At 63.0% G+C, this 86,171-nt stretch carries 77 protein-coding genes; 41 read left to right on the forward strand and 36 right to left on the reverse strand.

The features are described 5' to 3' along the window. Positions 1-262 precede the first annotated feature (262 nt). From ABD919_RS17390 to ABD919_RS17435, 10 genes are all read left to right on the forward strand, one after another. Positions 263-2,317 (forward strand): BatA domain-containing protein, encoded by a 2,055-nt coding sequence (locus tag ABD919_RS17390; protein ID WP_345237319.1) that lies wholly within the window; start codon positions 263-265, stop codon positions 2,315-2,317. Positions 2,318-2,392: 75 nt separating this feature from the next. Further along, a complete protein-coding gene (locus ABD919_RS17395; RefSeq protein ID WP_345237320.1) occupies positions 2,393-2,953 on the forward strand; it encodes a DUF4199 domain-containing protein in 561 nt (186 codons plus the stop codon). Between the two features lie 39 nt (positions 2,954-2,992). After that, complete coding sequence (locus ABD919_RS17400) at positions 2,993-3,517, forward strand: DUF4199 domain-containing protein (RefSeq protein WP_345237321.1); 525 nt, start codon at positions 2,993-2,995, stop codon at positions 3,515-3,517. 19 nt (positions 3,518-3,536) lie between these two features. Continuing rightward, a complete protein-coding gene (locus ABD919_RS17405) occupies positions 3,537-4,487 on the forward strand; it encodes a glycosyltransferase family 2 protein (RefSeq protein ID WP_345237322.1) in 951 nt (316 codons plus the stop codon). A 104-nt stretch (positions 4,488-4,591) separates the two neighbouring features. Next, entirely contained in the window at positions 4,592-5,977 is a 1,386-nt protein-coding gene (locus ABD919_RS17410; RefSeq protein ID WP_345237323.1) for a DUF6438 domain-containing protein, read from the forward strand. A gap of 85 nt (positions 5,978-6,062) precedes the next feature. Further along, positions 6,063-7,208, forward strand: coding sequence for a glycosyltransferase (locus tag ABD919_RS17415; RefSeq protein ID WP_345237324.1), 1,146 nt, complete (start codon positions 6,063-6,065; stop codon positions 7,206-7,208). A gap of 91 nt (positions 7,209-7,299) precedes the next feature. After that, positions 7,300-7,866: a hypothetical protein gene (locus tag ABD919_RS17420; RefSeq protein ID WP_345237325.1), complete on the forward strand. Its 567-nt coding sequence runs from the start codon at positions 7,300-7,302 to the stop codon at positions 7,864-7,866. Between the two features lie 61 nt (positions 7,867-7,927). Next, positions 7,928-8,491, forward strand: coding sequence for a hypothetical protein (locus tag ABD919_RS17425; RefSeq protein ID WP_345237326.1), 564 nt, complete (start codon positions 7,928-7,930; stop codon positions 8,489-8,491). Beyond that, positions 8,484-9,674, forward strand: coding sequence for a hypothetical protein (locus ABD919_RS17430; RefSeq protein ID WP_345237327.1), 1,191 nt, complete (start codon positions 8,484-8,486; stop codon positions 9,672-9,674). Before ABD919_RS17425 ends, ABD919_RS17430 begins: the two co-directional genes overlap by 8 nt. A 113-nt stretch (positions 9,675-9,787) precedes the next feature. Beyond that, positions 9,788-10,351 carry a helix-turn-helix transcriptional regulator gene (locus ABD919_RS17435; protein ID WP_345237328.1) on the forward strand — a complete coding sequence of 188 codons (564 nt, stop codon included), beginning with the start codon at positions 9,788-9,790 and terminating at the stop codon, positions 10,349-10,351. A 229-nt stretch (positions 10,352-10,580) separates the two neighbouring features. Here ABD919_RS17435 and ABD919_RS17440 read toward each other — a convergent pair whose 3' ends face one another. From ABD919_RS17440 to purB, 8 genes are all read right to left on the reverse strand, one after another. After that, the gene (locus ABD919_RS17440; RefSeq protein WP_345237329.1) at positions 10,581-11,702 is read right to left on the reverse strand and encodes a glycosyltransferase family 9 protein; all 1,122 of its coding nucleotides are present in this window, start codon (positions 11,700-11,702) and stop codon (positions 10,581-10,583) included. A 228-nt stretch (positions 11,703-11,930) separates the two neighbouring features. Then, positions 11,931-12,389, reverse strand: a complete 459-nt coding sequence (locus tag ABD919_RS17445) for a hypothetical protein (protein WP_345237330.1) — start codon at positions 12,387-12,389, stop codon at positions 11,931-11,933. A gap of 180 nt (positions 12,390-12,569) precedes the next feature. Continuing rightward, on the reverse strand, positions 12,570-14,273 hold the full coding sequence (locus tag ABD919_RS17450) for a hypothetical protein (protein WP_345237331.1): 1,704 nt from the start codon (positions 14,271-14,273) through the stop codon (positions 12,570-12,572). Positions 14,274-14,390: 117 nt separating this feature from the next. Beyond that, positions 14,391-16,067 (reverse strand): FG-GAP-like repeat-containing protein, encoded by a 1,677-nt coding sequence (locus ABD919_RS17455; protein ID WP_345237332.1) that lies wholly within the window; start codon positions 16,065-16,067, stop codon positions 14,391-14,393. Between the two features lie 216 nt (positions 16,068-16,283). After that, entirely contained in the window at positions 16,284-21,839 is a 5,556-nt protein-coding gene (locus tag ABD919_RS17460) for an IPT/TIG domain-containing protein (RefSeq protein WP_345237333.1), read from the reverse strand. A 223-nt stretch (positions 21,840-22,062) separates the two neighbouring features. Next, positions 22,063-22,731: a response regulator transcription factor gene (locus tag ABD919_RS17465; protein WP_345237334.1), complete on the reverse strand. Its 669-nt coding sequence runs from the start codon at positions 22,729-22,731 to the stop codon at positions 22,063-22,065. 187 nt (positions 22,732-22,918) lie between these two features. Continuing rightward, positions 22,919-24,661, reverse strand: coding sequence for a T9SS type A sorting domain-containing protein (locus ABD919_RS17470; RefSeq protein WP_345237335.1), 1,743 nt, complete (start codon positions 24,659-24,661; stop codon positions 22,919-22,921). A gap of 220 nt (positions 24,662-24,881) precedes the next feature. After that, complete coding sequence (gene purB / locus ABD919_RS17475) at positions 24,882-26,222, reverse strand: adenylosuccinate lyase (RefSeq protein WP_345237336.1); 1,341 nt, start codon at positions 26,220-26,222, stop codon at positions 24,882-24,884. 421 nt (positions 26,223-26,643) lie between these two features. Here purB and ABD919_RS17480 point away from each other — a divergent pair, with 421 nt between their 5' ends. Beyond that, entirely contained in the window at positions 26,644-28,755 is a 2,112-nt protein-coding gene (locus ABD919_RS17480; protein ID WP_345237337.1) for a transglycosylase domain-containing protein, read from the forward strand. Between the two features lie 182 nt (positions 28,756-28,937). Here the strand turns inward: ABD919_RS17480 and ABD919_RS17485 are convergent, their stop codons facing one another. The 3 genes from ABD919_RS17485 to hemG form a co-directional block, all read right to left on the reverse strand. Then, positions 28,938-29,858 carry a TerC family protein gene (locus ABD919_RS17485; RefSeq protein ID WP_345237338.1) on the reverse strand — a complete coding sequence of 307 codons (921 nt, stop codon included), beginning with the start codon at positions 29,856-29,858 and terminating at the stop codon, positions 28,938-28,940. 103 nt (positions 29,859-29,961) lie between these two features. Further along, positions 29,962-30,708 carry a polyprenol monophosphomannose synthase gene (locus tag ABD919_RS17490; RefSeq protein ID WP_345237339.1) on the reverse strand — a complete coding sequence of 249 codons (747 nt, stop codon included), beginning with the start codon at positions 30,706-30,708 and terminating at the stop codon, positions 29,962-29,964. A gap of 104 nt (positions 30,709-30,812) precedes the next feature. Then, positions 30,813-32,180, reverse strand: coding sequence for a protoporphyrinogen oxidase (hemG, locus tag ABD919_RS17495; protein WP_345237340.1), 1,368 nt, complete (start codon positions 32,178-32,180; stop codon positions 30,813-30,815). Positions 32,181-32,296: 116 nt separating this feature from the next. Between hemG and ABD919_RS17500 the strand changes: the two genes are divergently transcribed. Next, positions 32,297-33,094: a D-glycero-alpha-D-manno-heptose-1,7-bisphosphate 7-phosphatase gene (locus ABD919_RS17500; protein ID WP_345237341.1), complete on the forward strand. Its 798-nt coding sequence runs from the start codon at positions 32,297-32,299 to the stop codon at positions 33,092-33,094. Positions 33,095-33,219: 125 nt separating this feature from the next. On the opposite strand, the gene ABD919_RS17505 is transcribed toward ABD919_RS17500, so the two are convergent. Together ABD919_RS17505 and ABD919_RS17510 are read right to left on the reverse strand one after the other, a co-directional pair. Beyond that, a complete protein-coding gene (locus ABD919_RS17505; RefSeq protein ID WP_345237342.1) occupies positions 33,220-33,375 on the reverse strand; it encodes a hypothetical protein in 156 nt (51 codons plus the stop codon). Between the two features lie 93 nt (positions 33,376-33,468). Then, on the reverse strand, positions 33,469-34,869 hold the full coding sequence (locus ABD919_RS17510; RefSeq protein ID WP_345237343.1) for a type III PLP-dependent enzyme domain-containing protein: 1,401 nt from the start codon (positions 34,867-34,869) through the stop codon (positions 33,469-33,471). Positions 34,870-35,190: 321 nt separating this feature from the next. Here ABD919_RS17510 and ABD919_RS17515 point away from each other — a divergent pair, with 321 nt between their 5' ends. Beyond that, on the forward strand, positions 35,191-36,174 hold the full coding sequence (locus tag ABD919_RS17515) for an arginase (protein WP_345237344.1): 984 nt from the start codon (positions 35,191-35,193) through the stop codon (positions 36,172-36,174). A gap of 46 nt (positions 36,175-36,220) precedes the next feature. Here the strand turns inward: ABD919_RS17515 and ABD919_RS17520 are convergent, their stop codons facing one another. Beyond that, positions 36,221-37,390 (reverse strand): alpha/beta hydrolase family protein, encoded by a 1,170-nt coding sequence (locus ABD919_RS17520; protein ID WP_345237345.1) that lies wholly within the window; start codon positions 37,388-37,390, stop codon positions 36,221-36,223. Between the two features lie 415 nt (positions 37,391-37,805). Between ABD919_RS17520 and ABD919_RS17525 the strand changes: the two genes are divergently transcribed. The 8 genes from ABD919_RS17525 (at position 37,806) to ABD919_RS17560 (ending at position 46,149) form a co-directional block, all read left to right on the forward strand. Next, positions 37,806-38,903 (forward strand): acyltransferase family protein, encoded by a 1,098-nt coding sequence (locus tag ABD919_RS17525; protein ID WP_345237396.1) that lies wholly within the window; start codon positions 37,806-37,808, stop codon positions 38,901-38,903. Between the two features lie 106 nt (positions 38,904-39,009). Continuing rightward, a complete protein-coding gene (gene argS, locus ABD919_RS17530) occupies positions 39,010-40,803 on the forward strand; it encodes an arginine--tRNA ligase (RefSeq protein WP_345237346.1) in 1,794 nt (597 codons plus the stop codon). Between the two features lie 86 nt (positions 40,804-40,889). Then, entirely contained in the window at positions 40,890-41,471 is a 582-nt protein-coding gene (locus tag ABD919_RS17535; RefSeq protein WP_345237347.1) for an LOG family protein, read from the forward strand. Positions 41,472-41,534: 63 nt separating this feature from the next. Continuing rightward, on the forward strand, positions 41,535-42,134 hold the full coding sequence (locus tag ABD919_RS17540) for a glutathione peroxidase (RefSeq protein WP_345237348.1): 600 nt from the start codon (positions 41,535-41,537) through the stop codon (positions 42,132-42,134). Positions 42,135-42,243: 109 nt separating this feature from the next. Then, on the forward strand, positions 42,244-43,140 hold the full coding sequence (locus ABD919_RS17545; RefSeq protein ID WP_345237349.1) for a 1,4-dihydroxy-2-naphthoate polyprenyltransferase: 897 nt from the start codon (positions 42,244-42,246) through the stop codon (positions 43,138-43,140). 199 nt (positions 43,141-43,339) lie between these two features. After that, positions 43,340-43,747 carry a hypothetical protein gene (locus tag ABD919_RS17550; RefSeq protein ID WP_345237350.1) on the forward strand — a complete coding sequence of 136 codons (408 nt, stop codon included), beginning with the start codon at positions 43,340-43,342 and terminating at the stop codon, positions 43,745-43,747. A 160-nt stretch (positions 43,748-43,907) separates the two neighbouring features. After that, positions 43,908-44,504, forward strand: coding sequence for a hypothetical protein (locus tag ABD919_RS17555; protein WP_345237351.1), 597 nt, complete (start codon positions 43,908-43,910; stop codon positions 44,502-44,504). Positions 44,505-44,607: 103 nt separating this feature from the next. Continuing rightward, a complete protein-coding gene (locus ABD919_RS17560; RefSeq protein WP_345237352.1) occupies positions 44,608-46,149 on the forward strand; it encodes a hypothetical protein in 1,542 nt (513 codons plus the stop codon). Between the two features lie 96 nt (positions 46,150-46,245). Here ABD919_RS17560 and ABD919_RS17565 read toward each other — a convergent pair whose 3' ends face one another. After that, positions 46,246-46,620, reverse strand: a complete 375-nt coding sequence (locus tag ABD919_RS17565; protein WP_345237353.1) for an alpha/beta hydrolase family protein — start codon at positions 46,618-46,620, stop codon at positions 46,246-46,248. 28 nt (positions 46,621-46,648) lie between these two features. Here ABD919_RS17565 and ABD919_RS17570 point away from each other — a divergent pair, with 28 nt between their 5' ends. Both ABD919_RS17570 and ABD919_RS17575 read left to right on the forward strand, forming a co-directional pair. Continuing rightward, positions 46,649-46,864, forward strand: coding sequence for a UbiA prenyltransferase family protein (locus tag ABD919_RS17570; RefSeq protein ID WP_345237354.1), 216 nt, complete (start codon positions 46,649-46,651; stop codon positions 46,862-46,864). 45 nt (positions 46,865-46,909) lie between these two features. Then, a complete protein-coding gene (locus ABD919_RS17575) occupies positions 46,910-47,290 on the forward strand; it encodes a hypothetical protein (protein ID WP_345237356.1) in 381 nt (126 codons plus the stop codon). A gap of 72 nt (positions 47,291-47,362) precedes the next feature. On the opposite strand, the gene ABD919_RS17580 is transcribed toward ABD919_RS17575, so the two are convergent. Next, complete coding sequence (locus tag ABD919_RS17580; RefSeq protein WP_345237357.1) at positions 47,363-49,069, reverse strand: DEAD/DEAH box helicase; 1,707 nt, start codon at positions 49,067-49,069, stop codon at positions 47,363-47,365. A 256-nt stretch (positions 49,070-49,325) separates the two neighbouring features. Between ABD919_RS17580 and ABD919_RS17585 the strand changes: the two genes are divergently transcribed. From ABD919_RS17585 to ABD919_RS17595, 3 genes are all read left to right on the forward strand, one after another. Then, entirely contained in the window at positions 49,326-50,066 is a 741-nt protein-coding gene (locus ABD919_RS17585) for a class I SAM-dependent methyltransferase (protein ID WP_345237358.1), read from the forward strand. Between the two features lie 226 nt (positions 50,067-50,292). Further along, on the forward strand, positions 50,293-51,432 hold the full coding sequence (locus ABD919_RS17590) for a CaiB/BaiF CoA transferase family protein (RefSeq protein ID WP_345237359.1): 1,140 nt from the start codon (positions 50,293-50,295) through the stop codon (positions 51,430-51,432). A 73-nt stretch (positions 51,433-51,505) separates the two neighbouring features. Next, the gene (locus ABD919_RS17595) at positions 51,506-52,384 is read left to right on the forward strand and encodes a hypothetical protein (protein ID WP_345237360.1); all 879 of its coding nucleotides are present in this window, start codon (positions 51,506-51,508) and stop codon (positions 52,382-52,384) included. A 230-nt stretch (positions 52,385-52,614) separates the two neighbouring features. On the opposite strand, the gene trpS is transcribed toward ABD919_RS17595, so the two are convergent. The 9 genes from trpS to ABD919_RS17640 all read right to left on the reverse strand — a co-directional run bounded on the left by trpS (position 52,615) and on the right by ABD919_RS17640 (position 61,964). Then, a complete protein-coding gene (gene trpS, locus ABD919_RS17600; RefSeq protein ID WP_345237361.1) occupies positions 52,615-53,589 on the reverse strand; it encodes a tryptophan--tRNA ligase in 975 nt (324 codons plus the stop codon). A gap of 109 nt (positions 53,590-53,698) precedes the next feature. Continuing rightward, entirely contained in the window at positions 53,699-54,445 is a 747-nt protein-coding gene (locus tag ABD919_RS17605; protein WP_345237362.1) for a queuosine precursor transporter, read from the reverse strand. Positions 54,446-54,527: 82 nt separating this feature from the next. Next, a complete protein-coding gene (locus tag ABD919_RS17610; RefSeq protein ID WP_345237363.1) occupies positions 54,528-55,439 on the reverse strand; it encodes a ribonuclease Z in 912 nt (303 codons plus the stop codon). 122 nt (positions 55,440-55,561) lie between these two features. Beyond that, positions 55,562-55,936, reverse strand: coding sequence for an STAS domain-containing protein (locus ABD919_RS17615; RefSeq protein WP_345237364.1), 375 nt, complete (start codon positions 55,934-55,936; stop codon positions 55,562-55,564). Positions 55,937-56,007: 71 nt separating this feature from the next. After that, positions 56,008-56,874, reverse strand: a complete 867-nt coding sequence (locus tag ABD919_RS17620) for a DUF4198 domain-containing protein (RefSeq protein WP_345237365.1) — start codon at positions 56,872-56,874, stop codon at positions 56,008-56,010. Then, positions 56,871-57,497, reverse strand: a complete 627-nt coding sequence (locus ABD919_RS17625) for an FG-GAP repeat protein (RefSeq protein ID WP_345237366.1) — start codon at positions 57,495-57,497, stop codon at positions 56,871-56,873. The genes ABD919_RS17620 and ABD919_RS17625 overlap by 4 nt, the downstream gene beginning before the upstream one ends. Positions 57,498-57,610: 113 nt before the next feature. Then, the gene (locus ABD919_RS17630; RefSeq protein WP_345237367.1) at positions 57,611-59,449 is read right to left on the reverse strand and encodes a glycosyltransferase; all 1,839 of its coding nucleotides are present in this window, start codon (positions 59,447-59,449) and stop codon (positions 57,611-57,613) included. Positions 59,450-59,540: 91 nt separating this feature from the next. Beyond that, on the reverse strand, positions 59,541-59,993 hold the full coding sequence (locus ABD919_RS17635; protein WP_345237368.1) for a hypothetical protein: 453 nt from the start codon (positions 59,991-59,993) through the stop codon (positions 59,541-59,543). 96 nt (positions 59,994-60,089) lie between these two features. After that, positions 60,090-61,964 (reverse strand): alpha-amylase family glycosyl hydrolase, encoded by a 1,875-nt coding sequence (locus tag ABD919_RS17640; protein WP_345237369.1) that lies wholly within the window; start codon positions 61,962-61,964, stop codon positions 60,090-60,092. Between the two features lie 163 nt (positions 61,965-62,127). On the opposite strand from ABD919_RS17640, the gene ABD919_RS17645 reads away from it, so the two are divergent. The 3 genes from ABD919_RS17645 to ABD919_RS17655 all read left to right on the forward strand — a co-directional run bounded on the left by ABD919_RS17645 (position 62,128) and on the right by ABD919_RS17655 (position 63,841). Beyond that, positions 62,128-62,586 (forward strand): hypothetical protein, encoded by a 459-nt coding sequence (locus ABD919_RS17645; protein ID WP_345237370.1) that lies wholly within the window; start codon positions 62,128-62,130, stop codon positions 62,584-62,586. A gap of 34 nt (positions 62,587-62,620) precedes the next feature. After that, the gene (locus ABD919_RS17650) at positions 62,621-63,301 is read left to right on the forward strand and encodes a hypothetical protein (protein ID WP_345237371.1); all 681 of its coding nucleotides are present in this window, start codon (positions 62,621-62,623) and stop codon (positions 63,299-63,301) included. A 129-nt stretch (positions 63,302-63,430) separates the two neighbouring features. Further along, a complete protein-coding gene (locus tag ABD919_RS17655) occupies positions 63,431-63,841 on the forward strand; it encodes a DUF6960 family protein (RefSeq protein ID WP_345237372.1) in 411 nt (136 codons plus the stop codon). Positions 63,842-63,929: 88 nt separating this feature from the next. Here ABD919_RS17655 and ABD919_RS17660 read toward each other — a convergent pair whose 3' ends face one another. Further along, on the reverse strand, positions 63,930-65,273 hold the full coding sequence (locus tag ABD919_RS17660) for a YfcC family protein (protein WP_345237373.1): 1,344 nt from the start codon (positions 65,271-65,273) through the stop codon (positions 63,930-63,932). A gap of 110 nt (positions 65,274-65,383) precedes the next feature. Here ABD919_RS17660 and ABD919_RS17665 point away from each other — a divergent pair, with 110 nt between their 5' ends. Then, positions 65,384-65,629: a hypothetical protein gene (locus ABD919_RS17665; RefSeq protein ID WP_345237374.1), complete on the forward strand. Its 246-nt coding sequence runs from the start codon at positions 65,384-65,386 to the stop codon at positions 65,627-65,629. Between the two features lie 2 nt (positions 65,630-65,631). Here the strand turns inward: ABD919_RS17665 and ABD919_RS17670 are convergent, their stop codons facing one another. Further along, on the reverse strand, positions 65,632-66,243 hold the full coding sequence (locus ABD919_RS17670; protein ID WP_345237375.1) for a hypothetical protein: 612 nt from the start codon (positions 66,241-66,243) through the stop codon (positions 65,632-65,634). A gap of 345 nt (positions 66,244-66,588) precedes the next feature. Here ABD919_RS17670 and ABD919_RS17675 point away from each other — a divergent pair, with 345 nt between their 5' ends. From ABD919_RS17675 to ABD919_RS17690, 4 genes are all read left to right on the forward strand, one after another. Further along, positions 66,589-67,626, forward strand: a complete 1,038-nt coding sequence (locus ABD919_RS17675) for an alpha/beta hydrolase family protein (RefSeq protein WP_345237376.1) — start codon at positions 66,589-66,591, stop codon at positions 67,624-67,626. 71 nt (positions 67,627-67,697) lie between these two features. Beyond that, on the forward strand, positions 67,698-69,251 hold the full coding sequence (locus tag ABD919_RS17680; RefSeq protein ID WP_345237377.1) for an ArnT family glycosyltransferase: 1,554 nt from the start codon (positions 67,698-67,700) through the stop codon (positions 69,249-69,251). A 112-nt stretch (positions 69,252-69,363) separates the two neighbouring features. Beyond that, positions 69,364-69,798, forward strand: coding sequence for a BLUF domain-containing protein (locus ABD919_RS17685; protein ID WP_345237378.1), 435 nt, complete (start codon positions 69,364-69,366; stop codon positions 69,796-69,798). 124 nt (positions 69,799-69,922) lie between these two features. Further along, positions 69,923-70,426: a hypothetical protein gene (locus tag ABD919_RS17690; RefSeq protein WP_345237379.1), complete on the forward strand. Its 504-nt coding sequence runs from the start codon at positions 69,923-69,925 to the stop codon at positions 70,424-70,426. Positions 70,427-70,504: 78 nt separating this feature from the next. Here ABD919_RS17690 and ABD919_RS17695 read toward each other — a convergent pair whose 3' ends face one another. The 3 genes from ABD919_RS17695 to ABD919_RS17705 form a co-directional block, all read right to left on the reverse strand. Next, positions 70,505-71,023: a 2'-5' RNA ligase family protein gene (locus ABD919_RS17695; RefSeq protein WP_345237380.1), complete on the reverse strand. Its 519-nt coding sequence runs from the start codon at positions 71,021-71,023 to the stop codon at positions 70,505-70,507. A 67-nt stretch (positions 71,024-71,090) separates the two neighbouring features. Next, positions 71,091-71,735, reverse strand: coding sequence for a CatB-related O-acetyltransferase (locus ABD919_RS17700; protein WP_345237381.1), 645 nt, complete (start codon positions 71,733-71,735; stop codon positions 71,091-71,093). A 165-nt stretch (positions 71,736-71,900) separates the two neighbouring features. Beyond that, positions 71,901-72,242: a hypothetical protein gene (locus ABD919_RS17705; RefSeq protein ID WP_345237382.1), complete on the reverse strand. Its 342-nt coding sequence runs from the start codon at positions 72,240-72,242 to the stop codon at positions 71,901-71,903. A 220-nt stretch (positions 72,243-72,462) separates the two neighbouring features. Between ABD919_RS17705 and hutI the strand changes: the two genes are divergently transcribed. Beyond that, complete coding sequence (gene hutI, locus ABD919_RS17710) at positions 72,463-73,722, forward strand: imidazolonepropionase (RefSeq protein ID WP_345237383.1); 1,260 nt, start codon at positions 72,463-72,465, stop codon at positions 73,720-73,722. Here hutI and ABD919_RS17715 read toward each other — a convergent pair. Genes ABD919_RS17715 through ABD919_RS17725 form a run of 3 tightly spaced genes read right to left on the reverse strand, consistent with a single transcriptional unit; the run spans position 73,714 to position 77,048 of the window. Further along, positions 73,714-74,655, reverse strand: a complete 942-nt coding sequence (locus ABD919_RS17715) for a hypothetical protein (protein WP_345237384.1) — start codon at positions 74,653-74,655, stop codon at positions 73,714-73,716. The genes hutI and ABD919_RS17715 overlap by 9 nt on opposite strands. A gap of 36 nt (positions 74,656-74,691) precedes the next feature. After that, positions 74,692-76,482: a hypothetical protein gene (locus ABD919_RS17720; protein ID WP_345237385.1), complete on the reverse strand. Its 1,791-nt coding sequence runs from the start codon at positions 76,480-76,482 to the stop codon at positions 74,692-74,694. Beyond that, positions 76,479-77,048: an RNA polymerase sigma factor gene (locus ABD919_RS17725; RefSeq protein ID WP_345237386.1), complete on the reverse strand. Its 570-nt coding sequence runs from the start codon at positions 77,046-77,048 to the stop codon at positions 76,479-76,481. The genes ABD919_RS17720 and ABD919_RS17725 overlap by 4 nt, the downstream gene beginning before the upstream one ends. A gap of 313 nt (positions 77,049-77,361) precedes the next feature. On the opposite strand from ABD919_RS17725, the gene ABD919_RS17730 reads away from it, so the two are divergent. The 3 genes from ABD919_RS17730 to ABD919_RS17740 are packed head-to-tail and all read left to right on the forward strand — an operon-like array spanning position 77,362 to position 80,413. Continuing rightward, the gene (locus tag ABD919_RS17730) at positions 77,362-78,165 is read left to right on the forward strand and encodes a PhzF family phenazine biosynthesis protein (RefSeq protein WP_345237387.1); all 804 of its coding nucleotides are present in this window, start codon (positions 77,362-77,364) and stop codon (positions 78,163-78,165) included. Between the two features lie 45 nt (positions 78,166-78,210). Then, a complete protein-coding gene (locus tag ABD919_RS17735; protein WP_345237388.1) occupies positions 78,211-79,284 on the forward strand; it encodes a tetratricopeptide repeat protein in 1,074 nt (357 codons plus the stop codon). A gap of 43 nt (positions 79,285-79,327) precedes the next feature. Then, positions 79,328-80,413 carry a tetratricopeptide repeat protein gene (locus tag ABD919_RS17740; protein ID WP_345237389.1) on the forward strand — a complete coding sequence of 362 codons (1,086 nt, stop codon included), beginning with the start codon at positions 79,328-79,330 and terminating at the stop codon, positions 80,411-80,413. Between the two features lie 23 nt (positions 80,414-80,436). Here the strand turns inward: ABD919_RS17740 and ruvC are convergent, their stop codons facing one another. Next, a complete protein-coding gene (gene ruvC / locus ABD919_RS17745; RefSeq protein ID WP_345237390.1) occupies positions 80,437-81,087 on the reverse strand; it encodes a crossover junction endodeoxyribonuclease RuvC in 651 nt (216 codons plus the stop codon). Positions 81,088-81,272: 185 nt separating this feature from the next. Here ruvC and ABD919_RS17750 point away from each other — a divergent pair, with 185 nt between their 5' ends. Both ABD919_RS17750 and ABD919_RS17755 read left to right on the forward strand, forming a co-directional pair. Beyond that, on the forward strand, positions 81,273-82,295 hold the full coding sequence (locus tag ABD919_RS17750; RefSeq protein WP_345237391.1) for a lysylphosphatidylglycerol synthase domain-containing protein: 1,023 nt from the start codon (positions 81,273-81,275) through the stop codon (positions 82,293-82,295). A 158-nt stretch (positions 82,296-82,453) separates the two neighbouring features. After that, a complete protein-coding gene (locus ABD919_RS17755) occupies positions 82,454-83,527 on the forward strand; it encodes a glycosyltransferase (RefSeq protein ID WP_345237392.1) in 1,074 nt (357 codons plus the stop codon). An 8-nt stretch (positions 83,528-83,535) separates the two neighbouring features. Here ABD919_RS17755 and ABD919_RS17760 read toward each other — a convergent pair whose 3' ends face one another. After that, entirely contained in the window at positions 83,536-84,741 is a 1,206-nt protein-coding gene (locus tag ABD919_RS17760) for an acyltransferase family protein (RefSeq protein WP_345237393.1), read from the reverse strand. Between the two features lie 237 nt (positions 84,742-84,978). Here ABD919_RS17760 and ABD919_RS17765 point away from each other — a divergent pair, with 237 nt between their 5' ends. Beyond that, positions 84,979-85,503: a c-type cytochrome gene (locus tag ABD919_RS17765; protein ID WP_345237394.1), complete on the forward strand. Its 525-nt coding sequence runs from the start codon at positions 84,979-84,981 to the stop codon at positions 85,501-85,503. 31 nt (positions 85,504-85,534) lie between these two features. On the opposite strand, the gene ABD919_RS17770 is transcribed toward ABD919_RS17765, so the two are convergent. Continuing rightward, a partial coding sequence (locus ABD919_RS17770; RefSeq protein ID WP_345237395.1) for a hypothetical protein occupies positions 85,535-86,171 on the reverse strand: 637 nt, incomplete at its 5' end.

An 86,171-nucleotide genomic window follows, 5' to 3' on the forward strand; every position in this document is an offset into this window, starting at 1 on the left:
AGTCGGTCGCCGCCAACCTTTGCTCCTGAGCAGGCCCCCCTGATGCTTTCACCAGCAACAGGGGGGCCTCTCCCGTTTTAGGGGGTTTATTATTTCCTCCTGTTAAGAATACGGATTCTTGGTAGTGCATTGAGTTTCGTTAAAGAATTGACCGCTTAAGGAGCTGGTGAATTTAGTCAGTCTTTAATTATTGACTGACAACGGCTTATCTGTTTCAAACATGGGCGTAGTAATTTTAGCTGCTTAACATCATTTGTCACACATGCAGTTGACTTATCCTTGGTTCCTACTAGGCTTATTCGCTATTGCAATACCTATAATTATTCACTTGCTGCAGCTGAGGAAGCCGCAGCGGCTGCTTTTTACCAATACAGGGTTTATCAGAGAGGTAGAACTGATAAATGTGCGGCAGCGAAAGGTGCAGCAGCTATTGATATTGCTTGCACGAGTTTTAGGAGTAGTGGCCCTGGTGTTGATGTTTTGCCAGCCCTTCATTCCAGCGCGAGAGGAGGGTAAGCCATTGGCTGCGGGAGTAGATATGCTAGTAGATACCTCACCGAGTATGCAGGCCGAGGGTAAGGAAAGTATGCCATTGTGGCAATCGGCAGTGGATGATGCTCGTCAATTGGGGCGTGCTTATCCTAAGTCTACCCGGTTCCGTCTTTTGGGCCATGGGAAGTCGGTATTGATACCGGCTGCCTATCAGGCCAAGCTTGATGAGCTTAAGCTGGGGGCGCAGAAACTGCCACGTATGGATGAGCTTGGAGCTGAGCAGGCTGCTGCAAATGCCCTTTACATCTTGTCGGACTTCCAGAAAAGTCAGGTTGATGCGACGAGCATTGGCAAGCTGGGGCAGAGCCGGGAAATAGTTTTGGTGCCGAAAGTGGCCAGAGCAGTTGGTAACGTGTATGTTGATAGCGTTTGGCTAAGTGATGCCTTTGTCCGCCGGAAAACGAATATGCCGCTGCATATACGGTTAAGAAATGGGGGAAGCAAGGTGGTTAACGACTGCCCGGTAAAGGTTTTTCTGGGCAAGCGTCAGGTTGCTGCTTTCCGGGCAACTGTAGAGCCAGGAAAGGCAATGGCAGCGGTAGTTCAGATTCAGGTGGAGGCAGAAACCACTGAGCTGGGGCGGGTGATGACGGAAGATTCTCCTCTCACCTTCGACAACACCTACCATTTTACCTTACAGCCCGCGGCTGCTATTGCTGTACTCGAAATAGGAAATGAGCCAACCGCTGAGGCGCTTTACCGAAATGAACCATTGTTCAGCTATTCTTTTGCCAAGATGCAGGGCTTGAATTATGGAGCCCTGCGGAAAGCAAATCTGGTGTTGGTGAATGGGCTGCCTCAACTAGATGCAGGGCTTCAAGATGGATTGCAGGATGTTGTGAAAAGGGGGGGAAGCGTGGTAATTGTGCCACCAGCAGCTAGCAATGGGCGCAGCTCATACCAGGCCTTGTTTACCAAGCTTGGACTTGGCACTGTGCAATGGGAAAAGGCAGCTGCAGGCAGTCCGGAGCTGAGAGAGGTGGCGATGCCCAGTGCACAAGAGCCGTTCTTTCGGGACGTGTTTGGGGCCCAGCAGCGAGCGGTTACTATGCCTAAGGCCGCTCCGGTGCTGCGCTGGTCGCGCACGGGAACAGACATTCTGCGGATGAAAGACGGCGAGAGCTACCTGGCGGCATTTCCCAGCAGCGCAGGCAGGGTCTATGTGTTTTCGGCGCCTTTGCTGAAAGAATACGCTGATTTTACCAACCACGCCCTATTTGTGCCGGTAATGTACCGCATGGCCATGCTCAGCTATCGAAACGAGCAGCAGCCGGCATACCGCCTTAGCCAGGCTATGGTGTTATTGGATTTGCCCGGGCCAGCCAACCCGGCTGGTGAGCCCAACGATGCGGCAAGCATCCGGCTGGTTAAAGACAGCCTGGTATTGATACCTGGACAGAAAGTGCAGGGGCAGCAAGCCAAGCTGGAGCTACCGGCTGGCATGAATGTACCGGGCTTCTATGAAGTTCGGCAGAATGGTAAGCTGTTGACTACCCTGGCGTTTAACCAAGATAAGCGCGAGTCGGAGCTGTCGGCCTATTCAGCGGAGGAGCTGCGCCAGCAGATTGCGCCGGAACAGAAAAATATACGGGTACTGGAAGCCGACCCAGGCGGCGCAGGGGTGGCCCAATTGGGATTGCAGCAAAGCGGGGTTCCGCTCTGGCGTTACTTTCTGCTATTGACGCTGCTATGCCTGCTGGCTGAGGCCGCCCTGATACGTTTTGGAAAAAAGGCCCGTCCAAAGCAGCAAGCAGTGGCCGCGTAGCTGGTGGAGAAGGCCGGTCAATAGGCTTTGGATGCGGGACAGCTAGTATCTTTCGGCCTTATTTCCATCCAAGATATGCCTCAGAAGGACACCTTACAGTCGAAAGACCTTGCGCTTCCCAGTCGTTTTCGGGTGATGCTGCAACAAGCCATCCGCTACGGAGTGGGTATAGGTATTTTGTGTGCTTTGTGGCTGGTAGGCTTGCATCTGACCGATAACAATGCATTCGGTCCTAAGCGGGTGTTGCTGTATTTTGCTGTACCAGTTGCCGTTGTGCTTAGTCAATGGTCGCTAAGGCGGGCGATGCCCGGAGGCAAGCCCGGCCTTTTGCGGGCATTGGGAATGGGGGCGTTAACCACCGTGATGGCAGCGACCCTGGTGGCGCTTGGGGTAATTGCCTTGGGTAAAATAGCGGGTGAGCCGGCCCTGGAGCGCAACCGTCGGGAGATGATGTACCTGGCCCGGGCTGACAGGAAAGCCATGGTAAAGCAGGCCGGCAGTGAGGAAGGATACAACCGGCAAATGGCCTATTGGGCACAGCTTTCGGCTCAGGATATCGCGCAAAATGACTTTAGCAAAATTCTACTGCTGGGGTTAATATTTGCAGTGCCGGGTGGCATTTTCTTTCGGGAGTAGGCTGCTCTGACACTTCATTTCACTCTTTTACTCTTGGTTATGGAACCAGTTGCTTCGCCGGTTACGCCGGTTTCGGTTGGGGTGCGTTATGGCCTGCTCACCGGGCTGGCCAGCATCATCTTCTCTTTTATCCTGCTGGCGACTGATAACAGTCAGTCCTCACTCCGGTGGCTGGGGCTGGTTATTACCATAGGAGGTATGGTGCTAGCCCATAACGAATTCAAAAAGCACAACCAGGGCTTCATGAATTACGGACAGGGGCTGGGTATTGGAACGGTTATGAGTGCGGTAGGCGGGGTACTAAACACCGTGTTCAGCTACGTGTACATGACCTTCATTGAGCCGGGCTATATGGCGCGTATTATGGAGCAGACCCGGGCGAAAATGGAGGAAAACGCCGGGTTGTCCGAAGAGCAAATCGACCAGGCCATGGCGATGACGGAAAAGTTTAGCGGGGGCGGGTGGCTGCTGGTTTTTGGCATTCTGGGCTCGGTGCTGTTTGGTTTTATCATTGCGCTGTTGGTTTCGGCCATCACCAAAAACTCCCGTCCCGAGTTTGACTAAGCCGAGCCAAGTATTTCCGGTGGAGCTTTCCATCGTGATTCCCCTGCTGAACGAAGCAGAGTCGCTGCCGGAGCTGACGCGCTGGATTGCGCGGGTGCTGACGGCGCAGGGCCTGAGCTACGAGGTACTGCTGATTGACGACGGCTCGACCGATGCCTCCTGGGAGGTGATTGAAGAGCTTTCTGCGGAGGACACGACGCTGCGCGGCATCCGCTTCAACCGCAACTATGGTAAGTCGGCGGCCTTGAATGTGGGCTTTGAGGCGGCTGTTGGCCGGGTAGTATGCACCATGGATGCCGACCTGCAGGACTCGCCCGATGAGCTGCCGGAGCTGTATCGCATGATAACCGAAGACGGTTACGACCTGGTAAGCGGCTGGAAGCAGAAGCGCTACGACCCACTGTCGAAGACTATTCCGACCAAGCTCTTCAACGGCGCGACGCGCTGGATTTCGGGTATTCAGCTGCACGACTTCAACTGCGGGCTGAAGGCCTACGACCAGCGCGTAGTGAAGGCCATTGAAGTGTACGGGGAAATGCACCGCTACATTCCCGTGATTGCGAAGTGGAACGGCTTCCGCAAGATTGGCGAGAAGGTGGTGCAGCATCAGGAGCGCAAGTACGGCGTCACGAAGTTTGGGCTGGAGCGGTTTATCTATGGGTTTCTGGACCTGGCCAGCATCACGTTTGTGAGCCGGTTCCGGCGGCGGCCCATGCACTTCTTCGGCACGCTGGGCAGCCTGTCGTTTTTTATTGGTATGCTGCTCACGCTGTGGCTGACGGGGGAAAAGCTCTACCTGTCGATGCACAACCTGCGGGCCCGGGGCGTAACGGAGCAGCCTTTGTTCTTCTTGTCGCTGGTGGCGGTGATTGTGGGCGTGCAGCTTTTTCTGGCCGGCTTTCTGGCCGAAATGGTGCAGCTCAATGGCCCGCGTAGAAACGATTACTTAGTCAGGGAGCGGATTCGGTAAGGGAAAAAGTGAGGTTGAGCGCGACTGGCACTACTCTTGTAATGCGGATTTCAGACGGGGCTACTGCCCGTGACAAATAAGTTCCATTCCTCACTTTTTTTCTGATGAAAACATTGTACACCTGGGTTGTGCTGGCTGGTGCCGGACTCCTGCCTGCCTGTACCGTTCACTACCACGGCGTAGGACCCGACGGCCGTACGCGCGTAGTCAATCATTACCACACCGACACCGTGTACGTGCAGAGCACCAATACGACGGTAATAACCCAGCCCGGCGTGGTGGGTGGCCCACGGGGTGGCTATGCCGGCAATGGCCCGGTACGCGGCGGCTACGGGCAGCCGGGAAGCGTGCAGACGCCCCCGCCCGGTAACTACCCGCCCCCGCGCAACAATGGCGGCATCCGGACGCCCCCGGCCGGGCAGCCCGGCCCGTCGCCAGCTGGCAGCAACAACCCCAACCCGCCAGTGCGCAACCCCCCCATTCGTACCACGCCCCCCGGACCGGTGCGTAACCCGGGTAGTGGTACTACCCCCGGCACGGGAAGCCAGACGCCAGGCGGCACTGGCACTACGGCCGGAACCGCAACGCATGCTCCATCTGGCGGGGCACCACAGGGCAGCAACAGCCCGGCACCGGGCAGCACAGCAGGCGGAGGTGGTAGCGGCGGGCAGGCCCCGCAGGGCTACACTACCGGCGGCATCAAGCCCATTCCGACGACGTCGACACCGGTTCCGCCTACCTCAGCCCCCATTGGAGCAAGTGGAGAAACGCCGGGCCCGCGCACTGGCGGTATAAAGCCGGTGCGGCCGACGAAGTTCCCGACCGAGCCCGTGGCAACCCCGGCAAGCGAGTACCCGACGGGCGGTATCAAGCCTATTCCGGGGAGCACTGCCAGTGGCAGTGTAGCAGTAGCCAGCACTCTCAGTGAAGATACGCCTCATAATTTCCAGACCGGGGGCATCAAGCCGATACCGGGGGGGCAAAGCGCACCGGCAGGGGAGGTGCCCACGACCCCGGGTACTGGCGCCCCGGCTGAAATGCCTGGAACGGAAAATCCCGGTAATGGCGGTGGCACGCAGGCCGTGCCGGCGCTGATGTTTGCCAAGATGCCCTGCCGCGGCACGTGCCCTGCCTATACGGCAACGGTATGGCCCAACGGGCGGGTGGTGTATGTGGGGCAGCACAACGTGCCGCGTGTCGGAACGTACGAGCTGCGGCTGGACCCGTCGGTGGTGGCCGACATTCAACGCCAGGCCCAGGGCCTGGGCTTTGGCGAACTGCAGGCCAGCTATGCCAGCGGCAACACCGATATTCCGGCCACGATGCTGACCATATACAGCGCCAGCGGCAGTTCCAAGACGGTGAGCGTGGAAGACACTGCCCCGGCCGAGGTGCAGGCCCTGTTTGATAACATCCACGGTACGCTGAGCCAGCTGGTGGCCAACAGCGAATACTCGGAGGAAAAGCCCCGGAACCGCAAGTCCCGGTAAGCCGACCTTATCCCGACGCGGGTAGCAAAGCGCCCGGCCATGGTTTTGGCCGGGCGCTTTGCTACCCGCTACCTTTAACGGCTGCATGAAGATTATAATTATTGGCCCGGCGTATCCCCTGCGCGGCGGGCTGGCTACTTACAACGAGCGGCTGGCCCGGGCTTTTCAGGCGGCCGGTGATGAGGTGCGCCTCCTGACGTTTTCGCTGCAATACCCCGACTTTCTGTTTCCGGGGCAGACGCAGTTCAGCACCGAGCCGGGGCCAATCGACCTGGAGATTGAGGTAAGCCTGAACTCGGTAAACCCGCTGTCGTGGCTGCAGGTAGGGCGGCGGCTGCGCCGCGAGCGGCCCGACCTGGTGGTGTTCCGCTTCTGGCTGCCGTTTATGGGCCCGGCCCTGGGCACGGTGGCGCGGCTGGTGCGCGGCAACGGGCACACGCGCTGCGTGGCCATTACCGACAACGTGATTCCGCACGAGCAGCGGCCCGGCGACCGGCCGCTGACGCGCTATTTTCTCAGCGCCTGCGATGGGTTTGTGAGCATGAGCCGCTCGGTGCTGGGCGACCTGCAGCGCCTGGGCTTCGGGCAGAAGCCGGCGCTGTACCGGCCGCACCCGTTGTACGACAACTTCGGACCCATAAAGCCCAGGGCGGCGGCGCTGGCCCAGCTGGGGCTGGCGGCTAACACCCGCTACCTGCTGTTTTTTGGCTTCATCCGGGCATACAAGGGGCTGGATGTATTGCTGGAAGCTTTTGCCGACGCCCGGCTGGCTGGGTTGCCCGTCAAGCTCATTATTGCCGGAGAGTTTTACGAGGATGCCGCCCCTTACGAAGCCATAATTCAGCAGCACCAGCTGGAAGGGCGCCTGGTGCGGGCCACCGATTTTATCCCGAATGAAAAGGTGGCCGACTACTTCTGCGCGGCCGACCTGGTGGTGCAGCCCTACAAGAATGCCACCCAGAGCGGCGTGTCGCAGATAGCCTACCACTTCGAGCGGCCCATGCTGGTAACCGACGTAGGTGGCCTGGCCGAGCTGATTCCCGACGGAGAAGTAGGCTACGTAGTGCCGCCCAATGCCCGTGCCATTGCCGATGCTTTGGTGGATTTCTGCACCCACCCGGAAAAGCAGGCTTTTTTTGAGGAAGGCACCCGGGAAGTAAAAAAGCAGTTTTCCTGGGAAGTGATGGTGGCGGCGCTCAAGGAAGTGGCAGAGAAGGCAATTAAAAATTAAAAATGAAGAATTAAAAAGGCAAAGGGCCCGGCTGTCGTGAGGCGCAGCCTGGATAGTATATTCGTTTGGTTCAACGAGTTCCTTTCCGGCAATGTCTTCTTCCATTTTCCTTCGATTCAATGCGGTGGCCTTGCTGGCCGGGGGCCTGCTCGCGCCCGCCGCCGCACAAACGGCCCGCATTGCCCACCTCAGCCACGGCGGGAGTGCGGAAACGCTGGATGCGGCCGCGGATAATTTCGGGCTGGGCGACGCAGTATTCTTTGTTGACAGTATCCGCTTGCTTTCGGATACCACGGCACTAGAGTTTGGAAGCTGGCAGGGGGTTATGATAAAGAAGGAGCAGTCCAAGGAAAGAGTACGTACGCTTAAATTTTCCAGCCGGCAAGTAGGCCATAGCCAGGTATCAGCTAAAAGCTACGTTGAGCAGACGGCTCGCTTCCATCCGAAGCTGAAAATCCTGGCCTACGACACGCTGCCTCCGGTACTGAAAAAGCAGAAAGCAAAGCGCAAAAAGTCTGCTTACCTGCCCGCCGTGCCCACCCCGCCCCAACACCCCGGCCTGGGGCTGGGCGTTGCGGTGCTGCTTACCCTGGCCGGGGCCGGCTGGCTGCTGGGCGGTCCCGACCGCCGGCCCCTGGCGGACCCGGCCCGTGGCTAAAGCCTGCCGGGCTTTTCTGACTCAGTGTATTTTCGGGGGCTGCCCACTAACTGTTTTCGTTATGAAATATCTATTCGCTGCTGCGCTGCTTTCCTTGCTGGCGTCTCGTCCGGCCATCGGTCAAACGGCCCGCATTGCCCACCTCAGCCACGGTGGGAGTTTGGCTACGCTGGCACCGGAGTTGGATAATTTTGGGGAGCCAATACCGTATTTCGCCGTGGACAGTGTCCGTTTGATTTCGGACAGCACTGCACTGGAATACGGAGAATGGCGCTGGGCATGGAGGACTGAGCAGGAAAAGGAGAAGATGCGGACGCACAAGTTCTCCAGCCGGCAGGGAGGCGCCGCCCGGGCCTCGGCCAGAAGCTACGTTGAGCAGACGGCCCGCATCCATCCGAATCTGAAAGTCCTGTCCTATGATACGCTGCCTTCGGTGCCGGCTCCGGTGCCGAAAAAGCAGAAAGCCAAGCGCAAAAAGGCGGCTCTACTTATGCCGTTGCCGGCCGAGCCGCCCCGGCCGTATGGCCTGTGGCTAAGCGCCGCCTTTATTCTGACGCTGGCCGGAGCCGGCTGGCTACTGAGCGGGCCCGACCAGCGGCCCCGCACACTTCCAGCCCATGCCTGAGGCTGGTCGGGCTTTTCTGCGGCGCTGGCTGCTGCTGTTTGCGGGGCTGCTGGCCCTCACATCGCCTTTCCAATACCGGGTGCTGCCCAGCCCGGGCGCTTGGCTGCGGCCAGTACTGGAAGCCGGGCTGGGCGCCGTAGCCGGCCGCTGGCTTCCCAACCAAAGCGCCGCGCTGTTTTCCGACTCGCCGGGCCTGTACCTGTACGCGGCCCTGCTGCTGGCAGCCACAGCGCTGGCGGCGGCTTTCTGGCTATGGCTAAGCCGCCGCCGCCTCGCCACAGAAGCCCGGCTCTGGTACTTGCTGCACACCGGGGCGGCCTGGTTTCTGGCTTTGCACCTGCTCGAATACGGCTTCGACAAGGTGTTCAAGCACCAGTTTTACCTGCCCGAGCCCAACACCCTGTACACGCCGCTGGGACAAATGACGCCGGACCTGGCGTACTGGAGCGTGATGGGCGTGTCGCGCTTCTACAGCGTTTTCGCGGGGCTGACGGAAGTAGGAGCGGGTCTGCTGCTGCTCTGGGGCCGCACCCGGCTGCTGGGCGGCCTGCTTGCCCTGGCCGTGCTGGCCAACGTGGTTGCACTGAATATCGGCTTCGACATCTCGGTGAAGCTGTGGTCGGGCTTTCTGCTGGGGCTGGCGGCGTTGGTGGCGTCGCCGGGGATGGGCACCCTCTGGGCCGGGCTGGTGCGGGAGCAGTGGCGGGCCCCGGTCCGGCCCCGGCGGCCGCTGGGCTGGCCTGGGCGGGCAGTGGGGGCGGGGCGCGGCCTGCTGCTGGGCCTGCTGCTGCTGGAAACGGCCGGCCCCTTTGCGCAGACAGGCACTTTCAACGATGATGCCGCCGCGCGCCCGCCCCTGCACGGCGCGTATGCAGTTACCGCGGCCTTGCCGGCACCTTCGGCAGGCGCGCCGCTGCGGCTGTTTGTGCACCGGCGGGGCTACCTCATCACCCAGGCCGCCGATGGGCAGCTGCACGACTACCGCCTGCGCTACGCCCCGGGGCAGCTGCTGCTCAGTTCCCGGGCGCGGACAGATACGCTGGCCTACACCAGCGACAGCGCCGGCCTGCACCTGACTGGCACACTGGACGCCGCCCCCGTGCGCTGGCTGGCCCGACCACTGCCCTGGCGCCAGCTGCCGCTGCTGAGGGGCGGGCACTGGACTACCGGACCAGCAGAATAGCGTGTAAAAATGTTGTGACACTTGATGCTGTGACACTTTGAAGTGTCACAGCATCAAGTGTCACAACATTTCATTGACGTTCTTGCCGCTTAACGCCAGCTCATTCCTTTGCTATGCGCATCTTCTCAAACCATCGGGGGCCCAGCCCCTCCCACAACGCCACCCAGCTAGTGCGGGCGCACCTGGGCCTCACCCAGCAGGATTTGGCCCGTCTCATGCAAGTGTCGCGCACGGCCGTGGCCATGGACGAGCGGGGCGAGCGGTACTTGCCCTGGCCAAAATCGAAGCTGCTGCACGACTTGTGCACGGTGCTGCCCACACCGCATGGGTCTGCCCCGGTACCGGCAGTGCCTGCCCCGGTACTGTCGGCGGCCGACCGCAAGGAGCTGGACTGGCGGCGGCGCACCATTGCCCTGGAAGTATTCCCGCTTGAGCAGAAGCTGGCCCGTGTGGAGGTGCGCCTGGCCCAGGCCCGGCTTTGGCAGCAGGCCCTGCCCGCTCTGCGTGCAGCCTTCCCGGCGGAGGATGCCCGCGCCCAGCGCTGGCTGGATTACTTCGAGGCAGAAGCTGCCGCGACGTTGAGCACCGACAGCGGCCAGCCCGCGCTGTTGAAGCTGCGGCTAGCTACGGTGGCGTTTGAGCTGGCCGAAATCGACTGGCTGCTGGCGGGTGGGTGATTTCGTGAAGAGGTTGGTGGCATTACGAAACGCCGCCTTGGCAACCGAAGGTCGGCGTAGCCAATCCATCCTGTTCTCAGCGACCAGCCAGATAATGTGAAAAGCCCCAACGCCTGGTCTAGCGTTGGGGCTTTTCGTTTGTCACACCCTTAGGTTTTGCGCTAAGCGAGGAAGGACTGCGGCGTTCCGCTGCGCTCTACTCGCAATGACACGTTTTTTTGCTCATTGCTCATTGCTCATTTCTCATTGCCATCGGCACGCTTTCCCGCACAGCCTGCAGTACCTTCTCCGCCGGTAAATCTTCCATGCAGCTGGTGCCGTAGCGGCAGCTGCCGCGGTAGAAGCACTCGCACTGCTTGTTGGGCTGCACCAGCTGGCCCCGGTCGTAGAGGTCGAATTCGTGAGGGTTGAAGATGTTGTTCATCAGAATGGTGGGCTTGCGCAGGGCGATGCTGATGTGCATGCCCATGGTTACCTGGGTCACGATGCCGTCCATCTGGTGCATAAGGTTGATGAACTGAGGCAGGGGGAAGGTGCCGAGGTAAGTGGCGCCGGTGGCCGCGTTCAGCACGCGGTTGCGGGCATCTTCGGCCTCGCCGCCGAGCAGCACGGGCACGTAGCCGGCGGCCTGCAGGCCCTGGATAAGGGTTATCCACTTCTCGTCGCTCCACAGGCGGGTGGTCCACCTATCGCCGCAGCCGGTGTTGAGGCCGATGCGCGGGCCGGTGGCGGCGGGCAGCAGGCTCCAGTCGTAGCCTTTGTCGGCGTGCGTGTCGAACACGTACTCCTCGCCGCGGAAGTCGAAGCCGCAGAGCTCGAATATCTCCTGCACGTAGGGCTTGGTGTTGGCCAGGCTTACCTGATCGAACACGCCGGTGAGGAATTTGTGGTTGGCCAGCTCGTTCTGGGGCCAGGCCACGCCGTCGTGGGGGCGCAGGGCGTAGCCAAACTTCTGCCGGGCGTTGATGGTGTTGAGCAGGGCGCAGGCTTCCTTTTCCTTGTCGAGGTTGATGACCACCTCAAACTCCCGGGCCTGCAGCTGCAGGGCGGCGGCAAAGTCGAACTTCAGCACTTCCTCAATCTCGCCCTGGGGCAGGATGGCCGGCGTGAGCGTAAGCCAGGTGATGGCGCAGCCGGGGTATTCCTGGCGCAGGCGCCGCAGCAGGGGCGTGGTGCGAATGACGTCGCCGATGGCGCCCAGCTTAATGAGCAGGATGCGGCTGGTAACGGGCGAGTACACGGGGCAGCCTTCGCACACGTAGCCGTGCTCCTTGTTGGGCCGGCAGGGCAGGTCGCCGCGGAAGTGGCGGCAGTCGGGGTTGACGAGGACGTTGTTGAGAAGCTGGGGCAAGGGAAGCGGGGCAGATGAAGCGGTAAAAATAGCAGAAGCCGGCAGCAAAGCCCAGCCGAGCGCCGCCGTCGGCCAGGGGCGACGGCGGCGCTCGCACTACGAAACAAAACTCTTCAGGGAATGCAGAGAGGAACGCCGGTATTGCGCTCGCTGGTGCCGCTAGCAGGGGCAGGACTCCGTGGAGTCGGCTTTTACAGCGGTTACCAGGCTTCTGCGGGAATCGGCTGCTTAGAGCGCCATGTTGAATCTGCCGTTGGTAATGGCTTTCGGGGGAGCGGTGCTGCCGCTCGAGCGGTCCTCTGCCACGTAGCTGAAGGTGCCGCTAATGTTGGACGAGGACACACTGCTCACCGTGACCGTGCCGCTGGTGCTGAAGTAGCCGTTGCTGGAGGTGCTGTTGAGGTCTACATCTACGTACGCTGCAAAAAGCTCGTTGGCAGCGCCGGTGGGAGCAATAATACGGTAGGTGCCAACGGCCAGCGGCAGACCTTTGATGTCGACGCCGGTGCTGCGGGTGCGGCTGGTGGTGAAGGCGCCTACGATTTCAACGGTATTGCCGGTGATTTCCCGACGAGTGCTGGTGGCAGTTACATTGCTGCCGTCAACGGTCCAGGCCATGCCCGTGAAGGGTGCGGTGGAGGTGCTGGATGAGCAGCCAGCCAGCGAGGAGATGGCGAGGGCAAGCACAAGGGCGCGGAGAGAGCGTAAGGAATGCATCATAAAGTAAACAAAAAGATATAAAAAAGACAGGTCCACACGGGGAAGCTTCTAAAGGTAGGGGCTGCTACAAGCCTGCCACTATCAATAGCGTAAAGCGGTTGATATTTCCTGGGATAAGAGGCCAGTGTTTCCAAGCCTGGGCCAAGCCTATTCCACCACGAGGCGGGCCGTGGCATTGCCGCAGCGCAGCAGGTAGAGGCCCGGGGCGAGGCCGTGCAGGTCGAGGCGGGTGGTGGTAGCGCGGGCGGGGAGGGTGGCGCGGCGAACTTCGCGGCCCAGGGCATCGAGCAGCACGGCGGAGCGGGCGGCGGGGGAAGCGGGAAGGGTAAGTGCGGCCAACCCGTGGGCGGGGTTGGGAGAAACCAGCAGCCCAGGCTGGGCCTGGCCCGGGCTGTTCGCGGTAGGGGTGTTGTCGAGGATGGAAGTGAGGAAGCCGCTATAGTTGCCAGAGCTGCCAGCGGGAGTAGTGACGACCTGATTGCCAAAGGTGGCCGAGGCATAGAGAAGGCCGCCAACGTAGAGGGTGCTGCCGCTAATAGCCAGAGTGTTGGCGAGGTCGTGCCCCCGGCTGCCTCCCGCGTGCTGGGCCCAGTCGACGCTACTGGTGCTGCCGGCATCACTGAGCCGGGCCACGAAAATATCCCGAAAGCCGGCCGTTGTAAAAACGGTGCTGCCAAGGCTTACTGTGGGGCTAGCAAAAAAACCGGCCAGATATACCCTGGAGCCTGCTGCCGTTACATCGAGCACATACGTTTCGCCAAAGCCAAGGGCTTGCTGCGCCCATTCAAAGGTGCTGGTGCTGCCTGCGTCGCGGAGCTTGGCCACAAACCCCTGCCGGCCGTTGGCTGCATTGGTCAGCGTGCTGCTGCCGTAGCTCACAGTAGGCCCCACGAAGTAGCCGCCGATATAAACGCTGGGGCCGGACACGGCCAACGAGCTTGGCCAGTCGGTGTAATTGCCCCCGGCCCGTTGTGCCCATACAAAGCTGCCGGAGCTGCCATCATCGCGGAGCTTGGCCACGAAGATGTCGTCGTCGAGGTGGGAGTTGAGCAAGGTGAAAGGGCCCAGGGTAATCGACTGGCTGGCGAATGGTCCGGTAACATACACGCTAGTGCCCTGCACGGCCACAGCGGTGGCATCGTCCCAGTTGCTGCCACCGCCGCGCTGTCCCCACACAAAAGCGGCGCTGGGTCCATTATCGGTCAGCTTGACTACGTACATGTCGCTACCAGAACTGGCCAGGCTGAGGCTGCCAAACGTTGCCGTTGGCCCCCCGATGGTGCCGGCTACGTACACGTTGGGGCCGCTCACGGCGATGCTGGTGCCTAAGTCGTCGGTTCCACTCCCGGCGCTCCGGGCCCAGGCAAAGGTGCTGCTGTTGCCGGCATCGGTGAGCTTGGCAATGAAAATGTCATTGCCGCCGGCAGTGGTGAGCGTGCTGCCACCGAAGGTGATGGTAGGCCCGGCAAAGGTGCCGACTACGTAAATGCTGCTCCCCTGGGTCGCCAGGCTACAGGAGAATACCCGGGAACTTCCGCTGCTTTGCTGGGCCCAGAGGTAGCGCCCGGCTGCCGGACTCCACTTTGCCACGAACATTTCCTGGGTACCCGATGAGCCGACGGTAAGCACCGTGCCCCCAAAGCTGACGCGCTGGGTAAACACCCCGGCAACGTACACATCACCGGCGGCATCGGCCGCGATTTTATGTACGTAAAAGCTGCCCGTCGACGAGGCATCGGCGGTAGTAACCGTTTGCCAGGCTGGCGCCTGGGCCAGCGCTCCCACCCCAGCCAACAGGCTATACAGGAAGAAAAGCCAACCTGCGCTGATGCTCATATGAATCGATTTCATGAGAGATGGAGTAGTATCATAGTGCCAGAGGCTGAAAGCGTGCTCCCACAGCCAATGCGGGGCCGAATGGGCCGGCCAAGCGTAGCCAGGACCTCACCAGCGCTAGTACCGGGCGGGCTAGTCCACTACAAGACGGGCCGTGACGGGGCCGCAGCGCAGCAGGTAGAGGCCAGGGGCAAGGCCGTGCAGGTCGAGGCGGGTGGTGGTAGCGTGTAGCGGCAGCGTGAGCCGATTAACCTCCTGCCCCAAGGTGTTGAGCACTTGCACCAGGCGGACACTGCCGGCCGCTGGCAGGGTAAGCGTGGTGAAGGCATGGGCCGGGTTGGGGCTCAGGAGTGGTGTGTAGCCGTCGGCCAGCTCCACTGGCTGGTTGCTGGTAGGCCCTTGCATGGTGAAGCTGGCCACGCTGGTGGTAGCGCCGCCCGCGCTGCTGAGGCTGACAGGGCCGCTGCGCGCACCGGAGGGCACGAGGATGTTGCTAATTTGTGTACCAGCCGAGTTGATGGCAAAGCCGCTGCTGACCGTGTTGTTGCTGGTACCGGAAAAGGTAATCAGGGTGGTGCCTTGCAGGTTGGTGCCCCGCAGCGTAATGGGCGTGCCGCTGTTGCCGGCCGCCGGGCTGATGGCATTGAGGGTGGGCAGCTGGGGCCGGCCCAGCAGCACGCTCACCGTATGCGAGTCCAGGTTGCTGGCTACGATGTCGGCTATACCATCGGCATTTATATCACTGATGGCAATGTTTTCGGGGCGGGTGCCGCCCGTAGCGTAGCCCACGGCCGGCGCAAAGCCACCCGCGGTGAGGCCCAGCAGCACTTCGGCCTCGCCGGTGTTGCTGTTTACCGTTAAAATATCGGCCAGCACATCGCCGTTGAAGTCGCCCACCGCCACGCTGGCCATGTTGCTGCTTGGGCTGATGGGGTAAACAACCAGGGGGGCGAAGCCCCCCCCATTTTGCCCGGCCAGCACGGCGGCGGTATGCGGGTAGGAGCTGATACCCACAATATCAAGGTGGCCGTCGTGGTTCACGTCGGCCAGGGTTACGGCGTAATAATAGGTAGTGCCAGTGCTGTACAGCGTGGCTGGGCCAAAGCCGCTGGCCTGGCCCAGCCACACGCAAATGGCGGAATTTCCCGGCAGGCCGGCTACAATGTCGAGCCGGCCGTCGCTGTTTACATCGCCCAGCGCTAGGCCGTAGAGGGAGCCGGCGCTGCCGCTGGAGTAAGTGAGGGCCGGGGCAAAGCCACCGGCCTGCCCCAGAAGCACACTTGCCGTGCTGGAGGCGCTGTTGGTAAGCACAATGTCCAGGCGGCCGTCGTTGTCAACGTCGCCCAGGGCCACGTTGCTCACGATGCTGCCGCCCGAGGGATAAAGCCGGACGGCCCCGAAGAGGCCATTGGCTTGTCCTAGCAACACCCCGGCCGTATTGGACAGCGCGTTGGCCAGGACAATATCAATGCGTCCGTCATTATTCACATCACCCAGCGCTACTTGCTCCGGGGCACTATTGGCCCCAGGCGCGTACGTAACTACCGGGGCATACCCGCCCCCGGGCCGGCTTAGCAGCACCCCGGCGCCGGTATTGTTATTGGCCGTAACGATGTCGGGATAGCCGTCGTTGTTGAGGTCGGCGGTGGCCACGCCCTTCGGGTAGCTCCCCGTGTTGAAGGGGCCAAGGCCAGTGGAGTACGACGTAGCGCCGGCAAAGCCCTGCCCCCGTGCGGAACTGGCGGCGGCAGGCAACAACATGGCTAGCCACAGGCAGTAGCTGCCCGCACGGATGCAGGTACGGCGCATTGCAATAAATATGGAGTTCGAATAAAAGTAAGCCTTTATGCCGACTTGGCGCTGCGTATGCTGAAAGCAGGGATGTAGGTGCGCGTAGAAAGCTTCGGGCTTGCATTGCTTACTGAAGGTGCGCTGCCCCAAGGGCCTTGTTATGCCCTGCTGTCAAACAAAGAAGCCCTGCCGATGGGGGCAGGGCTTCTTTTGTATCAACGACTTCCAACGAGCTTATTCCACCACGAGCTTCGTGGTAGCGGCACCGCAGCGCACGGTATATATGCCGGCGGGCAGCTCCCGCAGGTCGAGCAAGGTGGAGGTGGCCTTTGACGGCAGCAAGCTGGCGCCTACCTGGCGGCCTAACGCGTCGAGCACCAGCACCGGGCGGGCCTGGGCCGTAGCCGGCAGGCTCAGCGTGACCGCCGTGCGGGCTGGGTTGGGGTAGAGGGCCAGGGCCGCTGCCTGGGCGCTGGCCGTGCCCAGCACGCCGTTGGCCGGGCCGAACACCAGGGCAAAACGGCCGCTGAGTGTGCCAGCCTGGGCTGCCAAGAAGCTATAGCGGGGCGTGGTGCCCAGGTCCTGGCGCGTGCCGGTGGCGGCATCGGTCAGGTAAGCCGTCAGGCCCGCGGGCAGGTTTGCCAGGGTAGCGGCGAAGGACACCAGGCCGGCGGCGGGCACCTGTACCGTGAGCGGCAGGGTGGTGCCGCTGGTCAGGGCGGGCAGGCCCTGAATGGCCAGCTCCTCGCCGCCGGCCACGGTGGCCAGGTTCAGGCCGCTGGGGTTGGCCATTTTCACGGCGTCATACTGCGCATCCACGCCCGGGGTGGCGCCGGCCTCGGCGTACACGTGCAGCACGTCGGTATTAGCGGCGGCGCTTAGCGAGAGCTGCAGCTGCGGGCGGCTGTCGGCTGCGGTGCGGCGGAAAGTGGCCTGGGTAGCGAAGGTCGTCACCCGGACGCCGCTGGTGAAGGAGATACCCGAGTTCTGGCCGGGGGTGGTCATGCGCACGAAGAAGCCCTGGCCGGCGGCCAGCAGCGAGTTGCCGCCGATGCCGTTGACGTAGGCCCGGTACTGCCCGCCGTACTGGCTGGTGCTTTCAAACACGTAGTTGGCGGCGTCCAGGTTGATGCGAAGCTGGCTGCCCGTCACGCTCAGGTCGATGGGCGAGGGGAAGGGGTTGCCCACGAGTACCCAGCCGGCGTCGGCCTGTGGGCCGCGGCCGGGGCTGACGAACCGGCCGCCCTGCCCCTGGTTGAAGCTGCTGCCGCTGAAAGTCACCAGCGCCGTGGCCGGAACGTTTACCGTGTAGCCGTGGGCCTGTGCCATTGCCGTAGTGGCCGCGGGAACAAACCAGCCCTTGTCGAAGTCCGATAGCATGGCCGCCGGGGAGGTGCTCAGGCGGGTCTGGTCGTAGCCAAACACGTTGGGGAAAGGCGTCACGCTGGCCGGGGTGGCCGAGGTGTTGTAGGCCTGGGTGAGCACAGGGGTGAAGCCGGTGGTGGCCAGCTGCCCGATGGTCATGTCGGGAATGGGTGAGCTGAAGTGGCGGTAGCCGGCGCCGGGGTTGAGGCCGGGGGTTATGTAGCGCTCCATGCGGCAGGTGCCGGTATTGGCCAGCACCGAGCCGTTGCCGGCGTTGTGAATCAGGGCCGTGCCGGCGGCACTTGAGCGCAGCGTGAGCGTGCGCCCGCCCAGGTCGAGGTTGCCGTAGTTGAAGTCGGGCGTGGTGATGCGCAGCACCTGGGCAATGGCCAGGTCATTGGTCAGCGTCAGGTTGCCGCCGGTGGTCGACACAATCAGCTCGCGCACCTGGGCGGGCAGGCCGGGGCCGGTTGCCTGGGCCACGGTGCCGTTGTAGAGGTAGCTGGCGTCGGTAGAGAAGCTGCGGGCGCCGCTGGTTTGCACGGCGCCGGTGCTGCCGCTGGCAGAGAGGCCGGCCGCGTTGCAGATGCCCAGCGTAGCGCCGGCCTGCAGCGTAAAGCTGCCCGCGCCGCTCAGCGGCTGGCAGCTGGTGAGCAGCTGGCCGCCGGGCTGCACCGTCAGGGCCGTGTTCACGGTGAGGGGGCCGCCGAGGGTAGCCACGCCGCTGGCGGTGATGGTGATGGTGTTATACGTGCCGCTGATGGTCTGCGCGCTGCTCACCGTCAGGTCGCCCACCGGGGCCGTAAAGATGCCGGTGCTGGTGGCCGTGCCGTTGGCGGTGGTGACGGCAATGGGGCCGCTGCCCGTGCCGGCGGGCAGGCTGAAGGTGATGGTGGTGTTGTTTACCACCGTGAAGCCCGTAACGGCCACGCCATTCACCGTCACGCTGCTGGCGCCGGTAAAGTTGGTGCCCGTAACAGTAACACTGGTGCCGGCACCGCCCGAAGTAGGCGTAAAGCTGCTGATGCTGGGCGCCGCCGTCGTGACGGTGAAGGGCGTGGAGCTGAAGCTGGAGAAGCCGCCGGTGTTCACCCCGATAACTCCCGAGCCAGCGCCGGCCGGTACGGTGGCCGTAATCTGGGTGGCCGAGTTCACCACGTAGCTGGCCGGTACCGGCGAGCCGCCGCCGAAGTACACGGCCTGCACGCCAATGAAATGGTCGCCGGTAATCACCACCGAGGTGCCCACCGGGCCGCTGGTGGGCGAAAAGGAATACACCACCGGGTTGGGCTGCACCGTGAAGCTGGTGGTGGAAGTAGCCGTGCCGCCGGGCGTCGTTACGCTGATAGCCCCCGAGGTGGCGCCGTTCGGCACCACGGCCGTAATCTGATTGTTGGCATCTACGCTGAAGCTGGCGCTGGTGCCGTTGAAGCGCACAATGGTAGCGCCGGTGAAGCCCGAGCCGCTGATAACGACCGTGCTGGCCACCGGCCCGCTGCCGGGCGAGAAGGCGCTGATGACAGGAGCCGAGCTGCCGTTGTTGATGCGGTAGGCAAGGGGGCTGGCTGATGGAAGGGTATTGCAGACGAACTGCGAGAGGTGCACGTAGTAGGTGCCGGTGGCTGGGCAGACAAAGTCCAGCGAGGCGGAGTTGTTGCTGCAGTACGGACCAAAGTCGTCGTTGGAGTCGACTTCCGTACCCGCCGCGTTGTAGATGCGCAGGTACGTGTCGTCGTTGCCGCCGCAGTTGGAGAAGGAGTACGTCACGCCCGCCGTGCCCGTGAAGGCCCAGTGGTAGCGGTTGCCGGCGGCCACGCTCACCGTCTGAAACGAGGTGGTGAAGCTCAGCGGGCTGCCGGGGCCGGCCACGCTGGGGCCGCAGAAGGTGGGGGTGCCGGCCGACGGGACGGTGAAGCTGGCGGCCGAGGTGCCCGTGCCGCTGGGGGTGGTTACGGCAATGGGCCCGGTAGTGGCGCCGCTGGGTACGCTCACCGTAATCTGGGTGGCCGAGTTCACGGTGAAGCTGGTAGCGGCGGTGCCATTGAAGGCCACCGCCGTGGCGCCGTTGAAGCTGCTGCCCGTAATGGTGACGCTGGTGCCCACGGGCCCGCTGCTGGGCGTGAAGGAGCTGATGGCCGGCGCGGAGCAGGCATTAACGACGACCGTATTGGAGGGCGCCGAGGTAGCGCCGTTCTGCGTGAAGGTAGCCGTGTAGGAGCCGGGCGTGCTGGTGGTGAGCGGGTTGGTGGTGCTGCCGCCGGGGCTGAAGGTGTAGCTGCCGCCGCTTGCCGCCGCCGAGTTCAGGTTGAGGGCGCCGCTGGCCGTGAGGCGGGCCAGGTAGTCGGGAGCCGCGGCATTGCCGTTGTAGCTGACGAAGATGCCACCCGCCAGCACCTGGCCATCGGGCTGTAGGGCCACCCCATAGATGGTGCTGCTCGGAAAGCCCGTGCCGCCGTTGTTGAAGCTGGTATCCCGGCTGCCGTTGGCGTTGAGGCGGAGCAGGCCATTGGGCACGGCCGCGCTGTTGTAGAGCGAGAACGAGCCGCCCACAACCACCTTGCCGTCGGCCTGCAGGGCAATGCGCCAGACGGCGTTGTCGAAGCCGTCGTTGGCAAAGCCAAAGCTGCTGTAGTTAAAGGTGTTGTCGACTGTGCCGCTGGGGTTTAGGCGAACCAGGCGGCCGGGGGCCGAGCTATTGCCCTGGAAGGCACCGCCGGCCAGTACTTTGCCATCGGGCTGCACGGCCACCGTCCATACCCGGTTGTTGAAGCCTGCCGGGCTGGGGTTGAAGCTGGCGTCGAGGCTGCCGTTGGCATTCACCCGCAGCAGGTTGATGGGCACCGTGGTCCCGTTGTAGGTGCTGAAGTCGCCCCCGGCCACGATTTTGCCGTCGGCCTGCAGCGCCACCGTCAGCGCGGCGCCGTTCAGCCCAAACCCGCCGCTGTTGAAGCTGGCGTCGAGGCTGCCGTTGGGGTTGAGGCGGCTCAGGCCCGCCCGGGTGCTACTGCCGTTGTAGGTGCTGAAGCTGCCGCCCACCACTACTTTTCCATCGGCCTGCTGGGCCATGGCCCACACGGCGCTGTTAAAGCTGGCATTGGCGAAGGTGTTGTCGAGCGAGCCATTGGCATTGAGGCGAAGCAGGCCGCCGCTGAAGGCCCCACCCACCAGGATTTTGCCATCGGGCTGCACCAGCAGCGAATACACCGTGTTGTCGATGCCCGCCCCGGAGGGGTTGAAGGTGTTGTCGAGGCTGCCATCGGCGTTGAGGCGCAGCAGGTAGCGGCGGCCCGTGCCGTTGAAGTTGGTGAAGAAGCCCCCGGCCAGAATCTTGCCGTCGGGCTGCACCACCACGGTCCAGAGCGGGTCGTTGAATGCGTTGTTGCCGGGGTTGAAGCCGGGGAGGACGGCGCTGGCCGTCAGGGTTTGGGGCGAGCAGGCGCTGAGCGGGCCCGTCGGGCTCAGGCTAACCTGGGCGCTGGAGCCGGGCACGTAGGTGAAGCTGCCGGCCGAGGTGGCCGTGCCGCCGGGCGTGGTCACCGCCACGGGGCCCGAAGCCGCATCCAGCGGCACCAGGGCCGTAATGGTCGTGGCATTCACCACGGTAAAGCCGAGGGACAGGCCGCCGCTGCCGAAGCGCACCCCGGTGGCCCCCGTCAGGTTGCTGCCCGTCAGGGTTACCGTGGTGCCGGCCCCGCCCGTGCTGGGGCTGATGCTGGTGAGGGTAGGGGCCAGCACCGTAACCGTGAAGCTGCCGGCCGAGGTGGCCGTGCCGCCGGGCGTGGTCACGCTGATGGTACCGGAAGTAGCACCGGCGGGAACGGTGGCGCTGATGCTGGTGGCCGAATTGACCGTGTACGTCGCGGTCGTGCCGTTGAAGCGGACCCCCGTGGCGCCGGAGAAGTTGGTGCCCGTGATGGTAACGTTGGTGCCGGCTGGCCCGCTCGTGGGCGAGAAGGAGCTGATGGCCGGGGCGGGCGTGCCGCTGCCGGAGCTGGCCTTGTAAGCCAGGGGCTCGGAAAGGGAGAGCGAGGTGCACGAGTACTGCGACAGGTGCAGGTAGTAGGTGCCGGTGCTGGTACAGGCGAAGTCCAGCGAGGCCCGCGTCCCGCTGCAGTAGATGCCGTTGTCGTCGTTGGCAATGACCACGGTGCCGGCCAGGTTGTAAATGCGCAGGTACGTGTCTTCGTTGCCGCCGCAGTTGGAGAACGAGTACGTCACGCCCGCCGTGCCCGTGAAGGCCCAGTAGTAGGCGCTGCCCGCCGCCACGTTCACCGTCTGAAACGACGTGGTGAAGCTGCTGAGGGCGGGGCCGGGCACGCTGCTGGTGCAGAAAGCGGGCGTCTGGGCGTAGGCTGCCGGCCCGGCCAGCAGCAGCAGGAGCCCGACCAGCAGGCATTGCACCCGTTGTAGAGTAGTGTTTTTCATGAACATCAGATAAAGGGTAAGAGATGCGTAACAAGGGCAAACGCCCACTTCTCGGCGCTTCAGCAAAAGGCTGAACACCGGGAAGCGGGCGTTAGATAGACTTATAATTGAATGTAGATGAGCTTCTTGCTGCGGTTAGCAGAGGCTGCAGTCTACCCGGCCACCTACAAAATTCCGAAGCTTAGCACGGGCCGTGCAATACCTACTTTCAGGTATATTTTCCCTAAATCAGGTCAAAGGCGCGGGCGTACTGGCCCAGCTCGAATACCGTAGTTGCCCCCAGTTTCTGGCGGATGTTGCGGCGGTGCGTTTCGGCGGTTTGGGCAGAGATAAACAGCTGTTCGGCAATCTCCGGGGCCGAGCGGCCCAGGGCCAGCAGGCGCAGTACGTCGCGCTCCCGGGGCGAGAGGGCAATGTACCGGTCGCTGTACATGCGCAGGAAGTCGTTCTCGTCAATCAGCCGCTGCACCTTCGCCGCAAAGTGGTTGTCGGGGTGCAGCGGAATGGCCAGGCCCATCACCAGCAGCGGTCCTCCCTGGTCGTCGGACAAAAGCCGGCGCATGGAGGTCAGGTACCAGCTCCAGCCCTCGCGCTCGGTGGTGCGCACCTGCTGGTAGAAGGTGTGGACCTCGGGTTTGCCGCCCTCGTACATCAGCTGCCATACCCGCGCCATGTACTCATCCGACTCTACGGCATTGAAGTAAGTAGGCGAGAAAGCCGGGCCCAGGGCCGTGAGCTCCTCCAGCGTAGCGCCCAGCAGCTCCAGCCCCCAGCGGGAGAGGTAGCGCACGGTTTGGGTGGGCACGTGGTGAATGATGATGACGGCCGGGTAGTGGTCGGCGGTAGCGGCAATCTCAGTTATTTTTTGAGTAATTCTTTCTTCATCAGTCATGCAACAGAGTGAGTGGAAATGAAAGTGTGGGAGGGAAAACGAAGTACAGGAATAAATAAACCATAAAATCGGCAGCTAATTAAGGAAGGTTTAAGGAAAAACCGATGTGGCGGGCATAAAATAAAAATCCGGGCCAGCACTATCAGTGCCAGCCCGGATATTTTGTGGCTTACGCTCACAAAATCAGTTACTCAATCTGTAGTTGGCATAAGGAAGAGCCACAGCGCAACAAGTACAGCCCGGCCGGCAGGCCGGCAGTAGACAATGTGGCCTCTGGCTGACCCGCGGCAACACTGCCTTGCCGGATAGCGCGCCCCGTGGAATCGTACAAGGTTACTGGCAAAACCGTAGGTGCCGGCGCTGGCAGGCGAAGCGTAATCAGCGGGCCGGTGACGGGGTTGGGAAACGCCGTGAGGGCGCCATGCTGCGCCTGCCGGGTGCCAAGCACGGCACCGGCCTGCGCCAGGCGGGCCAGCAGCACGTCGCCGCCCAGCGGGCTGCTGGCAGCATACGACGAGGCGGTAAGGCTGCTGTTGCCCAGCAGGAGCGGCCCCCCACGAAAGTCACCGGTGAGGTAGGCCTCGCCGGAGCTGCCCAGCGCGGGCTTGCGAAAGAAGTACTGGCTGGCCACGGTGGTGCCAGCGCCAATGGCCGGGGCAGGCAGGGCATACTGCCACTGCCCGGCCGGGGTGACCCGGGCGACGAAGCTGCGGTTGCCGGTAGCTGCAAAGCTCAGCGAGCCAAAGCTGTAGGTGGCAGCCGAGGTAGCGCCACTGGTCAAGTCGCCCACCACAATGCCGTTGCCGGCAGCATCGGCTACCAGGCCGGTGGTGCTGGCGGTGGTTCCGGCCGCGGGGCCCCACAGGCCGGCCGGCGTAATGCGGCTGACAAAGCTGGCTGCCCCGGCCGGCAGCGGCGTGCCATCCAGCTGGGCGGGCCCATCAAGGGTACCGGTGGCCCACACGTTGCCGGGCCGGTCGAAAGCCACGCTGCGGACGCGCCCCCCGCTGGCGGCCGAGCTGCTGATGGCCCACTCCCAGGTATTGGCTGGGGTGAGCAGGGCCACAAAGAAGCGTGAACTGGCGGGGCTGCCGGCCGGAATGGTAAGCGTGTTTATCCCAAAAGCGGCCGTGCCGCGCAGTGCCCCGCCCACGGCCACCTCGCCCTGGGGGCCCACGGCGGCATCCTGCACGCTGAGGTAGGTGTTGCTGTCGGTGCCGGCGGGCACCACGGCGAGGGCACTCAGCCAGGAGCCGCCGCCGTGGGCGCGGGCCACAAACAGAGCCCCCTCCGCCTGCTGTTGAAAGGGCAGCGGCAAGGTGGTGCCGCCAAAGCGCAGCTGCTCGCGCCCGTAGGTGCCTCCCAGCGCCAGGTTGCCGGTTTGTGGGTCGAGGCCCATGCCGGTGAGGGCCACGCGGCCCCCGGCGGGCATGTCGGCCCCAATTACCCACTGCACCTGCCCGGCCGGGTTGAGGCGGGCCAGGAAGAGCCCGGCCTGGGGCGATACGTAGCGGCTGGTGCCTACCGTGACGATGGTGCCGTCGGCAACGCCGGCGAGGTAGACGTTGCCGGCGGCGTCGGTCACTACCTGGTCGACGGTAGCGCCGGTGCCGTTGCTGCTTACGCGTACCGCCCATTCCCACTGCCGGGCGGCGGAGAGCTTGGCCACGAAGCCGCTACGCTGGCCGGTGCTGCTTACGATGGTGTTGCCAAAGGCCCGGCTGGCCGGCGTGCCACCCGAACCCGTCGTCAGTGCGCCGCCCACGTAGGTGTTGCCCGCGTTATCGGTTGCTACCGAGTGGCCTTGGGCGCCGGTGTCGTCGCCGGGGGCCGGATGCGTGGTTTGGGCACCACCCTGCCAAACCGGCGCCTGGGCATGGGCTGCCGACAGAAACACGGAGAAACAAAGGCTCAGGTAAAGTGGGCGCATAGCAAAAGGGGGGTAAAGCATTTCTCAGGTGCAGGCAGGTAGTTAAAAGTTGAGAGTTAAAAGTTAAAAAGCAAGCTTATTGATTTTTAACTTTTAACTCTCAACTTTTAACTCTTTCTAAAGGGTACACCAGCTGGAGAACTACTTTGGAAGTGTAAACGGCCCGGTGGTCAGCCCGCGGTGCCCGGCTCGTGGTTCCGGGGCACAGAGGCGGATTCCGTTAGCGTCCTACGTAGCTGGCCGGCGTCAGGGCGCGCAGCTCGGCCTTTACTTCCTCGCCCACCTGCAGCTCGTCGACGAAGGTGGCGATGGTGCTGGCCGAAATGGCCTCGCCGGTGCGGGTCAGGGCCTTCAGGGCGTTGTAGGGGTCGGGGTAGGCTTCGCGGCGCAGAATGGTTTGGATGCCCTCGGCCACCACAGCCCAGTTGGCTTCCAGGTCGCGGCTGAGGGCACTTTCGTCGAGGGCCAGCTTGCCCAGGCCGCGCTGCAGGGCCCCCAGGGCAATGAGGATGTGGCCCAGCGGGGCGCCCAGGTTGCGCAGCACGGTGGAGTCGGTGAGGTCGCGCTGCAGGCGGGAGATGGGCAGCTTGGCGGCAAAATGCTCCAGCAGGGCATTGGCCACGCCCAGGTTGCCCTCGGCATTCTCAAAGTCGATGGGGTTGACCTTGTGGGGCATGGCCGAGGAGCCCACCTCGCCGGCTTTGATGGTTTGCTTGAAGTAGCCCAGGGAGATGTACTGCCACACGTCGCGGGCCAAGTCCATGAGGATGGTGTTGAGGCGTTTCAGGGCGTCGCAGTGGGCGGCCAGGTGGTCGTAGTGCTCAATCTGGGTGGTGGGGAAGGAGCGGTGCAGGCCCAGGCGCTCGTTCACGAAGGAGTTGGCGAAGCCGTGCCAGTCTACCTGCGGATACGCTGCGTGGTGGGCGTTGAAGTTGCCGGTGGCTCCGCCGAACTTCGCCCCAAAGGGCACCTGGGCCAGCAAGGCTACCTGGGCGTCGAGCCGGGCCACAAACACTTCGATTTCCTTGCCCAGGCGGGTGGGGGAGGCCGGCTGCCCGTGGGTACGGGCCAGCATGGGCACGGCTGCCCACTGCTGGGCCTGGCCGGCCAGGGCGTTGCGCACCTGGGCATAAGCCGGCAGCAGCACCTGCATGAGCCCATCGCGGAAGCTCATGGGAATGGCCGTGTTGTTGACGTCCTGCGAGGTAAGGCCGAAGTGAATGAACTCCACAAACCGGCCCAGCCCCAGCGCCTGAAACTGGTCGCGCAGGAAGTACTCCACGGCCTTCACGTCGTGGTTGGTCACGGCCTCGTGGGCCTTAATGGCCTCGGCCTGGGCTTCGCTGAAGTTGACGTACAGCTGACGCAGGGGCAGAAACGTGTCGGCCGGTACGTCCTGCAGCTGGGGCAGCGGCAGCTCCGCCAGGGCGATGAAGTATTCCACTTCCACCAGCACGCGGTAGCGCATCAGGGCCATTTCCGAGAAGTAGGAAGCCAGGGGCGCCGTAGCGCGGTGATAGCGCCCGTCCAGGGGCGAGAGGGCGGTGAGGGGGCTAAGCATGAAGCAAAGGTAGGCTGAGGAGGTGATGAGGTGATTTTAGTGAGGAGGTGATGAAGGGATGAAGGGATGAGGTGAAGATGTAATAGAGTGAGGAGGTGCGGAAGTAGAAAAAAGAACGTCATGCTGAACGAAGTGAAGCATCTCTACCACGAGAGTAACTCCATTCGAATGGATTACTTCCCCTGGCAAGATTCTTAGCCTGCGCCTTCGGCTCCGCTCAGCATGACGTTCTTCTTTCTACTTCCGCACTTCCTCACTTCCTCACTTCATCCCTTCATCACCTCATCACCTCCTCACTAAAATCACCCCATCACTTCCTCACTTCATCCCCTCATTTCCAAATAAGCACGGCAACGAATGTGGCGCCCCACCCGTTTTTCCTACCTTTGGTGCCGACCAACCGGTCATCTAATTCATTTCCGTGCGCATTTCTCCTTCCACCAAACGAATACTGCTAGGCGTCCTGGGGGGGCTGGTCCTGCTACTGGTGGTGGCCTTTGCCATCTTTCAGTGGAAGCGGCAGCAGCTGCTCACGTATGCGCTGGGAGAGATAAAAACCCGGGTTGAGCGCAAGTATCCCGTGCTGCTGACACTGGGCCCGGCCCGGTTCACGGCCCTCAACACCGTCGAGATTCAGGGGCTGACGGTAGTGCCCCGCGAGGCCCCCACCGATACGCTGCTCACGGCCCGGCGCATGCTGGCCAGCCTGAGCGTGCGCTCGCTGTTTGCGGGCCGCCCCGTATTCAGCGGGCTGGAGATTGTGACGGCCCGCCTCACGGCCCGCAAAACACCCGATGGTGACAACTTCGGCTTCCTGCTGAAAAAAGACAAGGCGGCTCCGAAGGTCGCCGTAGACACCACCAAAGGCACCAACTACGGCCTGCTGCTGAATCAGCTGCTCGAAGCCGGCTTCGACAATGTGCCCGACGAGGCCAGCTTCCGCGATTTTGTGGTGAGCTACACCGGCCTTACCCACCGGGCTCTGTTGCGCATGCCGGGCCTTACCATCGACGACGGCGACATCAAGGGCCGCCTTTCGGCCAATGTCGACTCGGAGGTAAACGAGCTGGGCATTAGCGGGCACATCGAGCCCGACGACTATGCCGTGGACGTGAAGCTGTTTGGCGTGGGCGGCTCGGTGCAGCTACCCTATATTCCGCAGCGCTTCGGCGCCCTGGTGAGCTTCGACACCGTGCAGGTGCGGCTTACCGAAAGAGACTTTGAGAAAGACGACACCGGCGGGCGCCTCACCCTGCGCGGCTCCCTGGCTGCCCGCAACTTCAGCCTCTACCACCCCAAGCTGGCCGACAGCGAGATTGAGGTGCGCGAGGGCGCACTCAACTTCGTGGCTACCCTGGGCCGGGGCACGGCTGCGCTGGAAAATGGCAGCGAGCTGGTGGTCAACAAAGTCACCTTCTACCCCCAAATCAGCGTGCGCCTCAAGCCCAGCCGGGCCGTGCGCATCAAAGTGGAGTCGGCCGAAACCCCCGCCAACGACTTTTTCGCCTCCCTGCCCACGGGCATCTTCTCGGTGCTGCAGGGCACGAAGGGCACCGGCACGCTGAAGTACCAGATGAGCGGCAGCGTCGACCTGGCCCAGGTCGACAGCCTCAGGTTCGACTCCAGCCTCAAAGGCAAGAACTTTCGCATCACCAGCTTCGGCGAAGAAGACCTCAACAAGCTCAACACCGACTTCAGCTATACGGCTTACAACGACAAGGGCGACTCCATCCGGGCTTTCACCGTGGGGCCATCCAACCCCGACTTCGTGCCCTACAACGACGTGTCGCCTTACCTGAAAAGCGCCATCACCACGGCCGAAGACCCGCGCTTTTTCACCCACAAGGGCTTTATGGAAAAGGCTTTTGTGATGTCGGCCATTCAGAACATCAAGGAGAAGCGCTTTGCCCGCGGCGGCAGCACGCTGAGCATGCAGCTGGTGAAAAACGTATTTCTCACCCGCCAAAAAACCGTGGCCCGCAAGGTAGAGGAGGCGCTGATAGTCTGGATTATCGAAAACACCCGCCTGGTGAGCAAGCAGCGCATGTTTGAGGTCTACCTCAACATCATTGAGTGGGGGCCCAGCAAGTACCGCTGGCCTAGTGGCAAGCGCGGCGTGTACGGCGTGAAGGATGCGGCCCTGTTCTACTACGGCAAGCGCCCCGACGAGCTGAACCTGGCCGAGAGCCTGTACCTGGCCAGCATCATTCCCAAGCCCAAGTACGCCCGCGAGTCGTTCGACATGTACGGCGACCTGCGCCGCAGCACGCGCTACTTCTTCCGGCTCATCGCCGACCTCATGGAAAAGCGCGGCCTGATTTCCAACGGCGAACGCGACAACCTGCCCTATGCCCTCAACCTGAACGGCCCGGCCCGGGGCTACATGCACTTTGCACCGCGCCCGGATACGACGCGCGCCGCCCCGGCCGACAGCAGCATGTACGAGCCCATCAACCTGATTGACCTGCTCAACACCGGGGCCGGCAACGACGCCGGAGCCAACGTGGGCGCCCCGCCTATCGGGCCGCGCTAGGCGGGCAGCCGCCGCCTCCGGGCACCCTGCTGAAGGAGCTGGCCCCAGGCGCTAACCGTGGTTGACGCATGATGATAAAGCAAGGGCCCTGAAGCACAGCTTCGGGGCCCTTGCTCTTTTGAAAAGCTACTGCAACACAAGAAAGGCGGCAGAAGGCCGGGCTACAAAGCTGCGGGTGCCGGCTAGGGCTGCTTTTTTGGCCACACCAGCGAGGCCAGCACGCTCAGCACCAGGATGCCGCCCACCACACCCAGGGCAATGGGCATGGGAATGGGAAACACGTGCTCCAGCAGAATCTTGCTCCCGATAAACACCAGAATCAGGGCCAGGCCCAGGTGCAGGTAGTGAAACAGGCGCATGAGGCTGGCCAGGGCGAAGTACATGGCCCGCAGGCCCAGCAGGGCAAACACATTGGAGGTGTACACCACGAAGGTGTCGCGGGTGATGGCCAGAATGGCAGGGATGGAGTCGGCCGCAAACACCACGTCGGTGGTTTCCACCATCACCAGCACCACAAACAGGGGCGTGGCGAAGCGCAGGCCTTCTTTCTTAACGAAGAACTTGCCGCCTTCCAGGTTACGGGTGATGGGCAGGTGCCGGCTCAGAAAGCGCACCACGGGGTTGTTTTCCGGGTCAATTTCGGGCTCGTCGCCGCTCAGGCCCATCTTGACGCCGGTGTACACCAGGAAGGCACCCAGCAGGTACACCAGGAAGTGGAACTTGGCCAGCAGCGCCCCGCCCACGAGAATGAACACCGCCCGCAGGACCAGGGCCCCCAGCACGCCCCAGAACAGGATGCGGTGCTGGTACTGCCCAGGTACCTTAAAGTAGTTGAAGATGAGCAGAAACACGAACAGGTTGTCGACGCTCAGGGCCTTTTCCACGAGGTAGCCCGTCAGCCACTCCAGGGCCTGCTGCTTGCCCATGGTGAAGTACACCGCTACGTTGAAGCTCAGCGAGAGCAGCACCCAGAATACGCTCCAGCCCAGGGCCTCGCGCAGCTTTATCTCGTGGGCCTTGCGGTTGAACACCAGCAGGTCGACCAGCAGCAGCACCACGACGAAGGCGTTGAAGGCAATCCAGAAAAGCGGGGAGTTTTCCATGGGGCTTGCAGCTGCCAGCTATAAGCCGTTAGCTGGTTTGATGGTGTCCTGATAGCGTGGTTTCTGCTCCAACGGGAAGCCAACGGCCATCAGTCAGCAGCTATCAGCTGGGGTTGGCTGCGCGCTTAATCGGGTGCATCCAGCTGTTAATCTTCATCTGCAGCACGCCGAAAAATGCTTCTTCTACGATGCCCTTCGACATTTTGGATGCCCCCCGGGTACGGTCGGTGAAGATAATCGGCACTTCCTTCACCTGAAAGCCCATCTTGTAGGCCGTCCACTTCATCTCAATCTGGAAGGCATAGCCCACAAAGCGAATCCGGCTCAGGTCCATGGCCTGCAGCACCCGGGCCGTGTAGCACTTAAAGCCCGCCGTAGCGTCGCGGATGGGCATGCCGGTAATCAGGCGCACGTACCAGGAGGCGAAGTACGACATCAGCACCCGGCTCATGGGCCAGTTCACCACGTTGACGCCCTCGATGTAGCGCGAGCCAATGGCCAGGTCGTTGCCGTCGCGGGCGCAGGAGTCGTGCAGACGCAGCAGGTCTTCGGGGTTGTGCGAGAAGTCGGCGTCCATCTCGAAGATGTACTGGTAGCCCCGGGCCAGGGCCCAGCGGAAACCGTGGATGTAGGCCGTGCCCAGGCCCTGCTTGCCCTGGCGCTCTTCCAGAAACAGCCGGCCGGGAAATTCGGCCAGCAGGCCGCGCACAATGGCTGCGGTACCATCCGGCGAGCCGTCGTCGATAATCAGCACGTCGAAAGCCCGCGGCAACGAGAAAACCTTGCGGATAATCAGCTCCGCATTCTCACGCTCGTTGTAGGTTGGAATTAAGACCAGGCCTTCGCTCATAGGTCAAAGATAGAGGCTGACGCCGGGCAAATGCTGCGCAGAATACAGAATGAAGAACGAAGAACAAGGAATTGTTCTGGTTCACAACGCACTTCTTTCCCCATTCAGGCCAGGGCTTCGGCGCTGCGGCGGGCGTGGCGCAGGCAGTCGGGCACCCCTACGCCGGCCCGCCAGCTGGCCACGGCCACGATGTTGTGAGCCTGCAGGGCATCGGCGGCGGCGTGCGCCGCCACAATGTGCTGGTCGAACTGCGGAATGCCGCGCGGCCAGAAGTAGCGGGTCTGCCAGCGGGGCCCGGCCGTGATGCCGTACAGGCGGCTGAGCTCGGCGTGCACGGCGGCTTTCTGGATTTCCTCCGGCTGGCGGGCGGCTTCCTCATACTGGCTGCCGCCCACGAAGGTGGTAAACAGCACCTGCCCGGCCGGCACCCGGCTAGGGTAGATGCTGCTGGTCCAGATGGAGCCGGCGGCGTAGGCGCCTTCCACCTTGGGGTGCAGGGCCCCGAAGCCGTTGAGCGGGTGAGCCACGGCGGCCCGGTCGTAGGCCGAGTACAGCACGCTCATGGGCGGGTAGCGCACCGCCGCCAGGGCTGCCGCCGCCTCCGGAAACAGCGGCTGCAGCAGCGGGGCCGCCGCGTAGGCGGGCAGGGCCAGGGCTAAGTGGGTGTATTTTTCAGTGAACAGTGAATCGTTAGCAGTGAGCAGTGTTTTTTCCTCACTGTTCACTACTAACTGTTCACTGTTAACTGTTAACTGATAACTACCATCTTGCCGGCGTTCCACTGCCGCTACAGCCCTGCCGGCGTGATAATTCGTAAGCTTGGCCGCCAGCGTATCGGTGATGACTTGCACGCCGCCCTGCAAGGATACAATGCGGCGGCGGGTGGCGCCCTTGCTGGTTTTCATCAGGCCGCGCAGCAGGGAGCCGTGCTCCTGCTCCAGGGCCACCAGCTGCGGGAAGGTTTTGTGGATGAGCAGCTGCTCGGGGTCGCCGGCGTAGATGCCGGCCATGAAGGGGTTGACGGCATAGTCGACGATTTCGGGGCCGAAGCGGCGGCGGAAAAACTGGGCCACGGTTTCCTGCTCGTTGCGCGGGCCGGCTTTCCTGAGCATTTCGCCCAGCACCTGCCCCTTGGCTTTCCAGCTGAAAAAGCTGCTTTTGAGCAGGGCGGGCGGCGAGCCGGGCAGCTGCCGGTACTGCCCGCCGCGCAGCACGTAGCGGTGCTGGCTCACGGCGGCCGTGTCCTGAAGCTGGTCGCTCAGGCCCAGGTCGCCCAGCAGCTCGGCCAGCTCGGCGCTGAGCTGCAGCGAATTTGGGCCCGATTCGAGCAGGTAGCCGGGCAAGTGCTGGCTGAGGAAGTTGCCACCCGGCCGGCTGTCGGCCTCGAACAGGTCGTAGGCCACGCCGCTTTTTTGCAGGTACCAGGCAAGGGTAAGGCCGGCGATGCCGCCGCCGATAATGGCTACTTTCATGGGCAACGCCAGCGTTGAGCCGGCGACTGGTGAAACGAAACGGGCCGGTGCCAGGCCGAGGCAGCGGAGCGGGGGCAAAGGTCGGCACCAGGGCCTGTTCCCGTAGCTTTGCCGCGATGAAACCAACCAACAAAGCCGTATTCCTCGACCGCGACGGCGTGCTGAATGAAGAAATCGGCACTTACGTGTGGGAGCCCGAGAAATTCATCATCTGCCCCGGCGTGCCCGAAAGCCTGACCCGGCTAAAAGCGGCCGGCTACCGGCTCATCGTCGTGACGAACCAGGCAGGCATCGCCAAAAAGCTTTACACAGCCGCCGAGGTGCAGGCCTGCCACGCCAAGCTGCAGGCTGCCTGCGGCGGCATCATCGATGCCCTGTACTTTGCCGATGCCCACCCCAGCGTGAGCGAGTCCATCCTGCGCAAGCCTGATTCCGGCATGCTGGAAAAAGCCATTGCCCGGTTTGATTTGGACGTGGCGCAGTGCTGGATTGTGGGCGACCGGCTGCGCGACATGGAAGCCGGCGCCAAAGTGGACGTGCGGGGGATATTGGTGGGGCACCAAACCGGCCCAGTGGAGTTTGCGCCCTATGTTCAGAATTTGCAGGCGGCGACGGATGTTATTTTGGCTGAAGCCGAAGCACCTTTATTGCTTGCTTGGAGAATGTATCCCGAACCAAATGGGACAGGCTATCACGCAGAGGATTTAGATACAGAGGAGAAGGTTCAACACCTATTTGACTATTGCCAGGTACTAGAAGCATCAATACTTGATGAAGGGTGGCAGTTTTTACTCCAGCATTATGGTATTGAAAGGCTTTATCAGATAAATAAAAAAAGTGGTTGGCATGATGCGGACGATGTTAAAGAATACCAGTCGTTTTTACCAAACCATCTTTTCAGCGAGCTTGAATAGTTCTCTAACGAAGCAGTAGAGATGCTTCGCTACGCTCAGCATGACGTTCTTCTCTGTTGTTCAAACAAGAAAGGCCGGCCTCCCTTACGGAAAGCCGGCCTTTAAACTGTAGCTGAAAGCAAAACCTACTGGCGCTCCACCGTTTGGGCGTTGCTGGCGGTAATGGGCGAGGAAACGCGGTTGGCTTCCTTGGTGCTGGTGTAGGCAGGGCACTTCTGACGGTTGCACGAGCCCAGGGCGAGGGCGGCCACACCGGCGGCCAGCAATACGAGCTTTTTCATACTATAAAGAAAACGGGTGGATGATGACACAGTTAGGCTTCAAAGATAAGCAAGTGCGAATTCATTCTCACCATGAAGCCGGGGAAATTATAATTATTCCTGGTAACCCAGAATCCGCATCATGCTCTCGGCCGACTGCTTGGGCGCAAAAACGCGGTCGACCAGGGTGCCGTCTTCGGCGCGGTCGAGGATGACGTGCTTGGGCGCCGGAATCAGGCAGTGCTTGATGCCGCCGTAGCCGCTCAGGCTTTCCTGGTAGGCGCCGGTGTGGAAGAAGCCCACGTACAGCGGCTGCTCATCGGTGGGCTTGCGCTCGGGCAGGAATACCTGGTAGATGTGCTTTTCGGCGTTGTAGTAGTCCTGGGAGTCGCAGGTGAGGCCGCCGAGCTGCAGCTTCTTGTAGGGCTTCTGCCAGCCGTTCACGGCCAGCATGATGAAGCGCTGGTTCAGGGCCCAGGTGTCGGGCAGGTTGGTGATGAAGGAGCCGTCAATCATGTACCACAGCTCCTTGTCGTTCTGCAGCTTCTCGTCGAGGATGGAGTAGAGCGTCACGCCGCTTTCGCCCACGGTGAAGATGCCGAACTCGGTGAAGATGTTGGGCTCGGGCACGCCTTCTTCCTTGCAGATGCGCTGAATGGTGCGCAGAATCTCGGCCACCATGTAGGGGTAGTCGTACTCGGGCTGAATGGAGGTTTGAATGGGGAAGCCGCCGCCGATGTCGATGGTGCTCAGGGTGGGGCACACCTTGCGCAGCTCGCAGTACTTGTGCACAAAGCGGCTCAGCTCCGACCAGTAGTAGCTGGTATCCTTGATGCCGGTGTTGATGAAGTAGTGCAGCATGGTGAGCGTGAAGCGCGGGTCGTCCTTAATCTTCTGCTCGTAGAGCGGAATGACGTCGGCGTAGCGCACGCCCAGGCGCGAGGTGTAGAACTGGAAGCGCGGCTCCTCGTCGGAGGCCAGGCGCATGCCCATGTTCACCTTTTCCTTCACGTGGTCGTGGTAGTAGGCAATCTCGTTGGGCGAGTCGATGATGGGCATGCAGTTCACAAATCCGTCGTTGATGAGCTCGGCGATGTCGCGCTTGTACTCCTCGGGCTTGAAGCCGTTGCAGATGATGTGCTTCTGCTTGTCGACCTTGCCCTGGGCGTGCAGGTTGCGGATGATGCTGATGTCGAACCAGGACGAGGTTTCGAGGTGAATGTCGTTTTTCAGGGCTTCCTCCAGCACGAAGCGGAAGTGCGAGGACTTGGTGCAGTAGGCATAGGAATAGGAGCCCTGGTAGCCGGTTTGCTCGATGGCGTCGGCAAACCACTTTTTGGCCCGCTGAATCTGGGAGCTGATTTTGGGCAAGTACGTGAGGCGCAGGGGGGTGCCGTGCTTTTCAATCAGCGCCATCAGGTCGATACCGTGGAAGCGCAGCTCGTGGTCCTGCACGGTAAAGTCGGCCGTAGGAAAGTCAAACGTTTGGGAAATCAGGTCGTGATAGGTATCCATTGACGGAAGGGTGTAGCAAAAACGGCGGGAAAATCCGACCTTTACGGCGGCGAAGGCCAAAAGTACCGCCAACCCGGGAGAAATGTTCCCCGCGGTCGCGGCTTTGACCCCGCCCATCCCTCGCATCGTGATGGTGGACTAAGCGACTTGGCTACAATGGGGCGGCGCCCCGGCGAAAGGCAGCGCTCGAAGGAAAGGTTTTAGTTGTCAGTTGCTAGTTGTCAGTTGTTAGCTTGTTCTAGCAGCCTGACAACTGACAACTAGCAACTGACAACTGCCTTAGAACGATGCCGCCCATTTCCTTACCCCAATTCCCACCCGATGAAACGCATCAAACTTCTGGAAGTACGCTCCGAGCTGGGGGCCGGCACCCGCGGCGCCAGCATGGGCATCGACGCCCTGCGCGTGGCCTGCCTCAACAAAGGGTCCGACTACTTCCGCCGCTTTAACTCGGTGGTGGTGCCGGATTTGAACCACGTGCTGTTCGACCGCAACCACTTCCTCTACGCCAAGCACATCGACTCCATCTACACCGTGCAGAAGGCCATTGCCAATGCCGTGGAGCAAACCCTGCGCTTCGGCGAGTTTCCGCTGGTGCTGGCCGGCGACCATTCCAACGCCAACGCCACCATTGCCGGCATCAAGGCCACCTACCCGCACAAAACCCTAGGCGTGGTCTGGATTGACGCCCACGCCGACATCCACTCGCCCTACACCACGCCCAGCGGCAACGTACACGGCATGCCCATGGCCATGGCCCTGAGCCAGGACAACCTGGACTGCCAGCGCAACCAGCCCGACCCCGAAACCGAGTTCTTCTGGCGCCGCCTGCAGAACCTGGGCGAAGCCGGCCCCAAGCTCAAGCCCGAGCACTTGGTGTACGTGGTGGTGCGCGACACCGAGGAGCAGGAAGACGAGCTGATTGACCGCCTGGGCATCAAAAACTTCAAGCTCGACGAGTTCCTCGACAAAGGGCCCCGGCAGGTGGCCCGCGAGATTTACGAGCAGCTGCGCTTCTGCGACCTGGTGTACGTGTCGTTCGACGTGGACTCGCTGGACTCACGCTTCAGCAAAGGCACCGGCACCCCGGTCGAAGCCGGCCTGAACGTGCGCGAAGCCATTTCCCTCTGCCGCCACCTGCTCGACAACGACCGGGTGGTGTGCTTCGAGATGGTGGAAATCAACCCCACGCTCGACAGCGAGAATACCATGGCCAAAAATGCCTTCGACATTCTGGAAGCCGCCACCGAGGCCATTGAGGAGCGGCTGCGCATGGACGAGGTGATTGGAAGAGGGGAGAAGTAGCCCCACCCCCGGCCCCTCCCCCGCGGGGGAGGGGCCGGGGGTGGGGCTAAAACCGGCTGATAAACGCATACGCCCCCAGCGTGTAAGCCGCCGCCGAGGAGAAGTGGTTGCCGCCCTGAATGGGCCGCAGCTCGACCTGGGTGGCGCCGCGGTTCTGCATGGCCTCGTAGGCATCCTGGGAGTTGAAGTAGGGCACGTAGTCGTCGGCGGTGCCGTGGAACAGGGCCAGCGGCGCCTGGGGCTTCCAGTCGTAGAGGTCGTTGGCGGCCAGGGCCGCAGCCAAGGGTGCATCGTTATTATTCAGCACTGCTTGGCGGAAGCTGGGCGCAAACAGCTGGCTTTGCTGGCTGGGCACGGCCGCGAAAGGGTTGGCTTGCAGGCGCGTGGCGTAGGGCTCCTGGAAGTAGAAGCTAAATGGCCGCTTCAGGCTGTAGAGCCGGTCGTAGGTGCGCAGCACCCACACGTAGGAACTCAGGAAGTTCAGCGGCTGCGTGGCCTGCAGGATGTGGCGGGCGAAGGCCGACTTGTGGTAGGCCCCGGCGCCGGGGGCGCTGGCTGTAACGGGCAGGGCGTCGGCATACTTTTCTTCGAGCAGCTTGTGCAGGGCCATGGTGGCGTAGCCGCCCTCGGAGTAGCCCAGCAGGAAGTTCTTCTGGTTGAGGGCCACTTTCTGCTGCTGGCAGAACTCGCGCGTAGCCCGCAGCATGTCGGCCGAGGCCGAGGCCAGGGAGGCGGCGTGCTCGTAGGGGTGGGGCAGGTTTTTGGAGGCGCCGTAGCCGATGTAGTCGGGCGCCGACACCACGTAGCCCGTCGAAGCCAGGATGCTTACCACCGACCACACGTCGGTGCCGCTGGCGTAGTAGGAGGGCGCCTGGGTTTCGCTGCTGGGCGCAATGGTGCCGTGCTGGTAGCTGATAACCGACAGGGGCTCCATCGTCTGAGGCACAAGCACCGCCCCGGAAGCCGTGATTTCGGCACCCTCGGGCGTGCGGGTGCGGTAGGTGAGACGGTACACCTTGAGGGAGTGGCGCACCAGGCTGCCCACCAGCGGCACGCCGGGGGCACGGCCGGCCAGCGTAGCCGGGCTGTACTCGCCAATCAGGGTGCTGCCGGTGAGGGCCGGGGCCGGAACGGCGGCTTCGGTAGCGGGCTCGGGCTCCCGGCCCTGACAGGCCGGGGTAGAAAAAAGAGTGGCGGCCAGCCATAGCAGGCGCAAATTTGCTGCCCTGGAAAACTTGGATAATGACACGGAGACGGAGCTTTTGTGAGTAGGTAGAATCTACAAAACACCGTCGCCAAGTCCGGACGTTCCGCACGGCGCAAATTGCTGGCAGCGCCTGCTCGTACCCGCGCAAGCCTGTCAGCATAGTGGCGCCCGAGCAAAGAGCAGCCTTCCCTATTTCGTATTTATTGCGCGTTGGTCGATTATATATGGAGGTAAGTCGGAATTATGCTTTGAGTGCTACTCAGGCTCGTTACATTTGCGGTTCCGCTTACTTGAGTACTATTTCGTGTCCTCGCACTATTCCACTTCTGCAGCCCACTTTTCAGGGTCGGTAACCGCCCCCGCAAAAGCCCAATCCCCAACTGCCCGCCGGGTATTTTTTCCCAACCTGAACTGACTACGGTTTCTGGCCGTGCTGTTGGTCATCGTTGACCACGTCGAGGGGTTCCGCTTCGACTTCGGCCTGTCCAGCTTCTGGGGAAATCCGGCCGTGCCCATGCTGGGACAGCTGGGTGTCACGCTATTTTTTGTGCTTAGCGGCTTTCTTATCACCTACCTGCTGCTAGAAGAAAAGGAAAAGCTGGGCGAAATCAAGTTCGGGGCGTTTTACCTGCGCCGCGTGCTGCGCATCTGGCCGCTGTACTACGTGGTGGTTATCCTGGGGCTGTTTGTATTTCCCCATCTCGACTTCTTTTTCTTTCCCCACCAAACGCCGCTGGTAAGCCAGAGCCTGGGCATGAAAACGGCGCTTTACGCCTTTATCCTGCCCAACGTAGCCAAGGAGCTGTACCCGGCCGTGCCTTACCTGTCGCAAGCCTGGTCCATTGGGGTAGAAGAGCAGTTCTACATCATCTGGCCGGTGCTGGTGCATTTCTCGCGCAGCTACCTGCGCAACTTCGTGCTGCTGGCCGGCGGCGTGTTTGTGGTCGCGCAGCTGAGCTGGGCCCTCACCACCCCGCAACGCCACATCCTGCCCATTAACGAGGTCACCGACTTTATTAAGAACTTCCTGTTCTTCTTCCGCATTCAGTGCATGGCCATCGGCGGCATTTTCGCCCTGGTGCTGCTGCGCAATTGGACCGGTATTCTGAGCGTGCTGACTTCCCGCCTGGTGCAAGCCGCCGCCTGGACCCTGACCCTGGCCCTGATTGTGCGCGGCCAAACCATCCCCTACGCTACCCACGAGATGTACAGCGTGCTGTTCGGCGTCCTGGTGCTGAACCTGGCCCAGACCGACACCTCGGTAGTAAGCCTGCGGCACAAGTGGCTGGACTACTTGGGCCGCATCTCCTACGGTCTGTACATGCTGCACGGCATTGCTGTGGTGGTAGGCATCCGGGTGGCCAGCCTGCTGGTAGCCGATGCCAGCCCGGCCCACCACCTGCTGACTTTCCTGGTGGCCGTGGTGGTTTCCATCCTGCTGGCCGCGCTTTCCTACCACTACCTGGAAACCCCTTTCCTGACCATCAAGAAGCGCTTTGCCCGCATTCAGAGCGGTTCGTAGTGGCTGAGAGCAGCCCAGAGCTTATGCAGGGCTGCAGGGTAGATGAGAATCTGTGTTGTTGGATTGGACCTGTTGGGCGGGGCCGGCCCAGCCGTACCTTTGCCCCGTGCAACAGTTAGAACAAGCCCTCAAAACCGCCCTGCAAACCGCCGCCCAGGCCGTTTTCGGCGTTGAAGTCCCCACCGCCAGCCTCACGCTGCAGCCCACCCGCAAGGAGTTTGCCGGCAGCTTTACCCTGGTTACGTTTCCCCTCACCAAAGCCCTGGGCAAAGGCCCCGAGCAGATTGGCCAGGCCCTAGGCGAGTGGCTCAAGGTCAACGAGCCGCGCGTGAGCGGCTACAACGTGGTGAAAGGCTTCCTCAACCTGGAAATTGCCGATGCCCAGTGGCTGCAGCTGTTTCAGCAGGTGCTGGCCCAGCCCGCCGGTGCCCCCGTCGCGGTGGGCGGCCCCCAGCGCGTGGTAGTGGAGTACTCCTCGCCCAACACCAACAAGCCCCTGCACCTGGGCCACCTGCGCAACAACTTCCTGGGCTACTCCGTGGCCGAAATCCTCAAAGCCACCGGCGCCACGGTTACCAAGGCCAACCTGGTCAACGACCGCGGCATTCACATCTGCAAGTCCATGCTGGCCTACCAGCGCTTCGGGCACGGCGAGACGCCCCAGGAAGCGGGCATGAAGGGCGACCACCTCATCGGCAAGTACTACGTGCTGTTCGACAAGCACTACCGCGAGGAAGTAAAGCAGCTTGAAGCCGAAGGCGTGGCTACCGACATAGCCAAGAAAAAAGCTCCTTTGATAACCGCCGCCCAGGAAATGCTGCAGCTCTGGGAGGCCGGCGACGAACAAGTAGTTGGCCTGTGGAAGCTGATGAACGGCTGGGTGTACGAAGGCTTTGACGAAACCTACCGCACCATCGGCGTCGACTTCGACCAGTACTACTACGAGTCAGAAACCTACCTGCTGGGCAAGGCCCGGGTAGAAGAAGGGCTGGAAAAAGGCGTATTCTTCCGCAAGGACGACGGCTCCGTATGGGTCGACCTCACCGCCGAGGGCCTCGACGAGAAGCTGCTGCTGCGCGCCGATGGCACCAGCGTGTACATCACCCAGGACTTGGGCACGGCCGAGCTCAAGTACGAGCAGTTCGGCTACGACTCCAGCATCTACGTCATCGGCGATGAGCAGAACTACCACATGCAAGTGCTGCAGGCCGCACTCAAAAAGCTGGGCAAGCCCTACGCCGAGGCCATTCACCACCTCAGCTACGGCATGGTGGACTTGCCCTCGGGCCGCATGAAAAGCCGCGAAGGCACCGTAGTGGATGCCGACGAGCTGGTGCGCGAAGTGGTGGACGCCGCCCGCGCCGCCACCCTGGAAAAAGGCAAAACCGAAGGCCTCAGCGAGGCCGAGCTGGAGCAGCTCTACCATATGCTGGGCCTGGGCGCCCTCAAGTACTACCTGCTCAAGGTCGACCCCAAGAAGCGCATGCTCTTCAACCCCGAAGAGTCGGTAAGCCTGGAAGGCCACACCGGGCCGTTCATTCAGTATTCGCACGCCCGTATCGCCGCCATCCGGCGCAAAGCCGCCGAGATGGGCATAGCCGAAACCTTCGACGCCGCGGCCATCTCCGCCCTGCACGAAACCGAAGCCGAGCTGGTTCAGCTGCTGGCCGCTTACCCGGCCCTGCTGGCCGAAGCGGCCCGGCAGCTCTCTCCCTCGGTTATGGGGCAGTACGCCTACGACCTGGCCAAGGCCTACAACCGCTTCTATGTGGCCGTGCCCATCTTCGCCGAAACCAACGAAGCCCAGCGCAGCCTGCGCCTGGCCCTCTCGGCCCGGGTAGGGGAGATGATTAAGGTGAGCATGGGCCTGCTGGGCATCCAGGTGCCCGAGCGCATGTAGCGCGGACTCTGCGGTCCGCGCGAGAACTACCTGGCCGAGCCAACCACGCGCGGACTCGCAGAGTCCACGCTACTTATCACTAACCTATGCAAAGCATTGCCGTGTACTGCGGCTCCAGCTCCGGAGCCAATCCCATTTATACCGAGCAGGCCCAGGCCCTGGGCGCGGCCCTGGCTGCCCGGGGCCTCACGCTGGTGTACGGCGGAGGCCGGGTGGGCCTGATGGGTACCATTGCCGATGCGGTGCTGGCCCACGGTGGCGCCGTGGTGGGCGTCATCCCCGACTTTCTGGCCAACAAGGAGCTGGCCCACACCGGCTGCACCGAGCTGCACGTGGTGAAGTCCATGCACGAGCGCAAGCTGCTCATGGCCGAGCGCGCCGATGCCTTCATTGCCATGCCCGGCGGCTACGGCACCCTCGAAGAGCTGTTTGAGGTGCTGACCTGGGGGCAGCTGGGCCTGCACCACAAGCCCATTGGCCTGCTCAACGTGGCCGGCTACTACGACCACCTGCTGCTGGCCCTCGACCGCATGCAGGCCGACGCCCTGCTGCGCCCCGAAAACCGCGCCCAGCTGCTGCAGGATGCCAGCCCCGAAGGCCTGCTGGCCAAGCTGGCCGCCTGGCGCCCGGTGCAGGTAGAGAAATGGCTGACGCCGCCCACTACCTAAGCCGGAAGCCGAAGAAAACCTGGGTCCGTATGTAGCGGTTGTCTTCAACGCTCTCTTCGTTTCATGAAAAAGTCTTTTGCTCTTCTTTCGCTGGGTGCCGCCGCGGCTGTGGCCGTGGCCTGCTCCCAAAACACCGCTAACAACCAACCCATGACCGACAACACCGAAAACGCCCAAACCGCAGCCACCGGCTCCGTACACGACTTTACCGTGCAGTCCATCGACGGCAAGAGCGTCAGCCTGAGTCAGTACAAAGGCAAAAAGCTGCTCATCGTCAACACCGCCTCGGAGTGCGGCTACACCCCGCAGTACAAGGAGCTGGAGGAGCTCTACAAAAAGCACGGCGACAAGGTGACCGTGCTGGGCTTCCCGGCCAACGACTTCGGTGCCCAGGAGCCGGGCTCCAACCAGGACATTGCCACCTTCTGCGAGAAAAACTACGGCGTCACCTTTCCGCTGTTCAGCAAGATTACGGTGAAGGGCGACGAGACGGCTCCCCTCTACAAGTTCCTGTCGGACAAGTCGAAAAACGGCAGCGTGGGCGAAGCCCCCAACTGGAATTTCTGCAAGTACCTGGTCGACGAGCAGGGCAAGGTAGTGAAGTTCTACAGCTCCAAAGTAACGCCCCTCAGCACCGAGCTGGTAGGGGATATTATGAAGTAGTTAGTTGTCAGTTGCTCGTTGTCAGTTGTCAGAATCGTGCTGACGACTGACAACATCTGCTGTATCAGAACAAGCTGACAACTGACAACTATCAACTGACAACTAAAAAATGTCTCCCTGGATTTCCGCTTTCCGCCCCCGCACGCTGCCGCTGGCGCTGGCCAGCATCCTCACCGGCGGCTTCCTGGCGGCTGCGGCCGGGCAGTTCAACGGCCCGGTGGTGGCTCTGGCAGCGCTTACTACCGTGCTGCTGCAGGTGTTGAGCAACCTGGCCAACGACTATGGCGACTCGCAGAACGGGGCCGACAGCGTGCACCGGCAGGGGCCGCAGCGGGCCGTGCAGAGCGGCGCCATCAGCCCGGCCCAGATGAAGCGGGCCATGTACCTTTTTGGCGCCTTGTCGCTGCTCAGCGGCCTCACGCTGCTGTGGGTAGCGCTGGGTACCGAGCGGCTGGTCTGGGCGCTGGGCTTCCTGGTGCTGGGCCTGGCTGCCATCTGGGCGGCCGTGAACTACACCGCCGGCGACAAGCCCTACGGCTACGCCGGCCTGGGCGACATTTCGGTGTTTGTCTTTTTCGGCCTGGTAGGCGTGTGCGGCAGCTACTTCCTGCAAACTCTCACCTTGCCAATGGCTGTGCTGCTGCCCGCCGCCGCCCTGGGCTGCTTTGCTACGGCGGTGCTCAATGTCAACAACATCCGCGACATCAGCTCCGATGTGCTAGCGGGCAAAATCACCATTCCCGTACGCCTCGGAGGGGCTAATGCCCGGCGCTACCACTGGCTGCTGCTGCTGTTCGGGCTGGGCTGTGCCACGGTTTATGTGGCACTCAACTATCGCTCGCCCTGGCAGTGGCTGTTTGTAGGGGCCGCACCCTTGTTTCTCTTCAATGCCCGGCAGGTGTGGCAGCGGCAGGAAGCCATGCAGCTCGACCCCCTGCTGAAGCAGATGGCTTTGAGCACGCTGGTGTTTACGCTGCTGTTTGGAATTGGGCAGGTGCTAGGGTAAGTTATGAGGCTCGCGGCGCCGCTTAGCCGGTAGCGTAGTTGTCGAAATTAAGTGTATAATTGCCAGTGACTTTAATGCTGGTCGTTGGGCGTGTGCGGCAGCGTTGAAGTGGACATAATGTTTCACTTCTACTTGAATCTGTTGGCCAGGCCTGCGAATTCGACTAGGAAATAATCCGTGAGAATTTCGCAAGCTACCTATGGAGAACACCCTTACCCAACAATCCATCATCTCGGAAGAGGCGACCTTACCGACCGGCCCCAACGAGCAGCAGGCGCTGCAGGCCATGTACAACTTCGCCGCCCAGCACATGGCTGCCGGCAAAAACAACCTGCAGATTCACGGCCTGCTGGTAGAGCAGGGCATGAGTAGTGCCGCGGCCGAAGAAGTGGTTACCGAGCTGCGGATGGAGTTTCATGCCATTCGTCAGGCGGAGGCCCGCAAAGACATGCTGCACGGCGGGCTGTGGCTGGGCGGGGGCCTGCTCGTTACCATCATTACCTATTCCCTGGCTTCCGATGGCGGCTCCTACGTCATGACCTGGGGCGCCATTATCTTCGGCGGCTATCAGTTCCTGAAAGGCCTGGTAAAGTCGGTCAGTAAGTAGGGTTTTACAGCGCTTCCAGACCAAGGAAGGCGAGGTAAAGGCCCCGAAGTAGGTCACTTCGGGGCTTTTTGCTGCCCAGGCTTGCGGCTGCGCCCGATGCGGCTGTCCATTGGTCAGGGCCGACGCTTATTTTTCGGGCTACTGATAAACTGCTCTCCTCATGCGTCTTTACGGTTTGTTGATTCTGGCCTTGGCCCTGATGAGCGGTGCGGCGCCTGATAGTCCGCCGCAGGTAATCTGCCTGCTGCCTTTTGCCGGCATCACCCCGGCCCAGACCAAGGCCGTGGAGCAGGCGGTAGCTGCGTTTTACGGCTTGCCGGTAGCCGTGCTGCCGCCGGAAGAGCTGCCGGCTTCGGCCTTATGCCCGGTGCGGCGCCGGCCCCGCGCTGCCGTGGTGCTCGACAGCCTGCATGCCCGCTTTCCCAGCACGCCCCAGGCCCGCACCAAGGTGCTGGCCTTAACCACCGAGGACATTGAGCTGGAAGACCCGCCTCAAAAGCCGCACTGGGGCGTGTTTGGACTGGCCAACCGGGTGGGCGGCAACGAGTGCATTGCCTCCACCTTCCGCCTGGGCCCAGGCCGCACCGACCGCCTTATCAAAGTGTGCCTGCACGAGCTGGGCCACACCCTGCACCTGCCGCACTGCACCTCTGCCTCCGCCAGCTGCCTGATGCGCGATGCCGGCGGCAAGGTGGCCACCGTCGATGCGGAAAAAGAATACCTCTGCGAGGCCTGCCGGGCCAAGCTACGCTGGTAGCAAAGAAGCGCTACCAAAGAGGTGCCGACAATACCGGGCCGGCTCGCGGCGTTGACAAAGCTCAACAAACGCCGGCCGCAGCCCCGGTTCTGGCTACACTCTTATGGGAAAGGCTTTTCATCTCTTGTGCCTGCTGGCCAGCCTGGCCGTTGTGGCCTGTACCACGCAGCCTCAGCCCCTGGAAGCCAAGGCTGAAGTCGGTCCGGCGGGTGAGTTCGGCCCTGCCGACAGCCTGGTGTATTCGCCGCGCATCATGCAGCAGCTGCGGCACGTAGTGGATTCGCTAAACCTCCGGCATAAGGTGTGCGGGCCGCCCCCACAGCTCCGCAGCTTTCGCCAGGGCCGGGGGCATTATGTGATGATGGATAAAAACGTGGGGCGGGCCCTGCGGGCACTGCAGCAAGGCATGCTTCCCGATACCTTTCTGGCCCGCTTCCAGCCTTCGCAGGTACAAAGAGACCTGCTCATTATCAGCCATGACGAGCAGTGGAAAGAGCCCGACGGGCGGCCCAATGCGCGCACAATGTACCGCGGCATCCCACTCAGCAACCAGTGGAGCTGCTTTCTGGATATCCCCGGCCCCGCTCGGGCCCAGCCGACGGAACAAGGGCGCTGGGTGATAAAGTACCAGCCGCGCACGTCGTACTCGCCGGCTTCGCTGGAGGCCATTTACTTCCCCGAGGCGCTAACCCAGCAGGAGCTGCCCGCCCAATACGCCCGCCTGGTGCAGTATGCCGACTGCCTGATTGACACAACCCTGATTTATACCCGCAGCGCCCTGCGCGTCCGTCGGTACGACCAGAATCAGCCAAAAGCTGAAATGGCTTTCATGGAGTTTGCGCACCAGCAAACGCTCTGTCCCGGGTACCGCGCCGCCGAGACCTACAGTGAGCCGGAGTACAACTGTTACCGCCGGGCCCGGGAGCAGTGGGACTCGCTCCGGCTGCCGCGCGTGGACGCGCTGGCAAAAACCCGGCAGTTCAAAGCCCTGCTGCTACAGGCCGTGGCCGATACCAACACCATGGGGGCCAGCAGCGAAGAGTTTGAGGAGTACGTGGCCCGGTATTACTCGCCCCGAAAAGCCCTGGAGCTGAAGCGCGGCCGCCGGGTAGTAGGGGGCTGCAGCAGGGACGACAGCCCGCGCCGGCACGCTCTGGGCATTGCCCGCCTCTCGGCCGAAACCATGAGCTGGCCAACGTTTCTGCGGGCCCACCTCGACATTATGAACGACCGGTTCTCGCGCGTGTCCGATGGGGGCTATGCCCAGGCCCGGCGCCAGACCTACCTGCGCGAGCTGGAAGAGCTCAACATCAACGTGCCCCACCTGATGCTGGGCATTGGGCTGAGCGTCGTCGACCCACCCAAAAACCACTACAGCGGCGACGTAGCCCGCCTGGGCCGCGCCCTGGCCGAAACCCGCCAGCCCCGGGAAGTGGAACGCCAGCTGCTGGCGCTGGTAACCGACCAGCGCCTGGACCCTTACAACCGGGTGCGGGCCTACTATCTGTTTCTGCATTACATCAACAACCTGCCGGACCAGGCTACCCGGCGAAAAAACGTTGACCGCCTCAACGCGGCCGTGCAGCAGCTGCCCGCTTATCTGATAGCCAACGCCACCGTGAAGCCGGAAGAGCCAGGAAATTAGCCGGCCTTTACCAGCGCTCCGACTACGCCTGCGGCTCCGCAGATTCCAGTTGAGCCTGGCATGCCAAATGATTTGTAGACAGCGTGTTTCCAGATATTATTCCGCAAGCTGGCTTAGTAGGAAAGCCTGTAGCGCCTGCTGAAAATCGGTGGAATAAGCGAACTGCTTGCGGGAGCCCGGGTGGCAGCGCGGCGCCAGCTGAAAGCTGTGGTCGGCGCCGGTAATGGTTTGGTAGCGCACCAGGGGTGGGAGAGTAGCGCCCAGCACCTCGTGCAGCCGGGCCTCGGTCCAGCGGGCATCCACCAGCTCGTCTTCCTCGCCTACCAGCAGCAGCAGCGGGCGCTGCACGCCGCGCAGGTCGGCTGCGGGGTCGTAGCGGCGAATGCGGCGCAGCTGGGCCCACTGCGGGCGCAGGGGCAGCAGCCAGGTTAGTGTAAAGGCGCGTCGGGTCTGGTGCCTGGGCGGTGCCAATGCCCGGCGCTACCACTGGCTGCTGCTGGTGTTCGGCCTGGGCTGCGCCACTGTTTACGTGGTGCTCAACTACTATTCGCCCTGGCAGTGGCTGTTTCTGGCCACCGGGCCCCTACTGCTGTTCAACGCCGTGCAGGTCAGCAAGCGCCGGGAAGCCATGCAGCTCGACCCCCTGCTCAAGCAGATGGCCCTGAGCACCCTGGTGTTTACCGCGCTATTTGGGCTAGGGGAGGTACTGGGATAAGTGGAGCTGATGCCCAGGCTCGTATTAGTGCGTAAACTTGCCTGAATGGAAGAACTCAAAACCTTGGCGGAAAAAGTACGGTCTTCTTTGAAACTGAAATATGATGCGAATTCAGTTCAATTTATTGAAGGCTTCATCGAGCGTAACAAGCTGGAGTTTGAAGAAGCAGACTGGCCGGGGTTGATTAATTCCTGTGGGGCTTTCCTAGGCCAATGCATCATTGAAAACTACGGCGGAAGCTGGGCGCAGGAAGAGGATGGACAAATTACCGTGGCGTTTGACGAGCGGAACAAGGTGTTCCCCTTCGCCACGGTGAGCAAGCAGTTCGCAAATGGACTCGAGGATTCCATCTTTAGCTTCTACACCGTGATACCCATCGTATTTAAGCTGGCACCCAAGCCCCGGAAGAAATGGTGGCAGTTCTAGTGTTTCTCAGCTGCCAGATGGATTGAAAAAGGGCTGCCGATATCGGCAGCCCTTTTTCAATCCATCTGGCAACTATTCTGTTGCGGTAGGCGCTGGGGAGCTGCCGGCCGATTCTCCTTCCGGGCGCGGCCCGCGGCCTTTGCCGCGGTTGCGACCGCCACGGCTGCGGCGGCGCTCACCCTCGGCGCGGGGCTCGCGGGCTTCGCCTTCGGGACGGGGTTCCCGGGGCGGGCGGGCTTCCCCTTCCGGGCGGGGCTCGCGCGGAAGGGGCTCACGCGGCGGCCGGTTTTCGCCTTCCGGGCGGGGGCGGCGCTCCCGGCGCTCCTCGCCTTCGGGGCGGGGTGGGCGCTGGTAGGGCACGGCCGGGGCCTGGCCGGCGTCGAGGGCTGCCAGGGCGTTTTTGGCGTTGGCTACGCGCTCCAGGTACTTGGGGTCTTTGGGGTCGGGAGCGTCGCGGCGGGGCGGGCGGCCACCGTCGCGGCCTCCCTCCCGGCCGCCCCGGCCGCCTTCGCGGCGCGGGCCGCGGTCGCCTTCGGCACGAGGGCCCCGGTCGCGGCCACCGCCACCACCTTGCCCGCCCCGGCCGGGCCGGCCGCCGATTTTACCACCCAGGCCGGCAAAGCGCTTGGGGTCGTACTCGGGCGCTTCGCCCAGGCCCAGCTCCTCGGTGATTTTCTGCTTTTCAATCTCGCGCTCGATGAGGCGCTCGATTTTCTGCACCCGGTCCTGGTCCTGGTCGCTGATAAAGGTGATGGCCGTGCCTTTGGTGGCAGCTCTGGCAGTACGACCAATCCGGTGCACGTAGTCCTCGGCTGCTCTCGGGATGTCATAATTGACCACGTGGCTCAGCGAGTCGATGTCGATGCCGCGGCTGAGCACGTCGGTGGCTACCAGCACCGGGAACTGCTTGTTTTTGAAGGCGCGCATGATTTCCTCGCGCTCTTCCTGGGTGCGGTCGGAGCTGATGCCGCGGGCCTCGATGCCCAGCTTGTTTACGGCCCGCACGATGCCGCCCACGGCAGCTTTCTGGCTCGTGAACAGCACCATGCTCTGCACGTCCTGGGTTTTGATGATGTGCTCGAGCAGGTAGATTTTCTGGCGGTCGTACGCCATGTAAAACTGCTGGTCTATGCCGGCGGCGGGCTTGCTCACGGCCAGGCGGATTTCCTCGGGCTGGTTGAGAATCTGCTGCGAGAACTCCCGGATTTTGTTGGGCATGGTAGCCGAGAACAGCAGCGTCTGCCGCTGCTTGGGCAGCTGACGCACAATGTTCAGGATGTCGTCGGAGAAGCCCATGTCCATCATCTTGTCGGCTTCATCCAGCACCAGGTACTTGATTTGGTCGAACTTGACGTAGCCCATCTGCAGGTGGGCGATGAGGCGGCCGGGGGTGGCGATGATGATGTCGGCCCCCGAGGTGAGGGCGCGCTTCTGCTGCTCCCAGTTCTCGCTTTTGCCACCGCCGTAGATGGCGATGCTGCTGGCTTCCACGTAGTAGCCGAAGCCCATTACCTGCTCGTCAATCTGGGTGGCCAGCTCGCGGGTGGGCACCAGAATGAGGGTGGTGGTGTGCCCGTGCTTGGCGTGGGAAATCTTGTCGAGCAGGGGCAGCAGGTAGGCGGCGGTTTTGCCGGTGCCGGTCTGGGCGCAGGCAATCAGGTCTTTGCCTTCGAGAATTTTGGGGATGGCCTGCTCCTGAATCGGGGTGGCCTGCTGGTAGTTCATGGCATCCACGCCGGCCAGAAGGTCATCGTGGAGTTGGAATTCGTGAAACGTCAAGGTTCAGCTTATTTGAGTGAGGAAAGTGAGGCTGACCTTGATTTCGTGGCCAGCAAACCGCTTGATTTGGGGTAAAGATAGGGCGGAGAGGTTTCTGGTTGCCGGTTGCTGGTTCCCGGTTTCTTGTTAGTGGTTGCCCGAGCCCGTCCGGCGCTGGTCTCCGATTGTGGAAACGTTTTTCGTAACTATGCCGCCAAGCCGGTATCCATTGTCTACGTCAGAAACCAGCAACCAGAAACCAGAAACAAGCAACCCCATGCCCCTCGACCGTTTCTCCGCGCAAGCCGAGCTGTATGCCCGCTACCGCATCGATTACCCCGCTGAGCTATACGACTGGCTGCTGCCGTTGGTGAGCGGGCGGGAGCGGGCCTGGGACTGCGCCACCGGCAACGGGCAGGTGGCCCTGGTGCTGGCCGGGCATTTCCAGGAAGTGGACGCCACCGACCTCAGCGTAGCCCAGCTGGACAAGGCCACCCCGCACCCCCACATTACTTACCAGCCCGCCCGCGCCGAGCATACCGGCTTTCCCGCCCAACACTTCGACCTCATCACCGTGGCCCAGGCCGTGCACTGGTTTAATGCCGACGCCTACCACCGCGAGGTGCGCCGCGTGGCCCGGCCCGGCGCCGTGCTGGCCGAGTGGGGCTACAACCTGGTGCAGCTCGACGACGAGCCCCTGGACGAGCTGCTGCGCCGCTTTCACGACGAGCTGCTGCAGGCGTACTGGGACGATAACCGCTGGCACATCACCGACGAGTACAGCCGCATTCCTTTTCCCTGTGCCCGGGTGCAGCGCGCCCACTTCGAGGTGCGGCGCCGCTGGAGCAGCGAGTGGTTTCTCAACTACCTGCGCACCTGGTCGGCAGTGGCCAACTACCGCAAGCAGCACCAGCAGGATGCCGTGCTGCTGATTGCAGACGAGCTGAAGCGGCACTGGGGCGCGGGCGAGCGGGAGGTGAGGTTCCCGGTGTTTGCGCGGGCTGGGCGGCTGGAGTGAGTAAGAACAAAGCTCCCCTCCTCAGATGAGGAGGGGATGTCAAGCCTTCAGGCTTGACTGGGGTGGTTGAACCCGCCAGAACGACACCCGAACGACCATTTTTGAACGGCTCCTTACGACACGCGGGCGCCCCAACCACCCCAGCCGTCGCTGATGCGCCGGCGTCCCCTCCTTGGTAAGGAGGGGAGTTTCGTTCTGCCCTCGACAGGGCGCTGATATTCGTAGTATGAATTACAATCTGCCCTTCACCGGCCTGCGCATCATCGAGCTAGCCTCCGTGCTGGCCGGTCCCCAGGTAGGCCAGTTTTTCGCCGAGCTGGGTGCCGACGTCCTGAAAATTGAAAGCCCGGCCGGCGACGTCACCCGCAGCTGGAAAACCAGCCACGAGCCGACCGATACCGACGTGTCGGCCTACTTCGCCGCTTCCAACTGGGGCAAGCAGGCAGGCGTGCTGAAGCTGACCGAGCCCGCGGACCGCGCCGAGCTGCTGCGCCTGGCCACCGCGGCCGACATCGTGCTGGCCAGCTACAAGCCCGGCGACGCCGAAAAGCTGGGGGCCGACTACGCCACGCTGTCGGCCCACAATCCGCGCCTGATTTACGGCCACCTCACCGGCTACGGCCCCGACATAAACCGCGCCGGCTACGATGCCGTGCTGCAGGCCGAAGCCGGCTTCATGCACCTCAACGCCGCCGGCCCCGGCCAGCCACCCCAGAAAATGCCGGTGGCCATGGTCGACCTGCTGGCGGCCCACCAGCTCAAGCAGGGCCTGCTCACGGCCCTCTACCAGCGGGAGCGTACCGGGCAGGGCACCCTGGTGCAGGTAAGCCTGCTGGAAAGCGCCCTGTCGGCCCTGGCCAACCAGGGCGCTACGTTTCTGGTAACCGGCCACGACCCCCAGCCCCTGGGCTCGGGCCACCCCAGCATCGTACCCTACGGCACCGTGTACACCGCCGCCGACGGGCAGCGCCTGGTGCTGGCCGTGGGCTCCGATGGGCAGTTTCAGCAGCTCTGCGCCGCCCTGCAGCGGGAGGACTGGGCCACTGACCGCCGGTTTCAAACCAATGCCGCCCGGGTGCAGCACCGGCAGGAGCTGGAAGAAATGCTGCAGCAGCGGCTGGTTGAGGTCAGCGGCGCCGCATTGCTGGAAGACCTGCAGCGCCGCAGCGTACCCGCCGGGGCCGTGCGCTCGGTGGGAGAGGCGCTTGGCCACCCCTCGGCCCAGCCGATGCTGCTGCCCCCGGCGGCAGGCTTCGGGCGGGGCGGCTTGCGCACGGTCGCGTTTCACGCGACGGGATGGGCGAGGGTAGGGGGCCTGCCCGCGCCCCCGCTCCTGGGAAAACTTTCGCGGGAGGAAGTATCGTAAGTGCTAAAAGACCTTGCCGCCACGCCCCGGAAGGCGGGCGGCTTCCGTTCATCTGTTCTGACTTTCCTTGTTCATGGCCAAGACTGCCCCTAAGAAACCCACCGAAGCCCCGGCCGCACCGCCGACGGAGGCTGCTGCCGAAAGCGCTGCCCCGGTAGCAAAGAAGTCCCGGAAGAAAGCCCCGGCCGTGGCGGAGGCTGTCCCGCTCCCGGAGTCGGAGCACAGCGGGGCTACGGCCACCAACAACGAGCCCATGGCCGAACCGGGCTCGCCCATTCCCCCGCCCCCCGACCGGCTGAACCAGATTTTTGAGGGGCTGAAGCAGAAGTCGACGGCCAAGCAGGCCATTTTCCGCAACACCCAGGGCGCGTTCGACTGCCTGCGCCTGGTGTCGCAGGAGTTGGTGCTGGAGCTCAGCCGCAAGCTCACCCCCCTCGATGCCTCGGTTATAATCGAGTACCGGCCGGTGAATGAGATGGAGTTCCACATCCGGTTTTCCGGCGACCTGCTCGTGTTTGTGATGCATTCCAACATCATCACTTTCCCCGACGACTATGGGCCCATGCCCACGGGCTACGTGGATGCCGACTTCCGCCGCCGCTTCTTCGGCCACATCATGGCCTACAACTTCATGGCCGACAGCATCAAGTACCAGCGCCTCAACGACAACGGCTACCTGGTGGGCCGCCTGCTGGTCAACATCGAAAACCACTACTTCCTCGAAGGCGTGCAGCAGCTGGAGCTGCCCAACAACGATATGTCGGACAACGTGGTGACCGAAGAAGCCATGAAGCTCTTCGTGGAAAGCGCCATGATTGCCGCCGTCAATAACGACCTCATTGCCCAGCCGCTAACCGAAATCCAGAAGATTTCCGTGAAGCAGAAGCTGGAAAACCAACAGGTAAGCCGCACCAGCAAAGTGGGCTTCAGCTTCTCAAATCAGCAGATGTAATTGTTTGATGTGCTGATGTGCTGATGTGTCATTGCGAGCGCAGCGAAGCAATCCGTCCTGTTCTCAGCGACCAGCCTACTCATGTGAAAAGCCCCAACGCCAAGACCGGTGTTGGGGCTTTTTTATGTCCGGGTTTATTTCGTGACTGAGTGCTAGAGGACGGATTGCTTCGGCTCCGCCTCGCAATGACACGTCATATCAGCACATCAGCACATCAAACAATCAGCACATCAACCGCCATAGCCCACCTTTTCCCGCACGCGGGCCAGCACGCCGGCGCCGTATTCCTGGGCGCGGCGGGCACCGATGGCCAGCTGGGCGTCAAGCTCCGGCAGGTTGTTCATGTAGAAGCTGAATTTCTCCCGCTCGGTGGCGAAGCGGCGTAGTATCAGCTCGTAGAGGGCGGTTTTGGCGTGGCCGTAGCCGAAGCCGCCGGCCAGGTAGTTACGGCGCAGCTCTTCGGTTTCGGCTGGCGTGGCCAGCAGGGAATAGAGCTTGAAGGTGACGTCGGTATCGGGGTTCTTGGGCGCTTCCAGCGGGGTGCTGTCGGAAATGATGCTGCGCACGGTTTTAAGCAGCTCCTTTTCCGGCGCGAAGACGTCGATGATGTTGCCGTAGCTCTTGCTCATCTTCTGCCCGTCGAGACCGGGAATGGTCATCAGCTGCTCGTCGACCCGGGCCTGGGGCAGCACGAAGGTTTCGCCGTAGCGGTTGTTGAAGGCCGCGGCAATGTCGCGGGCAATTTCCAGGTGCTGAATCTGGTCTTTGCCCACGGGCACGAACTCGGCATCGTAGAGCAGAATGTCGGCCGCCATCAGCACGGGGTAGGTAAACAGGCCCGCGTTCACGTCCGAGAGCCGGTCGCTCTTGTCCTTGAACGAGTGCGCGTTGGCCAGCATGGGGAAGGGCGTGAAGCAGCTCAGGTACCAGGTCAGCTCCGTCACCTGCGGCACGTCGGACTGCCGGTAGAACAAGCCTTTCGACGTGTCGAAGCCGCAAGCCAGCCAGGCGGCGGCCACGGCGTAGGTGTTCGCCCGCAGCGTAGCCGCGTCGCGCACCGTGGTGAGCGAGTGCAGGTCGGCAATGAAAAACAGCGTGTCGTTGGCCGGATTTTTCGACAGCTCGATGGCCGGTAGGATGGCGCCCAGCAGGTTGCCCAGGTGGGGGCGGCCCGTGCTTTGGATGCCGGTAAGGATGCGGGACATAGTTGGATTTTAGTTGTCAGTTGTTCGTTGTCAGTTGTCAGGGATGTTCTGGAGTCAGCTTTGCCAGAACGACCTGACAACTGACAACGAACAACTGACAACCTAACTGCTACACGCTCACATCGGCCGTAGCCTCCTGCTGCAACTCCACGGAGTCCTCCTGGCCCAGGTAGCGGTCGATGAGGTAGTGCGCCAGGTAGAGCACCGGCGTGAGCAGAATTGCGACTGCGAATTTATAGCCGTAGTTGAAGCCGGCCACGTGCAGCACCTGGTCGAACGACCAGTTGCCAAACAGGTAAAAGGCCACAAACAGCACCACGAAGCTGTCGACGAGCTGGGAGATGAGCGTGGAGCCGGTGGCCCGCAGCCAGATAAAGCGGTTGCTGGTGCGGCGCCGCAGGAACTGGAACACGCTGGCATCGAGTACCTGCCCAATCAGGAAGGCTGTGATGGAGCCGATGATGATGCCCAGTCCCTGCCGGAAAATGCTCTGGTAGGCAAACTCGATGTTGAAGGGCCGGCCCTGGGCATCGGTCTTGTTGATGTCCAGCCAGAAGTCGGCCGGCACCAGCTTGGTGCTGCCGTAAATCACCACGAAGGCGTAGGCGATGAGGCCCACCGTGAGGTAGCTGATGCGCAGCACGCCTTCCTTGCCAAAGTACTCGTTGATGATGTCGGTGGTGATGAACACCACCGGCCAGATGAGCACGCCGGCCGTGAGGTCGCCGCTCAGGCCAAAGGTCTTCTCCACCGAGAAAATCTTGACGCCGATAATCTCAGCCAGCAGGGCATTCACGATGAAGATGCCGCTGAGAACCAGGTAAAGCTGCTGTTTTTTGCGGGCGAAGGGAGTCATGGGGTAACTCCAACTTTTAGCTGGAGGCTAATAGGACAAAATCGGCAGGCTTCCGGAGCGGAGCACCCGCGAAAAATTGGCGTTATACCTTCACCACCAGGCCTTCCAGGGCCAGGGCCACGTCGGGGAATACCTGGCCGGCTTCTTCCAGCAGGGGCTCCAGGGTTTTGTAGCGGCTGGAGAAGTGGCCCAGCAGCAGGCGCTTCACGCCGGCGTCGGCGGCGAGCTGGGCGGCCTGGCGGGCGGTGCTGTGGTGGGTTTGGGCGGCCCGCTCACGCAGCTCATCCAGGAAGGTGGCTTCGTGGTAGAGCAGGTCGGCGCCGCGTACGAGCTCGGCCAGGGCGGGGGTGTAGAGCGTATCGGAGCAGAAGGCGTAGCTGCGCGGCGGGGGCGGCGGGGCCGACACCTCGGCGTGGCGCAGGCCGGGCTGGGTGTCGTCGGCGGGTAAGTCCTGGCCCTGGGCCAGCTGCGCCAGCTGGGCGGGGCTAAGGCCGGCCGGCAGCTTCTCCTTGATGAGGTTGGCCCGGCGCGGCTTTTCGGCAAACAGGTAGCCGGTGCAGGGAATGCGGTGGCGCATGGGCAGCGTTGATACGCTGAGGTAGTTGTCCTCGTACACCGGAGCTGCCACCTCGGTATCGACGGCCGTAAACTCCAGCGCAAAGCCCAGCTGCATGTGGGAAGCCCGGGCCTGGGCAATCAGCACTTCATCGAGCCCACTGGGGCCAATGAGGCAGAGCGGCTGGGTGCGGCCCTGCAGGTGCATGGTGCCCAGCAGCCCAAAAAGCCCAAAGTAATGGTCGCCGTGCAGGTGAGAGATGAAGATGGCGCGCAGCTGCTGCGGCCGAATGCGCTGCTCCAGCATACGCCACTGCGTGCCCTCGCCGCAGTCAATCAGGTAGCAGGCGGCGCCCACCGTGAGCACCTGGGCCGTGGGGTGGCGGCCTACCGTGGGCGTAGCCGAGGCCGAGCCCAGAATCTTCAGCTCAAAATTCAAGGTAGTTGTCGGTTGATAGTTGTCAGTTGTCAGCCGGTTAATGGGGTAGAAACAAAAGTTGGTTGCCAGTTGCCAGCTTCAACAACTGACAACTGACAACCAACAACTGACAACTTGAGAAATTACTCCTTGTCCGTCAGGTCGCGCTCGATGGCGTGCAGAAACACGCGGTCGATGGCTTCTTCTACCGTGGGCAGAATGTGCAGTACCGACTCCAGCTTGGAGATAGTGATGAGCTTCATCACGTGGTCTTGCAGGCCGGTGAGCACCAGCAGGCCGCCGGTGGAGTTGCACAGGCGGTTGGCAATCAGGATGGAGCTGAGTCCCGACGAATCGGTGTATTTGACGTTGGAAAGGTCGAGAATCAGGTTGTTGATGCCTTCAGCGTTGAGCTTCACGAACTCCGATTTCAGGTCGGGCGCTACGGTCGTGTCGAGCTTCTTCTCATCAATGGTGATGATGGTGTAGCTTTCTTTTTTATCAATCGTGTACTTCATACAGCGCGGGCAGGGAAACGTAAGAGAGCGGCGAAGGTAAAGAAAAAACCCAAAATTTTGTTTGTGATGGGTTAGTGTTTTTTAGGACTAGGCTGGAAAGATACGACCGGTCCGCCGAAGGTTAGCGAGGCCCGGGTCGACTGCCAGTCGGCGCGGGAGCGCAGGGAAGCAGGAGCCGGCCCCATGTCGACGGTAGCCAGCAGGTAAGGCCCGGGTCCCGATAAGCGTAACAGGATGCGGCCGTTTTGGTTGGCATGGGTCGTAAAATGGCTGGTGGGCTGCCCGGCCGCCTGCCGCTGCCAGATGTGGACGGCCGCGCCCTTCAGGGGCTTGCCGTTGCGCATCACCCGCACAGTCAGGGCCTTGCCGGCGGCCAGGCGGTAGGGATTCTGCTCGGGTATCAGCTCCAGGGGCAGGCCCAGGGCGCGCAGGCAGGCGCTGTCCTGGGCGGCGGGCACCGCGCTGGGGTCGCCCACCTGCACCAGGGCCTTGGCCCGGCGGCGGTAGGTTTCGCGTGCCGCTTTGCCCTGCTCGCCGCGCTGCTGCCGCTGCCTAAGCACGAAGTCCAGGCCTTCCTCGCGCAGGTAGGCCGTGAACTGCTCGCCGGTAAGCTCAATAAAAGAGTCGGTGCTGCTCAGGGCCAGCAGGTGGGTGCCGGGCTGGGTAAACTGCACAGCCGTGCGCAGGGTGTCGGTTTCGCTGGGGTTTAAGGGCGTCAGGTCGGTAGAGTCGGCGGGGCCGTAGCGCACCAGGCGCAGCACCTTGCTGGCCTTGGTAGTCCAGGGCTTGCCCGTGAAGCTTTCGCCCACCAGCAGCTTGAGGCTAACGGTTTCGCCGGGCTTGAGCTGAAAGCGCGGCGGCTCCAGCCAGAACTCGTGGGCCAGGGCTGAGCCCGCCAGTAAGAGCGGGGCGGCAAAAAATAGAGCGCGGGAGTTCATTGTGGGGCGTTTACTGGTAAGACACGACGACTGACCACCCGCCATTGCTGGGTCGCGCCATCGAGCCGAAAAACCGTTTCTCCCAGGCCGTTGACCCCCGCATGCACTTGGGTGGTAAGCGTGCGCCTGGTCTTATTGATGCTGCAGGGAAAAAACTGCATTTCATTGGTTAAGAACTTGTTCAGAATAAACTTACCGCTGCTCGTTTGGAGGTAATAACTGTACTGCGGGCCGCCGTTGCCCCCGGAGTCGTTCTTGACAGCCACGTCTTCGCGGCCATCGAAGTTAAAGTCCGCCACTATCAGGTCGCCGTAGTCATTGTCCACTACCGGGGCGTCCTGGTTTTTACCGGTGAGGTAGGAGCGCACCGCACGGCACTGCCGGAAGGCGCTGGCAAAAAGAAAGTTGGAGCTGAAGCTGATGGTTTGGATAGGCTTCTGATTCAACTTGTTGCTTATCGCCAGCCTGATGATGCAGGAGTCGAGCGTACCATCCGGTTGCTTCAGGCGCCGCAGCGTCGTTTTAAAAACCAGGGTGTTGGAGAGGTCCGGATGCGTACATACCTGCCCTTGGGTGTAAGAGGCCAGGAGTATAAAAAAGATGATAAGAGGCAGGGTTTTCATCTCCTGAACGGTCATCTGCGTTTTCCTCTGCGAAGCTTCTGCGCCCTCTGCGGTGAAAAATCATCTGGCGACTTTCCCGCAGAAGGCGCAGAAGAAAAGCGCAGAGGCTGTTCTTACTGCCGCTCCAGGGCCAGCCCGTAGGCGTGGTCGTAGTGCACGCGCAGGTTTTTCCAGTCGAAAAGCTCGGCGGAGCTTTCCACGGCGTTGCGCTGCATGATGCGCTCGCGGCGGTTGAGCTGCACAAAGTTCCAGAGCATGTCGCAGAGCTCTTCGGCGGCTTCGTGGAAGGTTTTTTCCTGGCGGCGCACCACGAAGATGCCTTTCTGCTCGGGCTCGGGAATGGTTTGCAGCACGTAGTCGCCAAAGCCCGACAGGTCGCTGGTGATGGCGGGCACGCCGCGGGCCACGCATTCGAGCGGGGTATAGCCCCAGGGCTCGTAGTAGCTGGGGAACACGCCCAGGTGGCAGCCCCGCACAAACTGCCCGTACTCCATGCCCAGCAGGGGCGAGGAGGGCGACACGAAGTCGGGGTGGTACACCATTTTCACCCGGTCGTGGCGGTGGTTGAGCAGCTGGGCCCGGCGCATGAAGTTGAGGATGTCGTCGGTGCGGTCGTCCCCCAGGTTGTGGGTAATGACGGGCGGCAGCACGTTGGTTTTCCAGCTTTGCAGCTGGCGGCGGTAGCGCAGCTTCCAGTAGTCGTCCACCATTTCGCCCAGCTCAGGCAGCTTGTGGTCCTGGCTGGCGGCGGCGGCGTAGAACAGGCGCTCGCCCACCTGCTGCTCGATGGCCCGGCAGGTGTCGCGCACCTCATCGAGCAGGGCGCGGCGCTCCAGCACCTGGGGGTTGATGCTGGTGTAGGGCCGTTTGGTGATGAAAAACATCACTACCTGCCCGTCCATGCCGCTGGCCTGAATGCGGTGGTTGAGGCGGGCCAGGGCTTCCAGGGTCAGGTCGAAGCCCTTGTTGTGGTACTCGTAGCGGCCCGAGGTGAACAGGTACAGGGTTTTGTCCAGGTCGAAGGAGTACGACTGGAAAAAGTGAGCCATCACGAACTCATGAATCTTGGACTTGTACTGCTGGTGCAGGTTCTGGAACTCGTGCAGGGCCACAAACCGCTCGATGTTGAGGCCGTTGGGCAGCACAGCGTCGGGCATTCTATCCAGCAGGTAGATGCACTCGCGCACCGTCAGCTCGCTCACGGTGGTGAACACGTGGGAGCCGTGGGCGGCGGCCCGCTCCATCTGCACGGCTGGCTCGATGTTGAAGTGCCGGGCCTCGGCCTGCCAGTCCACCCGCATGAGGTGGTCGTAGAAGTCGGGGTCGTTCATGGCCAGGTAGCGGCCCAGTAGCGTGGCGTGGGTGGTAAACACAATGTGGGCCGGCACCCGCTCGCGGCGCAGGTCGGGAATGGCCACGCCGGTCATCCACTCGTGGAAGTGGGCCAGCAGGCGCTTGCCGGCGGGCACGTGGGCCGCCACGTGCTGCATAAAAATCTTGGAGAGGTGGCCAAAGGCAATTACCTGGTGCAGCAGGTCGTCGTGGTCGGGCGCCGGAATGCCGTGGCGCTGCCAGAGGTTGGTTTTCAGCTGGGCCAGCTGCCCGTACACCTGAAAGGGGTTGATGAGCACCACCCGGGGGCGGCCCGTTACCAGCCAGGTGCCGATGCACACGTCGTAGCCCTGGGCCCGCATGGCCCGCACGGCCGAGGTGTAGGGGTCGGAGCCGGTGTGCACTTCCAGCTCGTCGAGCGGCTCAAACTCGCCCTGGGCCTGGTTGGGGAAGTAGGGGCCCAGCAGGCAGTACCGCTCGCCCCAGGCCGGCATGGTGGCCGGCACCTTGGAGCGGATAACGGTGTAGATGCCGCCCACCTGATTGCAGACTTCCCAGGCAGACTCAATCAGAAAAACATCGGGGAGCAGGGTTTCGGTGGGATGAGCTTGGGGCTGCATAGGGCAAAAAGAAGCGTAAGAATGCCGCGCAATATAGGCGCTACGGCTCCGGTCCAAAGCACTGTTTGCGCATTAGCCGGCGGAAGGGTGGTCAGCCGGCGGTTCTTCGCTTGTCGTCTTCGTACCACCCCTGGTAATCAAAAAAGGGGTGGCCCAGGTGGCAATGGCCTTGCTCAATTTCCAATAAGGTCCAGAAACTATCCGTGTAGTCATCCTGGGCGAGCCCCTCGAATGAGGATAGAACCAGGTGAATGAAGCTTCTTACCTCCTGGTCTCCTGGGTGGCGTCCCGAAACATCAGCACTTAGGCTAGTCGTTGGGGGGCCGCCCAGAGCGTGGTACAGCGCCTCCTTTGTCTCTGGCTCCAACTCTGCGTCGTATTCATTGTAGAAGTCGATATAGAGCACCGGGGCGCCATCAGTCTCCCAAAACCACCGATAAGCCCCCGGAGCACTTTTTGGCGGGGACTGTGCGAAATAACTGTTCAGAAACAGGTCTAGCTCGTCCGCAGTAGTGGTTTTTAAGTAAATAAAAATGCTGCGCATCTCGGTAGACTAATAAATTGTGGCTACACAACAACCAGGGGCATGCTGCCTGGCAGAAAAGTAGCCCTTTGATGGATGGCGCAGTAATAACCAGCCTTACCCTTCCCAACTAAGCACCAGCACGGCATAGGGCGCCAGGGCAATGCTGCCGTGCCAGGCGAATCCGTCGAGCTCGCCCTCGCTGGCTTCGGTGCCGAAGCTTTCGAAGTCGTGAAAGGCCTCGTCGTAGCCGCGCCAGTCGGAGTTGAAGCGCACCTGCCAGGTGCCGGGGGCGGGCAGGCCGATGGTGTAGCCCTCGTGGGCCTGCTGGGCGAAGTTGGCCAGCACGATGGTCGTGTCCTGGAGGCCGCCCTCGCCGTCGGCCCAGCGGGCGAAAGCCAGCACCTTGGCCTCATTATTTACATGAAACACCTGGCAGTGCTGCCCGCTCAGGCCGCGGGTGTGGCCGCCGAGGTTGCGGCGCAGGCTGATGAGGTCGCGGTGCAGGTGCAGCAGGCCCGGGTGGGCTTCGGTCAGGGCCCAGTTCAGGGCTTCGGTGTCGTTGAAAAAGCCGTGCGACAGAAACTCCTGGCCCTGAAACAGCATGGGAATGCCCGGGGCAGTGAGCACCAGGGCGGTGCCCAGGGTAGCGCGCTTTTTGGCGTAGTAGTGGTCGGCCGCGCCGGGCATGATTTCCTCGGGCACGCGGCTTTTGCCGTTGGCCACCTCGTCGTGGCTTTCGGTGTAGATGACGCGGCGGAAGGCGTCGTCGTTGTAGCGCTGGGCAATGGCGGCGGCCACGGCGTGCAGGTCGCGGTGGGCATCGTCATGGGCGGCCAGGGCTTCGCGGACGGGGTACACAAAGGCCGCGTCCCATTGCGTGTTGAAGCCCTGCCCGCCGTTGGCCACGGCTTCGGTGATGGCGGCATTGCCGCGCAGGTCTTCGGCGATGGTGATTTTCCAGGGCATGGTGGCATCGATTTCCTCGTTCACCCAGCGCATCAGGCTCCAGCCATCGGGCAGGTCGGCGCCGGGGTCGTCTTCGCCGTGCACGTTCCGCACGAAGGCAATGGCGTCCATGCGCAGGCCATCCACGCGGTAGTCCTGCAGCCACATCAGAGCGTTGTCGCGGATGTACTGCCGCACCTCGGGGCGGCCGTAGTCGGGTCGGTTGTGGCCCCAGGGCGTTTCGGCCCGCCAGTCGTTGTAGAAGTAGATGCCGCCGCCGTCGTTTTCGCTCCAGCCATCAAACTGCCAGAGGTCGAGGTCGCCGGGCCCGAAGTGGTTGTACACCACGTCGAGCACCACGGCGATGCCGTGGCGGTGGGCTTCGCGCACCAGGGTCTTGAAGGCCTGGGGCCCGCCGTAGTCGCTTTCCAGAGCGAAGGGGAAGGAGGGGTTGTAGCCCCAGGAGCGGCTGCCCGGAAACTCGGTGGCCGGCAGCAGCTCGATGCAGTTGATGCCCAAATCGCGCAGGTAGGGCAGCTTTTCCACCACATCCAGAAAGGTGCCCACCTGCCCGGGCTGCGGCGCGTGAAAGGTGCCCACGTGCAGCTCGTACACCACCAGCTCGTTCCAGGTCGGCATCTGAAACTGGTCATCCCCCCAGTCAAAGGACAAGTCCGGCACCACCGAGGCCCCGGCTGAGTTGGTGACCTGCCGGGCGTAGGGGTCGTTTTTGTCGAATGAGCGGCCCTGGGCCTGCAGCCGGAACTTGTACTCGTGGCCGGCTTTGGCCGTGGGCACATCGGCGGCCCAGTAGCCATTGGCTTCGGGCTGCAGGGGGTGAGCGTCGGCGTTCCAGTCGTTGAAGCTGCCGATGACGGCCACCGCCTCGGCGTGGGGCGCCCACACCCGGAAGGTGGTGCCGGCCGCGTGGGGCACGGCGCCCATGCCGGGCTGCGGCGCGGCTGGTGTCGAAGGGCGGGCTTTGCGGGAAGGAAGGGTGGGCTTTGTCGCCCGGGCTTTGGAAGAAGGTGAGGAGGCAGGCATGAAGAAAACGAACAAGTGAGCATCCAAACGACAGTGCTCAGCTCCAGTAAACTCAACATTACCGCTCAGGGTTGTGGCCGCCCGCCCGGGCCGGCTCAGGGCGGGCGCCGCAGCTTTGCTTTCCCGCTGCTTCCGTTCGTACTTGCGGCTTCAGCTCCGGTGTATGAGGGTGCGAATCTTGCTTTTAGGACTGGCAGTAGTGCTGCTGGCAGCGGCCCCGCTGCGGGCACAGCGCTACCTGATTGACCAGGCCACCGCCCAGCCCTGGGCCGGTGGGCCGGCGCACTACACGGGGGTGCGCTACCAGCTGCGGCTGCGCAGCAAGCAGGGGCTGCCGGCGCCCGACAGCCTGTGGCTGCGCGGCCAGGGCTACGCGCTGGGGCCGGCCTCCGTCGCGGCGCTGCCGCCGGGGGGCGCGGCTGGCGGGAAAGGCTACGCGGTCGTGTTCAACCTGATAAGCACCCGCCCGCCTGGGCCCGACCTGCTAGCCAAGACCGCCCCGCCCCGGCAGCCGCCCCGGACTTTCCGTGGGGCCGCCCTGCTGGGCTGCCGCTACCGGGGAGCGTGGCACTACACCGAAGTGCGGGCCTTCACCCAGCTGCCCACGCTGAGCTATCCGTAGCTCCGGTGTGGGCATTATCCCCTTATTTCAGGGCATGAACACCGCCAATACGTCTGCTCCAGCCTCCGGGCGCATCAAGCTCTACCATCGCCGGCACGGCCGGCGGCAGCGGGGCAAGTCGCTAAGCCACCTGGCCCCGGCCGCCGTGCTGATCAGCAGCGGCCTGGCGGTGCTGGGCGGGGAGCCATTCACCTGGCTGATGGCGGCGGAGTTTGTGGTGGGCGCGGCTTACCTCATCCTTATGGTGCGCGAGCTGCGCCAGCTGCGCCACAACCCCCATCACCACGAGCGGGTGGCCTGGCTGGAGCTGGCCGCCGCCGGTATTCTGGGTATTGAGGGCTACCACATCTGGCACCGCCACCACGAGGCCAACCTGGCCCGGGGCACCCATACGTTTCACGTGCTGCCTTACCTGTACTGGGCAATGGCCGTTTTTTTTGTAGTGCTGGCTTTCAGCCTGGCAAAGCTTACCGAGCGGCGCCACCTCCACCTGCACGAGGGTGGTTTTAGCGGCCGGCTGCACCCACTGGGCCGGATGTTTCAGTTTCAGTGGGCCGAGGTGGTGTCGGTGGAACCAGCCGGGGCGGCCGACCTGGTGCTGACCCGCACCAATGGCCAAACCCAGCGCATCTCCTTCGAGGCCATGCACGACGGGCCCGTACACCGCGACCGGCTGCTGGCGCATGCGCGGCAGGCAATGAACAATGAGCAATGAACAATGAGCAATGAACAATGAGCAATGAACAATTTGGCCTTTGAGGAGCTATTTGGCCGTTCGGGCTGTTAATTGCTCACTGATAACTGCTCATTGTTCACTGATTATTGCTCATTGCTGATTGAAAATATGCGTCGTCCCCGCCCCCTGGTATTTGGACTTTACGGCTGGTCGCCCGACTACGGCTACCGCTACATTCACCCGGCCAACCGGCGGGCATTTGAGCTGCTGGAGCCGTTGGGCAAGGTGTTCGAGAAAATCAGTGAGGATGAAGAAGGCGAGTGGATTACCATTCGCTACGACGAGCAGCAGTTTCTGGTGCGGCCCGAGCTGTTCAAGGAGTTGTACCACCAGCGCCCGCCCTTCAGCTTTGGCGACGAGGTAGAGGAAATTACGCCCGAGCCCGGCCGCTACCGCTTTTTCGGTACGGTGTCGGACGTGTTTTGGGACGAAACCACCGACAAAGCCTCCTACCAGATTGTGCAGCACAAGCGTAAGCTGCCGCGCATCTTCCAGGCCGATGAGCTGCGGCTCGGCTAGGAGCGCGAGGTTTCGCAAGGTTATTTCAAACGGAAAAACTCCGGGAAGCAACCTGGCGAAACCTCTTTTAACCTCGCGAAACCTTGCGCTATAGGACGTAAACTCCAATAATGACGCTCACTACACCTAAGCCCAGCAGCATGAGGTAAAGTGGCCCCACAAACTTCAGCCACTGGTCGAAGCGGACGCCGCAGGCGGCCAGCATGGCCATAAGGGCGCCGTTGGTGGGGGTGATGAGCTCGCAGAGGCCGGCCCCGTACTGGAAGGCCAGCACCGTAACCTGCCGCGACAGGCCGATGAGGTCGGACAGGGGCGTGAGCAGGGGCATGGTGAGGGTGGCCTGCCCGCTTACGCTGGGCACGGGCAGGTGCAGGGCGGTTTGCACGGCCATCATGCCCAGGGCCGACACGGCCACGGGCAGCTGGGCCAGCGGGGCCGAGAGGCCGTGCACGATGGTGTCGACGATGTTGCCCTGCTCCAGCACCACGAAGATGGCGCGGGCAAAGCCCACCAGAATGGCCGAAAAGGCAATGTCGCGGAAGCCGGCCACGAAGCCGTCGGCGGTGCCGCTCAAGCCCAGGCCGCCTACCAGGCCGGCCGCTACGCCCAGCACGAAGAACAGGGCCGCCATCTGCTCGAAGTCCCAGCCCAGGGCCAGCACGCCGTAGGCGAAATACGCGAAGGTGAGCAGCATGAGCAGCAGCACCAGGCCATGGCGGCCGGCCCCGCGCTGCTCGGCCACTACGTCGGCCTCCGACACGTCGGGCGCTACCCGGTGGCGCATGGCAAAGCGCAGGGTGCCGGCAATCCAGATGGCTACGGCCAGCAGCAGAAAGATGAGGCGGTAGCCACCGGCGGAGAGCAGCGGCAGCTGGGCCAGCTTCTGGGCAATGCCTACCTGAAAGGGGTTAATCGGGCTGAAAGCGGCCCCTACGATGGCCGCGCCCAGGCTGGCGGCCAGAGCCGTGAGGGCGGGGTAGCCCAGCCTTCGCATCAGCACCAGCAGCACCGGCACCAGCGGAATAACTTCCTCGCCCATGTTTTCGAGGGCGCCCATGGTGGCAAAAAGCAGGCTCACCAGCGGGATAATGACGACTTCGCGCCCGTGGGCCCGGGCCAGCAGCCAGTCGACGCCGTGGCGCAGGGCCCCGGTCTGGTCGACCACCGTGAAGGCCCCGCCGGCCAGGAAGATGAGAAACACCACGGCCGCCGCGTCGGCCAGGCCCTTGGGAATGTCCACCACCATGTCGAGGGGGCTGACGGGCGTGGCAGGCACGCGGTGGTAGGAGCCGGCCACCACCACGTCGCGGCCGGTAGCCGCGTCTTTCTGCCGCTCGAAGCGCCCGGCGGGCAGCACGTAGCTCAGGGCCGCGGCCAGGATAATAAAACCAACGAGCAGCACCAGCGGGTGCGGGAAGCGAAACGTGTTCATGCCGCGAACTTAGGGGAACTCCGGGCAGCAGTACGAACTTTGTAGGGCACAGCCGGCCGCTGATGTCCGGTAGTGACGCCGCCAACTGGCGGTCTTGTTTACCTTTTTCAATGAATTTCGCTGCCTTCAAAGACCTGCACCAGCGCCGCCAGGCCGAGCACCTGGCCCGGCACGGCCACCGCCTGGCCGAGCGCCGCGAAGACAGCTGCGAGCTGACGCTTTACGCCGTGGGCGACTTCTACGCCGAGGTGTGGCGCAGCTGCGGGGAGGACGCCATTCTCTTTATTCACGTGTTTCAGAAGCCCGCCGGCCTGGGCGACTACCTCAAGCTGGTGAAGCTCCCGGAGGAGCTGTAAGCTTATTCGCCGGGGCGGTCTATTTCGGTTATCTCGTCTTTCTCCCGCATAATCTGCAGGTCGAAGCGGGTGAGCGAGAACGACTCCTTGCTGTACTTGTCGGGGCTGTTCAGCTCGTCGAGGGGCGAGTTGTTGTCGATTTCATACTCGTTGGCCACCAGCTCCACGGCCGTGCCGCCGGCACTCACCACCTTCAGCAGGGAGTAGTTGTTGTCCTTGGTGCGTACGGTGTAGATGTCGCCGGCCTTGGGGGCCGCCAGCAAGGCTTTATCGGCGCGGTCGTCGAGCTTGCTGGCCACCGCGCCCCCGGAAATCAGCAGGAAAATAAGCGCCAGACCGGCCCAGTGTGCGTAGGGGTGGCGGGTGGTTTTCTTCAGCAGCTGGGCCGGCTCGCGCAGCTCAGCGGGCAGGCCCTGGCCCTCCCAGGCCTGCGCACAATGCGTGCAGGACGCCACCAGCGGCCTGCTGTAGGGCAGCACCGGTATCCAGTAGATATGAACGTAGCGGCTGAAAACCGACAGCTGCAGGGTATCGGCGGTGGCGCAGCTCGGGCAGCTGTAGCCGGGTAGGGCCTCCGTGCGCACAAGGCTGCCATTGGTGCCGTAAAAAATCATGACACAACGAATAATGAAAATGAAGCGGCCTTTACCGGAGCCCCTTGAATAGCCGGATAGCAAAGATGCCCCGGCCTGGGCGCTATTCCTAATGCACTTGTTAGGTCTGAGTGCCGAATTATCAGTCTATACCAACTTGAGAACCGGGCTGCCAGCAGCTATTGCGGATAGTGGTGGCCGGGCTCGCGTGGCCAGGAGCGGTATCGTGCAGATGAAGGAGCGCTGCCTGCCCTGGCGCCGCCGGAGCTGCTCGTCCAGGGCTACGGTACGGCACCGGTCTTATGTGCTTGGCGTTATTGCAGCCGGTATCTTGCGCCTGGGTGGCACTGTGGCTGCCCGGAAATAATGAAAGTTCGAATGCGTATCCTGGGGCTGTTTCTGGGGCTTGTACTGCTGAAGGCGGCGCCAGGCATGGCGCAAGCAGCTACTACCCGCCCCCAGCCGGCCGACTTTGGCTTTCGCCACCTGGTGGTGATGTTTGGCCGCGACAGCGTGCAGGTGCTGGTGCAGTCGCCTCCCGGGCGGGAGCAGGCGCGCCTGCCGCTGCTGCTGTGGGTGCAGGGCTCGCTGCCGCGGCCTCTTATTATGCTGGAAGCCGGCCGGCCCTTTGGCGTGTTTCCCTTCCTCACCAAGCAAACCAAGCTTAGCTGCCACCTGGTCGTCATCGGCAAGCCGGGCATTCCGCTGGTAGCCGACGTGCGCGACCTTGGGGCCAGCCAGAGCTTTGTCGACAAAGCCACCCAAATTCCGCCGCTTTACTACTGCCAGCGCAACTACCTCGATTACTACCTGCGCCGTAATGAGGCCGTGCTGCGCTTCCTGAAAAAGCAGCCCTGGGTGGATGCCCGCAGCGTGACCGTGGCGGGCCATTCGGAAGGCAGCACCATTGCCGCCGGCCTGGCCACCGTGCCGGGCCTGGTAAGCCGGGCCGCCTACCTGAGCGGCAACCCCCTGGGCCGGATGCTGACCAACGTGGTAGAAGCCCGGCAGGACGAGGCGGCCGGCGACAGCGCCGCCGTGGCCCAGATGTTCGGCTACTGGCGCGAAGTAGTGGCCGACCCTGCCCGCATGGACTGCACGCCCGGCGACCACAACCGCGCCACCTTCGGCTTCTCGGCCGCGCCCCTGGTGGCCCTGCTGCAAGCCAAAGTCCCGGTGTTTGTGGGCTACGGCACCCTCGACCGGGGCGTGGTCGGCAACGACTACCTGCAGCTGCAGGCCATGGAGCAGCACAAGAACAACTTCACCTTCCGGGCCTACCCGGGCCGCGAGCACAACTTCTTCAGCACGAAAGATGGCCGCGTGAACTATGACGACTACTTCTGGCCCAAGGTAGGCGAAGACTTTCTGCGCTGGGCCGGGCTCTGGCCTACAGCGCGGTAGCATAGCCCAATGGCCTTGGTGCAAAAGCAGGACTGGTTAAAATGCGCAACCACGGCTCTACCTTTCCGGTCATGAAACGCCTGCTCCCGCTACTCTTCGCCCTGCTGAAATTCGTCAGCGGCTACCTGCTCTACAATTCCATCTACGAGCTGCAGCGCGACGAGTACCTCTACCTCAACCAGGGGCGGCACCTGGCCTGGGGCTATCTGGAAGTACCGCCGCTCATTGCCTTTCAGGGCTGGGTGAGCATGGCCCTGGGTGGCAGCTTTTTCTGGGTGAAGTTCTGGCCTTTCCTCTGGGGGGCGGCCACAGTGTACCTGGTCATGCGGCTGGCCCAGCGCCTCGGCGGGGGCTGGTTTGCGCAGGTGCTGGCCGGCGTGTGCTACCTGGGCACGGCCTTCGCCCGCCTCAACTTATTGTTTCAGCCCAACTCCTTTGAGGTGTTTGGCTTTGTGTTCTGCCTGTACTGGCTGGTGTGCTACTTCCAGCAGGAAAAGCCCCGCTACCTCTACCTGCTGGGCCTGGGCCTGGGGCTGAGCCTGCTCAACAAGTACACCACCCTGTTTTTTATTGCGGCCCTGGGCGGGGCGCTGCTGCTCACGCCCTGGCGGCGCCTGCTGCTGCACAAGCACTTCTGGGGCGCCGCGGGTCTGGCGCTGCTGCTGTGGCTGCCAAACCTGGTCTGGCAAATCAGCCACGGCATACCCTTTCTGCACCACATGCAGCTGCTGCACGACACCCAGCTGGTGCACGTAGAAGCCGCCGACTTCTGGAAGCCCCAGCTCCTGATGTGCCTGCCCGCCCTGCCGGTGTGGGCGGCCGGCCTGCTGGCCCTGCTGGTCAGCACGGCCTTCCGGCCTTACCGGGCGGTGGGGCTGGTGAGCGTGCTGGGCGTGGGCCTGCTGGCCCTGCTGCACGGCAAAGACTACTACGCCCTGGGCTACTACCCGGTGCTGTTCGCGTTCGGGGCCCGCTGGTGGGAAGCACGAATGCAGCGTTGGGGCAGCCTGGGCGGCATTCGGCTGCAGTGGCCGGTGCAGGCCGTGCTACTGGCGTTGCCCTTGCTGCTCACGGCAGCCATGGCGCCCTTCATCTACCCGCTGCGCGCGCCCGGAGAGATGGCCGAGCTGGCGCCCCGCTACCAGCACCTGGGCCTGTACCGCTGGGAAGACGGGCAAAACCACGCCCTGCCCCAGGACTATGCCGACATGCTGGGCTGGCAGGAGCTGGCCGACCAGACCTGGGCGGCCTACCAAAGCCTGCCCCCCGCGCTGCGGCCCCACACCCTGATTCACTGCGCCAACTACGGGCAGGCCAGCGCCATCAACTACTACAACCGCAACCTGGGCCTGCCCCCCGCCCACAGCATGAACGGCAGCTACCTGTTCTGGTACCCGCGGCAGCTGGCGCAGGTGCAGGCACTGATTATCGTCGACGACGAGCCCGACGATGAGCTGGCGCCGCACTTTGGCTCCTACCGCCGGTTTGGGCAGCTGGGCAACCCCTACGCCCGGGAGCAGGGCACGGCCATTACCGTAGGGCTGCAGCCCGACAGCAGCATCGTGCAGCTGCTGCGGCGCGAGTGGCAGCAGCAGCTGGGCGAGTGGGAAAAAAGCCGCTTCTGAAACCATCGGCAGCGGCAGCCGGCAGGTTTGAATATTACCCAGTATTTTGCAGCATACCGGGCTTCGTCTGGTTGCAACCGGCTTTGTCATCAGGCCCAACCTGGGATTCTATATGCAGCCTTTCCACTTGATATACCGCAGTACCGCCACCCGGGCGCTCAACGCCGCCGAGATGGCCGCTTTGCTGCGGAAAGCACGGGAGTTTAACAAGGCGAACCGCATCACGGGAATTCTGCTCTATACCCCGGGGCAGTATATGCAGGTGCTGGAAGGCGAGCGGCAGGAGGTAGAAGCCCTCTACGCCAGCATCTGCCGCGACGAGCGGCACCGGCAGGTGCTTTGCCTTACCCAGGGCGCCACGCCAAGGCGGGTGTTTCCAACCTGGAGCATGGGCTTCCTGGCTACTTCTGCCACCGAGTTCGACCGCCTGGCCGGGCACGTCGACCCCGGGCGGCCCATTGGCCAACTCCGCCGGCTGCATAGCACGGGCCCGGGCCTGCTGGCCTTGCTACAGGAGTTTGCCATGGCCCAAATAGTCCAGTTTTAAGGCCGGAAGCGGGGCTGCCAGGGGCGGTGCCTATTCTAAAAATGCAACCCTCTTAGCAGGTGGGCGTTGAAAGCTAAAATCTGCGCATACGGCGCGGGTCTTCACCCTTCAACTCCCTTCAGCAATGAGCAAGCAAAAAGAAAAAGACGAGGAAAAAGACGCCAAAAAAGGCGGTAAGAAAACTGACGCCAGCGCCGGTAGCAGCGACCAGGAAAAAGAAGGCAAAGCCAAGGGCGGCAAAGCCAGCAAAGGCGCGGAGGGCGGCGAGAAAAAGGCTTCTGCCAAAAAAGGCGGCACCGAGAAACTGGAAGACCTGCCCGAGCGCATCACCGACACCGTGGCCGTAACCGTGGGCAACCTGGCCGAGCAGGGCACCCGCAAAGCCATGGAGGCCGTGGGCGACACCGTAGAAAAGGCCGCCAAGAAAGTAGTCGACCTGGTAACGGGCGAAGGCAAAGCCAAGCCCGGCCCGGCCAAAGGCTCGCCCAAAGCCAAGGCGGCCGGGGCCAAAGGCGGCGAAGCCAAAGCCGCCAGCAAGTCGGGCGCGGCCAAAGCCAGCGGCGGCAAGTCCTCCACGGCTAAATCCGGTGCGGCCAAAGGCGGCAAAAAGGAAGGCGACAAAGAGTAGGCTGCAGCATTACATAAAAAGCCTGTTGCTCTCCGCATCACGGAGGGCAACAGGCTTTTTATGTAATGCTGCCAACGCTCAGCTGCCGGCAAAAGCGAACTGCTGCACGGGCTCCCAGGGGCCGCCCAGGTAGCGCCACAGGGCCAGGCCGGTGCCGGTAGCCGGAAAAGGCTGGAAGGCGCGGGAAAGCTCCAGAAAGAGGCGCTTGGCTACATCGGGGCCTACTTTGTTTTGTACCGTAACGTGGGGGTTCAGCCGGTGCTGGTCCTGGGGGGTAAGCCAGGGCTGCCAGGCTGCCTGCAGCTCCCGGTGCAGGGTGCGCAGGCTGGTGTTGTCGAGGTTGAAGGCTACGCCCTGGCCCAGGAAGCGCACCCCGCTTACCTGCAAGGGCAGAAGCGGGAGCGCGGCACAGCGCTGCTGCAGCTCGGCCTTGATGGCGGGCAGCTCGGCGGCCGGCAGGCTGTGAAACAGCGTAACGTGCGCCGCCAGATGGTTGAGCGCGGGCGGGAAGTGCCGCTGGCGCAGGTCGTTGAAGTAGGCCTGCGCCTGCTCGTCGAGGGTCAGGGTTAGTATAAGGGGCCGGGGCGCTTCGCTCATAGGCAGGGGACAGGGTGGTTTAGGTAAACCCTTTCCGCGCCGGAAGGTTGGGCTGGGCGAGGCCAGGCTAGCGGGCCTGCTCCAGCGCCGCCAGGTCGGAGCCGCACACGGCGGGCAGGTTGCGGGCCAGCTTTTCGGCATCCCAGTGCCACCAGGCCAGGGCCTCAAGGCGGGCGATGGTATCGGCATCGAAGCGCATGCGCACCACCGTGGCGGGGTTGCCGGCCACCACGGCAAAGGCCGGCACATCGCGCGTCACCACGGCCCGGGTAGCAATAATGGCCCCGTTGCCGACCTGCACGCCGGGCATAATCAGGGCGTCGTGGCCTATCCACACGTCGTGGCCCACCACGGTGTCGCCCTTCACCGGAAAGTCGCTGAGCGGAAAAGCATGCTCCCAGCCCTGGCCAAACACAGCAAAAGGGTAGGAGCTGAAGCCCGCCGTGCGGTGGTTGCCGCCGTTCATGACAAACCGGACGCCGGCCGCCAGCATGCAGTAGCGCCCAATAATCAGCTTGTCGCCAATAAAGGGGAAGTGGTAGAGCACGTTGCGCTCGAAGTTGCCTACGTCCTCGGGGTCGTCGTAGTAGGTGTAGTCGCCCACTTCAATCTGCGGGCTTTGGATGATGTTTTTCAGGAACACCAGCCGCTGCTGCCCGCCGGCCGGGTGCAGGGTGTCGGGGTGGGGGCCAAAAGTGCTGGGCAGGGGCATCGCAAAGCGCGGATAAAGACGGCTGCAAGCTACACAGGCGGCTTTGCAGCACGGCAAGAGCCCAGCTGTCGGCATTCACAACAAAAGCCCATTCCGCCGGCGGAATGGGCTTTGTCTTTCATGCAGAGCTCAGGTAAGGAATTCTTGCTCCGTACGATTTTGCAGTTAGCGAACGGTCAGGGACCGGGAAAAAGCAGGGGTGCCGTCGTAGTCGACGGTAACAAGGCGGTAGGTGCCGGCCCGCAGGCCCGTGTTCTGAAAGCGGTAGCGCGTGGCCGCCGTTACGGGGCGGTTGGCCATGGCTTCCCAGGAAGACTGGGTGCTGCTGCGGCGCTGCACAATCACGTAGGCCACTTTAGCCGTGGGGGCCAGGGTCCAGGTCAGGGCGGCTTTCTGCCCGCTGCCACTGCTGCCGAAGTTGCTCAGCGTGGGCAGAAAGGCCGGGGCCGGTTTGGCCGGGGCAGCTTCGCCGTTGAAAAGCAGGATGCTAAGGGCAGTGGTAAGCAAAAGCATAATGGAAAAAGGCTTTGGGGAGTTGGAATGATGCAAATATCCTCAATAAAACCGATATGTATCGGGCCTGCTCGGCAGACCTATGTCTGAACCCGGCCAAAGCAGCCTTGCCGTCGGCGGAAGCAATGCTACTGAAACGGCGATGTTGCTTCCCCGCTCAGCTATTGGCACCCGCGATGGGGCGTGCCCGGGCGGGCTGCTCTATTTTCGCACCATGACCTACTCCCTTGTTGTGCAGCACGCCGCCCAGGTGCTGACTTTGGCCGGCGGCCCCGGCACCCAGCCCCTGGCGGGCACCGACTTAGCCGGCTGGACCATTATTGAAAATGGCTACGTGGCCTGCGATGGCGAGCGTATTGCAGCCGTGGGGCCCATGGCCGCGCTCGACCATTCCCGCATAGCCCACACAACCCGGGTGATTGACGCCACGGGCCGGGTGGTGATGCCGGGCCTGGTGGAGTGCCACACCCACCTGGTATTCGGCGGCAACCGCGCCCACGAGTTTGAGCGCAAGCTGCGGGGCGAGTCTTACCTCGACATCCTGGCCAGCGGCGGCGGCATCCTGAGTACGGTGCGCGCCACCCGCGCCGCATCGGAAGAGCAGCTCCTGGCCAACGCCCTGCACCACCTCGACGGCTTTCGGCGCTACGGCGTAACCACGGTGGAAGCCAAGAGCGGCTACGGCCTCGACCGCGACACCGAGCTGCGGCTGGTGCGGGTGGCGCGGCAGGCCGGGCAGCAGCACGCCGTGCGCGTGGTGCCCACCTTCCTCGGCGCCCACGTGGTGCCGCCCGAGTTCAAGCAGGCCGGGCCCCGGGCCTACGTCGATTTTCTGCTGCGCGAAGTGCTGTCCGACCTCAAGGGCGAGGCGGCCTACGTCGACATCTTCTGCGAGGAGGGCGCCTTTCCGCTGGCCGAGTCGCGCTACTACCTCGAGCAGGCCCACAAGATGGGCTTCGGCCTGAAAATCCACGCCGAGCAGCTCCACGACCTGGGCGGCTGCGAGATGGCCGCCGAGCTGGGCGCCACCAGCGTCGACCACTGCGACTACCTCACGCCCGAGGCGGCCGGCCGCATTGCCCGGCTCAGCCAGGGCCGCACGGTGGCCGTGCTGCTGCCCCTGGTGCCGCTGTTTCTGCGCCAGGAGAAGTACGCTCCCGGCCGGCAGTTTATCGAGCAGGGCCTGCCCATTGCCCTGAGCACCGACTTCAACCCCGGCTCCTGCCCCAGCAAAAACCTGTGGCTGGCCATGTCGGTGGGCTGCCTGAAGATGGGCCTGACGCCGCGCGAAGCCATTGCCGCCGCCACCCTCAACGCGGCCTGGGCCATTGGCCTGCAGCAGGAGGTGGGCTCGCTGGAGCCCGGCAAGCGGGCCGACGTGCTGGTGCTCGAGGCCGGCAGCGTAAGCGAGGTGCCGTACTGGCTGGGCGAAAACCCGGTGCGCGACGTTGTTATCGGCGGCGTGCTACAGTAGGCGGATGCGGCGCAGGATTTCGGCTTCGGGCAGCTCTTCCAGCTGGGGCTGAACCACCATATTGGCCTGCACCGTTAGCGCCTGGGTACCGAAGAACAGCCGGTCGTTGCGGCTTTGCAGCACCACGGCCACCATGGGGAAGCCCAGGGGCATGTAGCCACTCCAGCGCAGGCTGCCTGGCGGGGCATACAGCCGGGCCAGGCCATTCACCCCCACGGGGCGCAGGTAAACTTTGGTTTCCGCGGCCTGGGGCACTTCCACATACACCAGTGTGCCGGGACCGGGGGCCAGGAGCTGGTCGATGTTCCACCAGCTAATCGAGTCCAGCGGAATCATGGCCCGGTAAAAGTTGACGGGCGAAGCTGGAATAATGGGAACGGGGGATGTTCCCACGGGTACCCAGCCGATGGAGTCGTTGCTGCTGGCTGGCCCCGGGCTGCTGGCTTGCTGCCACAGCGTCATGGTCCGGGCGGTATCCAGGCCGGCTGGCACCGGCGACTCCAGCGTGAGCATGGCACTACTGGCCTGGGCACTGGCGGCCATTCGCAAACGGGTACTGCCCTGCCAGGCCTGGATGCTAAACTCGCCGCCCGATTGCAGCAGCTGGCCCCAGGCAGTGGTGGTAGGCATGTCGGCCAGCACCATGCCGGCCACGTTGTACACTTCCTTTACGCGCAGCTGGGCCTGGCCGGTCGCCAGGGCGCCGTTGGGCAGGCGGAAGGCATTGGCCGGAAAGCGCAGGGTAGCTTTTCCGGTCGTGCGCAGCACCTGGGCTTCGTTGAGGTTAAAGGTAAACGTCTGCACCACGGGGCCATTTTGCCGCCGCAGCTCAGTCAGCGACCCGGCCTGGTCGGTGGCGATAATGAGAATATCTTCTTTGCGGCAGGACAGCAACAAGCCAGCCCCCAGCAAAAGCAGGGATAAACGCTTCATGAGAGTAAGTAAAAAAGACGGTAGGAAAGAGCTGCCTTAGCGCAGCCCGTAAGAAACTCCCAGCTGCAGGCCGGTCCCGATAAGGTAGCGGGGCTCCAGGCCCGACAGGGGGCGGGTGAGGGAGGTAACGAAGGACGTGGCTGTGGGCTGGGCCAGCAGCTCCCACTGCGGCGCCAGGCGGTAGCGCAGGTCCAGGCCCAGGCTTAGGGCCAGGCTCAGGCGCCGGTACGGATACACCGGGCGGCTCCCGGCCGTGGCCTGGCAGGCACAGGCGTTGCCTTCGCTGCTGTTGCCGCCCACGTAGATGGCCGCCTCGGCCCCGCCCTGCACGGCATAGCGGAACCGGGGGCTGGTCGAGCCCAGCTGGTAGCTGACGCGCACCGGCACCGTCACGAAGCGGTAGGTGTCGCGCAGGCGCACGCTGGTGCCCAAAGAGTCTGACTGCAGGGGGCGCGGGCTGCTGATAATAACCGCGCGGGGTGCATTGATGGCGCGCAGCACCAGGCTGGTGGCGTACTCCTGGTAGCCTAGGCCCCCGCCTACGGCCCAACGGCCGTTGAGCACGCGGCGCAGCTCCAGCTGGGCCCCAAAGCCCATCGCCGGGCGCTCCAGGCTTTCAATCGTAGTAGCCGCGCCCTGCGTGTCGTAGAAGTTGCTGACAGCAGGCCCGGGGGACGGGAACGGAGCCGGTGCCGCCTGAGCCATATCCTGTTGCGTTTCCAGCCGCCGGTACGTCAGGGAGGGGCCGGCCAGCAGCTGCAGCGTCCAGCGCTGCGGGGGCAGCAGGGTGGGGTGCGGGAAGGTGTCGGCCACCGTGCGCACGGCCGGCACCGCCCAGCTTGCCAGTTGCGGAGCTACCGGGTGCAGGGGCAGGCGGGCCACACTGCCGGCAGGCAAAGCCGCGGCCGACGACTGCGCTGCTGCGCTGGCATTTTGCTGCTCCCGGGTGCCGGCGGTAGTAAGAGCCGCAGTTGCCGAGCTGGCCTCCGCTGCGGCTGCCCGCTGCTTGCGTAGGCGGGAGTAGTTGCCAGTAGCACCTGTCAAGGCCGCCGCCTGTTCAGCCTCATGGCGGGTGCGGGAAGAAAGCAGGGCCGAAGGCGTACGGCCTGCCCGGCTTGCCTGGGGGGAAGACAAGGGCTGGGCTGCAGGGCGCAGTGCCGGCGCTGCATCACGCTGCCTGCGGGCCGCGTTGGGAGCCGCTGCCAGCGCCGGGGCCAGGTTTGGCTTGCGGCCAGCCGAAGCAGCGGCTGCGAAGGCCGCCCCGCCATTTCCGGCGTGGCTAACACCTGCGCCTGGGTTCGAGTGGGTCGCTGCCTGGCGGCCAGGCGCGCCGGCCGGCGAAGTGCTGGCGGCAGTAGTTGTAGCGAGGGCCGAAGCAGTAGTTTCAGCCTCCGAGGCGGCGGAGCTGCTGGCTAATACATTTTCTGCCCCCGAAGAAGCGGTTGAAAGTGTCGGCGCGTGGCTGCCGGCGGCAGTGCCAGCGGCGCTTGACTGGGCGGACGAGGCCTGGCGAGCAAGCGCTGCCGTTTGCTCCGCCTCGGGCTGGTGGGGGCGGGGGGCTTGCTGTACGGCCACGGCCTGGCGGCCTTGGGAGTCGGTGCGGTGGGTGCTATACCACCAGGCGCTGAGGCAGGCTGCGCTAAGGAGGCCACCAGTCAGCACGCGGCTGGCCCAGTGGTAGGGGCGCGGGCGGGTCTGGGGCAGGGCCACCGGCGGGGGCAGCTGCTGCCGAATGTTGGCCCACAGGTGCGCGGGCGGCTCCTGGCCGTAGTCGGCCAGGCGGTCGCGCAGGGCGTCGTACAATTCGTTGGGTTCACGTTCGGTCATGGCAGTTGCAGGGCATTTTGCGCCGCAAGGCGCGATTCGAGGAGGCGCCGGGCCCGGGCCAGCTGCGACTTGGAAGTGCCCTCGGCAATGCCGAGCAGCTCGGCGATTTCCTGGTGGGAGTAGCCTTCCACGGCGTAGAGGTTTAGCACGGTGCGGTAGCCCGGCGGCAGGGTGTCGAGCAGGGCCATTACATCGGCGGCGGCCATCTGTTCCAGGGCCGAGTGCTCGCCCGAGCAGATGTCGTCGGCCAGCTCGTCGAGGTCGGCGCCGGGAGCAGGGTGGCGCAGTTTGTGCTGCTCCAGGGCATGCAGCGAAGTGGTGACGGCAATGCGCCGGGCCCAGGCTTCGAAGGGGCCCTGCCCCCGGTACTGGTCGAGGCGGGTAAAGATTTTTACAAAGGTGTTCTGCAGGGCATCTTCCGCTTCCACCCGGCTGGGGCAGTAGCGCAGGCACACGCCCATCAAGTTGTAAGAGAGTTTTTTATAAAGCTGGTACTGCGCTGCCGACTCGCCACGCCGGCACGCGGCCAGCAAGGTTTCATCGATGGGTACGACAACGGACGGCATCAGCAGAAGGAGGTATGAGGAACACTGAAGGAAAAAAGGAGGGGTGGCCAGGAGCCAGCCTCACTCCAGCTCGCCAGCCCGCACTCATCCTTTTTACCTTCGCCGGTGAAGACTTCTGCACCCTTGACCGACGGGGGGCAGCCGCGGTTGCGCGGGGCAGCATCTTTTTTAAAGATAAGGCCGATGTTCCGGCCTAGCAAGCCGGATTGAGGCGCTGCCGCGGCCAGCACCCGCCCTTTTGCCGGCATGCTGCCGCTACCATTTCGTGCCACACTCCGGCCCTTGCCGTATTCTTGCGAAAAAACGGCCCCTCATGACTACCCCGCTATACCACATCGACGCCTTCGCCCAAACCCCTTTTTCCGGCAACCCCGCCGGCGTATGCCCCCTGACTAGCTGGCTGCCCGACGGGCTGATGCAGCAGATTGCCGCCGAAAACAACCTGGCCGAGACGGCTTTCTTTGTGCCCCGCGCCGAGGCCGGCGCAGAGTATGAAATTCGCTGGTTTACGCCGGCCGCAGAGGTCGATTTGTGCGGGCATGCTACCCTGGCCTCGGCCCACGTGCTGTGGCAGCACCTGGGCTTTGCCCACGAGCAGGTGACCTTTCACAGCCAGAGCGGCCCGCTGCGGGTGCGCCGGGAAGAAAGCGGGCGCCTGGTGCTCGACTTCCCCTCGCGCCCGCCCCAGCCCCTGACCGCCCACCCCACGGGCCTGGCCGATGGCCTGCGGGCCACGCCCCTGCACGTGCTGGCCGCCCGCGACCTGGTGGCCGTGTTCAGCTCCGAAGCCGAAGTGCTGGCCCTCAAGCCCGACTTCGCCCAGCTGCTGGGCATCGAGTACCTGGGCGTTATCGCCACCGCGCCGGGCAGCGGCGGCGTCGACTTCGTGTCGCGCTTTTTCGCGCCCCGCGTGGGCATCAACGAAGACCCGGTGACGGGCTCGGCCCACAGTACGCTCATTCCGTACTGGGCCGCCAAGCTGGGTAAGAATGCGCTGCGTGCCCGGCAGGTGTCGCCCCGCGGCGGCGACCTGTGGTGCGCCCTGCGCGAAGACCGGGTGGATATTGGGGGCTATGCGGTAACCTATGCGCTAGGAGAAATCCATTTGCCGGCTTAGCTTTAAGGCAGCGAGTCTTATCCTGCGAGTCAACTCCTTGTCGCCATGAAACCTACCCTACTCCTGCTGCTTTCCGCTTGTTTACTCTCCGGTCGGGGCTGGGCCCAGGATGCGGCAATAGTGGCCCGTGAGCGGGTGCAGGAAGGGGTGGCGCTTTACGACGAAGGCAAGTACGAGCAGGCCGTGGCTAAGTACCAGGAGGCACTGGCTGCCGTGCCCGGCGACTCACACGCGCAGTCGGAGCTGGCCATGACCTTCAACACCCTCAAGCGCTACCCTGAGGCCGCGGCCCTGTGCCAGCAGGTACTGGAAAAGCCCGATGCTGATGTTGCGGTGTACGTCACCTACGGCAACAGCCTGGATGGAATGGGCAAGCCCAGGGAGGCCGAGCAGGCGTACCAGCGGGGACTCAGGCAGTATCCCGACTCCTATGCCCTCTACTACAACCTCGGGGTGGCACAGACCGGCCGCGAGCGGCTCGACGAAGCTTTGAGCAGCTTCCAGCACGCCGTATCCTGCAATCCCAGGCACGCCAGCTCGCACCTAAGCATTGGGGCCGTTGAGCTGGCCAGGCAGAAGCGGGTGCCGGCCATCATGGCCCTGGGTCAGTTTCTGGTGCTGGAGCCGCGCAGCGAGCGGGCCATGCGCCGGGTGGTGGCCCTGGATAAAGCCATGAGCCGGGGAGTAACGCAGCAGGACGAGAACAACATCACCATCAGCATCGACTCGCGCACCCTCACCGATTCCAAGCGTAAAAAGACCGGGCCCGACAACTTCAGCCAAACCGACTTCCTGCTGTCGCTGGGCCGCGCCGTGGAGATGGACAGCAAGAACAAGGCGAAGACGGAGGCAGAGCGGTTCAGCAGCCTGTTCAGCTCCATGTGCCGGCACCTGGCCGAGGTGCAAGGCAAGGGCAACCACGGGTTTATGTGGGAGTTCTACGTGCCGTACTACATCGAGATGGAAAAGAGAGGCTATGTGCCCGCCTTCACCTATCTCATCCACAGCTCCCAGATGGAAGCGGGCGACGTGCAGCAGTGGCTGGCAGCCCACAAAACCGAGGTGGAGGTGTTTCAGGAGTGGGCCCGGAGCTATACCTGGCCCAAGGTGAAAATGTAGGCTGTGGCCGAAAGTGCTGGCTATGTGGGAATTCAAGCATAATATGCGGCTAACCTTACGTACAAGAAACAGCCTGCTGGCATTGGGCTTCTGCCTGCTGGGCAGCATGGCCCAGGCCCAAAGCCCATCGGCCCAGGTGCTGCTGGACCAGGGACTGGAGCTGTTTAAGGCCGACGACAACGCGGGGGCGGCCGCCAAGTATGAGCAGGTGCTGGCCAGTGTGCCCGGCAACATCGCCGCTTTGATGGGCTTGATGTATTGCTACATGAACCTGCACCGGGATACGGAGCTGGTGAGCGTGTGCGAAAAGCTGCTGCAGGCTCCTGGGGAGCTGCCATTGGCTACTGCCTACAGCTACTACGGGTTAGGCCTTAGCCACCTCAAGCGCTATGCCGACGCCGAACAGGCGTTTGCCAAGGGCGCTGCACAGTACCCCGATGATTTCGCGCTGCATTTCAACCGGGGCAACAACCTGATTCGACTAAGCCAGCCGGCGGCTGCTAAACAAAGCTATTGCGCTGCTGTGGTGGCAAACCCCCGTCACTTCCGCTCGCATCTCAACCTGAGCGTGGGAATGTTTGCCGAGGGAGACCGGGTGCCCGCGGTGCTAGCCTTGGGCCGCTACCTGGAGCTGGATGCCCAGGGCCAGCAGGCGGCCGCCCGCGCCGGCCAGTTCGACCAGGCCTTGATGCAGGGCGTACGTCGTCAGGATGAGGGCCACGTCAACGTAACCTTGCCCAGCAAGAGCGTCGATGCCTTGAACGCCGGCACCGTGAAGCCAGACGACTTTGCCAACCTTGAGGTGGGCCTGACTTTAGCCGCAGCCAAGGCAGTAGGGGAAAGCAAGGGGAAAAGCTCCCATATTACCCTCGTGCATGAAGTATTTGTGGAGTTGTGCCGGCTGCTGGCTGCGCAGGCCCCGGGCCAGCGTACGGGGTTTGCCTGGCAGTACTACGCTCCCTATTATGTCGAGCTCGAAAAGCAGGGCCATGCCCCGGCTTTTGTACACCTGACGCACACGGCCCAGGGCGAGCCCGAGGTGCAGCTCTGGCTCGCCGCACACAAAGCAGATGTGGCAAAGTTTCAGCAGTGGTCAGCTGCTTATGCATGGCCGAAAGGGCTGCGGTAGAATGAACTAAACAACAGCGGGACTTACTTGACCGAGGCTTTGGCCGGGGCTTTCTTCTTGGTGGTAGTCGCTGCCCCCAGGCGCTCGGGGTTTTCGGCCAGGAACTTGCCCCAGCTTTTGCCGCCGGCCACGCCCGCGTTGTTGCCTTTCTGGTAGTGGTGGCACAGGGCCACGGCCAGGGCATCGGTGGCATCCAGAAACTTGGACGCCTCGGCTACGGGCGGCAAAGTCAGGGTCTGGCGCAGCATGTGGGCCACGTGCTCCTTGGTGGCCGAGCCGGAGCCGGTGATGGACTGCTTCACCTTGGTAGGGGCGTACTCCACGTAGGGAATCTGGCGGGAGAGGGCCGCGGCAATGGCCACGCCCTGGGCCCGGCCCAGCTTGAGCATGCTTTGCACGTTCACCCCAAAAAACGGGGCCTCAATGGCCAGCTCGTCGGGCAGAAACTCGTCAATCAGCTCAATCATGCGGTCGAAGATGCGCTTGAGCTTCACGGCATGGTTAGCGCCCAGGGCCTTCATGTTGATGACATCGTACTGCAGCACGTCCACGCGCTGCCCGCGCACTTCAATCAGGGCGTAACCCATAATCTGCGTGCCGGGGTCGACGCCCAGGATAATCTTGGGCAGCAGGTCGAGGGCAGGGGCGGGGCGGGGGCGGGTAGGGGCAGGCATCTCTTACAAAGTTACGTGCAAAGGCGGGTGGTTTCCTTTTATAGAATTTAGACGTTAGACATGAGACATTAGAAAGTTCTTTCGGCAGAACGATTCTCATGTCTCATGTCTAACGTCTCATGTCTAAGGTCTCAGTTCTCATGTCTGAGGTCTCAGTTCTCATAGCGGCCGTAGTTTTGAAGTCCGTGAACCCCGAAGCCGACTCTTCCCCTGTTGCCGCTGCCAAATCCCGGCGGCTTGCCCGCCTGGTGCTGCTGGGCAAGCTGGGTATTACGCTGCTCACGCTGGGCTTGCTCTATAACTCAGTGTTTGCCGCGCCCGATACGGCGGCGGCCTGGCGGCAGCTGCTGGCCTCGGCCCTGAGCGGGGCCGGCCGCGCGCCGGTGCTGGCCGCCCTCGCCCTGGTGCCCCTCAACTGGGGGCTGGAGGCGTGGAAGTGGTACCGCCTGGCCCGGCACCTGGAGCCCGTCACGTTTGGGCGCAGCCTGCGGGCCGTGCTGGTGGGCCTCACCCTGGGCTTTGCCACCCCCAACCGGGTGGGCGACTACGCCGCCCGCATCATTGAGCTGAAAAGCCGCCGCGTACACGCCCTGGGGGCCGTATTCCTGGGCCGCTACTGCCAGCTGGTGGTCACGGTGCTGGCCGGCGTAGCGGGCGTGCTGTACTTCCTGCTGCGGTTTTACCTCAAGGGCTACCCGGCGGCCGGGCTGGGCGTGCTGGCCACGGCCCTGGTCGTGTGCCTGCTGGTGCTGGTGCCGCTGTACCGCTCCCGCCTGCTGCTGTCGGCGCTGGGCATCTGGCGGCCCCTGCGGCGCTTCCGGCCGGCCCTGGCCGTGATGCCCACCTACCCGGCACAGGCCCTGCACGCGGTGCTGGCTATTTCGGGGCTGCGCTACGGTGTGTTCTGCGCCCAGTTTATGCTGCTGCTGCTGGCTTATGGTGTAAAGGCCCCGCTGGGTGGCGGCCTGGCCGCCGTGGCCGGCACTTTCCTGATGAAGTCGCTGGTGCCCTCGCTCAATGCCCTGGCCGATGTGGGCGTGCGGGAGCTGTCGGCCACCCACCTGTTCAGCCTGCTGGGCCAGCCGGTGCTGCCGGTGCTCTCGGCCAGCCTCAGCCTGTGGGTGCTCAACATTGCCCTGCCCAGCGCGGCGGGCCTGCTGCTGGTGCCGGGTATTCGGGTGCTCCGTCAAAAGCAGGGCCGGCCATGATAATAGCAGGACTGATGCTGCTTGCGGTGCCAGCAGCCTATGCCGGGGTAATGGCCTGGCTGCGCGGGGGCAACCCAGGCTCCCTGCCCCCCGCAGAGTTGGTAGCCAGCCCTAACTTGGGTGATACCCAGCCAGGCGCACAGTCAGGAAATCCGCAGTTGGCTGGCTCCCCTCTCCGCGGGAGAGGGGCCGGGGGTGAGGTTGCCGGTACCGCGCCTCCCCAATTCTCCATCCTGATAGCCGCCCGCAACGAAGCTGCAAACCTGCCGCAGCTCCTGGCCGACCTGCAGGCCCAGACCTTGCCCGCATCTCAGTTCGAGGTGCTTATTGCCGACGACCATTCCACCGATGCCACGGCCGCCCTGGTGCAGGCCGCTGCTGCCACAAGCGCCTTTTTCCTGCGCCTGGTGCAGCTGCCGGCCGGGCAGACGGGCAAAAAAGCGGCCCTGGCCGCCGCCCTGGCCCGGGCCCGGGCCCCCTGGCTGGTATGTACCGATGCCGACTGCCGGCTGGGTTCCGGCTGGCTGGCGGCCTACGCCCGGCTTATTGCCCGCCACCCCGAAACACAGTTTGTCAGCGGGCCGGTGCTGCTCACGGGGCCGGAAACGCCGCTGCACTACCTCATGGGGCTGGAGTTTGCCGGCCTGATAGGTGTTGGGGCGGCCTGCATCCGGCGGGAGCGGCCCACCATGTGCAACGGCGCCAACCTGGCCTACTGCCGCGCTGCTTTCGAGGCCGTGGGCGGCTATGCCGACAACACCCACGTAGCCAGCGGCGACGACGAGTTTCTGCTGCACAAGATTCACGCCCGCTACCCCGCTGGCAGTGTGCGCTTCCTGGCCGATGCCGCCGCCATTGTGCGCACTGCAGCGCCGCATAGCATCGCCGAGCTGCTGCGGCAGCGCGTGCGCTGGGCCAGCAAGTGGAAGCACTACCAGAGTGCGGCGTCGCGGCAGTTGGCCCTGCTGGTGCTGGGCGCCAACCTGGCCCTGGCCGCCGGGCTGGTAGCGGGCATTATCTGGCCGGCGCTTTGGCCCTGGGTGGCCGCTGCCTGGACGCTCAAGCTGGGCGCCGACGCCTGGTTTCTGTGGCCGGCGCTGGGCTTTTTCGGGCGCCGCCGCTGGCTATGGGCCATGCTGCCGCTGCAGCTGCTCTACGGGCCGTATGCGCTGGCCGTGGGCCTGGCCGGCTGGCGCGGCGGGTATAAGTGGAAAGGGCGCCGGGTGAGCTGAGGCCGCCGCTACGCATGCGCGGCCACACTGGCTGGCTTTGTAGGAGGAGCAGCATTGGCCCTTGCCGGGCGGGGGCGGGCGAGGCGCTCCCGCAGGGCCAGAAACGGCCGCTCGAAATAGTGGTACGACAAGCTGCTGAGGATAACGGAGCCGCCCAGCGTCACAGCAGTCATCAGCAGCGCTTTGGGGGCGGTATCGATGGAAATCTGGCGGGTGATGCAGTACTGCAGCGCCACGTGGATGACAATAATGTGGAACACATATAAGCCGTAGCTGATGGTGCCCAGGTAAGCCAGCACCCGGCTTTTGATTTGAATGGCGGAGCCGGCCGGCAGAAACATGGCAATGAGGGCAGTAAACAGCGCCGCCACTACCAGGGGGCGGAAGATGTTGAACACGCTGCCGGTAACGTAAGGCAGCACGTCGACCTGAAACACCACCGCCAGCACCACCACCAGAATAAGCAGGTAGCGCAGGGCCAGGGCCAGGCCGTTGATGCGGGCCGAAAAGCCGGCGTAGTCCCGGGCCACCCAGTAGCCCAGCAGGCCCCCAATGGCAAACACGTCGAGGTGGGTGAGCAGGTCGTTGGTGTCCATCATGGTGTTGTTGGGAAACACATAGGGCTCCACGAAGCGGAACGCGCAGGCCAGGGGCAGGCAGGCCAGCAGGAAGGTAAGCACGTGGCGCAGCGGCAGCAGAAACACGGCCAGCATCCACACCAGGTAGAAATGCTCTTCGATGCACAGCGACCAGAACACCGGCAGGGGCGTGGTGCGCGGGAAGTTGTCGGCCAGCAGCATCTTGTAGTTTTCCAGAAACGTGAACGAAAACCGCCAGTCGGGCACGTAGCCGCCGCCCACCATGTGAAAGCCCCAGCGGTCGGCCCAGGCCTCGGGCAGCAGGAATGCCAGCAGCACCAGGGCGTAGAACAAGGGCCAGATGCGCAGGCTGCGCCGGATAAAGAAGCTGCGCAGGTTTACCTGGCCACGGGCCAGCTTGTCGGCCACCAGCAGGTAAGTAATGAGAAAGCCGCTGAGCACGAAAAAGAACTGCACCCCAATGCCGCCGCCCCGCTTCAGGTAGTTGAACACCGGAAAGTCGCCCTGAATGGGCAGGTGCAGTAGGTACACCTTGAAAAAGGCAAAAAAGCGCAGCGCTTCCAATGAAGGAAAATGCAGCTTGTCGGAAGTGGAGGTAGGCGCCAGGGGCTGCATTCGCAAGCAGGAAAATGTAAGCGAAGCTAAGGATAAAGGCTGCGGGGAGCCTGGCCGGGCGAAATGAACGGGCGGGCGCAGCGAGCAGCGCCGGAGCAGGGCGGCGATAGGCTGCTGTGGCTTAGCCATGCCGAAAAAAGTGGCCTCAGCGCAATAGAAAACCACAAAAAAGCCTTGTAAACCGAAGCCGGGAGCCTACCTTGTTAGTATCAAACCAACCACCAAAACCACGTTGTCATGGCTGCTAATTCTTCGGGTTTCACCATTGCCGCCGGCATGGGACTGATTGTACTGCTGATGGGCTACACGCTGCTGAATGCCGCAGGGCTGGTGGGCCTGGCCAGCGAGCCGCAACCGCTGGAATGCGGGGTTGTGGCAGCCGATACCACTTACGCAGAAGCACCGGAGGGGCCGGCAAGGTATCCGCTCCTGACAGAGGAAGATGCCGCGTTGGCTAGTACCGGCGACGCGCTTTTCAAAAACAACTGCGCCCAGTGTCATGCAATAAACGACCGGGTAGTAGGCCCGGCCCTGGCCGGCATCAACCAGCGCCGCCCCATGTCCTGGCTTATTCCCTGGGTGAAGAACTCCAGCAAGATGGTAGCCAGCGGCGATGCGTACGCAGTGAAAATCTTCAACGAGTACAGCAAGCAGCAGATGCCCAGCTTTGCGCTTACCGACGACGAAATAAAGGCAGTGCTGAAGTACGTGGAAGTGGAAGAAAGCCACCGCTCCTTTGCTGTGGCGGCAGTAGTCGATTAGCTGAATCAGCCAACCGGCCCCAGCCAGGCGGCTATGGCATAAGCATGATGTCAATCAGGACAGTATTGTCCTGCTTCCACTGCAGCCAGCCTGTGGTAGCAGTCTTACACTTGTCAATGTATTCCTGACAGGGCTGGCCTTCGTGCGGGTTGCGGGGCTGGTTGTAGAAGCAGTCGTATCGGACTTTCAACCAGTCGCCTTTTACTTCCTGCGGGCAGAACATCTCATGTCCAGCCGGAATAGCCAGCGTGTCGGCCTTGCTCTGCGGCATTTTGCGCAAAGGCAGCCTGCTAATGCGGCGGTTGGCTGTCTCAGTAGCGCGCCGAATGCCGTACGAGGAGAGAATGTACTCGTCCCAGGTCCAGAATTTATACTCTTTCGTGCGGGGCAAGTATTTGATGACAGAGAAATTAATCAAAACCCGGTAGGCCTTTGCGGTTGTTCGCACGCACACAAAGTGCATAATGCCGTAGTCGGGCTTAAAGAACATGGGGCATATGTCGGTGGACTCCTCGGTCCCCTCATACTGGTACATATCGCGCCGGGCGAGCGTGTCGGTCAGCAGGCTGTCGTTAAAAATGCTGAAGAAGCTGTTTAGGAAGTCGGGGTTGGGGCGATTTTGCGCAGCAACAGGACGGTAAAGGCGAGCCAGTGCCAAGCCAGCCAGT

Source organism: Hymenobacter saemangeumensis, assembly GCF_039541835.1.
In the GTDB taxonomy this organism is placed as follows: domain Bacteria; phylum Bacteroidota; class Bacteroidia; order Cytophagales; family Hymenobacteraceae; genus Hymenobacter; species Hymenobacter saemangeumensis.

Excerpts from the sequence above, each read along its gene's own strand:
- ABD919_RS17390 (WP_345237319.1), top strand. The coding sequence starts at position 263 with ATGCAGTTGACTTATCCTTGGTTCCTACTAGGCTTATTCGCTATTGCA.
- ABD919_RS17395 (WP_345237320.1), top strand. The coding sequence starts at position 2,393 with ATGCCTCAGAAGGACACCTTACAGTCGAAAGACCTTGCGCTTCCCAGT.
- ABD919_RS17400 (WP_345237321.1), top strand. The coding sequence starts at position 2,993 with ATGGAACCAGTTGCTTCGCCGGTTACGCCGGTTTCGGTTGGGGTGCGT.
- ABD919_RS17410 (WP_345237323.1), top strand. The coding sequence starts at position 4,592 with ATGAAAACATTGTACACCTGGGTTGTGCTGGCTGGTGCCGGACTCCTG.
- ABD919_RS17415 (WP_345237324.1), top strand. The coding sequence starts at position 6,063 with ATGAAGATTATAATTATTGGCCCGGCGTATCCCCTGCGCGGCGGGCTG.
- ABD919_RS17420 (WP_345237325.1), top strand. The coding sequence starts at position 7,300 with ATGTCTTCTTCCATTTTCCTTCGATTCAATGCGGTGGCCTTGCTGGCC.
- ABD919_RS17425 (WP_345237326.1), top strand. The coding sequence starts at position 7,928 with ATGAAATATCTATTCGCTGCTGCGCTGCTTTCCTTGCTGGCGTCTCGT.
- ABD919_RS17430 (WP_345237327.1), top strand. The coding sequence starts at position 8,484 with ATGCCTGAGGCTGGTCGGGCTTTTCTGCGGCGCTGGCTGCTGCTGTTT.
- ABD919_RS17435 (WP_345237328.1), top strand. The coding sequence starts at position 9,788 with ATGCGCATCTTCTCAAACCATCGGGGGCCCAGCCCCTCCCACAACGCC.
- ABD919_RS17450 (WP_345237331.1), bottom strand. The coding sequence starts at position 14,273 with ATGAAATCGATTCATATGAGCATCAGCGCAGGTTGGCTTTTCTTCCTG.
- ABD919_RS17455 (WP_345237332.1), bottom strand. The coding sequence starts at position 16,067 with ATGCGCCGTACCTGCATCCGTGCGGGCAGCTACTGCCTGTGGCTAGCC.
- ABD919_RS17460 (WP_345237333.1), bottom strand. The coding sequence starts at position 21,839 with ATGAAAAACACTACTCTACAACGGGTGCAATGCCTGCTGGTCGGGCTC.
- ABD919_RS17465 (WP_345237334.1), bottom strand. The coding sequence starts at position 22,731 with ATGACTGATGAAGAAAGAATTACTCAAAAAATAACTGAGATTGCCGCT.
- ABD919_RS17470 (WP_345237335.1), bottom strand. The coding sequence starts at position 24,661 with ATGCGCCCACTTTACCTGAGCCTTTGTTTCTCCGTGTTTCTGTCGGCA.
- purB (WP_345237336.1), bottom strand. The coding sequence starts at position 26,222 with ATGCTTAGCCCCCTCACCGCCCTCTCGCCCCTGGACGGGCGCTATCAC.
- ABD919_RS17485 (WP_345237338.1), bottom strand. The coding sequence starts at position 29,858 with ATGGAAAACTCCCCGCTTTTCTGGATTGCCTTCAACGCCTTCGTCGTG.
- ABD919_RS17490 (WP_345237339.1), bottom strand. The coding sequence starts at position 30,708 with ATGAGCGAAGGCCTGGTCTTAATTCCAACCTACAACGAGCGTGAGAAT.
- hemG (WP_345237340.1), bottom strand. The coding sequence starts at position 32,180 with ATGAAAGTAGCCATTATCGGCGGCGGCATCGCCGGCCTTACCCTTGCC.
- ABD919_RS17500 (WP_345237341.1), top strand. The coding sequence starts at position 32,297 with ATGAAACCAACCAACAAAGCCGTATTCCTCGACCGCGACGGCGTGCTG.
- ABD919_RS17505 (WP_345237342.1), bottom strand. The coding sequence starts at position 33,375 with ATGAAAAAGCTCGTATTGCTGGCCGCCGGTGTGGCCGCCCTCGCCCTG.
- ABD919_RS17510 (WP_345237343.1), bottom strand. The coding sequence starts at position 34,869 with ATGGATACCTATCACGACCTGATTTCCCAAACGTTTGACTTTCCTACG.
- ABD919_RS17515 (WP_345237344.1), top strand. The coding sequence starts at position 35,191 with ATGAAACGCATCAAACTTCTGGAAGTACGCTCCGAGCTGGGGGCCGGC.
- ABD919_RS17535 (WP_345237347.1), top strand. The coding sequence starts at position 40,890 with ATGCAAAGCATTGCCGTGTACTGCGGCTCCAGCTCCGGAGCCAATCCC.
- ABD919_RS17540 (WP_345237348.1), top strand. The coding sequence starts at position 41,535 with ATGAAAAAGTCTTTTGCTCTTCTTTCGCTGGGTGCCGCCGCGGCTGTG.
- ABD919_RS17545 (WP_345237349.1), top strand. The coding sequence starts at position 42,244 with ATGTCTCCCTGGATTTCCGCTTTCCGCCCCCGCACGCTGCCGCTGGCG.
- ABD919_RS17550 (WP_345237350.1), top strand. The coding sequence starts at position 43,340 with ATGGAGAACACCCTTACCCAACAATCCATCATCTCGGAAGAGGCGACC.
- ABD919_RS17555 (WP_345237351.1), top strand. The coding sequence starts at position 43,908 with ATGCGTCTTTACGGTTTGTTGATTCTGGCCTTGGCCCTGATGAGCGGT.
- ABD919_RS17560 (WP_345237352.1), top strand. The coding sequence starts at position 44,608 with ATGGGAAAGGCTTTTCATCTCTTGTGCCTGCTGGCCAGCCTGGCCGTT.
- ABD919_RS17575 (WP_345237356.1), top strand. The coding sequence starts at position 46,910 with ATGGAAGAACTCAAAACCTTGGCGGAAAAAGTACGGTCTTCTTTGAAA.
- ABD919_RS17585 (WP_345237358.1), top strand. The coding sequence starts at position 49,326 with ATGCCCCTCGACCGTTTCTCCGCGCAAGCCGAGCTGTATGCCCGCTAC.
- ABD919_RS17590 (WP_345237359.1), top strand. The coding sequence starts at position 50,293 with ATGAATTACAATCTGCCCTTCACCGGCCTGCGCATCATCGAGCTAGCC.
- ABD919_RS17595 (WP_345237360.1), top strand. The coding sequence starts at position 51,506 with ATGGCCAAGACTGCCCCTAAGAAACCCACCGAAGCCCCGGCCGCACCG.
- trpS (WP_345237361.1), bottom strand. The coding sequence starts at position 53,589 with ATGTCCCGCATCCTTACCGGCATCCAAAGCACGGGCCGCCCCCACCTG.
- ABD919_RS17605 (WP_345237362.1), bottom strand. The coding sequence starts at position 54,445 with ATGACTCCCTTCGCCCGCAAAAAACAGCAGCTTTACCTGGTTCTCAGC.
- ABD919_RS17615 (WP_345237364.1), bottom strand. The coding sequence starts at position 55,936 with ATGAAGTACACGATTGATAAAAAAGAAAGCTACACCATCATCACCATT.
- ABD919_RS17620 (WP_345237365.1), bottom strand. The coding sequence starts at position 56,874 with ATGAACTCCCGCGCTCTATTTTTTGCCGCCCCGCTCTTACTGGCGGGC.
- ABD919_RS17625 (WP_345237366.1), bottom strand. The coding sequence starts at position 57,497 with ATGAAAACCCTGCCTCTTATCATCTTTTTTATACTCCTGGCCTCTTAC.
- ABD919_RS17630 (WP_345237367.1), bottom strand. The coding sequence starts at position 59,449 with ATGCAGCCCCAAGCTCATCCCACCGAAACCCTGCTCCCCGATGTTTTT.
- ABD919_RS17635 (WP_345237368.1), bottom strand. The coding sequence starts at position 59,993 with ATGCGCAGCATTTTTATTTACTTAAAAACCACTACTGCGGACGAGCTA.
- ABD919_RS17640 (WP_345237369.1), bottom strand. The coding sequence starts at position 61,964 with ATGCCTGCCTCCTCACCTTCTTCCAAAGCCCGGGCGACAAAGCCCACC.
- ABD919_RS17645 (WP_345237370.1), top strand. The coding sequence starts at position 62,128 with ATGAGGGTGCGAATCTTGCTTTTAGGACTGGCAGTAGTGCTGCTGGCA.
- ABD919_RS17650 (WP_345237371.1), top strand. The coding sequence starts at position 62,621 with ATGAACACCGCCAATACGTCTGCTCCAGCCTCCGGGCGCATCAAGCTC.
- ABD919_RS17655 (WP_345237372.1), top strand. The coding sequence starts at position 63,431 with ATGCGTCGTCCCCGCCCCCTGGTATTTGGACTTTACGGCTGGTCGCCC.
- ABD919_RS17660 (WP_345237373.1), bottom strand. The coding sequence starts at position 65,273 with ATGAACACGTTTCGCTTCCCGCACCCGCTGGTGCTGCTCGTTGGTTTT.
- ABD919_RS17665 (WP_345237374.1), top strand. The coding sequence starts at position 65,384 with ATGAATTTCGCTGCCTTCAAAGACCTGCACCAGCGCCGCCAGGCCGAG.
- ABD919_RS17670 (WP_345237375.1), bottom strand. The coding sequence starts at position 66,243 with ATGATTTTTTACGGCACCAATGGCAGCCTTGTGCGCACGGAGGCCCTA.
- ABD919_RS17675 (WP_345237376.1), top strand. The coding sequence starts at position 66,589 with ATGAAAGTTCGAATGCGTATCCTGGGGCTGTTTCTGGGGCTTGTACTG.
- ABD919_RS17680 (WP_345237377.1), top strand. The coding sequence starts at position 67,698 with ATGAAACGCCTGCTCCCGCTACTCTTCGCCCTGCTGAAATTCGTCAGC.
- ABD919_RS17685 (WP_345237378.1), top strand. The coding sequence starts at position 69,364 with ATGCAGCCTTTCCACTTGATATACCGCAGTACCGCCACCCGGGCGCTC.
- ABD919_RS17690 (WP_345237379.1), top strand. The coding sequence starts at position 69,923 with ATGAGCAAGCAAAAAGAAAAAGACGAGGAAAAAGACGCCAAAAAAGGC.
- ABD919_RS17695 (WP_345237380.1), bottom strand. The coding sequence starts at position 71,023 with ATGAGCGAAGCGCCCCGGCCCCTTATACTAACCCTGACCCTCGACGAG.
- ABD919_RS17700 (WP_345237381.1), bottom strand. The coding sequence starts at position 71,735 with ATGCCCCTGCCCAGCACTTTTGGCCCCCACCCCGACACCCTGCACCCG.
- hutI (WP_345237383.1), top strand. The coding sequence starts at position 72,463 with ATGACCTACTCCCTTGTTGTGCAGCACGCCGCCCAGGTGCTGACTTTG.
- ABD919_RS17715 (WP_345237384.1), bottom strand. The coding sequence starts at position 74,655 with ATGAAGCGTTTATCCCTGCTTTTGCTGGGGGCTGGCTTGTTGCTGTCC.
- ABD919_RS17720 (WP_345237385.1), bottom strand. The coding sequence starts at position 76,482 with ATGACCGAACGTGAACCCAACGAATTGTACGACGCCCTGCGCGACCGC.
- ABD919_RS17725 (WP_345237386.1), bottom strand. The coding sequence starts at position 77,048 with ATGCCGTCCGTTGTCGTACCCATCGATGAAACCTTGCTGGCCGCGTGC.
- ABD919_RS17730 (WP_345237387.1), top strand. The coding sequence starts at position 77,362 with ATGACTACCCCGCTATACCACATCGACGCCTTCGCCCAAACCCCTTTT.
- ABD919_RS17735 (WP_345237388.1), top strand. The coding sequence starts at position 78,211 with ATGAAACCTACCCTACTCCTGCTGCTTTCCGCTTGTTTACTCTCCGGT.
- ABD919_RS17740 (WP_345237389.1), top strand. The coding sequence starts at position 79,328 with ATGCGGCTAACCTTACGTACAAGAAACAGCCTGCTGGCATTGGGCTTC.
- ruvC (WP_345237390.1), bottom strand. The coding sequence starts at position 81,087 with ATGCCTGCCCCTACCCGCCCCCGCCCCGCCCCTGCCCTCGACCTGCTG.
- ABD919_RS17760 (WP_345237393.1), bottom strand. The coding sequence starts at position 84,741 with ATGCAGCCCCTGGCGCCTACCTCCACTTCCGACAAGCTGCATTTTCCT.
- ABD919_RS17765 (WP_345237394.1), top strand. The coding sequence starts at position 84,979 with ATGGCTGCTAATTCTTCGGGTTTCACCATTGCCGCCGGCATGGGACTG.